Below are 112,173 nucleotides of genomic sequence, written 5' to 3' on the forward strand. Positions count from 1 at the left end.
GAATCGCGCGTGGGCACCGGCGGACCTGACGGCACCTGAGCGAGGACAGGCCGATGCGGCGGGCTAGCCACAATATTGCGGGGCAATGTGGAGCGGCCGCGTTGCGGCTCCGTGGACCGCACCGGCCGTTCCTCGCCCTCCACGAGTTCGGTGACCTCATCCGACGCGGGCGCATTGTCGGGCTCGCGCGAGGTGACTTCGTCGGACCCGGTGATCACGTCCGGCTCCGCATTCGGTGCGGTGATCTCACCAGCGGGCGCCACGGATGGTCTGCTCCGCACGCTCTGCTCGTCCTTGGCTTGGGCCGCAAGGAAATCCACGAGTTCACGCGCAGTCGGCCGGACCTCGGGATCCTTGTTCATCGTCGCGACGACCATGCGTCGGTACCGACCGGGCACACCGGTGAGATCCGGATCGTCCCGAATGATTCGCGCTATCACCCCCGCCTGGGTATCGGCGTGGAACGGTGGCCGACCGGTTGCCGCGAAGGCGACCAGCGCACCCCAGGCGAAAATGTCCGCGGGCGGTCCCACCTCGTGGTTGCCGAGCATTTCCGGCGGCATCCACGCCAGAGTCCCGATAATGCGTCCCGGTTCGGTGAGGCGGGTGGCATCGATAACCCGGGCGATACCGAAATCGATGACGCGCGGACCATCCCACGTCAGAATGATGTTGTCCGGCTTCAAATCCCGATGGATGACATCCGCGCCATGTATGCACTCGAGTGCTTCGGCGAGCCCGCTCGCGAAATCGTAGAGCTGGGCCGACGACATCGCGCCGCGTTCCCGAATGGCCTGTGCCATCGATTCTCCGGAGACGAACGAATTGGCCAGCCACGGCCGCTCCGCTTCGATATCGGCGTCCACCACCTCCGCGATGCGCCGTCCGTGCACTCGCCGAGCCGCGCTGACCTCCTGCCGAAATCTGGCTCGGAACTCCGGATCCCGCGCCAATTGCGTATGCGGCATCTTTATCGCGACGACGGTGCCGTCCGGGCCGAATCCCTGGAATACGACACCCATTCCACCCTCGCCCAGACGGCCGTGTAACACGAACCGACCGATAGCCGTCGGATCATCCGGCAACAATGGTCTCAGCATTCTCCCTCACCGATTACGCTGAGCTGTCGTAGTTTTCGGAGCTTAGCACTGTCCGAGGGTATTTTCCGACCCTATTGGTTCCCCGTTGGTGTTTCATTGGTCGCCGCCGCGAACCTCATGGGCATGACCTCATCGACACATCGAATCCGTCGTCCCGCCGCAGCCTTGCTGGCCGCCATGGCGGGCCTGACGATCGCAGCACTCCCCAGCACCGAACTGCCAACGGCCGCAGCGGCTCCCGCCTGCGCACACGCCGATGATCCCGTGATCGCGCCGGACAAGGCGCCAACCGGCAACTCCGGCTCACGCAGCCGCCTGCGGGACCTGTTCCCCGACCTCGCCTACCGCCATGAGATCGAGAAGGCGGTCCTGTGCCTGACCAATGCCGAACGTACGCAACGCGGTCTCCCCGCCCTCGAATGGAACATGGTGCTCGTCGACTCGGCGGAGAAATACGGCACCGAGGCCGACCGCCTCAACTGGTGGGTCGGCAGCACCAAGCAGGAAACGGTGAAATGGCATATCCACCCCGAGACTCCGCGTACCACGGCCGATGACAATCAGGAGGCCACGGTGCAGGTCGGCAAGCGAGTAGCCGCCGCCCAACCTTGCGGCCGCGGAAAGACATTGGCGCACTGGGCGGAAAATACCGCCTGGGGCACCGGCGACCGGTCCACCGCCCGCGCGATCGTCAACGCCTGGATGCAGTCCGAGACCCACCGAGCCAATATCCTCGACAAAGACTCGACTCTGCTCGGCCCCGGCGCTGTCTACGGCCTCGCCCAAACCGGCACAGCCCCCGACCAAGCAGGTCTGTACGTCCAGCACTTCGCGTCCTGCAAGTGATCTCCTACTGCGAGAGACCGCCGACACCAGCGCATCAAGGTCGCTGTCCGGCATTGTCCAACGTGAGGCGCGGATCGTCGAGTAGCGGTTGGAACGCAAGGTCGGCAGCGCCGAGGAGAGATGGGGCCGAGAGGGCGCCTTCTTGAATCAGGACCGGGTCGGCGTGGCTGAGAAATGATCGTGCGGTGAGATTGTCGGCGATTGTCTCGGGGGCGAGCTGGTGGTAGCGGGCCAGACTTCCGCCGAGGACGATGCAATCCGGGTCGGTCAGGTTGGTCAGGCTGGCCAGGCCGTTGCCGAGTCGTGCGGCGACGTGGCGAACGGCCGTGATCGCGGTTTCCTCGCCGCGCGCGGCTGCCTGCAGTAATAGGTCGGCGGAACGGGCGATGTCATGATCCGAACTCGTCGCGCGTCCGCCGGCGCGCAGCAGGCCACGATGGTCGGCTTCGATCTCCAGGCATCCGGTGGAACCACAGGCGCAGGGCATTCCAGCCGGGTCGACGGTGATATGGCCGGGTTCCATCGCGTAGCCGTTGGCGCCGTCGAAGAGTTGTCCCTTGCTGATCAGTCCACCGCCCAGGCCGATATGGGCTGTGGTGAGGTAGAGCATCTGGGTGGTGTCTCGACCGGCGCCGTGATGGTATTCGGCCAGTCCGGCGAGGTTGGCGTCGTTACCGATGACCAAGGGTAATTCGGTGATTCCGGGTATGCCAACCAGCCGTTCGGCCAGCATCGTGCGCAGCGGCAGGGCTCCCCACCCGAGATGCAATGGAGCGAACGCGTATCCGTCACTCCGTCGTACCGGCGAGGGGACGGCCACGCCTATGGCCAGCAGCCGTGGAAGCGACTGCGACTGTTCGGCTACGAGGGCACATACCTGGTCGAGCACGATCTCCACGGCGATCCGCTGCTGTAGCGAGATGGTCGATGTCCGCAGCACACGTCCGCCCAGGGCCACGGTCGCGACGGTGGCCGCATCCACGTCGATGTGCACAGCGATCACTGCTGGCGCCTTCGGCGCGATCGTGACCTGGTGGGAAGGCCTGCCGGTGTCCTGACCAGTGTTGCGGCGCGTCGCTCGGTCGATAGTGATGACACCGCGATCGGTCAATTCGGCGAGCAGGTAGCCCATCACACTGCGTCCGCAGCCGAGCCGATCAGTGAGGGTGGCACGGCTGGCCCCGCCACCGAGGAGGTGCAGCTGGGTAACAAGCGCGGCAAGCGAGTCTCGACCAATCTCTTGCCGGTTCGGTGCCATCCGCCTAGCATACTTTGTGCAGTAACTGCACAAAGTGGGAGGTCTGGTGAATACCGTTCTCGGTCTCGTCAGCGGAGCGTTGAGTACGGCCAGCTTGCTGCCGCAGGTAATCCGCGCGATCCGCACGGGAAGTACGACCGATCTCTCGTGGTGGTGGCTCGCACTCTTCGTTGCCGCGGTCGGCGGCTGGCTCGTGTATGGCTTGCTCAATGCCGATCTGGCCGTCGCCGTGACGAACGCGGCGATGGCGGCCATGATCTCCACGCTGATCGTCGTGAAGGCGCGACACAGTCTCGCCTACCAATCACAGTGAGTTGCCGACGTTCACCCGCGCCCAGGAAACCCGACATCGGAGGAAACCGCTGTGTCCACTGCATCAGCCTGGTGGCAGCAGGCCATCGGGTACGAGGTATATCTGCCGTCGTTCGCCGACGGCAACGGCGACGGCTGGGGCGACCTGCCCGGCTTGATCGACCATCTGGATCATCTGAGTTGGCTGGGAGTGGATCTCCTGTGGGTCAGTCCGTTTTTTGTCTCCCCGATGGCCGACCACGGGTACGACATCGCCGACTATCTGAATGTCGATCCGAGCTTCGGCACGCTGGCTGATGTCGACCGGCTGATCGCCAACGCACGGTCGCGCGGCATTCGGGTCATCGCCGACCTGGTCGTCAACCACACCTCCAGCCAGCATCCGTGGTTCACCGCGTCTCGCACCGATCGGGACAACCCCTATCGCGACTACTACTTGTGGCGTCCGGGTCGAGGAGACGAGCCGCCGAACAACTGGGTAGCCACCTTCGGCGGAAGGGCTTGGACCCACGACTCGGCCAGTGACGAGTGGTATCTACATCTGTTCACCCCCGACCAGCCCGACCTCAACTGGTCCAATCCCAAAGTCGCCGACGAGGTCGACGCCATCATGCGGTTCTGGCTGGACCGGGGGCTCGCTGGGTTCCGCGTGGACACCGCCCACTACCTCGCCAAACATCCGGAACTCCCAGACAATCCGCTGCTACCCACGGACGAGGTGCCCACTATGGGCGGCGCGGTCGCCGACTGGTACCGCTATGACCACCGGCACGATATCGGCCAGCCGCAGTTGCGTGACATCCACCGTCGATGGCGGACGCTGGCCGACGACTACAGCGCATTCTTGGTCGGCGAGACATATGTCCTGGATCCGCACCGGCTCGCCGAACACTTGAACGATCAGAGCGGCCTGCATTCAATATTCTATTTCGGCCTGGTGCAACAGGATCCGGGCCTGGCGGCCGAGCTGATTCGAACTGCCGCGACCGCGAGTGCACAGCTGTCGTGGCCGCAGAGTAGCCACGACTGGACTCGGCCGGTCACCCGCTATGGGGGTGGACCAGCGGCGCAGCGGCGATCGCTGGCACTGACCGCTCTGACACTCGGTCTGCCGGGCACACCGTTTCTGTATCAGGGCGAAGAACTCGGGCTCTCGGACGGTGTCGTCCCGCCCGAAGCAGCTCGCGACCCGATGGTGCGGATAGGTGGCGCCGTGCACGCCTCCCGCGATCCCGTGCGTACCCCAATGCCGTGGCGCCCCGGCCCGGGGCTCGGATTTACCACGGCTGCGGCGGGCTGGCTACCGGATGGGGAGCGCCTACCTACCGATACCGTCTCCGAGCAACGAACCGACCCGAACTCACCACTGCACGCCTACCGTCGGATGCTGCACCTGGCTCGGGACCTGCGCCGGACCGTGCGAGGCGAACCGGAATGGCTCGATACCGGTACCGAGGTCGTGGCCTACCGGCGCGACAACATGCTGGTTGCCGCCAACCTTGGTGCAACTGAGGCGCAACTTCCCGCGAGCGAGATGACACCGCGCGTGTCCACCGTGCGTCCTTCGGTGCAGCGTCACGCGGCCACCCTGCTATCAGGCGAGGCCATAATTTGCGTCCCATGATTCACCTGACCCGAATGTGGAGCCCGCCGATACGGAGGCCATGAATGCCCGAGACCATCAGCTCATTTCGGATCGACATCCCCGAGGATCAACTCGACGACCTGCGCCTGCGCTTGTCACGAACTCGGTGGCCGGAGCAGCAAACGGTTCCGGACTGGTCCCAGGGCATTCCGCTGGACGCTATGACCGACTTGTGTCGACATTGGCAGGAAGAATACGACTGGCGTACCACCGAGCGGCGACTCAACAATATCCCCCAATTCCGTACCACCATCGACGGCCTGCCGATCCACTTCTTACACGTTCGCTCTTCCAGTTCCGAAGCCACGCCGGTGGTGCTCACCCACGGCTGGCCCGGCTCCTTCCTGGAATTTGAGAACGTCATTCCGCTGCTCACCGAACCACCCAACGGCGGTTCGGCGTTCCATGTCGTCATCCCGTCGTTGCCCGGATACGCTTTCAGCGGTAAGCCCATAGCCTCTGGCTGGGGCATCGAGCGCATTGCCCGAGCCTGGTGCGAATTGATGGCCCGTTTGGGCTATCCGCGCTTCCTCGCCGCAGGCAGCGATTGGGGCACCAGCATTTCCACTGCCATCGCACTTCAGCAACCAAATCGGTTGATCGGCCTGCACCTCGTACCGCCGCTCGCTCCACCCGATCACAACGCGACCCCCACCGACGCCGAACGGGTGTCACTCGCAGATCTGGAAGAACGCACCAGTACCGGGTCTGGCTACTCGGCCCTGCACAGCACCCGACCCCAAACAGTGGGGTACGGGCTGACCGACTCACCGGCCGGCCTCGCCGCATGGATCGCCGAAAAGCTGTGCACATGGACCGACGATCCCGGCCTGACCCACGAGCAGATACTCGACAATGTCACTCTCTACTGGCTTACCGGCACCAGTACATCCTCGATTCGGTTGTACTGGGAGAGTATTGCCGAAGTCAGCCGGGGGTTCACCGCAGATGTCGACGACACGATCGACGTGCCGACCGGCTGCAGCATCTACCCCAAAGAGGTGCCTCGCCCTTCACGTCGCTGGGCAGCCCGTCGATTCACCAACATTGTGTATTGGAGCGAACCCGCCCACGGCGGCCACTTCGCCGCATGGGAACGACCCGAACTCTTCGCCAGTGACCTACGGGCAACCTGCGATGCGGTCCGCACCGCCGAGGACGTCACGCTGTGAACACCCGCCGCAAAGGGAGCCGTTTCGTCGTTCTAATACTGCAACGACACTGAGGTGAGTGGGTGTCCCCGGCGTCGGTAGTGGGATGGTCGAGCTCGGCATTGGCTGCGGCGTCGCCATCTCGACCAGGCCCAGGTGTCGTTGGGTCATGGTGCGGGTGAGCACGAAAACGACGAGTAGCCTGCGGATCTCCGGTAGTGTCAGCGCGATCATGTCTGCATCACTGTCGGCGAATCCCCCTTTGCGGCAACGGCTTTGGAAGCAGCCAGCCAGGCCGGGGCGAGCATTGACAGGGTGATGTGGGCATACCAGGCTCGCCAGGAACGGACCTGGTTTCGATCTGGCGGCGTGCCCAGTCGAATTCGCGTGGCCCGTGGGCGCTCGGCAACGGTCCACCCGTTCTTACGCTCCAAGCCCGCAACCAGCCCCCGACCCATAATCACGCGCCCGAGCCCTCGGCTCGGACCGCGCGAACCTGGAACCAACCCTGCCGATCAACGAATCCAACTCGGCCACAACACGATCCAAACCACACACCAGATCTACCAGCACAGACACCACAAGTGTCGTTGCAGTATCAAGCCTTTGTGGGTTCGGATGTCTTGTCGATGTAGCGGCTCATCGCCCAGTTCAGTCCGTGCATCGCGAGGGTGTAGGAGGGTGGGAAGTAGCGCTGGGCGAGATAGCCGATCCGGATGTCGGGTGAGGTGAAGACCATGTACCTGTTGCGCTCGACTCCGCGCACGATCGATCGGGCCGCCTGCTCGGGCGTGACCGCATGTCGCATGAACAGCGAAACCGCCTGCTGCACCGCCGCACCCTGCCGATCGACGCCCGCGATATCGACGCTGTCCACCATCGGCGTCGCCATCGCACCGGGGCAGACCAGGCTGACACCGATCCGGTGCTGCCGCAGATCGAACCGCAGGACCTCCGAAACGCCGCGCAACCCGAATTTGCCCGCACTGTATGGCGCATGCCAGGGCAGCCCGAAAAGTCCCGCGGCCGAGGCCACATTGACCAGATGTCCGCCCCGCCCGGCCTCGATCATCCGGGGCACGAACTCCTCGATCACATGGATCGGGCCCATCAGATCTATATCGATGGTGCGCCGCCACTGCTTGTGCGTGAGCCGGTCGACTGTCCCCCAGGTGGCAATGCCCGCCACATTCATCACGATATCCACGCTGTCCATCTCGGCGTGCACCTTCGCGGCCAGCGCCACCACGGCGTCGTAATCGCTGACATCGGCGGGCGCGGCCAAGTGCACGACACCGCCTCGGGCGCGCACCTCATCGGCGGTGCGCTGCAGTCCGACATCATCGATATCGGTCAGTATGACCGATGCGCCCTTGGCGACAACCGCGAGCGCCGTACTGCGGCCCAATCCACTCGCCGCTCCGGTGATCAGGCAGCTCTTGCCGTGGAACTTCGTCATGAACCAAACGATAGACAATTACGAACACTGTTGTCTATAGATCTGACTTCCGTCTCAGACGCAATATTCGGCTACCGGTGACAGGGGTCGAGATGCGATTCATACACGGATCGCTGAACGATAGCTGTCGACCATGGAGCGCGGCACGCCGACTCATCAGAGCCTCGCTGTCGTTGACATAAACCGGCTCTGCCGCGATATACGAGCGATGAGGCTGATGGATACGAGGGCCGATGGTCGGGAATACGGCCACGGAAAGGCCCTTGTCCGTTAGCTCGGTGGTGGCATACTCGATTGAAGCGGCCAGCGGCTCGCTCGCCCCGGTCCGATCGAGGCCGACACACCAGCTTCAGCATGGCACGGTTGCCGGGCGAACACTCGCGGACTCCAACGATCTTGGTGCGCCAGGAATGTTCGAGCACTCATCCCATGTTTCGAATATTGTTGCGTGTACAGGATCATCGGGAGGACCACATGGGGAACCTGTTCGGACCCGGCCGAATTGAGGGCAGACGTGGCTGAGGGACGGGAAACGGCGGCGCGCATTTCCACACTCGCTGGATACCGCGATGCCTCGATCACCACCACACCGGCCGTTCGCCCGGTGATCTCCATCGCCCTGTTGCTGATGAGTGTCGCACTGGTCTACGAGGCCGGTCGCGCCGCGCCCGGGCAGGACCACGGCTGGTTCGTCGCCGTGTCGATCGCCGGACTGTTCGTGGTGCGCGGACTGCATCTGCGTCGCCCGATCACCCTGCCGCATTTCACCGTCGCGGTCTTTGTGCTGGCGGCGGCCAATGCCGCCTATCGCGCCTCACATCCTGGCTTCGGCTTCGTCTTCCTGGCCGCGACCGGATTCATCCTGATGCTGCCGCAGTCGAGTCGGCCCCAGCCCGAGCAGCTGTATCGCGTCGCCGAACTCGTCGGCCGCACCCGACGCGATCCCCTCGCCGCATTCGCGCTGCATTCATCGAAGTCCTATTACTTCAATGCGAATTCGACTGCGGCGATCGGCTACCGGGCCCGCTTCGGGATCGCGGTGGTCGCTGGTGATCCGATCGGCGATCGTGCCGACTACCCCGCCCTGCTCACCGAGTTCTCCGAATTCGCGGCGAATCACGGCTGGCGGGTAGCGGTGCTCGGCGCCAGTCCGGAGCTGGCCGGAATGTGGCGGCATCGGGCGATCGAACATCGGGGATTGCGCGCGATTCCGGTCGGCCGCGATGTGGTCATCGATGTCGGGACCTTCGCCATGGTCGGGCGTTCCTTCCGCAATCTGCGCCAGGCCGTGAGCCGCACCCGGAATTTCGGGGTGACCACCGAGGTCATCAGCGAGACCGATCTGACCGAACCATTGCGGGCCGAACTGCTTGCGATCGTCGACGAATGGCGTACCGGTCGACAGAATCGCGGCTTCTCGATGATCCTGGACCATCTGTTGGACGGTCGGAATCCCGGGATGCTGCTGGTACTGGCCCGCGACGAGGACGGGCGCGTGGCGGGCTTCCAGCGCTACGGCGTCTCCGGGCGAGGCCGCGAGCTCAGCCTCGACGTGCCGTGGCGGCGTAAGGATGCCCCGAACGGACTGGACGAGCGGATGATCATCGACCTTGTAGACCACGCCCGCACGCAGGGGATCGAACGGATCTCATTGGCATTCGCACCCTTCCCGGAACTGTTCGCCGAGAAGCAGCGCTCGCGGACGAGGAAGCTGCTCTATGTGCTCGTGCACCTGGGTGATCCGCTGATCCGGCTGGAATCGTTGTACCGATTCCTGCGCAAGTTCCAAGCGATGTCCGAGCAGCGGTTCGTGCTGATCCGCTGGCGTGAGGTGCTGCTGGCCGCCGCGGCACTACTCACCTTGGAATTCGTGCCGCACCGCAAGCAGTACTAGTCGCGGACGGTAATGCCGATCGCCTTGGCGAATTCGGGTGCCAGATCGAGCAGTTGGAGCGGGGTGATGGTCGCCCCGCGCAACGCCTCCAGTCCCTCGGCAACATTGAGGTGGGCCGCCCCACGCAGATCGACCTGCTTCAGTCGGGCACGGTTGAGCAGCAGGCCCTCCACGGTGGTGCCGGGAAAGGTGAGCTTGGTCAGTTCGGCATCACCGAAATCGGCATGGCGCAGCACGCAGTCGACGAATTGCACCTCGCGCAGTTTGGATTTGCGGAAGTTCACCGAGTCGAATTTGCAGCCTTCGAAGCGCACTCGACGCAAGTTGGCACCGCCCGCATCGACGCCGGACCGCGCACCGGCGATCAGCTCGACGTCCTGCCAGGAGGTATCGGACAGGTCGGTGCCGACCCAGCGCACATTGCGCTGCCAGACATCGGTGAAGCGGGAGAACCGCAGGCTGCCGCGGTTGATTGCGAGCGCGGTGAAAACGGTTTCGGAGAAGCGGGAATTGCCTGCGTCGATGTCATCGATATCGGCGCCGGTGATGTGCACACAGTCGTAGTCGCCCTCGGGTTCGAGATCGTCCTCCAGCCGCGTGAGATAACGCGCGTAGGGCAGATCCTCGAGTTCGTTGGGCACGGGTTGACCTCCGGGTTCGGCGACGGTTCCCCTTGTCTACCAGTCGGATCCGACAGATCAGGGGTCGATGCGGTCCAGCAGCCAGCGCGGGCCGACCGATTCCGCGCCGAGCGCTTCGATTCGCTGGCGGAGTCCGCGATCGGCCGTTACGACGGTGATCGTGTCCTCGTCGGTGGCCGCCGCCACGACGTCGACGATCGCGTCGTCTCCCGAACCGTCAGCCAGAACCACGCGCACGCCGTCGAACTCATCTGATGCGGCGGCCTTCGCCGCACCCTCCAGTACGACGACCACCTCAGCTGGTTCTTCGATGTCCAGTGTGCTCAACCGCATGAGCAATCGCCGAGCCGCGCCCGCACGATCGCGCCACCAGCCATTTGGGCGCGAGCCCACGACATTCGCGGCATCCACGACGATCAACATGGCTGCCTTTCTACTCATCGGTGCTCAGGCGGGTAGCGCGGGTGTGCAGGTAGCGCTGTAGCGGGATGCTCATAGCCTGTTGTGCGGCAAGCAGATATGCCTCGCGGGCACCGGTCCGGTCTCCCATCGATTCCAACAGATGGGCACGGACCGCAGCCAGGCGGTGGTCGCCCGCCAGTTTGCCGCCGTCGGCCAGATCGTCGACGAGTTTCAATCCGGCCACCGGTCCGCGAGCCATCGCGACGGCCACGGCATGGTTGAGCGCGATGATCGGATTGTCGACCAGCGCGAGCAGACGTTCGTAGAGCAGCATGATCTGCGGCCAATCGGTGGCCTGGTAAGTCGGCGCCTCATCGTGCAGTGCCGCGATGGCCGCTTGCAGTTGATACGGACCGGGTACGCCGCGGGGCAGCGCCTCGGTGATCAGCGCGATGCCTTCGGTAACGGCTTCGGTGTGCCAGAGTGCGCGGTTCTGGTCTTGCATCGGAACGAGTTCACCCGCGGGTCCGCTGCGGGCGGGTCGGCGGGCATCGGTGAGCAACATCAGCGCGAGGAGGCCGGTGACTTCGGCATCGTCGGGCAGCAGACGGTGCACCAGCCGGGTCAGGCGAATGGCCTCGGCGCAGAGTTCCACGCGGTGCAGGCTCGGGCCCGAGGTGCTGGCATAGCCCTCGGTGAAGATCAGATACAGCACGTGCAGCACGGCATCCAGGCGCGCGTCGCGGTGCGCGGCGGCGGGTGGGGCGAAGCCGACACCGCTGTCCTTGACCGTCTTTTTGGCGCGGCCGATGCGTTTGGTCATGGTCGCCTCGGACACGAGGAATGCGCGGGCGATTTCGGCGGTGGTCAAGCCGCCGACCGCGCGCAAGGTCAGCGCGACCTGAGCGGTGGGTGCGAGTGACGGGTGGCAGCACAGGAACAGCAGGACGAGCGTGTCATCGGAGTCGGTGGGTTCCCGGTCGGCGGGTGGGGTGAGCCAGTCCTCGGGGAGTGCCCAGCGGGCCACGGTGTCCTCGCGTCTGCGGCGGGCCTGTTCGTTGCGGAGCAGGTCGGTCAGGCGGCGGGAGGCAACGGTGATCAGCCAGGCACGCGGGTTGTCCGGTATGCCCGTGTTCGGCCATTGGGTCGCGGCGGCGAGCAATGCCTCCTGCACCGCGTCCTCGGCGGTGTCGAAATGACCGTAACGCCGTACCACCGCGGCGAGGACCTGCGGCGCACAGCTGCGCAGCAGGTCCTCGACCTCGGTGTCCGACATCAGGCTCAGCTGAATTCGGGTGCGGACTCGATGATGGGCCGGACATCGGCATAGGCCGTCTCGGCGATGTGCGGCGGGGCCGGGCATTTGCTCAGTTCGGCCGCGATTTCGGTGGCGCGGTCGAAGCTCTCGCATTCGACGATCCAGTATCCCGCGAGTACCTCCTGCGTTTCGGCGTAGGGGCCATCGGTCACGAACGGTGCGCCGTTCTTGGTGGTGATGCGGCGGGTGTGCACCGGTTCGGCCAGACCGCGAGTTTCGACCAGTTCACCGGATTCCTCCAACTTCTTGTTGAGGTTGCCCATGAACTCGGTCATCGCCGCGAAATCCGCGGCGGTCCATGCGGGTTTGCCGGTGTCCTTGCCGACCATGCCGTCGTAGTCCTGCTGCGAGCCGTAGCTCAGGATCATGTATTTCATGACAACTCCTCCGCTGTGGCGGCGCCCGGATGGCGCCGCTCGTCAGATACGTCGCAGCCGCTGACCATTCTCGGACATGCCTGCCGAAAAAACTTTCGACCGCGGCAGGTGGGCGATTGACGCAGACAGCGAGCAACCGATCCGGCGACGTCGCACGGGCACAGCGGTCGACGGTATGTGGATGCGTACAGGCTGCTGACCGCATTTTCGGGCCGCCCGCCGCAGGCGTCGTGCACCGCAGTATCGAACCGGACAATGTTCTCGTCGTCGGATTGCGGCTGATGGCCCGTCGACGATGTTCCGCCGCGCTTGTGCGATGGACAGCAGGTCGTGCGGCGGTGGTGGCTGCTCGATGAGGAGACCGGATGCGTGACATGCTGGGGCACATGGTGATCGATGGAGTTGTTGCGTCCGGGTTCGAGGCGGTACGAGAGGTATTCGCGGCGAATTTCGCCGAACAGGGGGATGTCGGTGCGGCGGTGACGGTATACCGGAATGGGCAGCCGGTGGTGGATCTGTGGGGTGGGCTGGCCGATCCGGAGGGTGAGCGGCCGTGGGAGCGAGACACGATGCAGCTGGTCTATTCGGCGACGAAGGGTGTCACCGCGACCGTCGCGCATTTGCTTGCCCAGCGCGGTGAGCTCGACCTGGACGCGCCGGTCGCGCGATACTGGCCGGAGTTCGCGGCGGCAGGTAAGGGCGATATCCCGGTGCGCTGGTTGTTGACCCATCAGGCGGGGCTGGCGGCACTGGACAAGCCGGTGCCGCTGGCGGATGCGCTGGCCTGGGACCCGATGGTGCAAGCGCTCGCCGCGCAGGCGCCGAACTGGCCGCCCGGCACCGCGCACGGATACCACGGACGTACGTTCGCCTGGCTCGTCGGTGAGGTTATCCGGCGGGCGACGGGCCGCACGGTCGGGCGGATTCTGGCCGAGGATATCGCCGGGCCATTCGGTATCGACTTTTTCATCGGCTTGCCCGAGTCCGAACGGCATCGCGTCAGCCGACTCGTATTCGCGCCCAAGGTCGATCTGGCGACGGTCCCGGACGAGTTCATCCCGGCGGAATTCCGGCCGATGGTTGTCGCGATGCGGGATCCGCAGGCACTGGTCAACCGCGCCTTCGAGGTCACCGATCCGGCCGATATCGATTTCAACGATCCCGCTGTGCACGCCGTCGAGATCCCGTCAAGCAATGGCATCGGCACCGCGCGCGGCCTCGCCCGGCTGTATGCGGCGACCATCGGCGAGGTCGACGGCGCCCGCCTGCTGACCCCCGAAACCCGCGCCGCCGCGACACGCGAACAAACCGCGGGCGTCGACCGCGTCATAATGCTGCCCAATCGGTACGCGACCGGATACATGCTTCCCACCGAAGGTTTCCCACTCGGCGGCCCGAACGCATTCGGCCATGCGGGCCGCGGCGGCTCCCTCGCCTTCGCCGATCCGGATACCGGCATCGCCTTCGCCTACGTCACCAACTACATCATCGAAGGCGCACCGGACCTGCGTGCCCGCAATCTCGTCGACGCGGTGACCAAGGCCGTAGCGGTCTAAAGGTTCAGCGCAGGGTGCGGATCCACCGCCGGGTGTCGGCCGGGTCGATGACATCGTCGAGTTCCAGGACGGTAGCGGCGGTCAGTGCCTTGCCGTTGGCGTAGGCGAGTTGGACGAGGTTGTCGAAGGCTTCCTGGCGTTTATGGGGATCTTCGATGGCCGCGAGTTCCTTGGCGAAGCCGAGGCGGACCGCACCCTCCAGACCCATACCGCCGATTTCGCCCGTGGGCCAGGCGATGACGAAACGTGGGGCCCGGAAGGAGCCTGCCGCCATGGCTTGCGCGCCGAGGCCGTAGCCCTTGCGGATGATGACGGTGCCGAGTGGGACGGTGAGCGCGGCGGAGTCGATGAACAGCTTGCTGAATTTGGTGACGGTCGCTTGTTTCTCCGCCTCCGGGCCGACCATGAAACCCGGTGTGTCGCATAGGGATACGATCGGCAGGCCGTGAGCATTGCAGAGTTGCAGGAATGCACTCAGCTTATCGGCGGCGGGTGCATCGATCGCACCGCCGAGGTGGTGACAGTCGTTGGCGATGAGGCCGAAGGGGCGGCCTTCCACCCGAATGAGCGCCGTGACCACACCGACGCCCCAATCGCGGCGCAGTTCCAGAACCGAGTCGACATCGGCGACCGCCGCGATGACCTCGCGGATATCGAAGGCGCGCAGCCGATTCTCCGGCACCACGTGGCGGGCGAGGCGTGGATCCGGTGCGGTCCAATCCTGCAGTGGCCCTTGGAAATAGGAGAGATAGCGGCGGGCGGCGGCGACCGCCTCGGCCTCGTCGGCGCAGACGATGTGTACGACACCGTTGCGGCGCTGGACGTCGATGGGGCCGATGTCCTCGGGTGCGTAGACACCGAGTCCGCCGCCCTCGATCATTGCCGGTCCACCCATGCCGATATTGGCGTCCGGAGTCGCGATGACCACATCGCACATGCCGAGCAGTGCCGCGTTGCCCGCGAAGCATCGTCCGGAGACGATGCCCACCAACGGAACTCGACCCGAGAGTGCGCCCATCGCGCGAAATGTCGTCACATCCAGGCCGGAGATGCCCGAGTAGTCGGTATCCCCTGGTCGCCCGCCGCCGCCCTCGGTGAAGAAGACCACGGGAAGGCGCTGTTCGTGTGCGAGTTCCAGCATGCGATCGGTTTTGGCGTGATTGCGCATGCCCTGGGTACCGGCCAGCACGGTGTAGTCGTAGGACATGACCAGTGCGCGTGCGGCTTCCGCGCCGAATCGGTCGGCGTTGATGGTGGCGATACCGCCGATCAGGCCGTCCGCCGGTGTGTTGGCGATCAGATCCTCGGGGCTGCGCCGCAGGCGCTGTGCGGCGACGGCGAGCGCGCCGTATTCGAGGAAGCTGTCCTCGTCCACGAGGTCGGCGATGTTCTCCCGGGCCGTACGGCGGCCCAGATTGTGTCTTTTCGCGACGGCGGCCGGGCGGCCCGCATCGAGTCCGATCCGATGGCGCTCCCGCACCTCCGCCAGATCGGCACGCGCGGCATCCAGGTCGATCGCCTCGATATCGGCGGCCGGACCGTCGTGGTCGGCTGGAATCCAGGCGATCAGCAACGCATGCGGGTCGACCGTCGCGCCCGGTGCCACCAGATGGCGCGAAACACGCAGCGACTGCTCGGCCCGCAGCACGTGCTGCATCTTCATTGCCTCGAGCACAACGACTTCCGCACCGGTCGGAACAATGCTGCCGGGCTCGGCCAAGCTCACGACGGTGCCGCCCATCGGCGACCGCATGGCCTGCTCATCGGCTTCGAGCGCTACCTCGGGATCGCCACTCGCCGTCGGATCCACTACCGCCGGGTTCCGATGCTCGGCGCGCGAATGCGGCGAATTTCCTGCTGTCGAGCCACCCATTTGGGCCACTGTGGGTGCGTAATCACCTGCCCGACTGTGCAATTCGCCGATGTTCTCCTCGAACCAGGAAGTCGTCCTTACCCCATCGGCGAGTTGATTCAGCACCGCGCGCAACAGACTCGCGTTGGTATCGACACCCGCGATCACCGTTTCGGCCAGCGCGTCCGAACACCGCCGTATCGCAGCCGAATACGTCGGTGCCTGCGCAATAATCTTCGCCAACAACGAATCGAACTGCGCCCCTTGACGCATACCCGTGAACGCCGCGGTATCCACCCGAACTCCCACGCCGGTCGGCGCGGCGAATTCCGTCAACACACCGGTACTCGGCAAAACCTGCCCACCCGCGGTCACCATCTCGGCATTGATTCGCGCCTGCACTGCGAACCCCCGAACGCTCGAAAGCGGATCTCCGACAAAGCCATTCGCCTCAGCGTCATCGGCTCCGGCCGGACCAACGCGATCGGTGCGCATCCTGAGCGACACAAGGTCGCCGAGAGCGAGTTCATGCAGCGTAGCGCCGCTGGCGAGGTCGAGTTGGACTGCCACCAGGTCCACGCCGGTCACCGCCTCGGTGACAGTGTGTTCGACCTGGAGCCGCGGGTTGACCTCGAGGAACCAGGCGTCGCTGGCGGTGACCAGGAATTCGACGGTGATTACACCGCGGCAGGAGACCGATTCAGCTATACCGATGGCATCGCGGTGGAGGCGTTCTCGAAGGGCGGCAGGGAGATTGGGGGCCGGGGCGACTTCGACGAGTTTCTGGTGGCGGCGTTGGATGCTGCAGTCGCGGTCGCCGAGGGTGACGGCGCGGTATCCATCCGCGATTACTTGAACCTCGATGTGGCGGGCATCGGCGGCCAGCGCTTCGGCGTAGATGGTGTCGTCGCCGAAACTGGTGCGGGCTTCGGCTCGACAGCGGTCGAGTGAATCGGCGAGTGCGTCGGCTGTGTGGACCGCACGCATACCTCGTCCGCCGCCGCCTGCCGCCGCCTTGAGCATCACACCGCTCGGGTGGTCGGCGAAGAACGCGGAAATTTCTGCCAGGTCAGCGCCGACGGAAGTTGCGGGCAGCACCGGGACTCCCGCCTGTCGTGCGGCCTCGCGTGCCGACAGTTTGTTGCCGAAGATGCGCAGCACCTCGGGCGACGGCCCAACGAATATCAGACCGGCCGCCGCGCACGCTGCCGCGAAGTCGGCACTCTCACTGAGGAATCCGTAACCGGGATGCACCAGCGCATCGGCTCCTGCGCTCTTTGCCGCGGCGACAACGGCGGCGATGTCGAGGTAAGCGGCGGCACCGATGCCCGGCAGTCGGATCGCGTCATCGGCCAGACGCACCGGCAGTGTCGCCGCCTCTTCGCCGGTATACAGCGCGAGGGTCGAGTAATTCCGCTCGCGGGCTGTCCGGATCACCCGGACCGCCACCTCACCCCTGTTCGCCACCACCACATGCATGGCGCCAGTCTGCTTTGACATTGACGTCAATGTCAACGACGATGGATCAATGACACAGGCAGGCTGGTCGGTCCGTGCGGCGCGGGAACGATCACATACCGACCGTCATCGCGCGCTGCTCGATGCCGCCGCCCGCGTCTTCGCCGAGCACGGCTACGACAAGACGACCGTCGCCGATATCACCGCCGCCGCAGGCGTTTCCCGCGCCACGATGTATGTCTACTTCGCCTCCAAGGACGAAATCTTCCTCGCCCTCGCCGCCCAGGTCCGCGACGATTTTCTGGCCGCCCAGGAACCCGATATCGATACCGACGATCCTCGAGCGATGCTCGCCGCCACCATCGATGCCTTCGCCGCCGCGGTCCGCACCGCCGGACCGATGCTGCGCCTCATCGATGAACGCGGCGCCGTCGACGACCGAGTCGCCGTGCTCGCCGAGGAAATCGCCGAACGTCCCATCCGCCGCTTCACCCGCTACCTCGAACGCCTCCACACCGCGGGCCGCATCTCCCCGATCGTTCCGCCACGAGTCATCGCCGAAACCATCGGCTATGCCTTGACCCGCGGCGCCCTCACCCGCGCGGACGCCACCCCACGCGCCCGCGCCACCTACCTTGCCCACATGCAGACGGTCGCCGAAACCCTCTTGTCCCCAACTTGATTCGCATCCGCCGCTAGTCGGATACAAACCTCTCGAGGCGATGCCACGCGGCACATATGCGCCCTGTTCCCCGCAACCTCATCGCGGCTGACCTCGTTCACAGGCCACCGCGGCGCCGGATACGACTCCGCCGCGATCGATCCATCCACTACCAGCCGAATCCGCGGCCCGCATCAACGTGACCCCACGCGGAAACCGCGTGAGTGGGATGCCGAGCCCTCCCTAGGCAATTCGCTTGCGGGCCTGGCCTCTCGGCTTGCGGCCAGATCGGATGGCACCCGCAGCACCGTCGAAGGTGAGTACCCCGTCCTCCAACGGCGCCTTGCGTAGTAGCGCGCGGTCGCGGAAGTAGTTGTTGATGACCTGCCAGGGGCCGCGGGCGCCCTGGCGAGGCATGACGCCGTCGCCGCGCTGGATGTAGCCGGAGGTCAGCGCACCGCCCATCAATGATTGATCGGAGCGGTCGGCGTCTTCGGCGATCGCGACGACCTTGGTGTAGCCGTGCGCCTTCATGTGATTGAGGACGCGGCAGAAGTATTCGGCGGCCAGATCTGCCTTCAGCGTCCACGAGGCGTTCGTGTAGCCGAGGACAAGCATCGCGTTGGGGATGCCGTCGAGCAGGGTGCCTTTGTAGACCACGTGCTCGCGGGTCGACACCGGCTCGCCATCCACCTCTAGTGTCGCGCCGCCGAGGATCTGCACGGTGAGACCGGTCGCGCTGATGACGATATCGGCGGGCAGTTCCTCCCCGGACACCAGCCGAATGCCGGTTTCGGTGAAGCGGTCGATGTGATCGGTGACGATCGATGCCTTACCGCTGCGCAGCACCTTGAACAGATCGCCGTTCGGGACGACGCACAGTCGCTGGTCCCACGGGTTGTACGACGGCGTGAAGTGCCGCATATCGATCTGCTTGCCGAGTTGCATCCGCACCGCGGCCAGCAGGAGCTTCTTCGACAACTCGGGGTTGGTGCGCGAGAGCTGGAAGCTGGCCCGCTGCAACGCGATATTGCGCGCCCGGCCCGCCCGATAGGCGAGCTTCTCCGGCACTCGCGCGTACTTCATACCGACCGCGACCGGGTCGTCGGCGGGTAGTGCGGCGATGTAGGTGGGCGAGCGCTGCAGCATGGTGATGTGCGCGGTGTCGTCGGCCATCGCCGGGATCAGCGTGATCGCGGTCGCGCCGCTGCCGATCACTACGACGCGCTTGCCGCGGTAATCGAGTCCCTCGGGCCAGTGCTGCGGGTGCACGATCTGCCCACCGAAGTCGGCCTCGCCCGGAAACTGCGGACGGTATCCGTTGTCGTAGTCGTAGTAGCCGGTGCAGCCGACGAGGAAGTTGCTGGTGTAGATCTCGGTCTCGCCGGTCTGCTCGTCGAGCGCCTCGACGGTCCACCGTTCGGTCTCGCTCGACCAGCTGGCCTTGGTCATCTTGCGTCCGAACCGAATGTGCTCGGTGACGCCATATTCCGCCGCGGTGTCCTCGATGTATTGGCGAATGTGCGGCCCGTCGGCGAGCACCTTGGTGCCGATCCAGGGACGGAAGCCGAAGCCGAAGGTCAACATGTCGGAGTCGGAACGGATGCCCGGGTACCGGAACAGATCCCAGGTTCCGCCGATGGCGGTACGGCGTTCCAGGATCGTATAGCTGCGTCCGGTTTGCTCGCGGGTGAGATGGCACGCCATCCCGATGCCGGACAGGCCCGCGCCGATGATCAGTACGTCGACATGCCGCGTCATTGAGGTAATCCGTTTCGTCTGCTCTCACCCAGGCATCCTCGCCCGACCGTTCCTCAACATTACCTGTTATCTCAAGTAACGTCTAGTCGTACGCTTTCGAGAAGGCGTTGACGGCGGGGCTCTCTCGACGTTTGTCGCCTCCGTTACATGGTGATCAACTGCCCGAGCTTGGCTTGCTTGGTGGTTGCGGTGGGTGGCGGATTGCGTGGGGTGCGGGGGCGCGCATGGTGCGTGACTGCATCGTGTGCATTCGCGCAGATGAATTGCTTGGTGGTCGCCCCGGCGTGAACCGCGTCAGCTCGGCCGACCACAATGGGTAGCCGACTCCGGCGGTCGGCCGGAGTCGGAGCACGCAGTGAGGGAGTTCATGACCAGCCCAACCCGGTGGCGACGCCGCCTGCCCGACTCCGCGACGAGCCAGGCCGGGTCGCCGACGCTGAAGCGCAGTCTGGGTCGCATCGATCTCACGGCCATGGGTGTCGGCACGATCGTGGGCGCGGGCATCTTCGTCATCACTGGTGTCGCCGCCGCCGAGAAGGCGGGGCCGTCGATCGTGCTGTCGTTCCTGCTGGCCGGAACCGTCTGCGTCCTGGTCGCGCTCTGCTACAGCGAACTCGCGGCCATGGTGCCGGTCTCCGGCAGCGCCTACACCTACACCTACGCCACCCTCGGCGAGGGTCCGGCTTTCCTGGTCGGTTGGAATCTGCTGCTCGAATTCGTCATCGCGGGCGCGGCCGTGGCGATCGGCTGGTCGGGCAGCGTCGTATCGGCGCTGGACTCCATGTTCGGCATCACCCTGCCCACCGCGATCACTGCGGGGCCGTCCGAGGGGGGCATCGTCAACCTGCCTGCCGTGCTCATCATCGGTGTCATCGTCGCGGTGTTGGTCGGCGAGGTCACGCTGACGGCCTGGATCACCAAGGCCCTGGTCGCCGTGACGATCAGCGTGCTGGTCTTGGTCGTCGCGATCGGTGCACCGCATGTCGATATCGGCAATTGGACCCCGTTCGCGCCGTTCGGATTCGGCGGCATCATCGGCGGGGCCGCGATCGCCTTCTTCGCGTTCCTCGGATTCGACGTGGTCGCGGCATCCGCCGAGGAGGCACGAAACCCGCGCCGCGATATCCCGTTCGCGATCATCGGCACGGTCCTGATCGCCACCCTGCTCTACGCACTGGTCAGCGCCGTACTCACCGGCATCGCACCGTTCGCCACCCTGAACAACGCATCACCGATCGCGACCGCCTTCGGGAATATGCACATCGGCTGGATCGGCAATGTCATCGTGATCGCCTCGATCATCGCGCTCACCAAGGGCCTATTGCTGATCGTCTACGCACAGGTGCGGCTGATGTTCGCGATGTGCCGCGACCGCCTGCTGCCGCGCGGCCTGGCCGAAACCGGTAAGAGGGCCACTCCGGTCCGGCTGACACTGCTGCTCGGCGTCGTGTGCGCGACGATCGCCGGTCTGCTGCCCATCGATATCGTCGTGGAATTGGTGAATATCGGCGCGCTGTCGGCATTCGCGGTTGTTTGTGTCGGAGTGTTCGTGCTGCGCAAGCTGGAACCGAATCGGGAACGGCCGTTCCGCACCCCGTTGGTGCCGCTGGTGCCGATGCTCGCGCTGATCGGCTGCGTACTGCTGGCAACCACGTTGGACGCGCTCACCTGGGTGCGCTTCGCGGTCTGGGTACTCGTCGGCATTGCGGTCTACCTGGGCTACGGCCGTAAACGTTCGACCCTCGCCGGCCCGACCATAACTGACTCAACGGTTTCTGCCGACCAGTAACCGGCGCGAAATTCGCCATTGGGATTTTGCACGAATGCATTCCGAGTCATTGCGTCGTCGAGGCGAATTCGGCACGCTCTCTGGGTAAGAGCCACGGCGCACACCCTCGCGGCCGGGCCGGAGAGGACGACGACCCGATATGTCCGATGACGAGAAGCAGATCCGGATTCTGATCGAGCGGTGGGCGGCGGCGGTGCATACCGGCGATCTGGCCGGTGTGCTCACCGATCACGCCGACGATATCGTGATGTTCGATGTGCCGCCGCCGAATGAAGGTGTGCGCGGCATCGACGCCTACCGGGACACCTGGCCCGGCTTCTTCGAATGGCAGGCATCGGGTGCCACATTCGACATCGTCTCGCTGGAGGTGGAGGCGGGCGCAGACGTGGCATTCGCGCACGCACTGCTGCTGTGCGGCACCGCGGAGGATTTCGCCCGTGACCCGGCCAAGCGCCTGCGCATCACCTTCGGCCTGCGCAAACAGGACGGACGGTGGGTTGTGGCGCACGAACACCACTCCTTCCCCGACGACAGCCCGACACCCGAGGTCTGAGCTCATCCCGGTTCGCTACGGTGGCATCGAGCGCAACGATGCATCGACCACCGGTGGCGTGGTGGCACCGTTGCCGCGAATACGGCATCGAGTGCACCGGGAGTTCCACGTGAATCAGCCTGATAGCGAACACTTTTCGAACCATGCGGGAACCCGCCCCGCGGCCTGGTACGAGGACTGGACGGAGGTGCCCGATTCGCCGTGGCGGGATCGGCCCGAGCCCGGCGGCGAACGCGACTACCGCACGCTCACCTACGAGCGCGATGGGCGCATCGCGCGCATCACCTTCAACCGCCCGGAGAAGGGCAACACGATCACCCCGGACACACCGATCGATCTCGCGCACGCCGTCGAGCGGGCCGATCTGGATCCGCGGGTGCACGTCATTCTGGTATCCGGACGTGGCAAGGGGTTCTGCGGCGGCTACGACCTGGATATGTTCGCCGAACAGGGCAGCCACGGCGTCGACGGCTCGATCGATACCACCGGCACCGTGGCCGATCCGGTGGTGCAGGCGGTCAACCACAATCCATGGGGCACTTGGGATCCGATGATCGACTACGCCATGATGAGCCGGTTCAACCGCGGTTTCGCCAGTCTGATGAACGCCGATAAGCCGACCGTCGCGAAACTGCACGGCTTCGCGATCGCGGGCGGCACCGATATCGCGCTCTACTCCGACCAGATCATCTGCGCCGACGACACCAAAATCGGCTACCCGCCCACCCGGGTATGGGGCATTCCGGCGGCGGGCATGTGGGCGCATCGCCTCGGTGATCAGCGCGCCAAGCGGCTGCTGTTCACCGGTGACTGCATCAGCGGAAAACAGGCCGAGGAATGGGGCCTCGCGGTCGAATCGTGTCCGGCCGACGAACTCGACGAGCGCACCGAGGCATTGGTGGCGCGCATCGCGCGCATGCCGATCAACCAGCTGATGATGGCCAAACTGGCGCTCAATTCGGCGCTGCATTCGCAGGGCGTGACGAATTCGGCGATGATCAGCACGGTATTCGACGGTATTTCCCGGCACACGCGTGAGGGCTATGCCTTCCAACTGCGTTCGGCCACTGTCGGTTTCCGTGAGGCCGTGCGCGAACGTGACGAACCATACGGCGACTACAAGCGCACCCAATTCCGCGCCGAGGAATAGCGCGCTCAGCGGGTGTAGCGGTGCTTCACGCCGATCGGGAAGTAGTCCGGATCGCCGGTGGGCCGTAGTTCGACATGCGGAAGGTGACGTTCGGGCGGAACGTAATGCGCGTATTCGCTATTGCGGCGCAGCAATTCTTCGCGAATCGATTCGGCGACGCGCCGGGTGCGTTCGGGGGTATTCGGTTCGTCGGGGGCCAGTTCCACTGTGACGCGCAATGTCCGGTCGTGATCGGCATTCTCCCATACCTCCAGCACGAACTTCCCGGTCACCCACTCGCTGACACCCGGCTGTTCCAGCCCGATCGTCACCGTCTCCGGAAAGACATTCGCCCCGAAAATCGATACCGCGTGCAGTGACCGCCCGAAGACATAGACAAACGGCAGTTCGGGCCGGATTTCGGTACCGAGATCGAGGCCGCGGGCGGCACAGAACGCGAGCATTTCCGCATGCGAGACCACACCACCGTCATCGGCGATGTGATAACGGATCAGCGGAACCCCCGAGTCGGCGGTGAATGCCAGTGTGCCGTCGATGGATTCGAAATACCGATCCGCTGGATCGTATTGCAGCAGCGTGGGCAGCCGCCGACTCCCGAACAGTTCTTCCCCGGCGGGATGTTCGCCGAGAAACCGGCGGATCCGCACACTCAACGGCGTCTCGTTCCCGAGCACTCCCCCATCCGCGGTCCCGTACAGCGCGGCCACATCCCGCACCGGATCCAGCCCGGCCCGCTGTGCCATCAGATCGCGCCACTGCTCACTGATCACCTCACCGGCCAGTACGAGTTTCACCGCGTAGCGCGACCACTCGACGCCCGCGCGCAGGCCGGTGTCGATGACGTCCTTGAGAAACGGCGGATATCCCAGCAGCACAACCTGTTCGACGTGCGAACCCAGTTCCGGGATCACCCGCAAGATCTCCGATTTGTTATTGCCCGGCGCGACGATCGTCAGCGGCAGCCGCGCCGCCAATGTCCGCAGGCAGGACAGCGTGTACAGCCCGCCGACCCAGGTTCCCAGCGGAAAGCACACCACCGCGAGGGTGCGCGTGGTCGAGGCGGAGAAGCCGTCGACGAGCACCTGCGCGAACCGGCGCGTCGAGGCCGCCTCGTCCGCGGCGGTGCGCGGCCAAAAGGTCGGCGTCCCAGTCGATCCCGATGACACCGCGATCAGATCGCAGCTGGCGAGATCCCCGCCGCGGCAGCGTTCGGGCAGCGGATAGCGGTGGTGGTAATTGGCCTTGGTCGTCAACGGCAACTGCTGGAAGGCCGTGGCATCGGTGATCTTCTCCGGATCGATGCCGTGTGCGTCCAGGAATGCCCGATACGCGGGCACGGTGGCCACGGTCCGTGCCACCGCGTCGAGTATGTGCTGATTCGGATCGACTGACATCTGGCGACCTTTCTCCCCGTTGGCCGCTTCAACGGTACTGGTGTCGGATGCACGACAGGCGCGATCGTCTGATACTTCTTCTTCACGGCGTGGTCCCCGAAACGCGGCACCCGCTGCCACGATTGATACCGGAAACGGTGGGATCGTGGCGCTCGATAGTCATTTCGAGAACGGGAGGACTGGGGGATGTCGGATATGCGGGCGAAATTCGGGGTGCTCGGACCGGTAGAGATGACGATCGATGGGGTGGCGCAACCGCTCGGTGGCGTCAAACAGCGTGCGGTATTGGCGTATCTCGTTGTGAACGCGAACCGACCGGTTTCGACGGAGGCGCTGGCGCAGGCGGTATGGGAGGAGAATCCGCCGCCGGATATCCGGATCAGCCTGCACACCATCGTCTCGAATCTGCGAAAGCCATTGCGCGATGCCGGACTCGACGCGCGCACGATCCTTTCGCGCGCGGGCACGGGTTACCGGATCACGGTGCCCGCGGACAGCTGTGATGTCCAGCGGTTCCGTGCGCGCAAGGAATCCGGTTTGCGGGCCATGGCCGCGGGCCGATTCTCGGTGGCCGGCGAAGTGCTCGCCAGCGCGCTGGCGCAGTTTCGCGGGACCGCACTGGCGGATTTGCAGGGCCTCGGCTTCGCCGATGCCTTCGCCACCGCCCTGGACGACGAGCGGATCGGCGTCATCGAGGCCCGCGCGCAAGCCGAGATCGCGCAGGGTCGGGCCGACGGCGTCATCGCCGAGCTGGTCGAACTGGCCGATCGGTATCCGTTGCGCGAACCGCTGTGGGAGCAGCTGATCACCGCCCTGTATGTGAGCGGTCGACAGAGCGACGCACTCGAGGCGCTGCGCCGCTTGCGGACAACGCTCGTCGACGAACTCGGTATCGATCCGGTGGCATCGATTCGCGAACTCGGAGCCAAGATGCTGCGCCAGGAACCGCTCACCCCGCCCGCCGATGCCGTCGCATCCGCGCTGCGCGCCACCACCGTCGTCGACCTGATAGCGCCCGGATCCCAAGCGTACCTGCGGGATTCGAGCGGGCAGACCTTTGCGATCACCGGCCCGTTCACCCGCATCGGCCGACTGCCCGATAACGACATCGTGCTCGACGACGGCAAGGTCAGCCGCCATCACGCCGTGATCGTCAGCAATGGGGTGACGTGCGTGCTGAAGGATCTGATGTCCTCCAACGGTGTCTTCGTCGGCGGGGTTCGGGTCATCGACGGAGCCGCGCTCACCGATGGTGTGACGATCCGTATCGGCGATACCGAATTCACCTTCGGCGTTCAGCCGCACAACTAGCGGGCATGCTTATCGAACCAGTTCAACAGTTCGGCTTCGGTTTTCGGCCCGGGAAGCGGGTTTTCCGGTACCAACGTGCAGAACTGGGAGATCAGGTGGGCGGTATCGTGCACGGCGATCAGGCAGGTCCTGGTGCCGATATCCGGATCGTTGTCGAGGAAGCAGAAGAATCGGCCGACCTGCTCGTTTCCCTTCTGCCAGACTTCGTCGGAGCCCCCGCCACCGCAGCGGTGTCCGCCGAGCACCCCGACATCGGCGCGGTACAGGGCGGTGGCCGACTGACTGTCCGGAAATCCGAAGAACAGGGCGGCGGGGTAGTCGGGCGGCGTACTGCAGGCGATGGCGGCGTTCACCGTGCCGCCGGGCGGCGGCACGTGCCGACAGTTTCCCGAACCGAAGTCATTGCCGAGCCGCCCGAGGAGGGCGCGGTCCTCGGGCGTGAAATAGTCGGGGTCACGGGCGGCATCGTTGGTCAGGAACTGGCTGCCGCTGAACTTTGCCAGATAGTCGCGCTTCGCCTCATCGCTCGGTGACGACCAGATGAAGAAGGCCAGTGCCAGCTGGGCCTCATCGGTGACGACCAAGGACGGTTTCGGCGCGTCCGGTGACTCGGCGCGGTTGGCGACACACGCCTTGCGGCCGATCTCCTTGCCTTCGTAAATCACCGGCCCATCCACCCCGGCGGGGTCGCCAGGACAGTTCGTGGCCTGGAAGGTGCGGATCAGGAGGCTGTAGTAGTCGCGCAATGCGTCGAGATTGCGGAACCGCATGTATCGGACCGCGGACTCACTGGCGGCGGGGTGGTCCGGGCAGAAGATGACCGCGACGGTCGTCGATGTATCGGGCTGCTCGTGCTGGCAGGTGGATCGTTTGCGGCCGGTCTGGGCGACGATCTTCAGCAAATCGATATCCGCGTCGCGCAACGCGGTGCCATCGGCGACCGCGGTGCCTTTGCGATCGGCGAGCAAGGTCCAGGCTCCGAATCCGGCCCCAGCAGCGATTACGGCGGCGAGCGCCAGGACGAGCGCCGTCAGCATCCGGCCTCGGCGGCGCGGTTGCCGCGCATCGGGCTGCTCGTCATCGGATCGCTCGGTATCGGGTTTCGAAGCAAGGGACGACAGGTCGTCACGAGTCGCGGTATCGAGTGAACCGATTTGTCCTGCTTCATCTTTCGAGGTTCGCTCGTCGGTCGCGGACACCGCCGTGTGTCCCTCGGTGACCGCACCCGCGCTCGTCAGCGCCGCCTCCGCCGCATGCGCGAGATCCCCTGCCGCTCTATAACGTTCGCGCACGTCCTTGGCCATACCGCGCTCGATGACGGTATCGAGCGCGGACGTCACATTCGGCCGGGTCGTACTCGGTCGCGGCACCGGCTCGAACAGATGCGCGCTGATGATCTCCGCGTCGGTGCTGCCCCGATACGGCCGTGCGCCGGTGAGGCATTCGTAGAGCACGCATGCCAGCGAGTAGACATCGACGGCGGGCGTGGTGTGCTCGGCCCGGAACCGCTCCGGGGCCATATAGCTGAACGATCCGATCACCGCACCGTGGGTGGTCAGGGCGTGATCGGCCTCCGAATGCGCGATACCGAAGTCGACCAGGTAGGCGAAACCGTCCGGCGTGAGCAGAATATTGTCCGGCTTGACGTCACGATGGACCAGACCTTCGGCATGTGCGGCATCCAACGCCGACGCGATCTGCCGGATCACCGCCACCGCCTGCGGCGCTGGCATCGGTCCCTTGCTCCGCAATACCGACGGCAGGCTGGCACCGTCCACCAGTCGCATATCGATGTAGAGGCGGCCATCGACCTCGCCGTAATCGTGAATCGGGATGACATGCGGTTCGCGCAGTCGCGCGGCCGCATCGGCCTCGCGCTGGAACCGCTCGCGGTACCCCTCGTCCTGCGCGAGCCCTTCCAGGAGCACCTTGATCGCCACACTGCGGCGCTTGCGCAGGTCGTAGGCCTCGTAGACCTCGCCCATGCCGCCGCGCCCGATCAGCCGATCCAACCGGTAGTGCCCGAATATCGAGCCCACGGTCAGTGGCTGGCGCTGGCTCGTCATCTCGTCCTCCGCGATGCAGACCGTAGCCGTTCGCTCGTCGGTCAACTGTAAGGTCGGCGGCCGGTCTTTCGCGGGCGCCTGCGGAAATGTTCCCCCTGATTGATCTTCGCCGGGCCCCGTTTGGTTAACCGCCGGTGCTCTCGCGCGGTCGATCGGGCGTCGACGATAGAGTCATGGGATGACCTGGACCGTGGGATTCGACCTCGATATGACGCTGATCGACTCCCGGCCGGGTGTGCGCAAGGCGATCGAGCAGTTGGTCACGGAATTCGACCTGCCATTGCGCGGAGCCGAATTGGCCGACCGACTGGGCCCGCCGCTGGCGATGCTGCTAGCCGAGGCCGGTGCGCCCGAGGAACTCATCCCGGCACTCGTGACGCGCTACCGCGAGATCTATCCGTCGATCGTGCCCTACATTCCAGCCATGCCCGGGGCCGATGCCGCATTGGCAGCCGTCCGGGCACACGGCGGACGGGTGCTCATCGTGACCGGGAAGCACGAACCGCTGGCCCGGCTGCACGTCGCCGAACTCGGGTGGCGCATCGATGAGGTGGTCGGTGATCTGTGGTCCGACGGCAAGGCGGCGGCGTTGCGCGAGCACGGCGCGGACCTGTTCGTCGGCGATCACGAGGGCGATATGCGCGGGGCGCGAGCGGCGGATGTGTACGCGCTCGGGGTCACCACCGGCCCCTGCGATGCCGACCAATTGCGCACGGCGGGAGCGGATTTCGTCCTCGATGAGCTGACCGAATTCCCGGACTGGCTGGCCGCGCGCTAGCCCGCCGCACTCTCCAGCGCCTCGAACCGCAACGACAAGCCGTCCAGCAACGCACTCAACCCGGTTTCGAAGGCGGCGTCATCGATATCGCGCTGCCGTCCCGACAACAGATGCGCCTCGTCCAGATGCGGATAATTTCCGCGATAGACCGCCGCGTCCTCCGGGAATCCACCCGCGAACGAGCCTAGCGTCGACCCGGTGACGAAGAACCGCATCAGCGCACCCACCTGGGTGGCCTCCCGTCGCGGCCAACCCGCCGCGACCAGACCCCCGAAAACCGCATCGGCCTGCCGCAAGGCATTCGGTCGTCGCCCCATGCCCTGATTCAGGGCGGGCACCACCTTCGGATGCGCCGCCAGAGCGGCCCGATACGACCTGGCCCAATCACGCAGGGCCACCCGCCAATCCGAGATATCGGTGAACATGGACAGATCGATCTGGCCGAGCACGGCATCGACCATCGCGTCCAGCAGATCGTCCTTGGTTGCCACGTGATTGTAGAGCGATGGGCCCTGCACACCGAGTTCGGTGGCGAGGCGGCGGATCGAAACCGCCTCCAGCCCTTCGGCATCCACCAGATCCAGCGCGGCCGACACGATGCGGTCGCGACTGAGCAAGGGGCGGCGGGGTCTTCCCACGAAAACCTCCTGGTCGATCAATCCAGTGTCGCACGGGCGATACCCACAACATCAAACTTGCGTCGTTAGTTTATCGATGGTTAGCATACAAGAAACTTCCGCTGTTAGTTTTTGCCTCGGAGTCGTGATGAACCTGGAACTCTCCGACGAACAGGCCGCCGCCAAGCGCCTGGCCGCCGAATTCGTCGACCGCGAGATCGCGCCGCATGCGACGGAGTGGGACCGGACCGAATCCGTCGATACCGCGATCGTGCGCAAATTGGGCGAAGTCGGCTTCCTCGGCCTGACCATTCCCGAGGAGTACGGCGGCAGCGGCGGCGACCACCTCACCTACTGTCTGGTGCTGGAGGAACTCGGGCGCGCCGACTCCGCGGTGCGCGGAATCGTCTCGGTCTCTTTGGGTTTGGTCACCAAGTCGATCAACCACTACGGCACCGATGAGCAGAAGCGCACCTGGCTGCCGCGCCTGACCGCAGGAGCCGCACTCGGCTGCTTCGGCCTCACCGAGCCCGAAACCGGTTCGGATGCGGCGCAATTGCGCACCCGCGCGATCCGCGACGGTGACGACTGGGTGCTGTCCGGGACCAAGATGTTCATCACCAACGGCACCTGGGCCGATGTCGCCCTCGTTTTCGCACGCACCGGTGGCGAAGGGCACCGCGGCATCACCGCCTTCCTGGTCCCGACCGACTCCCCCGGCTTCACCGCCCGCACCATCCACGGCAAGCTCGGACTGCGCGGGCAAGCCACCGCCGAACTCGTACTCGACGGAGTTCGGATCCCCGACAGTGCCCGGTTGCACGATGAAGGCAAGGGTTTCACCGTCGCGATGGCGGCGTTGGCCAAGGGCCGGATGTCGGTGGCCGCCGGTTGTGTCGGTATCGCGCAGGCCTGCCTGGACGCCGCCGTCGGATATGCCACCGAGCGCGAACAATTCGGCAAGCCGATCGCCGGGCATCAGCTGGTGCAGGAGTTGCTCGCCGATATCGCTCTCGACGTGGATGCGGCCCGGCTCCTGGTGTGGCGCGTCGCTGATCTGATCGACCGCGGTGCCGAATTCGCCGTCGAATCGTCGAAGGCCAAATTGTTCGCGAGCGAGGCCGCGGTGCGCTCGGCCGACCGGGCGCTGCAGGTCTTCGGCGGTTATGGCTATATCGACGAATTCCCGGTCGGCAAATATCTGCGCGACGCCAAGGTGATGACCCTGTACGAGGGCACAAGCCAGATCCAGAAGCTGCTGATCGGGCGTGCGCTGACCGGAGTCAGCGCATTCTGATGACCGCCGTAGCAAACTCCGAGGAGGACGTTCGATGACCAGATTCACCGACCGGGTCGCCGTTGTCACCGGCGCGGCACAGGGTATCGGCGCGGCCACCGCGCAACTGCTCGCCGCCCAGGGCGCACAGGTCGCGGTGCTCGACCGCAATGCGCCCGAGCACACCGCCGAACAGATCGTCGCGGCGGGCGGCGCGGCCCGCGGCTATCTCTGCGATGTCACCGACCGTGCCGCGGTGGAATCCGTATTCGCTGAAATCGCAACCGATCTCGGCGGTCCGCACATTCTGGTCAACAATGCGGGCATCACTCGCGATGATCTGTTCTTCCGGCTTTCCGAGGACGACTGGAATGCGGTACTCGCGGTCAATCTGACCGGTGTCTTCCACTGCACACAGGCGGTGCAGGAGTACATGGTCGCCCAGCGTTACGGCAAGATCGTCTCGCTGTCCAGCCGCTCGGCGCTCGGCAATCGGGGCCAAGCCAACTACGCCGCCGCGAAGGCGGGCATCCAGGGCCTGACCGCGACGCTCGCGCTCGAGCTCGGGCCGTACAACATCAATGTCAATGCCGTCGCGCCCGGCTATATCGCCACCGCACTGACAGCCGCGACCGCCGACCGGGTCGGGCTCACGGCCGAGGACCACCAGAAGGCCGCGGCCGAACGGACTCCGCTCGGCCGAGTGGGGCAGCCCGAGGAGGTCGCCGCGGTGATCGCGTTCCTGGCCAGTGATGAGGCGTCCTATGTCAGCGGCCAGACGTTGTACGTCAACGGCGGAGCACGCTGAATCCAGCGGTGGCGACCGATCGGTATGCGACGTGGGGTATGTTCGCCGTTCGCGGCGGCCGCCGCTGACGACTAGGGAGCAACCCATGCGTACCAGGGTGAATCACTTGTTCGCAGCCACGCTCGTCGCGGTATTCGGGAGCCTCATCGTGGTGGTCGGTCCCGCCGCCGTGGCCCAGCCGCCGCCGTCCGGGCCTACGCAGGACTGTCAGGTCGGAGACACTCAGATCCAGGGACCCTACATCTGCGTCTGCGGCGAAGACGGGCAATGGGCGTGTCACGAACGGAAATAGGTCGGACGGTCACCAGGGCACCGGGCCCAGCCGATTGAAGAAGCCGCCGGTAGGGCCGTCGGAACCGATGGTAGCGAGATGCACGATGGCATCGGTGCCCTCGGTGACCGTTTGATGGCCTGAGTTGCCGTTCAAATCCGTTGCGGTGTAACCGGGATCGGCGGCATTGACCCGCATCTGCGGCACTTCGCGGGAGTACTGCGTGGTGATCATGTTCAGCGCGGTCTTCGAGGACGGGTAGACCAGCCCGAGGATCTGCGATTCGATCCGGCTCGGATCAGCGGTGATTCCGATCGAACCGATGCCGCTGGACACCATCACGATGCGCGGGTTGGTGGCCGCGCGCAGCAGCGGGAGAAAGGCGTGGGTCACCTGCACGGGTCCGAAAACGTTGGTCTCGAAGACATTTCGGAAATCGGCGGCCACGGTATCGGCTGGAGTGGCGCGCGTACCGCCGATACCGGCGTTGTTGATCAGCACGTCCAGGTGCGGCGTCCGGCCCGCGATGGTCTCGGTGGCGGCCGCGATCGATTCGACCGAAGTCACATCCAACTGGACGAATTCGACGTTCAATCCCTGTTCGGCGAGTTCGAAAGCGGCCGCCTTGCCTCGCTCGACATCGCGGGCACCGAGGAATACCTGCCAGCCGAGTTCGGCCAGCCGCCGGACCGTCTCGCGGCCGATTCCCTTGTTCGCCCCGGTCACCAGGGCTGTTGTCGTATTGGTCATGACTCGACCCTGGCCTGCCACCCGAATCCGGCTCCAGGGCCGATAACTCCTGGGACCGGCGGTACCACCCCGGCGCCCGCGCGCTGCGGCATCATCGAGGCTATGGATCGCGCCGAACTCGCCAAGCTGCTGCGCCAGGCGCGGGCCCGGGTGCGGCCGCGCGATGTCGGGCTGCCCAGTGGTTTGCGTCGCCAGGTGCCGGGGCTGCGGCGCGAAGAGGTCGCGCAGCTGGCCGGTGTCAGCGTCGACTATGTGGTCCGGCTCGAACAGGGGCGCGGACCGCGACCGTCGGTTGCGGTGCTCGGCGCACTCGCCCGCGCCCTACGGCTCGCCGATCCCGAACGCGATCTGCTGTTCCGGCTGGCCGGTTCGGCGCCACCACAGGAAGGCCGCATCAATATGGTGGTGCGCCCCAGCGTGCTGCGGCTGTTGGATCGGATGGCCGATCTGCCCGCGCTGGTGATCTCCGCGAAAGCCGATGTGCTGGCTTGGAATTCGATGGCCGCGGCACTGCTCGGGGACTTCTCGGCATGGTCGCCCGCCCGGCGCAACATCATCTGGCAGTCCTTCCTCGGCACCGAACCCTCCCGCGTGGTCTTCACACCCGCCGAGGCCGAGGCGGCCGCCGAATCCTGGGTCAGTTCGCTGCGCAGCGCGAAGGCGGCCTATCCCGACGATCCGGATCTGGCTCGCCTCATCGCCGAACTACGTTCGCGCAGTCCGCGATTCGACCGTTTGTGGCGCGAAGGCAGCACCGGGAACTGGCGCAGCGCCACCAAGACCATCGATCACCCCGAGATCGGGCGGTTGATCCTGGATTGCGATGCGCTGTTCGTCCCCGACAGCGACCAGGCGGTAGTCGTGTACTCCGCCGCACCCGACACCCCCGCCGCCTCGGCACTCGAGTTGCTCCGCATCACCGGCACCCAGCAACTGACCGAGCAGCGCTGGCGCCCGGCCTCCAGCAACTAGCCGAGCAGCACTAGCACCCAGCACGCAGCAACTGGCCGAGCAGCGCAAGCGCCAGGCGGTCCATCGCGACAGCCGACTGGGCGGCCGAAAAGCTCCTGCCGCATAGCTTTTCAGGACCTCGCAAAGGGTATACGTTCTGCGAGGTGGCCACCGGGTATGCGACGGGCCCGAAGCTGTGCGAGGAGGTGGACGCTACCCGCGTGGCGCGGGGCGCCAGCCGTCGTCACCGCCGAGGGTGCAGCAGCAGTTCGGCGATAGCTTGCACGCGGGCGCGGGTGATGCCCATTCTCTGTTCCACGGCCAACGGGTGGTCGGTCGGTTCGAGTTCCACGGTCGGACGAACACCGACGGGCTGACTGTGCACCTTGGCCTTCAAGTTCAGAGTCGTCGGTTCGTATGCGGGCAACTCGGTGGACAGCCAGCCGAAATAGGGTGGCTCCTGTATCCGCTCGGGGCTGGTCCACAACTCCGTCGCGCGGGCGAAGCTGGACTCGCTCAGTGAAACCCATACGCCCCATTCGAATTCGTTCCCTGAGTCCGCGATGGGCAGGATCAGGCGCGCCCGGATGAAGAAGTGTTCGCCGCCGATCACACACTGCTCGTCGCCGAGGACGTTTCCCGAGCCGCCCGCCAGGCCCTCGTTCCAGTACGCGGGCGCCACCGTGCCATAGCTGAATGGCAGTCCATCGTGTTCCTGGCCGCAGCATGAGCACAGAAATCCTGGATCCGTTGACATGCCGACAGCATAGAAATGCGACTTCCCGCTATCGATGGCGGCTGTCAGGCGATCGATAAGCCCCGATCGTCCGGTTTCCGCTTCTAGCGGCAATCGGGTCGAACTGTGGCAATCCGGTCGTGGTGCTATCCGGCGAACTCGTCGGCGAGGGTGTTCCAGAACATGAGTTCGTAGTTCTGGAAGAGTCTGGCGTACAGATGGGCGTCGCTCGGATTCAATTGTCCGGTGTCGATTCCGGACTGGATGGCGGCGAGGGCTCGCTGTTCGTATTCGGGGGTGTCGGCGGCGAAGAAGTCGAAGAATGCGCAGGCCGGGTCGTCGAACTCGTAGTTGGTGCGCATGCTGTCGGCGACCGCTCGGCAGTAGCGGCCGAAGGTGGCGACATTCGCGTAGATACCGGCAGCCGCCGCGGAGGGCTCGGCGTTGAGTGCCAACCACGCGACATAGGCGGGATAGGCCTGACAACCCGCTCTGGGGAGTTCCATGCCCTGATCTGGTCCGACCGCCGCCACGAGTGCGTCCAACAGGGCCAGTGCCTGCTGCTCGCCGGGCGGGAGGCCGTCGAGGAACGCTCTGACATGCGGGTCGTCCGCCCGCGCCGCCATGGCGTGGAAGCTGCGCCAGTCGCTGCTGGTGATGCGCTGTTCCTCGGCGGCGATCGCCGCGAAGACCGCGCGCGGCGCCTTGCCCGCCGAGATGAGCGGAACCATGCGATTGTCGTCGTCGTGCGGGGCCAGCTCGGCCTGGATCCCGTAGAGCAGGTCACGAGCGGTAAGGGTCATCGGGAACCTCCCTGTGGGAATGCTTCCATTCAAGCGCTGTTCGCCCGCCCGCGACAGGTGTTCAGTCGCCGTGCTCCGCATCCCAGTGTCGGCGGGCGTCGGCGATGCGGTCCTTGTGCTCGCGCGACCAGTCGGCAAGCGCGCCGATGGCCGCAGCCAGGCTCTGGCCGGTCTCGGTGAGCCGGTATTCGACCTGTGGTGGGATCGTCGGGTAAGCGATCCGCTCCACCATGCCGTCGCGGCACAAGCGCTTGGTGGTCAGTGTCAGCATCCGCTGTGAGATACCCGGAATCGCCCGCTCCAACTCGCGGAAACGCCGCACTCCTTTGCTCAGTTCGACGATCACCAATACCGTCCACCGATCCCCCAACCGGTCGAGCACATCGCGGATGCCGCAGTCGTCATCGCCACAGGGCCCGTCGGGAATAGTGCCCGCGACCTGCGCGGTGACCGCCGTGTTCGTGACCGACATGAAAGTGCCTCCTTATGCCGCGCGCCGCGGCCGCCGATGCTGGGTCGAATCCAGCAACTACAACAATCGGGAGTGTTGCGATGATCCTGGTAACCGGCATCTCCGGAGCCCTCGGCGGCCTCGTCCACCGCGGCCTGTCCACCCTCGACGACCTGACAGTAGCGGCGGGCAGCCGCTCCGGTGACGACATCACCACGCGCCGTATCGATTTCGACGACCCGGCGACGCTGTCCACCGGCCTGCGGGATGTCGATGTCCTGGTCCTGATTTCGGCCGGATACGCCGAAGACGATGTGGTGTTGGCCCGCCACGGTGCGGTGATCGACGCCGCCGTGGCGGCCGGTGTCCGGCACGTGATCTACACCAGTCTCGCGGGATCCGGCGATCTGATGACGATCGCCCTGCCACACCGCTGGACCGAAAAGCGCCTGGCCGCAGCGCCTTTCGACGTGACCGTCCTGCGCAATGGCCTCTACGCGGAGGTGCCGGTCGGACTCGCCGTCGCCGGTGCCGCCTCCTCGGCCGAATCGGATGTATTCGCGGCGGCATTCGGCACCGGCCGGATCTCGGTGGTGGCGCGCGAGGATCTGGCCGAGGTGGCCGTTCGGGTAGCCGCGGAAACCGAGCGTGATCTGGCCGCAGGGCAGCCCAGCAGACATGCGGGCAAGGTATACGAGCTCGAGGGTGTGACCGCGATCGGCGGTCCGGATATCGCCGAGATCCTGAGCGAATCCCTCGCTCGCCCAGTCCGATACGCGCCGATATCGCTCGGCGAAATGCGGGATATGTTGCAGGGCAGCGGATTGGAGCCATACCAGATCACGCATACCCTCTCGCTGTTCGCGAATCTCGGTGCCGGACTACTCGAGGCATCGAGCACCGACCTCCTCGAGCTGCTGCCGAGCGCACCGCGCGACGTTCGGACACTCATCACCGACGCCGTGCAGGCGGGCGGGTTTCAGTCGGCATCGGTAAACGCGTCGCGCTGAACGGCAGGCCGGGTGAGGCCACGAATGTCCAGTCGCCACCGCGCTCGAGGAGTACGGTGCCCTGCGCCGCACCGTCTACGCCGCCCGCTACCTGTCCGATCCAGACTATCGGCGCAAGATCTCCCGCCAGCTCAACAAGGGCGAATCCCTGCACGCGCTGCGCCGAGACCTGCTGTACGCGCACGAGGGCACGATCCGCGCCCGCCAACTCGACGACCAGACCGAGCAAGCCTGGTGCCTGCCCCTGGCCACCATGGGCGGGTTCAGAACAGGTGTCGCGCACTCGCAGAGGCCGATAACCGGTCGGCCCCAACTGGGTCGAGTTCGGCGTCGATGTCGACCTCGATGGCGCCGAAGAAGTTGATGTTCTCGCTGTGCGCCGGGCTGATGTGCGCGAGCACTTCGTCATCGATCCGGCGTCCGGCTCGGCGCATCTGTTCCACGGCGAGCCCGTAATACTCTGTGGTCCAGGCGATTACGGCGTTGCAGTGCCGGGCCCGGCACCCGGGAACCGGTGTCGCCGAACACACGGACCCGCGCACCGTCACCGAGATCGGTGACCACGGCGGCGGGATGCGGGCGGGTGCGTGCGGCAAGGCGGCGCATCAGCGGCAACGTGCGTGGGCTGACGGTTTCGCGGGGTAGTGCCAGCGCGTACGGGCGCAGGTCGCGGTGGTAGCGCCGGTACTGGCGGAACCGGACAACCGGGTTCGTGCGGGTGGCCGGTGGGGTCGCTGCGCTGGTCATGCGGGGGTGAGCGACAGGTTCAGGTGCGCCAGGCGGCGCACGATCAGGCTGGGGACGTAGGCGGGTTCGGGGCCGCTCAACGAGAAGGTGGTGGTGGCGGCGAGCAGTGCACGCACGGCCTGGGTGGTTTCTTTGCGGGCGAGGTGGGCGCCGAGGCAGAAGTGGATGCCGCGGCCGAAGCTGTGGTGCATTTTCGGCTGGGCACGGTCGAGGTCGACGTGGTCGGGGTGGTCGAAGACGCGGGGGTCGCGGTTGGAGGCGCCCCACATCAGCATCAGTCGTGCGCCTGGATCGAGGCGTACACCGGCCAGCCGGGTGGGTGCGGTGGTGATGCGGAAATGGCCGCGGGACGGGCTCTCGATGCGCACCGCTTCCTCCACCAGCGCACCGATCCGGTCGGGTTCGGTGCGCAGGGTGGCTTGCAGTTGCTGATCGTCGGCCAGCAGCCGTACAGCGGTGCCGAGCAGGCTCGCGGTCGATTCCGCGCCCGCGGTGACCAGCTGCACCAGCAGCATCGCCCCCTGATCACGGGTCAGGGTTCCCGACGCGACCGCCGCGGCGACACTGCCCAGCACCCCCGTGTCCTGCCCCGGGCGGGCCTGGTCGAGGCGCTCGCCCAGATACCGGGCGAACTCGAGCACCGCGAGCGCGGCGCGGCCGGCGCGTTCGGGGCTTGCGATCCCGGAGACCAGATCGATCGCCGCGTCCGACCAGTCGGCGAGGCGCTGATGGTCTTCGCGCGGCAGCCCGATCAGCTCGCCGATCACCTGCACCGGGACCCGGTGGGCGACCGCGGCCATCCAGTCGCCGCCGCCGGAGGCGACCAGCCCGGCTATCGCCGGGGCGACCGCGGCGTCGATCAGCTCGGTCGTCTCGGCCACCGCACGCGGGCTGAACCGCGACATCACCAGTGCCCGCTGCGGGGTGTGTGCGGGCGGATCCGCGGTCGCCAGCACATCCACCCCAGCCCCGGCGTGGGCCACCGACACCGTCGCCGACCCCGACGCCGCCGACAGCACCGCGACCAGATTGCTCGAATAGGTTTGCGGATCGGCCAGCACGGTGCGGATCGCATCGAACCCGAGCACCACATACACCTGCTGATCAGGCAGATAATGCACGTCCCCGGTACCACGCAGTTGCTCGAGCAGCGGATACGGGTCCTGCAGTGCCTCGGCGCAGAACAGATCGGGAACAGCCATCACAACCAGCCTTTCACACGTTGTATAACACGTTATACAACGTGTTCTCGTTCTGCGGTACCCTCGAACGGTGGTCGACGACACTGCTGCTCTGCTGCGCGAGTCCCGCGATTCGTTGCGGATGGTCCGCGAATTCGGTCCCGCCGAACGCGCGCGCCGCGCCGAGATCGCCGCGGTCGCACGCGCGATGGCCTCCCGGCACGGCTACAAGGGCGTCACGATCCGCGCGGTCGCCGCCGAGGCTGGCACCACCCCGGTCACCGTGTACCGCTACTTCGGGTCCAAAGACGGTCTGATCCAGCACCTCATGGCCGACTGGGCCCTCGACACCCTCGACCGCCTCACCCGGCTACCGGCCGATCCCGGCGCCGAGCCCGCCGACCGGATCGCCGCCGCGTTCTCCCAGGTCATCGACTGGGCCGCCGAGGACCACAACCTGCTGCAAGCCGGAATGAACTCCGTGCACTCCGGCGACGGCCCCGGAATAAGGGTCTGGCGGCCGCTGTTCACCGAACTCGTCCGCGCCGCCCTCGCCGACCCCGGCTGGACCGACGACCACGACCGAGCCCTGGTCCTCGGGCACGTCCTGACCACATGCCTGCTCGACCTGACGACCAATCCCGCCAGTATCACCGACATCCGCCATACCATCGCCCGTGCGGCACACCTGCTCTTCGCCACATCCACCCCGAACTGCCGCCCGTAGCTCAGTACCAGCTGACGCACCGCTATGCAGCGCCTCCGGCCCATCGGCCACTACCCCGGATAACGGTCTGGACCACAGAATATTGCGGGCTCGCTGTCGAGCAGATGCGCCGAGCGGGCCGTCGGATCGATGACGATGTGCTTGCACATATCAGTCCGGCACACAGCGAGAACATCAATTTCTTCGGCGCGATCGAGGTCGACATCGACGCCGACCTCGCCCTGCTCGGGCCGACCGGCTACCGGCCGCTGCGAGTGCGTGACACGTTGTTCTCAGCCTGCTCACCGCAGCCGGGCACCGGCGGGCATATCCGCAGTAGGGGCCGCGGCTGGTGAGTGCGGTCGAGACCCGGTTCAGTTTTCGAGGTAGGCGACGATGCCGCCGATGAGCGCTTCGATAGCGTCGTCGAGGTCGCCGTATGTGCCGAGAGTTCGCTCGGAGGTGATGCCGCGCATGGCGGCCGGGATCAGCGCCGCGACCCGGCGCACCTTGACCGGATCGAGTTCCAGATCAGCGAAGGCCCGCTGGCATGCGTCGTCCCAGTGCGGTTTCCAGGACGCCAGCTCGGCGGCGGTGAGCGGGTAGTCGCGTTCGAGTTCGGCGTGGTCGCGGGGCAGCGCCGCGCGCAGCGTCTCGATGGCCAAAGACTCGGGGCGGCGCAATCCGATGGCCATCGCGTGGATGAGCGCGGCGACGCGTTCGCGCAGGGTGCCGTCCGGTTTGGCTGCTGCGGGCAGGTCCCCGCGCTTGTCGGCGGTGTAGCGCAGGACCGCGGCCCACAGGCCGTCGATGTCGCCGAACTGATATTTGACGACTCCCCAGGTCGCGCCGATGTCGCGGGCGATCCGGTTGCCGGAAACCGCGGCGGGGTCCCCGGTCGACAGCGAGGCGATCGCCGCGTCGAGCATGGCTTCCCGCGATTGGATCCCGCGCTTGTTCGCGCGCCTCATGCCCGCCGCTGTCTCCGTCACGAGGGCCGATGCTACCTCGATCGACCTGGGGAATCCAGTTTCAACTAACCCTCTTGTATTCTTTCAAAGAGGGTTCTATTGTCGTGTTCGCCGGGCATGGAACCGACGTTCCGCGCCGACACGGACAGCCCGCGAAGACGTGGAGGATCGAGATGGCCAAACCACCGCTGTCGATGGAGCCGACGGGATGGTTCCAAGTCGCGTGGTGCACCGAGATCGAGGTCGGTGCGGTGCACAGGATGAAGTACTTCGGGCGTGAGATGGTGGCGTGGCGATCGGCTGCCGGCGACCTCGCGGTCTTCGACGCCTACTGCGAGCACCTCGGCGCGCACCTGGGCTATGGCGGGCAGGTTCAGGGCGAGAACCTGGTGTGCCCGTTCCATGGCTGGGAATGGAACCGTGAGGGCCGCAATGTGTGCATCCCCTACGAGTCCCGCCCGAACAAGGGCCGCCGCATCCGCAGCTACCCCGTCGTCGAACGTAACGAGGCGGTGTGGATCTGGTACGACACCGCGGGCCGCGCACCGTATTTCGAGGTGCCGGACATGTTCGAAGCGTTCGGTGACGGCAAGACCGCCGCGGACTACTACCCGCCGGTGCCTGCCGCGACATTGTTCCGGCCGGGCCTGGAACTGCATCCGCAATATGTGATGGAGAACGGCGTCGACTTCGCGCACTTCAAGGTGGTGCACAAGACGCCGTTCGTGCCGGAGTTCACCCGTCACGATTTCTCCGGCCCGGTGTCCTACGTCGATTTCACCATCGCCTTCGACGAGGACATCGCCGAGGACCAGGTCAACAGTGGTGTGGAATCGATCAACGCCGGATTGGGCTGTTCGATCACCAAGAGCTGGGGCATGGTCGACAACCGCACCATGCCCGCGGTGACACCGGTCGACGAATACACATCCGATGTGCGCTTCACCGTGTGGATCGGCCGCAAGCCCGGCGACGAACGCCCCGAGATCGGCCGCTACGGCACGACCATGGCCGGATTCGTCATCGAGCAGTTCGAAGCCGACATCCACATCTGGGCGCATCAGCGCTACTCCGACCCGCCCGCCCTGTCGCAGAAGGAGTTCAAGGGCTTCACGGCGTTGCGCGAATGGGCCGTGCAGTTCTACCCCGACGGCGGACCCGCGGGCACCGACCCACGTCACCCCGACAGCGGCGCCGTGCGCCCGGCGGCCACCGCCTGAACCTCCCCCCGACCCAGTACCGACGCGAACGTAACAGCCAGAAAGGCACTGCTCATGAGCACCTCCGACAAGATACGGGTATTCCAGGTCGCCACCGGCAACCTCGGCACCGAGATGATCGGCCGCATCCGCAACCACCGCGATCTGGAACTGGTTGGGCTGCACTGCTACTCGCCCGAGAAGATCGGCCGGGACGCGGGAGAGATCGTCGGTATCGACCCGGTCGGTGTGAAAGCCACCGGCACGATCGAGCAGATCATCGCCGCACGCCCCGACGTGCTGACCTTCCACGGTGTGTTCCCGGACGAGGACCTCTACGAAAAAGTCCTCGAAGCAGGGATCAACGTGGTGACCACTGCGGACTGGATCACCGGCTTCCACCGCGACCGCAACCACTCACATCCCTCGGGCCGCAAGGTCAGCGAGGTCATCCAAGCGGCCTGCGAGCGCGGTAATTCCACGTTCTACGGCACCGGCATGAATCCGGGCCTGTGCCAGATCCTGGGGATCGTGCACACCGCCGACGTCGCCGATATCGAGAACGTCACCGTCACCGAATCCGTGGACGTGTCCTGCCATCACTCCGTGGACACCTGGAAGGCCGTCGGCTACGGCCGCCCGATCGACGATCCGACCATCCCCGATTCGCTCTACAAATACACCGCCGTATTCGCCGATTCGGTCTACCTCATGGCCGATGCCTTCGGCCTGGAACTCGACGAGGTGAAATTCAGCTACGAACTCGGCGCCTGCACCAAGGACGTCGACCTCGGCTGGTACTTCATGCCCAAGGGCTCACTCGGCGCCAATTACATCAAATACCAAGGCATGGTCGACGGCGTCGCACGAGTGGAGACCCACCTCGAATGGCAGATGACCTCACACACCGACCCCGCATGGAACATCAAGGGCTGCTACATCACCCAGGTCACCGGCGACCCCAACATCTACAGCAAGCACATGATCTTCCCGCGTAAGGGCTTCGACCTGTCGAACCCGGAGAACTTCGCCTCCATCGGTATGACCGTCACCGGCCTGCCCGCCCTCAACGCCATCAAATCCGTCGTCGCCGCCCGACCCGGCATCATCACCAGCGCCGAGCTTCCCCTCCGCGGCTTCGCCGGCCGCTTCAACATCTGACCTCTCCCCGGCCACCGACTCTGCCACTGCCCCGGATAAGGGGCTGTTATCCGGGGAAACATCGGATCCGGCCCGCGGCGATCCCGCCGCGGCGGCGACGTGAAATGACCCCGTTATCCGGGGCAACAGCGGAAGGCGGGGGTACCGATGGCCGCGAGCGTTACACTGACACTCCTCAGCGCTCGCCCCAGCAGCCGAGAAGCGCTCCTGGACAAGCGATCACGTGGAACTTTCGGCTGGGGTCCTCTGCCGCCACCAGTTCCACGTGATCGGCCGACCAACTCAGGTGACGCGCTCGAGGGCGCGTAGGTCGGCGTCGAGTTTGCGGAAGAGCCAGTAGATGGCTACGAATGCTAGGCCGGAGCCTGCGCACAGGGCCAGCACCGAGTCGCGGACCAGGGGGAGTTCTGCTGGTTCGAGGAAGCTGAATCCGGCTAGCACGCCGACTAGTGGCACCGACGCTGTCACCGCTAGATAGGCCGTGATTCTGCGGCGCAGTGCACGGAGATGGGCGGCGTCGTGTGCCGATGTGCGGCCGTGGCGCAGGTAGATGGGATAGATACAGCGGACGACGTAGAAGGTGGAAAGAAAGAAGGTGTAGGCGACGGAGATGGTGCCCGCCACCAGAACGGTGGTCGCCGCATGGACCAGCAGCCGCGCCGGTAGGTCGGTGAACCAGACAAGCAGCATCACCCCTGTCACGGTCGCGCATACCGCGAAAAACAGGGTGTTCATCGCACAGAGATCGCCCCAGAACAGTGTTCGCGACCGCACCCGCGCGAGGATCGCCTCGTCGTAGCGCTTTCCATCCCGCAAGCCGCGCGGAACCGCGAGCAAATCACGCGACATGTACGCGTAGATGAGGATGGCCAGCGGCGAGGCGCAGATGACGAAGATGATGACGCCCACGTTGAGCTGCCAGTTGGTGGCATCGGACAGCCGCTCCCTGATCAGGTCCTGGACGTGCACGGCCATGTACATGGTGGCCAGGGTGACGCCGAACAGCGAAGACGACCACAGAATGGCGGTGGGCCATCGGGAAAGGCGTGCCCGCCAACTTTTCGGCGGCGGATAAACGAGGTCGCGTGCCCGTTCCTCGAGGCACAGGTCGAGTTGCTGGGCGAATTCCGAACCGCAGGAGTAGCGGTCTTCCGGATCGGGTGACAGACACTTCAGCAGCACTCGGCGCAACGCCATGGGGCAGTCCGGCGGAAGTTCCGACAGGAACGTCGGCTCGATGGGTCTGCGCCGCAGTTCGAGCATGCGGGCCAGTGACGTTTCCGACTCCCCCGCGGAGGCTTCGTCCGCGAAGGGTCGGTGTCCGGTGAGCAGTTCCCACAGCATGACGGCGAGGGCGTAGATGTCGCTGCGAGTGTCGAGGTCGGCGGCGCTCGCCGGGGAGTCCGGATGGCAGGCTTCGAGTTGTTCGGGCGACATGTACGCCAGTGATCCGCCGAAGTACGCCAACGGGTTTGTGCCCTTGACGCGGGTGCTGAAGCTGACGTTGAAGTCGGCCAGTTTAGGGATTCCCTCGGCGCTGAGCAGCACGTTCGCGGGTTTGATGTCGCGATGCAGCACCCCTCGTTCGGATGCGTGCTGCAGGGCGTCGGCGAGTCGGCGGCCCAGCCAGGCTACGGTCTCCGGCCAGGTCAGTGCGGAGGTCCGGGTCCGAACAGCCGATTCGGTGGGCCGAACCTCGCCCTTGTCGGCGAGTACCTTGTCGATGGCATCGAGCAGCAGTTGCCCACTGCGGTGTTCCGCGGGCGTCGAGCGCTGTAGGCGCAGCACGTCGAGCAGCGTTCCCCCGGGTAGGTATTGCATGTAGAGCAGCTTCAGGTCGCCGTCGGCGATGAGTCGTTGGTCGTAGATGCGCACGATGTATTCGTGGTCCAGTTGGGCCAGGGTCTGCGGCTCGTTGCCGTGGTTATGCGAAATCTTGACCGCGACCAGTCGCTGCATCGATTGCTGTCGTGCGAGAAACACCTGGGCGAAGGCGCCTGCCCCGATCCGCATCAGCAGGTCGAAATCGTCGATACGGTCGCCGACTTCGATGGCGTCGAGAGCGATTTGGGCACTTGGTCGAGCAATCATCGTGCTGTGATAGTCGCTGGTGACCTGTGCAAACCCTGCTGTGGCCGCATCGATTGGGTGCGAACCGCGCCGCAGGGCGTGCAATTCCTCGTAGACCAGCTCGGCGGGTAGCGGGCCGTCTCGCAGCTCGGCGAATTCCGCGCGGTAATCGGTCAGTCGTTTGGGAAAGTGATAACGAAGCCAGCGGTATTCGAGGTCGATCTTGATCAGTTCGATCAGTATCGTGCGTCGCTCGGTCGGGTTCCGGGGCAGGTACGCCGACAGATCGGGCGGGGACCCGGACGCCCAAGCCTCAGAAAACGATGCCACGACAGTGGCCAGCGTTGTGCGGGTCCGTTCAGCTGAATCGACCAGATCGATCGGCTCGTACATCGGTAGCTCGAGATCAGCCCCAGGCGATCACGGCGGCTACCCGCGATATCGGCCTGCATCGGAGTCGCCCCACAGTGTCTCCCTTCCACCGAGCCCCTCGCTCAAGGGTATCGCTCGCAACGATGGGGCAAATAGTCCGGAATTCTCTCCCTCCGGACAACCGATGAACGAGTCGCTGACGCCGTTGTAATTCGGTGGCCGCGCCCTTCGGCTCCGAATAGGCTCGGGCAGATGCGCTTGCTGGTGCCGTACCACCTCGATGAATACCGCCCGGAGATGGATGTTCCGATCACCCCGGACGCGGTGGTCACGGCCGAGTTACCGGATGTCGACGATCCATGGGCACGGATGGCCGTGCTCTATGACGCGGTGGCGGATCGGGTCGCGGAGTCCGCGATTCGCGGGGAACGCGCTATCGTCGCCTCCGGCGATTGCACTACCGCGCTCGGCACGGTGGCCGGATTGCAAAGGGCCGGACTGGATCCCGCGCTCGTCTGGTTCGACGCGCACGGTGATGTGCAAACCCTCGAGACCTCCGCGTCCGGCTACCACGGCGGCTTCCCGCTGCGCATGCTCGTCGGCTACGGCCGTCACCTCATGGCCGACCGCATCGGCTTGCGCGATATCCCCGAAGAGCGCGCGGTCCTGGTCGGCGGCCGCGACCTCGACCCACCGGAAGTCGAATATCTGCGCACCGCGCGGATCCGGCACCGCCCGGTCGACGACCTCGGCGACCTCCCGGACGGCCCGCTCTGCCTCCATGTCGACTTCGACGTGGTCACCCCGGACGACCTCCCGGGCCTACTGTTCCCCGCGCCCGATGGCCCCACGCTGGACGAGGTCTCAGCCGCTGTACGAGCGGTTCTCGCCACCGGCCGGGTAGCCGCCTTCGGTCTGGCATGCACGTGGCGCGACGACGCCTCCGCCGCCGCGCACGTCCGCCCTCTGGTCGACTCCGCCTGATCTCTACCCGGCGGCCTTGTACTTGCGCAGGTACTCGCCGGTGAGCGAGGTCGGGTGGGTCAGCAATTCGGCGGGAGTACCGGTGAACACGACTTCGCCGCCGTCCTTGCCGCCGTCGGGCCCCAGATCGATCACCCAGTCGGAGTGGGCCACTACATCGAGGTTGTGTTCGATCACCACCACCGTATTGCCGCGGTCGACCAAACCGTCCATCAGTGCGAGCAGGGTGTCCACGTCCGACATGTGCAGGCCGGTGGTCGGTTCGTCGAGGACGTAGACGGTGCCGGTGTTCTGGAGTTGGGTCGCCAGTTTGATGCGTTGGCGTTCGCCGCCGGACAGGGTGCTCATGGCCTGACCGAGGCTGAGGTAATCGAGGCCCACCTCGTTCATCGTGCGCAGCTTTGCCGACAGTGCCTTTTCGGTGAAGAAACCGAGGGCTTCTTCGGCCGACATGGCCAGCACATCGGCAATCGACTTGCCGCGCAAGGTCAGTGCCAGCACTTCATCGGAGAAGCGTCGTCCGTCGCAGGCATCGCAGTGGGTGGTGACCGGGTCCATGTAGGCGACCTCGGTGATGATCACACCGCGACCCTCGCACTGCTTACAGGCTCCGGTCGAGTTGAAACTGAACAGGCCGGGCGACTCCCCCGTCGCCTTGGCGAACAGCTTCCTGATCGGATCCATCAGGCCCAGATACGTTGCGGGCGTGGACCGCGACGATGCCCCGATCGCCGACTGGTCGACGAAGATCGCATCCGGATGCTCCCGGACGAACACATCGCGGATGAGGCTGCTCTTACCGGAACCGGCCACACCGGTGATCGAGGTGAGAATGCCGGTCGGCACCGCGACAGTCACATCTTTCAGGTTGTGCACATTCGCGTGCTCGATCAGTAGCGCGCCGTTCGACTTACGGAAGGTCTGCTTCACCGTGAACGGCCTGCGCAATCCCGCACCCGTCGGCGTATCCGCGGCCCGCAATTCCGCGAAGGTGCCCTCGAATACCACCTGCCCGCCGTGCAGACCAGCGCGCGGCCCCACATCGACGATATGGTCGGCGATCTGGATGACATCCGGATCGTGCTCGACCACCAGCACCGTATTGCCCTTGTCCCGCAGCGCCTTCAGCAGGTTGTTCAACCGGCCGACATCACGCGGATGCAATCCGACGCTCGGTTCGTCGAATACATAGGTCATCCCGATCAGCGTGCTCGACAGATGTTTGATCATCTTGAGCCGCTGGCCCTCGCCACCGGACAGCGTCGAGGTCGGCCGATCCAGGCTCAGGTAGCCGAGGCCGATATCTGTCACCCGCTGCAGCGCGGTCCGGATCGCGGCGGCCAGTCCCAGCGCGGCCGGATCGGTGATCTCATCGAGCACCGCCATCAGGTCGGTGATCTGCAGGCCGGACCAGTCGGCGATATTGCGGCCATCGATCTTCGTCGCCAATGCCGCTTCGTTGAGCCGAGCACCACGACAGCTCGTGCAGACACCCTCGGTGAGGAACTTCTGCATCTGCTCGCGGGTCTTCTCGCTGAGCGTGGAGGTGTCGCGTTGCAACCGGGTGCGGGTGAATTTGGCCGCCAGCCCTTCGTAATTGGCCTTCCAGGTGCCCTTGGCGAAGGTCAGCTCCACTTTGCCGCCGGTGCCGTAGAGCAGGTCGGTGAATTCTTCCTCGCTGTAATCGGCCAGTTTCTTATCCGGATCGAAGCGCCCGGATTTGGCGTACATCTGCCAATCGCCGCTGTCCACCGCATAACCGGGCAGCAGAATCGCACCCTCGTTCAGCGATTTGCTCCGGTCCACCAACCGATCCGGATCGGCGCGCACCGTGACCCCGAGCCCATCGCAGTCCGGGCACATCCCCTGCGGCACATTGAAGGAGTAGTTGTAGACGAATCCGGCTGAGGGCGAACCGAATCGGGCGAACATCGCCCGCACCATCGAGTAGATATCGGTCATCGTCCCCACCGTGGAGCGCGGTCCACCGCCGACCGGCTGCTGATCGATGATGACCGGAGCCGTCAGATTCTCGATCGCCTCGGCATGCGGCCGCTCATAGCGCGGCAGGAAGTTGAGAATGAACGCGGGAAATGTCGCGTAGAGCTGGCGCTGGGACTCCATGGCGATCGTGTCGAAGACGATCGAGGATTTGCCCGACCCGGAGACGCCGGTAAAGACGGTGATCTTGTTCTTGGGGATTTCCAACGAGACATTGCGCAAGTTGTGCTCACGGGCACCGAGCACACGGATGACATCCGGGGCGACGACGGAATCGGCAAAAGGCATGTCGCACACCATGCCATGCATGACCGACAAAATGCCCGCGGTGATGTGATGCAGATCACATTAATATCGATCGCGCATGACTCTGTGATTGCGCCCTGAACAGCGCTTATGGGTCAAGGAACAGTCGTTCGCATGGAAGGCGCGGATAGCGACTGGTGTCCCCGAGGCCGATGCTGACCGCGTCGGGATAATGCCGCTTCCGGTGCTCGCTCGTGAATATGAGCGCGGCGGTAAGGCAGGCGGCGTAGTCGAGGCGCACGCCGTGCAGGAACACGCTCAGATGTACATCCGGTTCGTTGGGACGCGGCGAAAGATAGTTGAGCTCTTTGTGTTTCGGGCTCACGATTCCTCGATGTCGCGAACATCGCTGGGCTGGATGGTCATTGCGTCGGCCTTGTCGAGATCGGCGTCCGAGTCGGAGATCCATCCGTCCTCGTCGACCGGTACCAGCAGGCCGTCCGCACCCTCGAAGATCGGACGGCTGTCGATGGGAGCGCGATGGAGTTTCTGCTGGGTGTCTTGGTGGTAGTCGTCGAGCAGACGACGCACGGACGGAGCTATTGGCGGGCCCGCCCACGCACGGACCGCGAGGGCGACCTGCTCGACCAGTTCGGGCGGTGCGCCCGTGTACGCGACGGGCGGTCCGGTGAACGGATCTCGTTGCGGAAGCTCTCGTTTCGGCGTGGACATGACGCAAGGGTGTGTCGAATGCCGACGCTCGGCGGGCCCGATAGGCGGGCTGCGTATATCTCCGCGAATCACCTGAGACCGGGCCATTTCTGGCCGTATGATCCTTCCGGTTCGGAACAAACCCATGCGGTGGAACGGAACAGGGGGAAGCAATGCTGATCGTGACAAACGACGATGACGATCCCGAAGACACTGGCAGTACCCTGCCGCGACGCCAGCTCGGCCGGTTGCTGCGCGATGCGCGCACTGCGGCGGGCCTGAGCTTGGAATCGTCGGCACGCCTAATGGACTGGGGCAAAGCGACATTGAGCCGCCTCGAGAACGGCAAGACAGGAAAGGTCAGACCCCGCGATCTGCAAGCTCTGGCGGAGCTGTACATGGTCAGCGCCGATGATCTAGCGGCATGGCAGGAACTTGCCGCGCAGGCCCCGGTCCGCTCCTGGTTGCGAACCTACAGTGATGTGCTCGCGACGAAGTTCAACACGTACGTCGAACTGGAATCAGCCGCAAGCGAATTGGCGAACTTTCAGCCACTGATCTTCCCTGGCTTGCTCCAAACCCACGCGTACGCAGACGCGATGAACCGCTCGGCCGAGCCTCGAATCTCGAACGAAGATCTGGACCGGCTGGCGGCGGTGCGGACCCGGCGACAGCACCTGATCACGCGGGCACGGAACCCGACCAGGTTGGTGTCGGTGATACACGAGAACGTTACGCGGACTGTGGTCGGCGGACCTGAGCTGATGGCTGCTCAGTTGCGGCATGTCGCCGACTTGAGTACGCGCGAAAATATCGAAGTCCGCCTATTGCCGTATCACGCAGGCTTCCCGACCGGCCGAGTCCACGCCCCATTCATCGTGGTGACTTTTCCGAAGGACTCGCAGGGTAAGCCGGTGGAGCCTTCGGTGGTCTATGCGGAGAACTTTGCCGGGGATACGGTTCTCGAGAAGCGTGACGACGTGCAGCGGTTCCGAAAAGCGTTCCATACCCTGCTCGGGGCAACCCTGGACGCTGGCCTGACCCGGAGCCGTTTAAGAGAGATAGCAAGGAGTTATGACAGTGAACGTTGATGTCGACCTAACCGGTGCGCAGTGGTTCAAGTCTCGGCGCAGCGATGCGGGAAAGGAGTGCGTCGAGGTGGCCTTCCTCAAGGGCGGTTTCGTCGGAATGCGGGACTCCAAGAACCCCACCGGTCCAGCGCTCGTGTTCACTCCGTCCGAGTGGGACGCCTTCACCGCGGGCGTCGGCAACGGCGAGTTCGACCGGGCATAGGTTGCACCAGAGCGGCCCCCAGAATCCTGGGGGCCGTTTCGCTACTTGTTGAGGAAAATCCCTGCGATATCGGCCTTTTTGATCGGGGTGTCCTGATTGACCTGCGCACCGCAGAGCAGATCCACCTGGATCATCGTGGCATCGACCGCCGTGCCCGCGGGCTCGTGATCATCTTTGGTCTGCTGCTTGATGAACTTGGTGATCGTGGTGCGCTTGGTGTCCTGATCCTGTTTGACGTAATCGCGGCAGGTGGTGTCGCCACCCTGGTTCAGCGCCCGCTCGATATCGGAGCAACCGGTCAGCAGTGCCGCGATCGCCGCGACCCCGAGTCCGGTCCGTAAGAGCGTGGCGTTCATAGAGATCCTCCTGGCGCTTCGGCGGGCGACCATGCCCACGACGACGCGTACAGCCTAGGCCAACCGACGGTTACGGTCGGAACGTGCGCAGCGGCACATTCATCTCCGCGGGCGTGAGCGAACCGTGGTGGCCGATCAGCATGGATTCCAGCGGTTCGGCACCAGTTCGTACGACACCGCGCAGACCACGGGCCGCGACCACGAGATCACCGATGCGCTCGGCGATATGTGGTGCCACGGTGGGGCCGAACCAGCCGCGATCGATCGCCTCGGCGCGGGCAATGACTTCGAAGTCGATGCCTAGAAATTCCTGCCAGGTCGCCGCCACATCCTCGGTGGCGCCGTCAACGGTGAAGACGTGGCGGGCGCGCGGTTCGCCGCCGAGTAGGCGTACGCCCTCGCGCAGTGCCTCGGTCTTGTCGTAGTCGATCCGGTCGGCGAGTTCCACCATGCCGTGATCGGCGGTCACGACGAGCGCGGCATCAGGTGGCAGATGTTCGGCGATGGTGGCGGCCAGCCGATCGACATGGGCGAGCTCCAAAAGCCAAGCGTCGGAGGATGGTCCGCGCACATGACCGGTCGTGTCGAGGTTGCCGTGGTAGGCGTAGACCAACGAGCGCGGGCCCGCGCGCAGTGCGGTGGCGACGCCGTCGACGAAATCGCCGACCGATACATGGGGACGGAATTCGCAGCCGCGCAGCACCGCCCTGGTCAGCCCGGAACCCGCCTGCAGGCGCGGCGCAACCTGGGTCACCGCGATACCGTCGGCCGCGGCGCGTTCGAAAACCGTGGCGGCGGGCTGGAATTGCTCCGGCACCAGCTCGTGCAGCAGGTCGATCTTCGGTCCCGCGCCGTGCAGCCGCCAGGTCAACGCATTCAGCAGGCGGTCGTAGCCGGGCACGTGTATCAGGTATCCGGTGAACCCGTGCTCGCCGGGCGGCACACCGACACCGAGGGAGCTCAGGCTGACCGTGGTCGTGCTCGGGAAGCCCGCCGTCAGCGTGCGCTGCGCCAGCGCCGAAAGGAACGGCGCCGCATCGGAATTCGCGGCGAGTGCGTCCGCGCCGAGACCGTCGATCAGCAGCACACAGATCCGGTCGGCGGCGAGTTCGAGGCCGAGCCGATCGACCTCGCCGGGCACACCGAGCCCGGCGAGGAGGGAAGGGAATAGATCTGCCAAGGAGCCCGTGCCGTAGTGGGGCGTGATGAACACGAGCTCAGGTTACTCAGGCTTGGCCGGTCTCGAATCGACTGATTTTGCCGTCGCGCACGATGAAGCGCCAGGCGGTGCGCATCGAACCCCACCGGGAATTCGTGTAGTCGGCAACCAATTCGGTGCCGTTGTCGCCGACCGATTCGACATTCATGCGTCCATTGCTGCCGAAGATCTCGGAATCGGTCCACTGGACCAGATTGCGCTCCACACCGTCATCGGACATGGTCGCGTCGTCGGTCAGGATGGCGTAGAAGCGGTCCTGATCGGCTCCATTCACTGCGGCGACGAATTCCTGGACCGTGGGATCGAGCTGCTGTGTCATCAGAACATCCCTCTCGAAGAGTGCGGTTGCATCGGAGGAGCAAACGTTCGGCTTCACTCTAGTGTCGGGTGCGCTCGCGCGGGTATCACCCGCCGGGGCCGACCAGTGCGGTGAAGGTGCGCATGATGTCCTCGACCAGCGTGGGCGCGGTGGTCCCGAGCTGGATGCTGCGCTTTTCGAGCTGACCGTCCAGCCACAGCGAGGCCATGCCGTGCGCCAGACTCCACCACATGACGGCCAGCGTGTCGGCTTTGTCGGCGGGCAGCAATCCGGCGGCGACGGCATCGGCAATGGTGTCGGCGAGAACATCGAAGGCCGCATCGCCCGCCGCCCGCGCGTCCGGATGCTTATCGGGTTGGGAGAGTTCCGGACGGAACATCAGCCGGAAGTAGCCGGGATTTTCCTGGGAGAACCGCACATAGGTTTCGGCCAGCGCGGTCAGTGCTCGCAGCGGGCCGTCGGCGGCGGCGCGCGCGTCGGCCAAATCGCGGCCGAGCTGTCGGAAACCCTGGACCGACAGTGCGGCGAGCAGGGCCGAACGATCAGCGAAATGGTGGTACGGCGCGCCGGTGCTCACGCCCGCCTCGCGGGCCACCCGCCGCAGGCTCACCGCGCCGAGGCCCTCGGTTTCGATCAGCCGCAGGCAGGCGGCGAGGAGCGTGTCGCGCAGCGCGCCGTGGTGGTAACTGGTCCGCGTCACCAATCGAGCGTATTCGACGCCTGCTGGACAGCCTAACTATGCAGTGCTTAGATTATCTGAGCGGCGCTCAGATGGGCGGGCCGCATTCCCTCCTTCGAAGCGGGTAAGCATATGAGCTCACGGGTACTCGTCACCGGCGCAACAGGATTCGTCGCAGGACACGTCATCGCCGAACTGCTCGAGCACGGATACGTCGTGCGTGGCACGGTTCGCGATCTCGGAAACACGGATAAACGCGCACAGCTGGTGGCACTGGCGGACAGGCTCGGCGGCGAGTTGGAATTCATCGCTGCGGACCTGAACGACGATGCGGGCTGGGCGTCGGCCGTTTCCGGCTGCGCGTTCGTGCTGCACGTGGCGTCACCGCTGCCAGCGACGCCGCCAGACGACGAACGAGAACTGATCGATACCGCGGTCAACGGGACAATGCGGGTCTTGCGGGCATGTGCCAACAGCGGCGTCCGCCGGGTGGTGCTCACCTCCTCGATCGCCGCGGTGATCTACGGCCACGAGACCGATACGATGCGCACCGAATCCGACTGGTCGGTGGTCGAACGCAGTGCGGCCTACCAGAAGAGCAAGACACTGGCCGAGCGGGCGGCATGGGATTTCGCGGCGGATTCGGAACTGGAACTGGTGGTGGTGAACCCCGGAATGGTGTTGGGCCCGTTGCAATCCGCGGCGACGAGCACCTCGCACGAACCGGTGCGCCGACTGCTCGCCCGGGATGCGCCGGGTTCACCTCGGGTGGGGTGGGCAGTGGTGGATGTGCGGGATCTGGCGGTGGCGCACCGGTTGGCACTGGAGGCTCCCGAAGCGGTCGGGAATCGGTATATCTGCGCGGGCGAACATGTCTGGATGGCGGATATGGGACGGATGTTGGCCGAGGAGTTCGGGCCGCGTGGATACCGGGTGCCGACTAGGGTGATCCCCGATCTGCTCGTGCGTGCGATCGCCTTGTTCGACAAGGGGATTCGATTGACCTTGCCGATGTTGGGCCGTACCGAACAGCTCAGCTCGGAGAAGGCGCGGCGGGAACTCGGCTGGTCGATGCGGCCGGTGCGGGAAACCGTGCTGGATACCGCGGAAAGCCTGATCGAGTACGGCGTGGTGCCACGCCCAGCGGGTGCGTCGGCGCGTCGGACAGCCGTGCATGCGTAGGGGCGGGCCGTGCTGATCGCGACACTCGTTATAGGCACGATCGGATTGGTGCGACGCTGGTTGGGCAGGCGGACCCCGGAGACGAAACCCAAGGTGCCGCAATGGCGAAATGCGCTTCGGCGAACCGTCAGGTCGGCCAAGCGGCCGGGCCCGGCATTGGCGGCAGTGGTGACCTTGGCCGGGATCGTCTGGGTGGGACTGGCGCTCGCCCCCTGCTGATCGGTTCGCCTGGTAGACAGGAAGGGTGACGGCTACGCGACGCAAGTTCCGGTTCGGTGTCACCCTGCTCGCTCCCGCTTCGCGGGCGGAGTGGATACGAAAATGTCGCAGGGCCGAGGAACTCGGCTACGACGTGGTCGGTGTTGCCGACCATCTGGGGTTGCCCGCGCCGTTTCCGGCAATGATTCTCGCGGCCGAGGCGACCGAGCGGGTTCGGCTGACCACCTTGGTACTGAACACCCCCTTCTACAACGCGACGCTCTTGGCGCGCGAGGCCGCGACGGTCGATCAACTCACCGATGGACGGGTGGAGTTGGGGTTCGGAGCCGGATATGTCCGGGAGGAATTCGAAACGGCCGGAATCACTTTCGAGAGCGCGGGCAAGCGAGTCGAGCAGTTGGCGACGACCGTCGCGACATTGCGGCGGGTGTTCGCCGATCCGGAGTATCAGCCGCGTCCCGCACAACCCTCAGGCCCGCCGCTGGTCATTGCCGGTTGGGGCGATCGGCTGCTGCGGGTCGCGGCCGAATATGCCGATATCGTCGCATTGCCGGGTGCCGCACCGGCGTACAACGGCGGTCCGCTGCAATTCGTCGGGCCCGACGGCACCGAGGCGCGCATGGCACACCTGCGGGAGTTGCTCGGGTCGCGGGCCGAGGATGTCGAGTTGAATATCCTGCTGCAACGGGTGGTTCCGCCGGATGAACGGTCGGCCGCCTTGGAACTGTATGGCCCGCATCTGCCCGCCGAGGTCGCCGACCGCCCCGAGGAGCTGCCCGCGTTGCTGATCGGCACGCCGAAGGAGATGGCGCGGCAATTGGAAGAGCGCCGTGAGCGCTTCGGATTCAGCTACATCTCGGTGCTCGAGAGCAGTATGGAGCCGATGGGCGCGGTCATCGAACTGCTGCGCTGAATGCGGGACCGCCGCGGCAGGTCAGTGCTCGACATTGTGTGCGGCAAGCCAGTCCGACGCCCGTTTGCGGGAGGCCCGGCTGAGCCAAGCGTCCTGGATGACCTCGGCCAACTCCTGCTTACTGAGTTCACCGATGCGGCTGCCGCGGACCAGCACCGACAGATGCCCGTCGAAATGCGGAGTAGTGAAAAACGGGGAATCCGGATCCTGTACCAGCGCAAGCTTGTCCGATTCCGAGGGCACCCATATCACGATCACATCGGTATAGCGCTCGCCGGTGTTCGGGTCGAATGCGTCGGGACGCGGATTGCGGAAAAACACGAAGGATTTCCCGCCGACCTGGTACACCGCATTGCCGTGTGGTCCATCCACCCGATGGACGAACGGCATGCCGCTGGCCAGTTCGTGCACGTCGGCCACCTTGGCTCGTCGCGAAATCCTTGCCATATCAGCAGCGTAGACCGCGTGCAGCAGCGTTGAATCTTCAATGTCGAACGGTCGGTTTGGCGTCGAACACTCGACTGAACCCATATGCGTACGCCATCATGAGATAGCGAATGTGAGCTCACACTAACGATGGGGTCAACGAGGTGGGACAATTCCGCACCCTCACCCAACAACGGGCCGCACTGGAAAAAGAATGGACCCGTTGGGCGACAGCTCCGAGTAGCACTCTCCGCATACCCGCGGGCTCGACCTCGCTACGCGATGAGGTCATCCAATCCTGGCAACGCTCGCTGACGACCGTCGATCCGCATTGCACCGAGGCGCCCGGGCTGGACGATGTCCGCGATCGCTGGACCGAATCCCCACTGCGCCAACCGATTACCGAACTCGCCGGTGAGCTGCGCAGCATCTCCGAGGACTCCGGCTATGTCGCGGTCGTCACCGATGCCGCGGGCACCATCCTCTGGTCCTGCGGTGATCGCGCGCTGCGTCGCCAGGCCGAGGCGGTGAACTTCGCACCCGGCGGCTGCTGGGACGAAAGCCATATGGGCACCAACGGATTATCGCTCGCGCTGCACAGCGACCGCCCGGCCACCGTTTTCTCCGCCGAACATCTGGTCGCCGCATTACACGGCTGGGTCTGCTATTCCGCACCGATCCACGCGCCCGACGGTCGCCAGATCGGTGTGCTGGATTTGTCCAGTTCCTGGGAGCGTTCGCATCCGATGGTGCTGACCTCGGTCCGTGCGCTGGTCACCGCGGTCGAGACGATGTTGCGTGCGGCCGCACCGGCACCGGCACCCGGTGTGCGGCTGGAATGTCTGGGCGGTGCACGGCTGGTCCGCGATGGCAGGCCGGTGCCGTTGCCGCCGCGGCACCTGGAAATCCTGGCGCTGCTCGCCCTGGAGCCCGACGGATTCACCCCTGAACAACTACAGGCCGCGGTATATGGCGACCGTCCGGTGTCATCCAGCACGCTCAAGGCCGATGTCTCACATCTGCGGCGCACCACCGGCGGCGAGATCAGCAACCGACGCTACATGCTCACCGGTCCGGTCTCCTGCGATGCGGTCGATCTGCTCGCCGCCGTGCAGGCTGGCGACACCACCTCTGCGGTCTGGCTCTACCGCGGACCGCTGCTGCCCGGTTCGGACACCCCCGGGGTGTTGCAGTGGCGCAACCATCTCGATGTCGGGGTGCGCACCGCGGTACTGGCCAGCGACCGCGCCGATCACGCCGTGGCCTTCGGCGAACGCTCCCCCGGCGATATCGAGGTGCACGAGCACGCGTTGCGCCTGCTGCCCGCCGACGATGTGCGCCGGGCCGTGGTCGTCGCCCGGTTGTACACCGCACTGCGCTCCTGAGTCTCCCCTGTAACAGCGGCACCAACCTCGCACCAACCTTCTCGGGACATAGTGGCCAGCAGGAGATTTCGCGAGGGAGCGCCCAGACATGATCTACGCCGAACCGGGGTCCGCCACCGGCATCGTCACCTACGCCAGTCGCTACGACAACTTCATCGGTGGTGACTGGGCGGCCCCGATCGAGGGCAGGTACTTCGAGAACCCCTCCCCGGTCGACGGCGAAACCTTCTGCTCGGTGGCGCGCTCCTCCGCGGCCGATATCGATATGGCCCTGGAAGCCGCGCACAGCGCCACCGAGAAATGGGCCGCCACCTCCCCCGCGCAGCGCGCGAATATCCTCAACAAGATCGCCGACCGGATCGAGCACAGCCTCGAACCCCTCGCCATCGCCGAAACCTGGGACAACGGCAAACCCATTCGCGAAACCCTCACTGCCGACCTGCCTTTGGCGGTCGACCACTTCCGCTACTTCGCCGGGGCCATCCGCGCTCAAGAGGGCAGCATCGCCGAAATCGACGTCGACACCATCGCCTACCACTTCCAGGAACCGCTCGGGGTGGTCGGACAGATCATCCCGTGGAACTTCCCGATCCTGATGGCCGCGTGGAAGCTGGCACCGGCCTTGGCGGCGGGCAACTGCGTGGTGCTCAAACCCGCCGAGCAGACCCCGGCATCGATCCTGCTGGTGATCGAGCTCATCGCGGATTTGCTGCCGCCCGGAGTTCTCAACGTGGTCAACGGTTTCGGCGTCGAGGCGGGTAAGCCGCTCGCGGCGAGTCCGCGCGTGGCCAAGGTCGCCTTCACCGGTGAGACCACCACCGGACGGCTGATCATGCAATACGCGAGTGAGAACATCATTCCGGTCAGCCTGGAGTTGGGCGGCAAGAGCCCCAATATCTTCCTGCCCGATGTCATGGCCGCCGATGACGAATTCCTGGACAAGGCCGTCGAAGGCTTCGTCATGTTCGCGCTCAATCAGGGCGAGGTGTGCACCTGTCCGTCGCGCGCGCTGATCCATTCATCGATCTACGACGAATTCCTGGCCCGCTGTATCGAGCGGACCAGAGCCATCAAGGGCGGTAATCCGCTCGACGACACCACCATGATCGGAGCCCAAGCCAGCAACGACCAATTCGAAAAGATCCTGTCCTATATCGATATCGGCAGGCGGGAAGGCGCCCGGGTGCTCACCGGAGGGGAAGCACGCAAGGTGGACGGACTGCCGGGTGGGTATTACATCCAGCCGACGATTTTCGAAGGGACCAATACGATGCGGATCTTCCAGGAGGAGATCTTCGGCCCGGTGGTGGCGGTAACCAGGTTCGACACCGTCGAAGAGGCGACCATGATCGCCAACGACACCCTCTACGGCCTCGGAGCCGGGGTGTGGACCAGGGATATCACCACGGCCTACCGGATGGGCCGAGCAATCAAGGCAGGGCGAGTATGGACCAACTGTTTCCACGCGTACCCCGCACACGCCGCCTTCGGCGGCTACAAGAAGTCCGGCATCGGCCGGGAAAACCACAAAATGATGCTCGCGCACTACCAGCAGACCAAGAATCTGCTGGTCAGTTATTCACCGACAAAACTCGGATTCTTCTGATGCATGGCAGAGTAGCCCGCGTCGCCATCACCGATCCCGCGCGAGAAGTGTTGCGGCGGTTGATAGAGCAGCACGGACCTGTGCTGTTCCACCAATCCGGCGGCTGCTGTGACGGCAGTTCACCGATGTGCTTCGGAGTACGCGAATTCCGGGTCGGCGGCGCGGATGTACTACTGGGTCGGCTGCCCTGGCATACCGAATTCTGGATCAGCGGCGACCAATTCGAACTGTGGAAACACACCCACCTCACCGTGGACGTGGTGACCGGGCGCGGCAGCGGATTCTCGCTGGAGGCGCCCGAGGGCGTGCGGTTCATCATCAGATCGCGACTGCTGACCGATGAGGAGACGGCGGCGTTGGCGGCGGGACCGCCACTGCGCACGGGAGCCGATCGGATGAGTTGACTGCCGAAAAGGCAGTCGCTGGTACCTGATTGAGGCCCGCGGGTGCGTCCGCGGGCAACGATCCGGTGATCGGCCAGGGAGTCCGCAGCCCTCGGCCGACACCGGGAGGCCCCGCCGTCCCGCTGCAGACCGGGACGGCGGGGTCCGGCGTCTACCGGCCGGGCAGGAAACGGAAGCTGCGGGCGAGCGTCATCAGCAAGCGCTGCCACTTGTCCTGCGAAATCACCGGCGGCGCATCGAGATTCATGAATCGCGTGACGACAACGGTCTGCGGTTCGGTGAACTTCAGCAGACCGTCCGGACCGTGCCTGCGCCCGACACCGGAGATGCCCATGCCGCCCATCGGCGCGGCGGTGCTGCCCCAGGCCGGGGCATAACCCTCGTCGACGCAGACGGTGCCCGCGTGCAGCCGCTCGGCGATCCGCTCCCCCTCGGCCTTGCTCTGCCCCCAGACACTGGCGTTCAGGCCGTATTCGGTGTCGTTGGCCAGTTCGATCGCCTCCTCGACGGTCTCGACCGGGTAGATCGAGACCAGCGGGCCGAAGGTTTCGTTGCGGCCGCATTCCATCTCGTCGGTGACGTCGGCGAGCACGGTGGGTTCGAAGAACAGCGGTCCCAGATCGGGGCGCGCCTTGCCGCCCGCGAGCACCCGAGCGCCCTTGGAGGTCGCATCGGCGACATGCTTGGACACCGTCTCCAATTGCGCCTCGGAGATCAGACTGCCGATTTCGGCCGAATAGTCATAGGCTGCACCGAGTTTCGCGGCCTGTACGGCGGCGACGAACTTCTCGGTGAACTCCGCGGCGACCGCCTTCTCCACATACAGCCGTTCGATCGAAATACACAGTTGCCCCGCGTTGGAGAAACACGCGCGCACTGCCGCCTTGGCGGCCCTGTCCAATTTCGCGCCGCGGGTGACGATCATCGGGTTCTTGCCGCCGAGTTCGGCGGAGAAGCCGATGAGCCTGCGCCCGCACTGTTCGGCCAGGGTGCGACCGGTCGCGGAGGAGCCGGTGAACATCAGGTAGTCGCAGTTGTCCACGATGGCGGTACCGACGACGGTGCCCGGTCCGGGGATGACGGCGAGCAGGTCGCGAGGCAGTCCGGCCTGGTAGAGCAGTTCGGCGCTGGCCAGTGCCGAGAACGGGGTCTGGCTATCGGGTTTGACGACTACCGCATTGCCGGCGAGCAGCGCGGGAATCGAATCGCCGATGGACAGCAGCATCGGATAGTTCCACGGCGCGACCACACCGACGACGCCCTTGGGCTGGTGACGCACGGTCGCCCGGTTGAGCACCGGGAAGGCGCCGGGCACGCGATGCGCGTCGAGCAGATCGGGCGCGACCCTGGCGAAATAGCGGGCCGCGAACATCAGGCCCATGATCTCTTCCTGCGCGGCCCAGCGTGCCTTGCCGGTTTCGGCCTGAATCACATCCATCAGGAATTCGCGCTGTTCGACGACCAATTCGCGGTATCGCTCGAGTACCGCGGCACGATCCTTGGCCGAACGCGCGGCCCAGCGCGCCTGCGCCGCCCTGGCCTTGTCGAATGCGGCCGCCACGTCATCGGCGGTGCCGACGGGCACGCTGCCGAGCGCGTTGCCGGTGAAAGTTTCGGCGATCGTTTTGCGCGCACGGGTGTCCGGATCAGTGATCGCGGCGAGCGCACTCAGGCGGTCGAAGACTTCGGCATTCGGCGCGGGCATCGGTGCCTCCTACTTGTGAGTAACCCCGGGATACACACAACATACGCCGCGTGCGTTCTCCGCAGGAGTCTCTTGCCTCAGTTGGCGGATGACGATCCCTGTCCGGTACTCGTCCGAAACCGCGAGTCCTGCAAGAACACCCTGCTGACACAGGTCCAGCACCTCGAGCCCGAGGACAACCGGACTGTCAACTCGAGTCCCGCTCAGCGGGACGTGAGCAACGAAATGGTCACAACTGGTTTAGGTTATGGCGATGTTCAGAGCGAGGCTCGGGGTCCGAACGCGGATTCTGGCGATCGCGCTCGTGCCGAGTCTGACTCTGCTCGTGGTCGGCGTGGGTGCGGCGGGATATCTGGTTGCCGAGGGAAATAAGGCCAAGGACTGGGCCGCACAGAATCAGCAGGCCATACCCGCCACCCGCGAATTGCTCGAGGCGGTCCAGAGCGAACGTCAGCTCACGCTGGCGGCGCTGACCGGCGACGAGAACGCCGCCCCCGCGCTCGGTGTCGCCCGGATGCGACTCGACGGCGCGCTGAAGGGCCTGATCGACGCCGCCGCCGGACTGCGGGCAGTGGACGACTCGAAGATCGGCGACAACGCCGCGAACTTCATGACACTGTCCACGTCGATGAACCAGGTCCGTACGCTTACCGATGCCGGTACGCTGCCCGCCCCGGACGCATACAACTTCTACAACCGACTACTCGACATCATCACCTTCGGCACCGAACTCGCCGAGCAGTCCGCACCGGATGCCGAGATCGGCGTGCATATCGCCGACGGTATGCGAATCTTCCTGGTGGCCGAGGCGATGTCGCGCAGCACCGCGCTCGCCGGGATGATCGTCAATGCGAACGGGCCGACCCCCATTCCGATGGAGGAGTACCTGCGCCAGATCGGCTTCTATCACGCCGAGGCCGCCAATCTAACGGGCGAACTGGACCCCAAGCAGCAGGAGAGCCTGCACACGCTGATGGCGGGCCAGGCCTGGCAGCAGCTGACCGCCATGGAAAACGCGCTGGCCCAACGCAATACCACGGCGACGAGCAGCACCTCCAGCTCGTCGAGTTCATCGGGTTCGTCGAGCAGCACCACCAAACAGCCGACCCAGCCACCTCTGCCATTGAGCACCCAGGAGTGGCACAGCGCGGCCAGCGAGGTGAACCGCGGGCTGATCGACGTGTGGATCGCTCAGAACAAGTACTCGCAGAAGTTGGCCGAGGACAAGGCCGCCGACGCTACCGCGCGTTCGGCGTGGGCCGGTGGCGGTGTCGTCGTGGTCAGCCTGCTGGCCTTCGTGATCGCGATCGTGCTGGCCAATCGAGTTATCAACCGGCTCAAGCGGCTTCGCGGTGAAACCCTCGCGCTGGCCGATGAACGGCTGCCCGAGCTGATGCGCCGCCTCGGCGAGGGGGAGCTCATCGATCCAGAGGCCGAATCCGCGGAACTGGATTACGGTCACGACGAGATCGGTCAGGTGGCCAAGGCCTTCCAGCACGCGCATGCCGCGGCCGTGGCGGGTGCGGTGACCGAGGCGCGCACCCGGGAAGGTGTGAAGGCGGTCTTCCTGAATATCGCGCATCGCAGCCAGATCGTGGTGCACCGGCAGCTGGAAATTCTCGACAAAGCCGAAGAGCGCCAAGAGGATCCGGTCCTGCTCGACACTCTGTTCCGGCTCGATCACCTCGCCACCCGCGAGCGTCGCAATGCCGAGAACCTGATCATTCTCGGCGGCGGTCAGCCGGGGCGGCAGTGGCGCAATCCGGTGCCGCTGATCGATCTGGTGCGCAGCGCGGTCGGCGAAACCCTGGACTACGCCAGGGTCCGCGTGTCACGGCTGCCCGAAATCCATGTGCTCGGCGCGGTGGTGGCCGACCTCATCCATCTGCTCGCCGAACTGGTGGACAATGCGACCTCGTTCTCGCCGCCGCAGTCGCGGGTGGAGGTGAGCGGCAATGTGGTCGGCAAGGGCGTGGTCACCGAGATCAGCGATCAGGGCATGGGCATGACCGAGTCAGAGATCGACCGGGTCAACGAGATGCTACGCAAGCCACCGGATTTCGGTGTCGCGGCATTGTCTTCCGATTCCCGGCTCGGCCTGTTCGTCGTCGCGCAGCTGGCCGCCAGACACGGCATCTCGGTCCGGCTGTCGGAATCCGATTACGGCGGCATCCGCGCCATCGTGCTCATCCCCACGGCCCTGCTCGCCAACGAACAAGCCGCTCTGACAACCGATTCCGAGCCGATGGAATCGGCACGCAGGCGACGGCATCCGGTCCCCTTTGTCGACTCCTCCCCCTACGGCGGCGCCACAACCGAGTCCGCGGTACTCACCGCCCCGCCGCTGGCACCGCCCGCCGTCGAAGCACCGCGCCCCGCGTTCGAGGCGCCGGAGCCCACCGCGCCCGACACCAGGCCCGCACTGCCGCGACGCAACCGGCAGGCCAGCATCGCGCCGCAATTGGCGCAGTCGACCCCGGCCGAGCCCGAAGTCGAGCAGCCGCCGGAGCGGGAACGCTCGGCGGAGCAGGCCCGAGATCTGATGTCCGCCATCGAGAACGGAACCAGGCAGGGCCGCCGCGCGGTCCCCGATGCCGGGCTGCCCGAGGTGGCTGCCGCCGAGCAAGTCGACACATATCAGGGACCGAGCGGTAAACACTCGGATGAACAGGAAGGCAACGGTGACTTCTTCCAGCCCCGGTGATCTCAACTGGCTGCTCGACGATCTCGTCGATCGACTGGCAGGCGTGCGCTATGCGGTGGTGCTGTCCACCGACGGCCTGCTGCTCGGCCGCTCCACCGCGATGACCCGCGAGGACGCCGAACATTTCGCCGCCATGTCCTCCACCCTCTACGGTCTTGCCCGCAGTGCGGGCAGCCGCTTCGACGGCGGCGGGGTCCGCCAAGCCGTGATCGAACTCGATCGAGCGGTACTGTTCGTGACCTCCGCGGGCGACAACGCCTGCTTGGCACTGCAGGCGGCCGAATCGGCCAATCTCGGAATGGTGGCATACGAAATGAATGTCACCGTCCAACGTGTCGGCACCTATCTATCCACCCCAGCGCGTTTGCCATGACACACGGCGGTGGGCAATGGTTCGACGAGGAGGCCGGTCCGCTGGTCCGGCCCTATGCGGTCACCCGCGGGCGGGTGATGGGAGCAGGCCATGACCTGGACATGCTCACCGTGGTCGTCACGGCCGATCCGCCGCGCACGCTGCGGCGGACCGATCCGGAATACGCGGATATCGTGCGACTGTGCCGAGCACCGCAGTCGGTCGCCGAGGTGGCGGCCTATCTGAAACTTCCCTTGGCGGTGACCAAGATTCTCGTCGGCGATCTGATCGGCGAGGGCCACTTGATCTTCCGGGCGCCGGTGCAGCCGGAGGCGGGTCCCGGCGATCTCAACATATTGCGAGCGGTACTGGATGGCATCCGAAAGCTTTGACCCGACCCGACCCGGTGCGACACCGCAGCTGGCGGCCTCTGTCAAGATTCTCATCGCCGGTGGTTTCGGCGTCGGCAAGACGACCATGGTGTCATCGATCAGCGAGGTCGCGCCGCTGCGCACCGAGGAGTTGATCACCGAGGTCAGCACCGGAGTCGACGACCTGTCCGGCGTCGAACAGAAGACCACGACCACGGTCGCGCTCGACTTCGGGCGCATCACCATCGACCGAGACCTGGTGCTGTACCTGTTCGGCACACCCGGCCAGGACCGGTTCTGGTTTCTCTGGGATGAACTGTCCCGCGGCGCGCTGGGCGCGGTTGTCATCGCCGATACCCGTCGGCTCGGCAATTCCTTTGCGGCCGTGGACTTCTTCGAACGCCGGGGGCTGGCATTCCTGGTCGCGGTCAACTGCTTCGAGGGTGCGCCGGTCTACACGGTCGACGAGGTCCGCGACGCACTCGATCTCGACGATCACATCCCGGTCATGCTGTGCGATGCCCGCGACCGCGCTTCATCCAAGGAAGTGCTGCTGAACCTGGTGCAGCACCTCATCGAACGGGCCGGGCGGTCTCCGGTCGCCACCTGATCGCGGCTACCGATATTCGAGCCGGGTGCTGATGACCGGGGCGCCGGGCCCGCTGGCCCGCCGCCTCGGTTCCGGGTTCCTGTGATCACTGGGCCGGGTGCCGCGCAGCCGCTTGAACGCCACGCTCAGCGCGAAGGCGTTGGCGTAGCCCACCTTCCTAGCGATCGTGCCTACCGTATGGTCGGTCTCCCGCAGCAGGTCCGCGGCCAAGGTGATCCGCCAGCTCGCGAGATAGGCCATCGGTGGTTCGCCGACCAGCGCGGTGAATCGCCGGGCGAGGGCCGCCCGCGATACTCCCACCTCGATCGCCAGGTCCGCCACAGTCCACGAGTGGGAGGGTGTGGCGTGCAGCAGCCGCAGCGCGGCACCCACTATCGGGTCGTCCAGTGCGCGGCACCAGGCCGGGGCATTGGCGTCCGGGTTTTCGAACCAGCTGCGCAGCGCGGAGACCAGCATAAGGTCCAACAGCCGATCCAGCACCAGCTGCTGTCCCGGACGTTGTCTGACGACCTCCTCGGCTAACATCTCCACCGCCGGAGCGGGGCTGTCTGCGGCAGGCACCACCAGCACGGCGGGAAGGGCCTGCAGAATCCGGTCGCTGAGCTCGCCCCGGCGCTCGAAAGCCCCGCTGAGTAGCACGGCGGCGCCCTCGTCCGGCGTTCCGCAGGTCCGAGCGAGCGCGGCGGCGTGCTCGACGCCCTCGGCCGACGAGCAGTAGTCGGCGCTGGTCACCACCAGCGAAGGTGTGGTCGCGGGGTCGTCGGCAACCGCGTAGGGCACGTCGCCGCAGATGACGGCGATGTCGCCGGTCTCGATGAGCACCGGTTCGTGCCGGTCGGGAACGATCCAGGCATGGCCGTTCAGCATCGTGGCCAGCGTCAGCGGGGCACCGCTGGCTATCCGCATAGCCCACGGGGGTCGCATGATCGCCTGTCGGAAGACGGCGCCGCGCGCCCGCACATCCGCCAACAGCTCCGCCACGGCATCCATGCCCTTAGCGTAGACGTCTAGACATCAAGTGGAGCTTATCAGCCATGGATCGTCTGACCGCCAGCCGGTTGACTGGGGTCATGTCTGAACTTCCAATTCTTGTCACCGGGGCCACCGGTAAGTCCGGCAGCCGCGTCGTCAGCCAACTGCGGGCCAAGGGGCTTCCGGTCCGCGCGGCGGCCCGGGGCGGTGAGCACGTTTTCGACTGGACCGACACCAGCACATGGGATGCTGCCCTCGAGGGCGCGCGGTCGGTCTACATCGTGCAGCTGGACGGCACGATGCTTGTCCGCCCGTTCATCGAGCGGGCGATTCACCATGGGGTGCAGCGGGTCGTGCTGGCCTCGGGGCGCGGGATCGACAATCCGGACTACACCGAGGACAGCAGCGGTATTCTCGACGGCCTCCTCGATGCCGAGAACGCTGTGCGGGAGAGCGATCTGGAGTGGACGATCAGCAGGCCGGGCTGGTTCGCGCAGAACTTCAGCGAGGGCTTTTTCGCCGATGCCATCCGCGCGGGTGAGCTGCGGCTGCCGGGTGGCGATGGGGCTGCCAGTTTCGTCGATGCCGAGGACATAGCCGCGGTGGTGGTCGCCGCGCTGACCGAGGATCAGCACTCGGGCCAGATCTATGAATTGTCCGGGCCGCGGGCGGTGACGCTGGCCGAGGCGGTCGCCACGATCTCCGAGGTCGCCGGTCGCGAAATCCGCTACGTGCCGCTTTCCGTCGAGGACTACGTCGCCGAACTCGTCGAGCAGGGATTGCCGACTGCGGATGCCGAAGCCTTCGCTGACATGGTTGCGCCGATCAGGGAGGGTACGGACGAGTACCTTTCCGACGGGATGCAGCGTGCCCTTGGTCGCCCGGCGCGGACCTTCGCCGAATTCGCCAAGTCCACCGCTGCCGCTGGCGGTTGGTCGGTCTGACCGCCTAGGGGCTACCAACAGAATGATCTGCCAGGGTGGCGCGAGGACTCTCGCATCACCCCGGTTTACGGGGTTGGAAAGTTTGCTGAAAGTGGCTGTGGCTCCAGTAGCCCTGTAGGACGGGGAGGCCGCGGGCGGCGGCTCTGGCCAGTGCGGCGGCAAAGGCGTTGTCCGGCACCGGAATCGCGGGTTCGGGTCGGGGTGGTCGAGCGCGGTTGCGTCGCATCAGGCTTGATGCCACCAGGCGATGAACAGCACCACCCCACCGGCGGCCAACAGCAGCGAGACCGGAATGGGCCACCACGGGCCGTGCCGACCGAGCAACCGGCGGGTCAGGCGCACCTGCACCGCGCCGAGTCCGGCCAGCGCCAGACCCCATACGGGCAGTAGCCCGACCCCGAGCAGGGCGTGCACCGTCCAGGCCCCGGCCAGCGTCGGACCGCCCCACGAATGTTCGAGATCATCGGCCGCGATGAGCGGATAAAAGATTCCGCGCACCGCAGCGATGGTTGCCAGAAAGACCAGAAACCAGGTCAGCAAGCCGACCGCACCGGCCAGCACCGAATGCACGACCGCACGCACCGCCAAGGCATCCCGCGGCGCGATGAAAATACCGAGTAACCGGCGCGGGACCCGAAACCGGCTCGCTATCGGGCCGATACCGATGACCGGCGCAACCAACGCGTATGCGGCCCAACGCAACAGTGAGCGAACCGTGGTCATGGCATCGACGGTATCCCGCGCGGCGCGTCCGCGGGCACCTCAGGCCAATCGGCCCGCATCGACGAGGTCGTCGAACAGCAGCTGATCGACCGGCGGCACCAGCGCGCGGTCGGCGTAGCAGAACCACGCGACCTCTTCGATCTCGCTGCTCGCCGCGAGGGTGCCACGATAGTCGGCGGTGTAGCAGCTCATCCGTACCACCACATCGCTGGCCGGTCCGTGCAGTGCGGCCTCGTACGTGCCGACGTGGGCGACGGTTTCCGGAAGCAGCGCGACGGTCAACTCCTCTTCGATCTCGCGCAGCAGCGTCTGCAGATCGGATTCCGCGCCCTCGCGTTTGCCGCCGGGAATGTAGAAGATCTCCTTGCCCTTGGGACGCGCGCACAGAATGCGCCCGCCCTCGATGCGCACCCACGCGACCGTGTCGATCAGCTTCCGCACTCGCCCGTCCGCCACCGCCGCAGCCTAATCGACGTATCGATCAATGGGCATGCTGGAGGTCGGCGGGCAGGATCGAGCGCCCGCCCGCCGCGCCCGGACCGTCGACGAGGCGCAGGTCGCGTCCTTGTACGCGTTCACCGCACTCGGCGCAGACCGGTTCGATCACCGTGGTCTTGCCGCAGGATTCGTGCACGGCCTGCACCGGCGGGCCATCGGGGGCGGCCCACTGGTCACCCCATTGCCGCATGGCATTGACGACGGGCCAGAGCGAGCGGCCCTTGGGGGTGAGCCGATAGTCGTAGCGAACCGGATTTTCCTGGTAGGGCACCTTGACCATGATGTCGTGCGCGACAAGGTGTTCCAGGCGTTGGGTGAGCACATTGCGGGCGATGCCGAGGCGTGCGCGGAAGTCGTCGAAGCGGGTCACGCCGAACAGCGCGTCGCGCACGATCAGCAGGGTCCACCATTCGCCGACGACCTCCAGGCACTGGGCGACCGAGCAATTCATCTGGTCGAAGCTGGTCCTGCGCATGGGCCTCAGCATAGTCGGTTGCTTCAAAGAACTCACTATCCTATGGTTAGTTTCATGATGCAACTGACAAGTCGGCTGGGCGATGAGTTCGCACTGGCCGAGACCGACTACCGCATCTGGCGGGCCCAGATCGACAAGTCCTGGCGCGGGTGGACGGGACCGCACGGTGGTGTGATTGCCGGATTGCTCGTCGAGGTCGCCCGACGCGCGGGCGACGCCGATCTCCCGGTGCGCGCGGTGGATCTGCGGTTCCTCGGCCGACCGACCGAGGGTGTCTTCACCTTCCGCGCGATCGTGCACCCGGTGGGGCGCAGCACCGCGGTGGTCGAAGTGACGGCCGATCAGGAAGGCGTATCCGTCGCATCCGCCGCGGTCACCTTCGGCCGGACCACGCCGACCGGCGTGCCCGAGCTCCCGCCGATCACCGCGCCGAACGTGCCCGCGCCGTACGACTGCGTCCAATTCCGGCTGCCACCCGAAATCGTGCCCGCGGGAGCGCATTTCGAGATCCGTCCGGCCGCAGGGCCGCTACCGCTGACCGGTGCGGACCAGGCCTGGATGTGCGCATGGATTTCGCTGGTCCCCGAGTTGCCGATCGATGCCGCGACACTGGCGGTGCTGGCCGACGCACTGCCGCCCGGCTTCTTCCCCACCCTGACCACGCCGGTCGCGGTGCCGACGGTGGCCTTCTCGATGCATCTGCACACCGATCTGGCCCGGCCGACCCAACAGCCGGTCCTGGTCCGCGCGAGCAATGCCAGCACGGGCGGCGGTTGGTCGGTGGACGACATCGATATCTGGGATCGCGGTGGCGCGCTGCTCGCCTCGGCTCGTCAAACCCGCCGAGTCCTCGGCTGAATCGGGAGATATGTCGTGAGTTCTGTCGTCGCGCCGAAAGATCGGATCGATCCCCGAGTGGTGCTCGCCATCGTTTCGGTCGGCGTTCTGCTGTCGAGTCTGGATCTGTTCATCGTCAATGTCGCACTGCCGAATATGGCGCGAGATTTCGGCGACACCCAGCTCTCAGGTCTGTCCTGGGTGCTCAACGCGTATGCGATCGTCTTCGCCGCGCTGCTGGTGCCCGCTGGGCGGCTCGGTGATCGCGGTAGTAATCGGACCACATTTCTGGTCGGCCTCGCGGTCTTCGTGCTGGGTTCGGGATTGTGCTCGGCGGCGTGGAATGTGCAGTCGCTGATCGCTTTTCGGGTATTGCAGGCGGTGGGCGGGGCGATGTTGACGCCATCGTCGCTCGGCCTGGTGCTGGCCGCGACCCCGCCCGAGCGGCGACCGATGGCGGTGCGGTTGTGGGTGGCCTTCGGTGGGCTCGGGGCCGCGCTCGGTCCGGTGATCGGCGGACTGCTCGTCGAAATAGATTGGCGCTGGGTATTTCTGGTGAATGTGCCGATCGGGTTGGTGGCGGTCGCCGTGGGGCTGCGGTCGCTGCCCCGCGTTCGCGGTGACGGTGGTGCGCTGCCGGACGTGTTCGGGGCGGTGATGCTGATCGGCGCCATCGGGTCGCTGATCCTGGCGCTGGTCAAGGGGTCGGATTGGGGGTGGACCTCGGCGGGAGTGCTGATTTCGGTGGCGGTCGCGGTGGTTCTCGGGATCGCGTTCGGGGTTTCCTCGGCCCGTCACCACAGTCCGGTGGTGGATCCGGCGCTGCTGCGCGCACCGAATTTCGCACTCATGGCGGGCAATTCGCTGTTCTTCCAGATCGCATTCGCCGGGATGCTGCTCTCGGTGGTGCTGTGGGCGCAGAACGTGTGGGATTGGTCGGCCTTGCGAACCGGGTTGGCGATCGCACCGGGCCCGCTGGTGGTGCCCGTCGTCGCGGTGCTGGCGGGTCGGCTCATCGGCCGGGTCGGTCCCGGTCCGGTGATCGCCGCGGGCGGTGTGTTATTCGGTGCGGGCATGGTGTGGTGGGCCCAGGCCATCACCCTCGAGCCCGATTATGTCGGTGGGTTGCTCGGCGGCATGGTGGTCGGCGGGCTCGGGGTCGGGCTCACGCTGCCGACCGCATTCGCCGCGGGCAGTGCCGGTTTGCCACCGCAGCGGTTCGCGACCGGGTCCGCGGTACTGAGCATGTCACGTCAACTCGGCCTTGCCGTCGGCGTCGCGGTGGTCGTCGCGACACTGGGCTCCCCCATCGGTGCGCAGGCGACCCTCGACGCCTTCCACCGAAGTTGGTACGTGACAGCCGCTGTCGCAGTGCTCGCAGGCCTGATCGGACTCGGTGCGCGCATGCCGGAACCGACTGTGGCACAAGCCAGCCAGAATTCGAGCTCGGTAGGTGTGCAGGCGGACAGCGGCGAGAGTCTGCTGGGCACCGAACGCCTCGAAGGTGCTGATCCGCTGAAAACCAAGGCGCGCAGCCAGTTTCAGTGACCGCTGGTTGGGGGTCCGAATGATCAAGACCGGCTGGTCAGGGAGTTCGGTGGCAGGTCAACGGGCCGAGATCATCCCAAGCCCTAGATACAGGTCCAACGAGGCGCTGAGTTACGGATGGGGTGACCCTGCCGAGGCTCGGGTCGTCGATTGGAGATTCTTCGAGGGTTGGCGACTTATGCGGGCGTGCGTTGTACCAATTCCTGGATGAAGGCGGTGACGTCCACGGGCTTTTCCTCTGCCATGAAGTGGCTGGCATCGATCGGCTGGTAGGTGGCGGCCGGGGCCCATTGCTGCCACAGGGCGGATGCGTCGAATCCGAGGCGCGTCCCCCAGTCCTGGGAGATCACTCCCACGGGCATGGCCAACTGGGTGCCTGCTTTTCGGTCGGCTCGGTCCATCTCGAGGTCGATGCCGGCTGTGGCGCGGTAGTCGGCAACGATGGACGGTACCGCGCGCGTGGAACTATCGATGTAGTGCTGGCGTATGTGTGGCGGGAATGCGGTCCCGCTAGGGTCCCAGGCGTCGAGGAACGAGCTGAAGAAGTCTTCGGCGACTGCTTCGATCATCCGCTCGGGCAAGCCTTTTGGTTGCGCCATCAGATATAGGTGCCAGGCGACCGCTGCATCGACGCCGTGGAGCACGTCCCAGGTATCCATGGTTGGCAGGACATCCAGGATCCCCAAGTGGGTGATCTTCTCCGGGTGGTCGAGCGCGGCCCGAACCCCGACCAGAGCGCCGCGGTCATGGCCGATCAGGCTGAACTGTTCGTATCCGATTTCACGCGCGATATTGACGATGTCGTGCGCCATGGTCCGCTTCGAGTAGGTGTCTGGGGTCGTTTCTTCGGGTTTGTCGCTCGCGCCGTAGCCGCGCAGGTCGGGCACGATAACCGTGTACCGTTCGGCGAGTTCACGAGCGACGTGCCGCCACATGAGGTGAGTTTGCGGGAAGCCGTGCAACAAGACGATGGGGTGGCCGTCACCGCCGGTGGCGACATTCAGATGGACGCCGCCTTCCCCGGGGAACTGTCGGTAGTCGAAGCCGTCGATCGTCGTGCCCGACATGGGCGTGCACCTTTCGTTGGTTGGATAGAGAAATGTGTCGTCAGGAGAAGATGGCCCGCAGCGGCGGTTCGGGTCTCACGCTTGCTCGCAGAGCGGGAATCAGGATGGTGTCGACCAGATATGCCAGGTATTCAGGTCCCGCAGGAAGCCCGTTCAGCCTGCGCAGAAGCAGTACGGACCCGGTGATTTCCTCGTAGGGGAACGGTTGCGCGCCCCCTGGTAGCTCTCCGCGGCCGATGGCCGCAGACATCACCGATGCTGGCAGTTTGGCCCCGGTCGGTCCGGTCGCTTCTTCGATATGGCGGCACAAGTCGGGTTCTTCCAGGCCCGCTTGGAGCAGCATCAAGCTCATTGTCGCGTCGGCCGAGCGCATGGTGGTGTCGAGCCGTTCACACAAAGCGATCAAGTCTCCCCGGAGGGAGCCGGTATCCACCGCGTCAGCCGAGTTGCCGGACGCGGGGCCGGCCTTGACGGCGGCGACCACCATGTCACGCTTGGTCTCCCAGCGCCTGTACAGCGTCGCCTTCGACGCGCGAGCACGACGCGCGACCGCCTCGAACGTCAACGCGTCATAACCGATCTCGCCAAGCAGTTCCAACACGCACGCGAGAATCTCGACCTCGCGCACTCGATCCCGAGGCCGTCCGGTACGCACCCCAGTGGCCGGATCCGCGGAACGCTCATTACGAAACGACACGTTCCGTACCGTATCAGGGCACCAACTCGACATCAATCGGCCGGCGAGTCATACCGAAAAGGACCTCTTGCGAAATCTCGAAGCGCCACGCGATCTCGGCATGCGCCACTCCGCGGCCAGCACGATGATCCGGGCCCGATTTTCGGCCGGTACTACGGCGACCCCTTGCGCAGCAGCAGACGATCCGTGGCTATTTCACGAGCGGACAATGTAGACAGCGAACTCATCCGGCCACTACGCGACGTGGACGGTGAAGCCGGTGTGGCCCATGGCGGCGGCGACGTGGTCGGCGGCGGTTTTCAGGTCGTGGGTCGGGGGTAGGGAGCCGTCGAAGGTGGTGACGGATAGGTCGTCGGCGGTGGTCTCCCAGGTGCCCACGATGCGGCCGTCGACGACCAGGACGGGAGAGATCCAGCCCGCGGCCCGGCTTACTCGGGACCGATGTTCGGTGCGGAGCAGTTCGGTGTCACCGGTGCCCGGTCCGAGGACGTATTGGTCGAAGGCGCCCAGCAGATGCACCGAGCCGTGAATCGGTTTCGTGGCGGCCAGTTCCTCGGCGTGTTCGGTGAGTATGTAGGCGCGGCGGCCTGCGATATCGACCTCGGTGAGTGCGTCCCCGAGTTCGGAGAACCACCGGCGCACCGTGGTCTTCTTCAGACTGTTGCGACTGAGCCAGGCATCGAATGCCTCCGGGGTCGCCGGGCCGTAGGCGCCGAGGTAACCGGTAATGGCCACGGGTGCGGCGGCATCGGGTTCGGGCAGGCCACGCCAACCGTGGATCAGATGGGCCGGGCTGGTGAAGGTGACCCGATTGCCTTGCGCGGGACCGTGACACAGCGCTCCCTGCCAGGCCAACGGCTTGAGCAGCGCACCCCAGCCGGAGCGCAATTCGGCACCGAGCCGATGGAATGCGGGGTCGGCGACCAGCGCGTCGACCAGTTCGTCTCGGCTGAGCACCACGCCGTCGAGCACCTGCGCCACCGCATCGGCCAGCGCCGCGACCTCCGCCGGAGAAGCCCCGAAGGTGCGCTGCCACGCGGGCTTTTCCCAGGTGCGGGCGGAACCGATCAAGGACAGAGCCGCGGCCGCCATATCGGGGGCGAGCGCGTGCAGAGTTCCGCGCATGGCCCAGGTCTTCATCAAGGTGCCCGCCGCCAATTCCGGTAGTAGCGCACCTGGATCGGGTTTGCTGCGCCGTAGCGCCACCGCGAGATCCGCGGCCGCGGTCACTTGGGCCTGCACACCACACAGGCGCTCGACGATCTCGGTGACCCCGGCATCGTTGGGTGCGGCGACGAATTGCCTGCGCAGCCGCCAAGCGAAAACCTGCTCCCAGGTGACGTGCACCTACGCCTCTCCTCTGTTCCGGCCGACCGGACCCAGCCCCTTACCGGATCCGATGCAGTGCCGGATTCATCCCAGCACTGTGCTGCAGAACAGTACTCCGACCGCGATCTCGAGAAGGCCAACTACCGTTGCCGCCATCACAGCGAGCAACGCGGTCCGGTTCGTCGCGCGATGCACCGCACCGACCGGTGCGACCAAGCGTTCGGCCCGATCCAGTACCGCGGTGGCCGCCGCGCTCATCGCCCCCGACGGCAGCGGTTCGGTCGCACCGACGATCGCGAGCAGACCCCCGAGCAGCGGCTCCCTGCCGTGTGTGCGCGCCGCCGTATCGTCGGCGCACATCTCGAGTAGTCGACCGATTTCGTGCACCCCATCGCTCACCAGACGCATGCCGGGCAGGGTGATCGCGATGCCGCGCAGGAATCGGAGCAGTCCGGGATGCCGCTCGCTCAGATGTGCGTGCTCGTGGGCGAGCACCGCGGCGAGCTGTTTCTCGCTCAGCGCGTCGACCGCCGCGCTGGTGACGACGATGGTGTCGGGCCGTCCGGCCACACAATAGGCTTGGCGCTCGGGCGAATCCAGCACGAGCGCACCGACGCCAGGCACTCGACGACCGACCATGCGAACCGCCCGTCCGTGCGCGATGGTCTTGCGCCGCATGTACAGCATCGCCCGTGCGGCATGCGCCAGCAGGCCGAGGAGCGCGACGGCGACCAGCGCCGCACAGGTCAAAGTCCCCAATTGGACCAGCAGGCCACCATGCAGGCGCATCGGTGTGGCCAACGCGGTATAGCAGTCGTGCAGCGTCTCGCCGGGATGCCAGTAAGTGGCGAATTCGACGATCAGCATGGCGGCCGCGATCACCCACGCACCCAGTGCGCCCGCGATCGCGACCAGCCAGGCGAGCACCCCGAGTCGGGGCGCGACGCCGCGCCGGGTGAGTCTGCGCAGCACGGTCGGGCCGAAGGTGGCCACCAAGCTGCCGTAGATCATCAGGCTGACGGCTATGTTCACGGCACCCCTGGGGTTTTGCGTGAGGTCAGTCGACGCAGCGCGGCACGCAGTCCGGCCGACTCCTCCTCACTGATCCGATCGACGAAATGGCTGAGCACCAGATCCGAGCGGCCGCCGGAGCCGAGTGCCTCGAGCATGAGCCGCGCGCTGTGTTCCTCGCGTGTCATGGTCGGCCAATATCGATATGCCTTGCCCGCGCGTTCGCGCGCCAGCCAGCCCTTGCGGTGCAGGTTGTCCATGGTCGACATGACCGTGGTGTAGGCAATACCGCGTTCGGCGGCCAGTTCGTCGAAGATTTCGCGGACCGTTGTGGTCTCCGCGTCCCGATCCCAGATGCGGTCCATGATCACCGCCTCCAAATCCCCGAATGTACGCATGATGCCGTCTCCCTCATCAAATACTGGACATCTATGACGTATCAGGGTAGCTGGCTCGGCCTGTTACTACGTAGTCATACCGTAGATTCGCCTGTCAGATGGCACAATAGGCGCGAGGTAGAACAGGTTCTCCGAGTCGTACCCGACACGCTCCTGTCGTAGCCACTCGCGGTCTGCACCGTAGTACTCGCGCTCGGGGTCGAAACTCTTGGCGCTCCCACTCAATGCTCGAAAACGCTCATCTCTCCAGGCTCGGTCTCGAGCGCGTCGCGGTCGAATATCAGCAGGCTGAGCAAGAACAGTCCGCTGACAAGGAGCAGGCCGATCACGATCAGATCGGGGACGAACGCCGCCTCGGGTTCGTAGCCGGAGTCTCGAGCGAAACTGTCGGCGGTCTCATCGCGCGTCGAAGTTCCGCCACCTCACCTTCCATTGGAGGGGTTCGCCAACGTCAGGCCGTCGCGGGTGCGCCAGTGGCACCATTTGTGCCGGGTTATACGGCAAACGCGGTAATGCGCGCTGGCTCAGATTCACAGCGCCGACAGCACTTGTCCTCGACTGGACATAGAGTGCTGCGGTGGACGTGGTGGTCGCTGTGGGAATCGTCATCGGTGCGGTAATCGTCGTTGTGGGAGTGGTCGGCGCGCACTGGTATCTGTGGCGGCGGCTGGTGTCGGATACGACGGAGCGCGGATCGACCGCCCGCCGGGTAGGGTCCGGCGTAATCGTCACGGGGACAACGCTTTTGATCGGCGCATTCGTGTCCGAATCGGCCGGAGTCCCGTTCCTGATCACCCGGATCATCGCCTGGCCCGGCTATCTGTGGGCCGCGCTGTTCCTGTATCTGGTGCTATGGCTGTTGATCGGTGAGCTGGTGCGGCCGCTTATCCGGGGTTGGCTTTCGCGCAAGCCCGAGGCCGTTCCGGCAGTCGACGCGACGACGGAAGATCATCCCGCGCCGGTTCCACGGCGACTCTTCGTCGCTCGGGCGGTGGGTGCCGCGGCCACGCTGGCGGCGGTGAGCACGGTCGGCTACGGCGCCAACAGCGTGCTCACCGGCCCACGCGTGAAGCAGTTGACGGTGCCGCTGGCCAATCTGCCGCGTGCCGGGCACGGCTTCCGGATCGCCGTGGTCAGCGATATTCATCTCGGTCCGATTCTGGGTCGCGGATTCGCCGAGCGGGTGGTCGAGACGATCAACGACACCCAGCCGGACCTCATTGCCGTGGTGGGCGATCTGGTCGACGGCAGCGTCGAACACCTGCGCTCGGCGGTCGAACCACTGGCACGGTTGCAGGCACGGCACGGCGCCTACTTTGTCACCGGCAACCACGAATACTTCTCCGGTGCCGAGCAGTGGATCGAGCATGTGCAGGAACTCGGACTGCGGCTGCTGGCGAACAGCCGCACCGAGCTGCCGTATTTCGACCTCGCCGGTGTCAACGACATTCAGGGTCGACGGATCGGGCAGGGACCGGATTTCGCCGCCGCGCTCGGCGACCGTGACCTCGCCCGCACCGCGGTGCTGCTGGCGCATCAGCCGGTACAGATCCACGATGCGGTCGAGTTCGGCGTCGACCTGCAACTGTCCGGCCACACCCACGGCGGCCAGTTATGGCCAGGCAATTATCTTGCGGGCCTTGCCAATCCGACCGTCGCGGGCCTGGAACGCTACGGCGACACCCAGCTCTACGTCACCCGCGGCGCGGGCGCGTGGGGACCCCCGGTCCGGGTCGGCGCACCCTCCGATATCACCGTGATCGAACTCGCGTCGAAGCTGGCGTGACTGCTGCCACCCCACCGCCGACCCAGCCGATCAGGCGAGGTCGAACCGGTCGTTTTCCATCACCTTGACCCACGCGGCGACGAAGTCGCTCACGAACCGCTCCGCGGCGTCCTGCTGCGCATAAACCTCGGCTATCGCGCGCAGCACCGAATGCGAACCGAAGATCAGGTCGTTGGCGGTGGCCGTCCACTTGGGCTGGCCGGAGGACCGGTCGAAACCTTCGTAGACGTTCTCCGCGGACTCCGACGGCTTCCATTCGGTGCGCATGTCGAGCAGGTTGACGAAGAAGTCATTCGTCAGCACGCCCGGACGCTCGGTGAGCACACCGTGCTTACTGCCACTGTGATTGGCGCCCAAGGCGCGCAGGCCACCGACCAGTGCTGTCATCTGCGGAGCCGTCACGTCGAGCATGTACGCGCGGTCGAGCAGCAGACGCTCGAGCGGAGCCTTCTCACCGGACCGCACGTAGTTGCGGAACCCGTCCGCCCGCGGTTCGAGCACCGCGAACGATTCCACATCGGTGTTGTCCTGGGTGGCGTCGGTCCGTCCGGGCGTGAACGGCACCGTGATGTCGTGCCCGGCGTCCTTGGCCGCCTTCTCGACCGCCGCTGACCCGGCGAGGACGATCAAGTCGGCCAGCGAGACCTTCTTGCCGCCGGTGGCCGAACCGTTGAACTCCCGCTGGATCTGCTCGAGTACGGGAAGTACCTTCGCCAACTCAGCGGGTTCGTTTGCCTCCCAACCCTTCTGGGGCTCGAGCCGAATCCGGGCGCCGTTGGCACCGCCGCGCTTGTCGGTGCTGCGGTAGCTCGCCGCCGCCGCCCACGCGGTCTTGACCAGCTGCGCGACCGTGAGGCCGGAGTCGAGGACCTTGCGCCCGAGCGCCGCGATGTCCTGTTCATCGATGAGTTCGTGATCGACGGCCGGAACCGGATCCTGCCACAGCTGCGGCTCGGCAACCCATGGCCCGAGGTAGCGGCTGATCGGTCCCATATCACGGTGCAGCAGCTTGTACCACGCCTTGGCGAACGCCTCGGACAGTTCCTCGGGGTGATCCAGCCAGCGGCGGGTGATCTCCCGATAGATCGGATCTTCCCGCAGCGACAGGTCCGTAGTCAGCATGGTCGGGGTTCGGGCCGGCCCGCCGAACGGATCCGGAATGGCACCATCCCCGCCCTTCGCCTGGTACTGCCACGCCCCGGCCGGGCTTTTGGTCAGCTCCCACTCGTAGCCGTAGAGGTTCTCCAGGAAGCTGTTGTCCCACTTGGTCGGAGTGGCGGTCCAGACGACCTCGAGACCGCTGGTGATGGCGTCCTTACCCTTGCCGGTACCGAAGGAACTCTTCCAGCCCAGGCCCTGCTGCTCGAGCGGGGCCGCTTCGGGTTCGGGACCGACCAGCTCGGCATCGCCCGCCCCGTGGGTCTTGCCGAAACTATGGCCGCCGACGATCAGTGCGGCGGTCTCCTCGTCGTTCATCGCCATCCGGCCGAACGTCTCTCGGATGTCCCGGGCGGCGGCCACCGGATCCGGGCGGCCGTTGGGCCCTTCCGGATTCACATAGATCAGGCCCATCTGGACAGCGCCGAAAGGTTTCGCCAGATCTCGGTCGCCGCTGTAGCGCTCATCGCCGAGCCAGGTGTCCTCCGGGCCCCAGAACACCTCTTCCGGCTCCCAGATATCGGGTCGGCCGAACCCGAAGCCGAAGGTCTGGAAACCCATCGATTCGAGAGCGACATTTCCGGCGAACACCAACAGGTCGGCCCAGGAGATCTTGTTGCCGTACTTCTGCTTGACCGGCCACAGCAGCCGACGCGCCTTGTCCAGACTGGCGTTGTCGGGCCAGCTGTTGAGCGGCGCGAAGCGCTGCGCGCCCTGACCACCGCCGCCGCGCCCGTCGGCGATCCGGTACGTGCCCGCCGCATGCCAGCTCATCCGAATGAACAGGCCACCGTAGTTGCCGTAGTCCGCGGGCCACCAGTCCTGCGAGTCGGTCAGCAGCGCGGCGACATCGGCCTTCAGAGCGTCGACATCGAGCTTCTTGAACTCCTCGGCGTAGTTGAAATCCTCGCCGAGCGGATTGGATTTGGACGAATGTGCGTGCAGCACCGAGACATCGATCTGCTCGGGCCACCAGTCCTTGTTGCTGCGGGGACGATGGTCGGTCTTCGCAGTCGGGGACGGGATGGCCGGGTTCTCGCTCTCGCTCGCGCTTCGAGTTCCGTTCTCAGGAGTGGGCGGGCGGCTGTCGGATGTCATGACATTCCTTCCTGAATAGGTAAGCGGGCAGCGGCCGGGATGTGATCAATCGACCTGGGATGCGGCGCAATCGGGACACGTGCCCCAGTAGATGACCTCGGCCTCGTCGATGGCGAAGCCGCGGTCGTCGGACGCGGTCAAGCACGGGGCCGCACCGACCGCGCAGTCGACATCGGCGATCGATCCGCACCCTCGGCATACGACGTGATGGTGGTTGTCACCGACCCGTGTTTCGTACCGCGCGACCGAACCGGACGGTTGAATGCATCGAAGCAGGCCTGCGGCGGTGAGCACGCGCAGCGAGTCGTAGACCGCCTGGTGCGACACCGCTGACAGGCGAGATCGCACGGCGCGGATGATCGAATCCGTGTCGGCGTGTGGATGGTCGTGCACCGCACTCAACACCGCGATGCGGGGAGCCGTCACGCGAAGCGAAACTCCCCGCAGCATCTGCTGGAATTCCGTGGCCGTGGACACGCCCAGGAGTCTCGTCCGCTTTCTGGAATGAGTCAAGCATCGCCGCGTCGTCGGTGTGGCCAGCAACCACGACGCGCTACCGGGCTGTCTCGAGTCATCTTGGCAGGATCTGGCTGGCCGCGTGGTACGCGCACAGCACCTGCGGCGGCCTTGGCCGAGCCGAGGTCGTGGCCGTTGCTCGATGCGCCCGCTCAGTCGTCGACGGGCTGTACCGCGGCGGCGATCGGCTCGAGCCTCGCGATCAGCTCGTCGAGCTCGTCCGCGCTGAGCACGTCGTACGCTGGCGCCGCCAACTCGTCGGTGCGAGCCTCGATCCGCTGCTTGGTCTCCCGGCCAGCATCGGTGAACCCGCCGGTGGCGTCCACGAGGCCGCGGCCGCGCAGCCCGTCGACGACAGCGGCCAGCTGCGCCTTGGGCAGGTGGTGGATCCGGCCGAACTTCTCCGCCCTCATCCCGAGGGACAGAGCCATGAGGACGTGGGACTCGGTGCCGCCGATGCCGTGGGCGACGAGGGCGGCGTTGTGGCCGTCTCCGCGGTGCTCCCGCAGCAGCGTCGCCGCGTGCCAGAGTCTGGCCACCGGCTCCTCGGGCGCGTCGAGCGCCCGGAGCCCGGCGTACAGCGCTCGGCCCTCGGTCGGCGCGCTCACCGCCGCTCGGGCGGCGAGGTCGGCGACCCGCACCAGACCGAAAGACTCGGTGAGCTCCCCGATCTTCTGCCGCAGCGCGGCGGCGCTGCCTCGCTCGCGCACGGCGATCGCCTCCTGCGGGGTGATCTTGCCCCAGACCCATGGGATGTGGCGTGCCACCTCGCCGTCGGCGAAGTTGTAGAAGACCGCGTGCACCACAGCCGCCGGTGCCAGCCCCAGCGGTGCGGCCCGGCCCGCGAAGTATCCGTCCCAGTAGTTGCGCATGCCGAGGGCCAGGAACGCCTCGGTCGGCATTTTGGAGAAGGTGATGGTGGCGATCGGCTCGACGAGCTCGAACATGCGATGGATCTTGGCCTGTGGGTGCGGCATCGGTCGGTATCTCCTGTGGTCGTGTGCTGGATATGACTGGCCGCGCCGGTCGAAATCATCGGTGACGCGCCAATGCCTGATCCGCGAACACCCGGGTCGCCCGCCCGTGGGCACCACCGCGATCGGCGCAGACGCCATGCCGGGCACCTCTGCGCTGGCCTCGGCCAACCTGCCAGAAAGTTCGACGCGGGAAAGGGCCGTCTCGAGTCCAGATCGTGGCGGGATTCGGCTGGTCTCAGGAGGGAACCACCGTCTCGGGGCGAGCTGTGATGGCCTGGTGCACGGTCAGGAAGAACAGCACGAATCCGATGGTCAGCAGGACGTGACCGATGCCCGCCAGCTCCGATAGTGGTGTGGATTCGCCGTACCCGAGGACGGTGCGGGCACCGATGATGGTCATGCACGACACCGCCCAGAGGACACGGTGTTGTAGACGGTGAGGAACCAGCGATAGGCGCGGGTGTTCGACAGGGTGAGTTGGTGTTCGAGCACCAGGGCGATCAGGAAGAACAGTGTTCCCAACGCCAGCAGGTGAGTGTGGACCACGGCGAGTTCGGTCTTGCCGGTGAACTGGTGGGCTTTGGTGAGTTCGCGGTAGAACAGGCCCGAGGGCAGTCCCAGTGCGGTGTAGCCGACGGCGGCCCAGTAGAGCGGTTTCATCGAGTCCTCGTTCGTGAAATATGTTGCGGGCGTGTAGACGTCAAGCGAGCTGTGCGGTGGGCGCTGGGGCGGCGGCCTGCTGGGCTGGCGCCTTGCCGGTTTCGCGGAGGATCAGCGCGCCCGTTACCGCGATCAGCGCGGAGGTCAGGCCGTGGACGCCGAAGGCGGTGGCCGTGGAGCCGTGGTGGGCCAGGACGTTGATCATGTCGCCGAACGGGGCGACGGCCACCGTCAGCAGGACCCAGCCCATGGCGCGGCGGTGGCCGGTTACCAGCAGGGCGCCCATGCCCAGACCCATCGCGAGTTCGCGGCTGCCCTTCACGATGAGGAAGCCGACGCCGTCGCCCGCGGGCCAGTCCGGCAGGCCGAAGCCATGGGCGGAATCCGCGGGAGTCAGGACGAACGAGATCCCGAGGTAGAAGGTGAACAGAACGACAGCGGCGGCCAGGACGGTGTTGAGGTTCTTGCGCGACATGGTTGTTCTCCTGTGACGTTGAGACGGGGAATTGTTGTCCGACAAGGCATCCGGCCCTGCCGAGGGGTAATACCCGGCCGACTGCGCTCTCGCGCGAGTCGGCCGGGCCGTGGAATTCTGGTTACCGATCGGCGGTCACCGAGACAGCACGTCGCCGGGTCCTAATTCGAGGGCGAGATGGAAGATCATCGGTCGTGCGGTGAGGTCGAGATCGTTTTGGATCCGCAGCGTCAGCTCGCGCCATTCCGGAGTGCCGAGGGCGTTGCGCAGGGCAGTGCCGCTGTCCCAATCCCCGACGTTGACGAACACCGCCTCGGCCGCCTCACCGGCCGCCTGGAACATCCGGGTTCGACGGAAACCGGACGCGGCCGCCATGTACTGGGCGCTGTCGCGCCAGCGCTGCAGGAACAGGTCCCGCTGGGCCGCGGGTACCGACATCGTGTTGATCACTGTGACCGGGGCGTCGCTGTCAGGGACGGCCGGAGTGCTTGGGTTCGTCATATTGTCACATTAAGTGACAATCATTTTTTATGTCAATACGGTTAGATGGCAATCATGTTGAGTTGCTAGTCTGGGAGTCATGACGAACCGGCCGCTGGACTCGCGCGGGGCATTCCTGCTGTCGCAGATCGGTTTCCACGTGTCGCACCGGCTCACCGAGCAGCTCGCGCGATTGGATCTGGACCCGGCCCACTTCGCGGTCCTCACCCAACTGGCCGTCACGGATGGCCGGAGTCAGCAAGAACTCGCGGATCTGTTGCGGGTTCACCGCAACGCGATGGTCGGACTGGTCGACGAGCTGGAGGAACGCGCACTGGTGACCCGGCAGCCGCATCCCGCCGACCGGCGCGCACACGCGGTCCATCTCACCGATCAGGCACGCGAGGTGCTGAAGGCGATCCAATCCGAGGCCGACGCATTGGAATCGGAAATCCTTGCCCCACTCGACGAGACCGAGCGAACCCTGCTCCTTCCGCTACTCCACCGCATCGCCGCACACGCGGGCCTCCCGCCCGGAGTGCACCCCGGCCTGCAACGACGGCGCCGCGCACGCCGACAACCACGGTGAACCCTGCGCCCCGCCCAGCACCGACAACGCCACCCGCACTGTGTCTTCGACCGGAATCTTCGACCGCCGTGACCCGGCCACAGACGGGCTCCCTTCCTGATCTTGTGCTCGGAGTGCGAACCGAGCAAACCCTGCCAGAAAGTTTGACGGTGAAGATGTATGCGCCGGGTAGGCGTCGAGGCTGACCGGAAGTTTGACCGACTGTTGCGGCGGGTCGATACGGCGGTTCTCCCCGCGCTCTCATCTCATTGCTGGGCCAGCGGCTGAACGCACTCGATTCGGAATCTGCGTGCATTGGAAAGCCGTGCCAGCCAACGAATCCAGACGGCCGACCAACGCCCGCGCAGCGGCAATGTAGTGCGTTCGACGAAGAACACAATCACCGGATTCAGCGGTGATGTGCCGGTAGGCTACGCGACGCGCGACCACCGGCTCAGTACGTCAGCCCACGGCTGAAGCGACCGCTGTGTCGCTGATTTCGAGGAGGCGGCGGCGCGCCCTCGAATCTCCGGCTTGCGCGTGCGGACGGCTCTGTCTGGTGCCATTGAAATACTGGCCTGTTGTCTGCGACAGGGCCGGGTCGCAGATCAGTCGGAGGGTCGCGTCCACGCCTTGCGCGATCGTGCTGATCGGCGTGACACCGGATTGCAGCACCATGGTCGTCGGCATGAGAGTGGCCGGGTGCAAGGCGTTCACGGTGACGCCGGTTCCGTCGAGTTCCGCGGCGTACTCGATCGTGGCCATGATCATCGCCAGCTTGGCGCGGCAGTAGGTGGTGTACGCGTCGTAGTCGTGTTCGGGGGTCGGGTCGTCGAGGTCGATCTCCTGCTGCCCGGCGGAGGCTACGTTCACCACTCGCGCTGGAGCAGAGGATCGCAGCAGCGGAAGCAGCCGCCGTGTCAGCAGGTACGGGGCGAGATGGTTAACCGCCCAGAGTAATTCGTTGCCGTCGGCGCTGAGCGCCCGCCGCCCGTCCGTCCGGCCGCCGGTGCCGGCATTGTTCACCAGTACATCCACTCGCGACGTGCGAGCGATGATCTCCTCGGCCAGCCGCTCCACCTCCGAGAGCCGTGACAGGTCGGCCAGCATGATCTGCGGCGTGTATCCGCTTTCGGCCGTAACCTCGGCCGCGACCGCTGCGGCCCGGTCCGGGTTGCGGCCGTGCAGGATCAGCCGGGCACCTGCCGCGCCGAGCCGCAGTGCAAGTGCGCGACCGAGCCCGTCCGTCGCGCCGGTGATCAGCACGGTCCGATCGACCATGCGACCGGTTATGTTGTCGCTCATAGCGTTTCCTTGCAGTCTCTGATCTCCGTCTTGGTCCGGATGCTGACGGACGTGGCGGTCAGGTCCAGCGTGACGTGCGTGCCGAGGGGCGTGTGCACTACACGCGGCTCACTGGTGGCCTGCATCGGTATGCCGTTCACGATGACCTCGATCCAGTCGACGATGGTTTCGCCGTCGCGCCGCGAGTGGCGAACGATCTCGACTGCGCAGGGAATCGAATCGGCCAATGGAAGTCGCGCACGACGACGGATCGGCGTCGGTGGCGAAACGGCCTCTCGAACGGGGTTCACCGCAACGTCTCCGCCGTGGCGACGAGTGTGGCCCGGCCCAAGATATGGCCGGCGATGGTGAAACCGAGCATCGCCGGCGTGGAGTCGGGGGCGATGCCGATGTCGTCCACGTCCAATGCATGCACCGTGACGAAATAGCGGTGTTCGCCGTGCCCCGCAGGCGGGGCCGCGCCGATGTATCGCGGTAGCCGGGCATCGTTCGGTAGTTGGAAGGAGCCGAGGGGCAAACCGGTGCCTGTGTCGTCCCCGGCGCCCTCGGGCAGGCTCGTGGTCGTGGCCGGGATATTGGCGACGGCCCAGTGCCAGAAGCCGGAGCCGGAGGGAGCGTCGGGGTCATACACGGTCACCGCGTAGCTCTTGGTTCCGACTGGGGCGCCGGTCCAACTCAGTTGCGGGGAAACGTCTTTGCCGCCAGGAGCACTGGCGGACCACTGCGCGGGCTGCCAGGCGGCGCCATCGCGCACCGTGGTGCTGGTGACCGTGAACGAGGGCGCCTCGGGGAGGCGGGCGAAGGGATCGTTTGCGCTCATGGTGTCGCGCCTTTCGGGTCGGACATGCAAGATAGACGATACGGACAATAATCGATTATTTGTGAAACTGTCTATGATGTGACCATGAGTCGGACCGTTCAAACCCCGCCTGCACCGGAGAAGCAGATGCTTTCGGAGCAGGTCTACGCACAAGTGCGGAATGCGATCATGCGTGGCGAGTACGCGCCCGGTGACGCGCTCAAGCCACAGGATCTGTCCAGGCACTACGGTGTGAGCTTGGCTGTCGTGCGGGAGGCGTTGGTGCGGCTGGTCGGTGAGGGTTTGGCCGAACGGCTGACCAATCGCGGCTTCACGGTCCCGGCCTTCTCCGATCACCGCTGGCAGCAGATCGGTGAGGCCCGCCGGACCATCGAGCCGATCGTGCTGCGGATGTCGATCGAACGTGGCGATATCGCCTGGGAGGGCGACGTTCGAGCCGCCCACCACCGCCTTGTTCGCACGCCAGTGTTCACGCCGGAGGGCGGCGAGTACTACAGCGAGGAATGGGCGGAGGCCCATCGCGTATTCCATCGCACGCTGCTGCAGGGGTGCGGCAATCCTGTATTGCTGGAAACGTTCGACAGGATGTGGGTCGCAAGCGAATTGGCCCGCCGCTGGTCGGCGCACCGCGATCCCGGTCGGGACGGCATCGACGAACACCGTCGGTTGGAGCAGGCAGCGCTGGCCCGTGACCCCGACACCGCCGCCGCCACGCTGACTCGGCACCTCACCCTGACGACTGCCGCGCTGACTGATGGCACCTCCGACGATCCTGCCAGTCGGTCCGAAGTCAGTCGAACCAAGATTCAGTGAGGGCGCCGACCCGATGTCGGCGATATCGGTGTTGCAGGCTTCGAAGATACGTAGCCCGAGCATTCCAAGCATGACCGCGAGCGCGAAGTCGAATCGGTTGGCCGAGTCCCGTGCCGCGGACAGCAGCACCGACGAACGCGGGATCTCGAGGCAGTCCGGTGTCAGCGTTCGAGAGGACGGAGCCCGATCATCGTCCGGGCACTGGCATAGGTGTAGCGCCCCTTCCCGTGTGCGGCGAGTTGACCGGGTTCGGTGAGGGCATCGAGATCGGCGTTCACGGCGAGAAACGGGATGTCCCACGCAATGGTGCCGGTTCGCGGGTCGACCGCCCAGAGTCCGGTGTGGTCGGAAAGGACAACGGTGTGTCCGTCCCATCCCTGGATCGTGCCGAAGCGGGTGGTCTCGGTCCGCCACAGCCGGTGTCCGGTGCGTAAGTCCAGGCCGGATGTGGTGTGCGCGTAGATGTCTCGCAGTAGTGCGATGTCGCCGAGAATTGCCGCCGCGGTGCCGGTGGTGGCATTGATGTTGTATTCGTTGGTCTCCCGGGGTGCGGAAATCAGGTCGGGGCTGTGCCATATCGGGCTGCCGGTGCGGCGGTCATGGGCGCTGTCGCCGAGCAGGACGGGGATGGTTTCGTCGGTGGGGCGGTCGATCGAAAGGGCTTGGGCGACTTCGCTATCGGTGGCGGCGATAGTGCGGCCGGTGCGGTCGAGGATGGTGGTGCCGGTGATCCTGTGACCGCGGCATTCGGTTCGGGTGTGCACGACCAATGCGCCGCTGGTTGCGCCGGTGTCGGAGCATCCGTCCTTGGTCGCGCTCCAGGTCGGCTTCCCGCTGGCGAGGTCGAACCCGGCGAGATCGATGCCGAGGGTGAATACACCCTGGCCGTGGGAGACGTCCAAGGCGTCTGCGGGCAGGTCTTCCCACGCGGTGCCCATGCTGAATTCCTGGGACCAGTATGCATCCGGATCGGCGAGGGTTCCGGCATGGACGCGCACGTCATCGGATTCGACGTCGCCCTCGGCGACATACACGCGATCGTCGAGTGTCGCGATGGCGAAGGGAAGCCAATCCGTCGGCGTGCGCGTGACCTCGCCGGTGGCAACGTCGTATCCGATCATTGCTTGGTCGGAAGTGAAACATACGACCTGGTCGTCGACGGGGGTTGGCCCGCAACCGCGTAGGTCCGCGGCGGGGGTCCGCCAGCGCTGTAAACCGGTGCCTGCGTCGATGCCGACCAGCACAGGATCCCGCAGGTACATGCCATCGTCCGGCACACCGACCACCGTCACCAGCGTGTCCCCCGCGTCAACGAATCCTGGTCCGCCGGTATCGAATTCGGTGCCGGCCTCAGGGTCGCGGAACTCCGCGCCCGCTCGCCCGTAGGCGGCGGCGCTTGTCGACCACGCGAGGCCCGGAGCGGAGTCCGCGGTGCCGGTGATCTTGCGCGTGCTGTCCTCGGGTTGCGAGAGGACCACCACCGCAGCGGCGCTGGTGATTACGGCCGCCGTGGCGGCAAGCACGAGGTTGCGAAGCCCGGGGATTGTTCTCATCGCGACACCTCGAGGCCCGGATTCAGGGCGATCTCCTCGAGTAGCGCGAACGGCAGAGGCTCGGCGGGGGCGTCGGTGGAGGTGACCTGGATCCGTGTCCCGGACTGGCGGATGACGCTGACAGTGCGGATCGTTCGCGGCGAGGGCGATGGCTCCATCAGCGTGGCACGCCATTCGCGGGTCTCGACCACCGCCCCGTCCGGCAGCCGCCGTGACTCCACATGGGTCGCGCCGTCGTTCGATGAACTATCAGGCTCCTGCGGGAGAGGCTGCCCGGTGCTGATCGCGACGCTCAACTGCGATTGCCGGCCGGGTGTGGTTACTCGAACCGCCTGGCACACCCCGCCCGTGCCCGCCGGTAGCAGCGCCCCCAGCGGCCGGTCGAGGGTCAAGCCGTCGAGCCGAATCTGTGCCAGCACCGCGTCCCATCGGCGGGCCTGGGCCTCACCGATCGCAGCGGAGGATTCCGAGCCGATATGGCAGGACTCGGGCGGGCTCGGCGTTTCGGGCGGAACAGGCGCGCTGACGCGGAGTCCGGGGGCGGTGACGAGCGCGAGGAGATCATCGTTGGTCAAGGGGACGGCTCGGGCACGGCCGGTTCCGTCCGTGGCCTCGTCGGTGGCGTTCGCGTGGGCGACCGATCCGTCGGGCAGATAACCGGTGGCGGTGCGCGAAAGGGTACGAACCCCATTCGTCTCGTACCAGGTGTCATCGGTATCGACGATCGTGCCGTCGGGGAGGTGTCGCCTTTCGTCGAGGTTGCCGGCGACGCATGGCGGGATCGGCGTGGTGGACTTCCGAACGGTCACCGAGAGCGTGCCCGCGCGGTCGCCGCGCAGCATTGTGGCTTGCGCAGTGGTCCAACCGCCGAATCCCTTGTCCTCGGTGGGATCGCCGAGGATCGGCTGGAACACCAGTGAGCGATCCACCGATGCGAAGGCGATCTCGACATCACCGGGGAGCGCATCCCGCAGCGCCTGCGTCATCGCGACGGCCTTGGGGCCGGAGAACCACGGATAGGACGGATTGTCGTATCCGTACGTGTCGAAATAAGCCATCCCGATCGATTGCCCTTGCTGTGGGGGCTCGACGACATCACAACCCGGGATCTGCACCGGAAACGTAACCGGCGCAGTGACATAGGCGTACTCGGCCGGATCCGGCGGCTCTGACGTGGTGGGGGTGACCGGTGCGGTCGTCAACTCCGGCTCCGGCTCATGCAGCAGCCCGGCGATGAGAAAACCGGTCGCCACGATCGCTACGCAGGTCAGACCCACCGTCCATCGGGTGACAGCCGGGGAAGGCGCGGTCGGGTCCTTGTCATCACCGGTTTCCATGTCCTGCATTGTGTCTGCCCTTACCGACATGCCCCACTCGCAGAGGGGCATCGGATGACAACGATCCCAGATGACCACAGCCCGTTGACCTTCGGGCGCGGCGCGTGGCCGGTTCTTTTAGCGCTCAACGCGGCAGTAGCGGACGGTTCCGATCACACGGAGCCTGGCCGACGTGAACACAGCGCTGAGGTGCTGAGAGTTGACGAGCCGACCTACTCGAGGTCGTACGGCGTGAAGTAGTTCTTCCGGTCCCAGCCCTTCCGTCTTTCGACGATCGCATTCTGTTGTGCAGGATCAGATTTGGAGTGTCGGTCCGAAGGCCGACGCACTGTTCGCGCATCGTGGGACAGTCCCCCGACTAGACTTCGCCGTGTGCCACGCTGCCGTTCGCTGCTCCGTGCCTGCATCACATGAGAGCCGTTGTGTATGACCGCTACGGCGGTCCCGAGATGCTGTCGATCGCGGAAATCCCGGTGCCTTCCCCTGGGCCGAAACAGGTGCTCGTTCAGGTGCACGCGACGTCGATCAACCTCTCCGATTGGGAGACGCTGCTGGGGACGCCGCTGTATTCGCGCATCGGCGGGCTCCGGGCACCCAGACGCCCGGTTCTCGGATCCGATATCGCTGGACGGGTCGAGGCCGTCGGCTCCCAGGTCACTCTGTTCGCACCGGGTGACGAGGTCTACGGCGACAATCTCACGCTCAAAGGCGGTTTCGCGGAATATGCCGTAGCTCCCGAATCAGCGCTGGCCCGCAAACCGGCGTCGCTGAGCTTCACCGAGGCATCGACCCTGCCGCAGGCGGGGGCGATCGCACTGCACGGCACAGCCGATATCACCGCCGGTATGTCGGTGTTGATCAACGGTGCGGGCGGGGGCTCGGGAGCGTTCGCGATCCAGTTGGCCAAGAGCGCGGGAGCGCATGTGACCGGGGTGGACAACGCAGCCAAACTGGCGTTCATGCGCACGCTCGGTGCCGACGAGGTCATCGACTATCGCACCGAGGACTTCACCCGGACCGGACCGTACGACCGGGTATTGGACCTCGTCGCCCACCGATCGGTCTTCGCCTATCGCAGGTCGATCGCACGCGGCGGCCGGTACCGCTGCGTCGGCGGCACCACCCGCGCGTTGCTGCGGATGACGACGGTCGGAGTGGTCGCCGGAATGGTGACCGGCCGCAGGCTCGGGGTCCTCGCGGTGAAGGAAGGGCCCGCGCACTTCACACCCCTCGCGGAGTCGTGTGTCGCGGGCCGGATCGATATCCACATCGACCGCAGTTTCCCTCTCGACGAGACGGCGGCCGCGCTGGCCCATGTCGGTGCGGGGCGTGCCCTCGGCAAAGTGGTGGTCGAGATCCGCTAATCGGCATGATGGCGCATTGAAGCGGTACCGCCAGGAGCGCGCAGCTAATGCGAAGCAACTCGAAACGGCCATCCGCAACCTGGGCTTGACGGTATAGGACCATCGCGGTAGAGGGCGATCTATGCGAACATATGTTCGTGTCCGATTCCGTCCGCTCATCGATCGCGCCGCGTCCTCGACGGCCGCGAATCGAGGCGCGGGCCGAGGCGTCGATCCTGCATGCGGATCTCGACTCGTTCTATGCCTCGGTGGAGCAGCGCGATAATCCGCGGTTGCGCGGGCGGCCGGTGATCGTCGGCGGTGGGGTTGTGCTGGCGGCCAGCTATGAGGCGAAGGCATTCGGGGTGCGCACGCCGATGAATGGTGGTGCGGCGCTGCGGCTTTGCCCGCACGCGATTGTGGTGCCGCCGCGCATGTCGGCCTATGCCGAGGCGAGTAGGGCCGTGTTCGAGGTTTTCCACGACACCACACCGGTGGTCGAGGGCATTTCGATCGATGAGGCGTTTCTCGATGTGGGCGGGCTGCGGCGGATCGCCGGCGAACCCGTCCAGATCGGGCGGCGGTTGCGTGATGCGGTGCGCGAGCAGGTCGGGCTGCCGATTTCGGTCGGTATAGCGCGGACGAAATTCCTGGCCAAGGTGGCGAGCGCGGTGGCCAAACCCGATGGTCTGCGCCTGGTGCCGCCCGAACTCGAACTCGATTTCCTGCATCCGCTGCCGGTCGAACGACTGTGGGGCGTCGGCGAGGTCACCTCGCGCACGTTGCACGAACACGGCATCACCCGCATCGGTCAACTCGCCGAACTCGGCGAATCACCGTTGCGCGCCATCCTCGGATCCGCCGCGGCCCGGCACCTGTACGCACTGTCCTGGGCGCGCGACCCGCGCCGCGTCGAAACCGGCGTCCGCCGCCGGTCCATCGGCGCACAACGCGCACTCGGTCGTCGGCACCGACCACCCGACGAGATCGAGGCCTACCTGCACGGCCTCACCGACCGCCTCGGCCGTCGGTTGCGCGCGGCCGAGCGGGTGACCCGAACCGTGGTGCTGCGCATGCGTTTCGACGATTTCACCCGCGCCACCCGCTCGCACACCCTGCCCGAGGCCACCGACCACACCGAGACCATCCTCTACGCCGCGCGCATCTTGCTCGGCACCGCGATGCCGATGATCCAGGAGCGCGGTCTCACCCTGATCGGGCTGGCACTGACCAATCTCGAGAATGCCGACGCCGTCCAGCTCACGCTGCCATTGGAACCCCGCGCCAGCAACACCCTCGACGCCACCCTCGACGACCTGCGCCGCCGCTTCGGCTCCTCCGCCGTCACCCGCGCCGCCCTCCTCGGCCGCGGCGAAGGCCTCTCGGTCCCGCTGCTCCCGGACTGATTGCTCGACCGCAGACACGACCGGCCCAGACGCTACGTCCCGTGGACCCTGGACGATGACAGCCTCCCTGCGTGAACGCGTCGAGTCCAGCGTCGCGGCGCCAACAGGAAGAACGCCGCCGTGAACAGGGCGAACCGTAAACGTCTGCGCCCCAATAGAACCAGGGGGTCAGCCATCCAGGAGTGCGAAGGCGATCGCCGCCGAGAAAGGGCTCTCCAGAGACAGGATCTCCTCATGTGTTTCGGCGAGCCGGTAAGCACGAGTCGCCCAGTCCAGCCGATACTCCTGAATCGTCTTCACGTACAGGTTCGCGTCAAGCTGCACGATCAGGTAGATGGGAATGCCTTCGTAGGCATACTCGGCGAGCTTGTCGACAGTGTCGATATAGCCTGATCCAGGGCAAAGGACCTCGACGACCATCAATGCGTCGGCGGCACGGAGCTTGGCACCGCGCTCAACGCAACGGTGGACGGTGACGTCTGGGCGTCGGAACGAGAACGCCCCGTCGCGTTTTCGTCGCCTGGTGAATCGAAGGTCGAGGCCGGTTGCCACGCCCGCGCGCGGTTCCGACGGTTTCGCGGCCTCGAGATGGTTGGCGAGTCGACGGGCGACATTGCTGTGCTCGGGGGAGCCGCTCTGACAGCGAATTACGTTGCCGTCGATGATCTCGATGAGTTTGCGCAAGTCGTCCGGCAGTTGGTCGTAATCGACCTCGGTCATCTCCAAGGACCCTGGGTCTTCGGCCCAGATAGGCAGAACGGTCACTGGCAGCCTCGCTCGGAGAAGACGACTCACGTCAGGCCGTACTACGTTGCAGCTTATGGCATCTGGTCGCGTTGGGGTCACTCGGCCAGTACCGCGCCCGGCATCGGCGCTCAGAGCCGTTCGATGATGGTCGCGTTGGCGAGGCCGCCTGCTTCGCACATGGTCATCAGGCCGTAGCGGCCTGCGGACTGTTCGAGGTGGTTGAGCAGGGTGGCGAGGATGCGAGTGCCGGAGGCGCCGAGGGGGTGGCCGAGGGCGATGGCGCCGCCGCAGGGGTTGAGTTTGGCCGGGTCGGCGTCGAGGTCGTGCTGCCAGACCAGCGGTACGGGGGCGAAGGCTTCGTTCACTTCGTAGGTGTCGATGTCGTCGATGGTCAGCCCGACGCGCGCGAGTGCCTTGCAGGTGGCGGGGATGACGGCGGTGAGCATCAGCAATGGGTCGTCGCCGGTGACCGCGAAGGAGTGGAAGCGGGCACGCGGGCGCAGTCCGAGCGCGTTCGCCTTTTCCTCGCTCATGATCAGCGCGGCCGAGGCGCCGTCGGTGAGTGGGGACGAGTTGCCCGGTGTGATGGACCATTCGATTTCGGGGAAGCGCGCCCCGAACTCGTCGTCGGCGAACGCGGGTCGCAGTCCGGCCAGGCCTTCCGCGGTGGTACTCGGGCGGATGGTCTCATCGGCGGTGAGGGTGCCCGCGGGGACGAGTTCGTTGTCGAAGCCACCGGACGCGGCGGTTTCGGCGGCCAACCGGTGCGAGCGGGCGGCGAAGGCGTCGAGCGTCTCCCGGTCCAGCTTCCACCGCTGGGTGATGATCTCGGCCGAAATGCCCTGTCCGATAAGGCCTTCCGGGAAGCGGTTGGCCAGCGGAGCGCGGTTGGCATCCTTGCCCTGGGCATTGGAGAACATGGGCGCTCGGCTCATCGACTCCACACCGCAGGCGATCGCGATGTCGTAGGCACCGGCGATCACACCCTGTGCCGCGAAATGCGCGGCCTGCTGGCTCGATCCGCATTGCCGGTCGACGGTGGTGGCGGGCACGGACTCCGGGAACCCAGCGGCCAGCACGGCGGTGCGCGAAATATTGAATGCCTGCTCACCGCTCTGTGTGACGCAACCGCCGATCACATCATCGACGAGTGCCGGATCGAGGTCAGTGCGCTCGATCAGGGTCCTCAGCAGATCGGCCAGCAGGGTCGCGGGATGCACATTCGAGAGTCCACCACCGGGTTTCCCCTTCCCCGATGGCGTTCGGACAACGTCGACGATGACTGCGGATGTCATGACGGCTCCCTACTGTGTCTACGATCGCATCGCGCGAACGATGATTAACTTATGACACTGTACGCCGAACCGGAGCACCCAGCGCCACCCGGTGCACCCGCACCGGCACACCACTACGGCGATCAGCGAGAACGCTTGGGACGCTTATCCATCAGCCGCAGGATGAGGGGCGTGAAGATGAGTTGCATGGCCAGCTCCATTTTCCCGCCGGGGACGACGATGCAGTTGGGGCGGGACATGAAGGAGTCGTGCAGCATCGACAGCAGGTAGGGGAAGTCGATGACCTTGGGGTCGGCGAAGCGGATGACGACGAAACTTTCGTCGGCGGTGGGGATGGTGCGGGCGATGAAGGGGTTGGAGGTGTCCACGGTGGGGACGCGCTGGAAGTTGACGTAGGTGTGGGAGAACTGGGGGCAGATGTATTTCACGTAGTCGGGCATGCGACGCAGGATCGTATCGATCACGGCCTCACTCGAATAGCCGCGTTCGGTCTTGTCCCGGATCACCTTCTGGGTCCATTCGAGGTTGACAATCGGCACCACTCCGACCAGCAGATCCGCGTACTGCGCGACATTCACCGAATCGGTGACGGCCGCGCCGTGCAACCCCTCGTAGAACAGCAGGTCGCTGCCCGGTGTCAGATCCTCCCACGGCGTGAAGGTGCCTGCCGGTTGCCCATAGGGTTTGGCTTCCAACTCGTCGTGCAGGTATTTCCGCACCGAACCGACGCCGGTCTCACCGTAATCCCGGAACAGCGTCTCGAGCTCTTTCAGCAGATTCGCCTCCTCGCCGAAATGCGAGAAGGTGCGATTATGGTTCTGTTCCGCCTCGGCCATCGCCAGCTTCATCTCATTGCGGTCGTAGCGATGGAACGAATCCCCCTCCACGATCACCGCATTGATGCCTTCGCGGCGGAATATCTCCTGAAAGGTCCGCGTGACACTGGTCGTGCCCGCACCGGAGGATCCGGTAATGGCGACGACGGGATGTTTGACCGACATGACACCTCCTCGATTCAGCGTCCGGCCGGACGGAACAATGACCGCGATCCGAACAGTGAACTGTCGAAACTCGGCCCTTCCTCGGGCTCACTGTGATAGCGCTCGATCCGCGCGACCTCATTGCGCGAACCGAAGATCAGCGGCACCTGCTGATGCACCTGCTCCGGCGCCACCTCCAGCACTCGATCACCGCCGGTGGTCGCCCAGCCCCCGGCCTGTTCGACGATGTAGGCGATCGGATTCGCGCCGTACAGCAACGACACCCGCCCCGGTCGCCGAGTGTCGTACGGATACAGATAGACCCCGCCGCGGGTCAGGATGTGGAAGGTATCCGCGACCAATGACGCGACCCAGCGCATATTGAAATCCCGCCCACGCGGCCCGTCCACACCGTCGAGGCATTCGTGGACATACCGTCGCACCGGCCGTTCCCAGAACCGCTCGTTGGCGGCATTGATCGCGAATCCCGAAGTGTCCTCCGGGATTCGCATCCGCGGATGGGTCAATACGAATGCCCCGATCTCCCGGTCCAGGGTGAATCCGTCGACGCCGCTGCCGGTGGTCAGCACCAGCATTGTCGCCGGTCCATACAGCGTGAAACCCGCGCAGACCTGCCGCACGCCCGGCTGCAGGAAGTCCGTGGTACTCGGCGCGGCGTTATCCGGTGCCCGCAGCACACTGAAAATCGTGCCGACAGGCAGGTTCACGTCGATATTCGACGATCCGTCCAATGGATCGAAGGCGAGCAGATACTTGCCGCGCCGATGCACGTCGGGCACGGGATGGATATCGGTCATCTGCTCCGACAACAGCGCCGACAGATGCCCCGTCCATTGGGTCTCGGCCACCATGATGTCATTGGCGATGGCGTCGAGCTTGCGGTGCACCGTCGGCGGCAGGTTATCGGGTTCGGAGGCGCCCAGTGAGCCGACAATGGCCCCCCTGGTCACCTGATTGGCGATGATTTTCGTCGCGGTCGCGACGACATTCACCAGGGCGGAGAATTCACCGGAGGATCCGGGATGCCGGTGCTCCTCCTCGATCGTGTATCGGGTGAGGGTCTTCAGTCCTTCTGGCATGAGTTCTCGATCTCGTCACGCGGGGGCCCTTGCGGTCGGCCCATCCGGCTGCGGTCCTGCTGTGTCCGATTGGCGGCGTTCCCGGGGCCCTGTGTGGTCACGCAAGCTACCGCCTCCGGGCCCGTCGGTCACGCCGCGGAACACGCTGCTGCCGTAGACATCTCGGTCGGTCAGCGTGATCAGGTCGGTCTTGGTGAGCGGTCGCCGCAGCTCGACCAGCCGTTTGGCCTGCCGTAACCGGCAGCGGTCCAGGGCATTGCGCACGCTGCGCGCATTGGAGAATCGGGGGCGGGTCATCCGCAGTGTGAGATATTCGCCGAAGGCGGCGTATCCGGGATCGTCGAAGCGGAAATTGTCCCGTGCCACCATGATTTCGGCGATGCGCGCCAACTCGCCGTGGGTGTAGTCGCTGAATTCCAGATGATGGGCCACCCGCGAGGACAGTCCCGGATTCGCGGAGAAGAATTTGTCCATCCGATCCGGATAGCCCGCGAAGATCACCACCAGGCTGGTGCGTTCGCTCTCCATCTCCTGCAGCAAGATTTCGATGACTTCCTGTCCGTAATCGCGTTCGTTCTCCGGCCGGAACAGGTAGTAGGCCTCATCGATGAACAGCACTCCCCCGGCCGCCTTGGCCAGCGCCTCCTTGGTTTTGGGTGCGGTGTGTCCGATGAACTGGCCGACCAGATCGTCCCGAGTTACCGTGTGCACCTTGGGTTTACGGATATAGCCGAGCGCGTGCAGCATCTCGGCCATGCGCAGGGCGACGGTGGTCTTGCCGGTGCCGGGTCCGCCGGTGAAGCTCATATGCATGGTCGGCCGGGATGCCTGCAGGCCGAAGCGCTGCCTGGCCCGATCGATCAGCAGCAGCGCCGCTATCTCGCGCACCCGCCGCTTCACATTCGCCAGACCGACGAGTTCGGCATCGAGCCTGGTCAATACGTCCGCCACGTCATTGCCCGCGATATCGGTGGACAGATCCAGCACCGCGTCCTCGGCCAGCAGTTGCTCCGGCGCGGCCTCCGCGGGCACCGCGCGCACCGGCCTGCCGTCGTCCACACCCGGCCGGTGCAACCGGAAACCGCTTGCCGTGCTCGACCTTTCAGCCGCCATACCGGGTACCCGGCCGTTCGTCGGTGGCATAGGAGTGCAGACCGTAGCTCTGGCGCCGGTCCGGTCCCTCGGTGCGGGTCAGCACGAAGCCGGGCTCGTCGACGGGACGCTGCACAAGAAAGCTGAGCGCGGTGGTCTGCCTGCCGTAGCGGGCATCGTAGGCCAGCACCCGAATGTAGTGTCGCGGAAAGGTATTGCGGCACGCGTCGATCTCGGCGAGCACGCCGTCGGGTTCGTCGAGATCGAACAGCGGCAGCCCCCACATTTCCCAGTAGGCGTTGCGGGGGTGCGGATCATCGGTGTATTCGATGGACACCGGCCAGTTGTTGAGCAAGGCGTAGCGCACCTGGGCCGCGATTTCGGCGTCGGTGAGTTCGGGCAGATACGAGAAGGTTCCATGGCGCAGATACATGTGCGTGGTCCTGTCGTTCAGCGGCTGGCCGTCGGCACGGCATCCGGCGCGTCGGTGGAGGTGTAGTCGAAGGTGACATCGCCCCAGGTCGATAGCGCGACATCGAGCGGGCGGCAGCTCTCGGCGGCCTTGCGCAGCACATCCGGACCTTCCTTCAGCAGATCGCGGCCCTCGTTGCGGGCCTTGACGACCGCCTCCAGCGCCACCCGGTTCGCCTCGGCCCCCGCGGCGATGCCGAGCGGATGTCCGATGGTGCCGCCGCCGAATTGCAGGACCACGTCATCGCCGAAAAGATCGAGCAGCTGGTGCATCTGGCCCGCATGAATGCCGCCGGAGGCGACCGGCATGACACCGCCGAGGCTGGCCCAATGCTGGTCGAAGAAGATGCCGTTGCCTGGATTGGTGGGAATGTGGTTCTCCCGCAAGGTGTCGTAAAAGCCCCGGGTGGTCGCCGGATCGCCCTCGAGCTTGCCGACCACGGTGCCCGCGTGCAGGTGGTCGACGCCGATCAACCGACACCATTTGGCCAGTACCCGGAAGCTCACGCCGTGCGTCTTCTGCCGCGTGTAGGTGGAGTGCCCGGCCCGATGCAGGTGCAGCAGCACGCCATTGCGCCGCGCCCAGTGCGACATCGACTGCATGGCGGTGAAGCCCACCGTCAGATCCATCATGATCACGACGCTGCCCAGCTGTTTGGCGAACTCGGCGCGTTCGTACATATCCTCCATGGTCGCCGCGGTGACATTGAGGTAGTGGCCCTTGATCTCACCGGTTTCGGCCATGGCGCGATTGACACCCTCCATGGCGAACAGATAGCGGTCGCGCCAACGCATGAACGGTTGGGAGTTGATGTTCTCGTCGTCCTTGGTGAAATCCAGGCCGCCCTTACACGCCTCATAGATCACCCGTCCGTAATTCCGCGCGGACAGACCGAGTTTCGGCTTCACCGTCGCGCCGAGCAGCGGCCTGCCGTATTTGTTCAGGTACTCACGTTCCATGACGGTGCCGTGCGGCGGGCCCTGGAAGGTTTTGACGTAGGCCACCGGAATCCGCATATCCTCCAGGCGCAATGCCAACAGCGGCTTGAAGCCGAAGACATTGCCGATGATCGAGGAGGTGAGATTGGTGATCGAACCCTCTTCGAAGAGGTCGAGATCGTAGGCGATATAGGCGAAGTACTCCCCGGGGCGGCCGGGAACCTCATCGATGCGATAGCACTTGGCCTGGTAGCGGTCGTGCGCGGTGAGACGGTCGGTCCATACGACAGTCCATGTGGCGGTGGATGATTCGCCCGCGACCGCGGCCGCCGCCTCGATCGGATCCACACCCTTCTGCGGGGTCACCCGGAAGACGGCGAGGACGTCGGTATCTTTCGGGACATAATCCGGGGCGTAGTAGCCCATCGAGGCGTAGGAGTGGACACCCGGATCCCAGCGGTTGGGTTCGGTTTCGTCGGTCATCATTGCTCCGCTCGTTGTGCGGGTGATCCGCGCTCGGGAGATGTTGCGCGAGGCACCCGCGCTCGGATATCGAGCAGGACACCTCGGCTCGGGTGTTGTGCGGGATGCTGCGCCTGAGACGTGGGGTGGACGCCTACTGAGTTCAAGGATGACGGCGTTGTCGATGACAGACAATTTGATTGTTCCACGGAATACTCAACGGATTCATTGAGTTTGATACCGTCGAATTGTGGGCATGGTGAGTGCGGCGAGGATGGAAACATTCCTGGCCGTGGCCAGGCAGGGCAGCATTCGCCGCGCCGCCGCCCAGCTGCACATCACCGAGGCCGCCGTCTCCGCGGCTGTCGCGCACGTCGAAAAGCAGCTCGGGGCAAAGCTGATCGCGAAGGCCGGGCGTGGTATCGCGCTCACCGAGGCCGGGCGCATCTACTCCGAATACTGCCGCACCATCCTTGGCCTGATGAAAGAGGCCAACGCCGCGGTGCGCCGGGCCGAAACCGGCAAGCTGCGAATCGGTGTGGTCGCTACGGCGGGTGAGTACGTGCTGCTCGGGCCGCTCGCGTCATTCCGGAATCGCTATCCGGATATCGAACTGAGCCTGTCGGTGCACCCGCGCGACGTGCTGTTCCTCGAATTACACCACCACGAAACGGATCTGGTCATCGCGGGTCGCCCACCACGCGACACCGGGCTGGTCATCCGCGCTCGCCGCCCCAGCCAGCTCGTGGTCGTCGGCGCGCCCGACTGCCCCGATCCGCTGCGCAGCACCTGGCTGCTACGCGGTCGCGGCTCCGGCACCCGCGACGCCACCCTCAGCCTCATCGATCGCCTGGAAATCTCGCCGCCGACGCTCACGCTGGGCAGCCACGGTGCCGTCCTGGCCGCCGCCCGTGAAGGCTTGGGCGTGACCCTCATTCACACCGACGCCCTGGCCCAAGATCTGGAATCCGGTCTACTGCAAGTACTTCCGGTCGACGGCACGCCCATGGACCGGCCATGGCACGCCGTCACCACGCGCACCCCGACCCCCACTACTCGGCTGTTCCTCGCCCACATCCTCGATCCCGGCGAAGTAGGCCCGCACGCCTTCCACCCCGGCTAGCACCGTACCCAGCTACCTTCTGCCGTAACGCTGCTCGGGCCCGGTTTCCGTCGAACGTAGTCGAATGGTGGTCGCCCACGGCGAAATCGACCGCCGTATCACTACGCTCGGCGAGCTGGCGGCGGTAGGTAGTGCAGCAAGCAATCTGGACGCTGGGCGGTGGAGTCCGGGGGGCACGACACCCGGACTCCACCCAACTGGCGATCGAAATGATCGCGCAGGTCGGCGGTGAATTTCGCCATGGGACGATTGTGGACCGAATTCCGACTCGGCGGCATGTTTCGCTGTTACGGGCCGGTGAATATCCTGTTCCGGGCGGCCGGGGCAACGCTGTGCCAGACTGGCGCGCATGACTGGTGGGGAAGCGTTGATTTCGAATGTGTCCGATACCGCGCGTTGGGTCGCGGCCTACCGCGCGATGGAGACCGCGCGCGCGGATGCGCTGTTCCGTGATCCGCTGGCCGAACGGCTGGCCGGTGAACGCGGATACGCCATGGTGGCGGCCGCATCGCGGATGATGCGCAACGGCTGGCCGGTGGTGACCCGAACCACGATCATCGATGACCTGATCGCGACCGCCATCGCCGAGGGTTGTGACCGCGTGCTCAATCTCGCCGCCGGGCTCGATACCCGCCCGTACCGCTTGGACCTGCCCGCCGATTTCGTCTGGATCGAGGCCGATCTGCCCGCGCTCACCACGGAGAAGGAGACCGCGCTCGCGGAGGAGAAGCCGCACTGTGCGCTGATCCGCCGTGGTGTTGACCTGGCCGATCCGGCCGCGCTCGGGCAGTTCCTGGACTGGGCGCTCGGCCCGCTCGGTCCGGAAAATACCTCCGCCGCAAAGGCTTTGGTGCTCACCGAAGGTCTGCTGATGTATCTGAAGGAGGAGACGGTTCGCACCATCGCCGCCGCCCTCGCCCGGGCGGAGATCCGCTGGTGGGTCATGGATATCACGGTGAAAATGCACCGCATGCGGTCGAGTTCGATGTTCACGAACGCACCCATCGAATTCGAACCCGGCAACGGCGTCGCCTACTTCGAGGATCTCGGCTGGCGGCCCCGCGAAATCGAACACGTCCTCGTGCACGCGCGCAAACTCCACCGCGCACCGTGGTACCTGCGCCCGTTCACCTATCTCCGCCAGCCCGACCCTCGCAAGCCCGGGCGCAGCCCCTGGTCCGGGATCGTCCGCTTCGAGCGCGATTAGATTCAGAACTGGCTGTGTTGGGAGTCGAAGGTGAGGATGCGGCCGCCGAGCAGGATCTGGGCACCGGCGGCCAGGGTGGTGGGCTGGTTCGGCATGGCGCGCAGCCACTCGTGGTGGCCGGGCATCCGAACATAGGTGCCGTTGGCCGAGCCCTGGTCGACCACGGCGACCTCCCATTCGATCAGCCGAATCTCCACATGCGCCCGCGACATCGCGCCGGAGTTGTCCGGTAACCGGATCGGCCGCGCACCGCGCCGCACCGCCTCGGCCTGTTCGGGTTCGCGCCCGAGGACTATGTCGTTGTCGAGCACGAACGATGTCCCGTCGTCGAGCATCAGCAACCCGAGCGGCGGCCGCACCCCCTCGGTCAGAACACAGGTCAACTGGTCCATCCGAATCCCACAGACCGCGCAGAACGACACCCGCGGATCATTCAGATGCTGCCGCGAACACATGAACCCGCGAACGACAGCTCTACCATTCCCGGGCACCGACGCCACCCCATTGTTCGTCGGCACAACGGCTCCCTGCACCCCGATCTCGGATCGCGACGCATTCTTCTGCAGCCCGATTCGGCGCCGCTCCCCGACGCCCGATACCGCACCCCGCGGCGGCAGATTCCCCACGCCCATCGCGGACGCGCGCTCCCACGGTGCCGCCGTCCCCGCCGAGCCACCCCCGATCGGCGGCCGCACCGCAATCTCCGGCTGCGGTTCGGCCTCCTCCGACCGATTCGCCACCGGATCGACGAGTTCGATCGGCCGACTCGCAGGCTCGGCGCGGTCGACATCCTCGACCCTCGGCACCGCTGCCACACTTTCGGTCGCCAACGCGTCCCGGGGCCGGAATCCGTCGAGGTCCGCACGCACCGACCGAGCACTGGAATGCAGCCGCGCCAGTGCGGGAGTCGACGCGGCCGACCCGAACCACAGCACGGCCCCGGCGCCGGGCACCATTCCCGCACCGATTGCGGCGATACCTCGGCCGGGCAGCCTCGACTCGGTAATACCGTCCTCGTCCACGAACAGCCCGATCCCGATAGCGGGCGCCGGGATCACCACACGGTCGACGGTGAACCCGGCATCCCTGCCGCGCAGTATTTCCGCGCGCCCCGAGGTCTCCAGCACCGCGGTCACACCGCCGTGCAGGAATAACGCCACTCCGGACGTGCTCGGGGTGATCACCCCGAATTCCACGTGCTCCTCGTCGTCCAGGCTCATCAACCAGTTGGTGGCAAGTCGTGCGAACCTGCGCCCGGTGCGTGGTTGCTCGGCGGCACCGGCCTCGTGCACCAGCTCGAGCAATGCCGCCATTGTCCGCGCTGCGGGCGATTCGGCGTCGGCGGCAAGGTCCGAACGGTGCGCGACGACGAGCGCGACACCACCGCTGTTCGCGATCAGATGCCTACCACCGGCCAGTACCTCGAGCTGCGGACTCACAGCAATCGCCCACCCTGGAACCGCCACCGATGGAATACCACCCGCATCGGCCCGTTCACGATGAGCCAGAACACGATCCACGTCACGATGAACTGGATGAGGAATGCCGTCAGCGACGGATGCAACGCGCGTGGCAGCACAATGGTCGTGTGGTGCACGAGGACCCACATCAGCGCCGCCTCGTTGAGCACCGTCCAGAAGCCGAACAGCGTGGGCCAGTCCTTCTCCCACCGGAATTGCTGCAGAAAATGGTAGAGCAGTTCCCACAGTACGCCGACGAGCACGGTCGCCAGCAGCACCGACAACGTCACCCGATAGGCATTGCCCAGCGACAGTGATCCGGTCGGCAGAACCGGTGTGATGATCACCGCGACCAGCAATCCGATAATGCCGAGCGCGAGTATGCGGGTCTGAATCCGCCCGTTCAAGGTAAGCAGCATCGATCAGATCTTCTTGTTCGTCGCCCACAACCACCATTGCCGGGTCGACCGCAGCGGCCCCATCCGCTGACAGAAACCCAGTGCCGCAAGGTCGTCCGCGATCTCCTGGGCCGCGATCTGCAACCCGAGGAAGGTGTCCACGCCCGGAAAAGGTCCACCCAGCGTCGCACTACCGGATGCATACATGCGTCCGCTGCCACTTCGGGTGCCGATCAACTCGAAGGTGGTCGCCACATCCATCCGGCCCACCGGATTGCGCCCGGCCCCGGCATGATCCAGCAGATCCGCCAGCAACCGGTGTTCGCGCACATCGGCCTCCAACCCGGTGCAGTCGATGATGTAATCGGCCGAAATGTCGAACGGCTGGGTCGGCGGCGGAAACGGCAGTGCCGCCGTGGGATCCGGCACGATCGTGGTGATCACCCCACCCTGCCCCCGCACGGGCCGCAGATCACGCGCACTACCCGCCATCACCTGATACCACCCCTGCTTACGTCCGCGACGCAGTTGCGCCTGCCAATTCGAGCGCACCGGAGTGTTGGTCCCGCCCATCTCCCGGTAGGCCTGTGCGCGCTGCTCCCCTTGCAGCGTGCGCATTTTCGCCTTGAGCTGCCCGCCCCATACCGACTTCGGATAGTTGAAGCCCTGATAGGACCACCCGTCGCCGCCCTTGCGTCGACTGAAAATATTCGGTCCGTGCGCGCCCGCCACATAGTGCCGAAACAAATGCAGGATCTGGGTATTCAGCCGCAGCTTGTCGCGGTCATCGATGAGCCGCTGCAACACTCGACTGGCCACGATCCCGCTGCCGCGGATCATCACCGTCCCAGGCCTGCGCTGCAATGCCTGATACACGTGCTCATGCGGTTCATACGCATTCACCACCCGGGTGGGATCCCGGTACTTCTCCCGATACTCCTGCAGATCCGGCAACAACTTCAGCCCCGGATAACCCACGCCGACATGCACATACGTACTGCGAAACGCGATCCGCTTCGTCGGGGCCGCACCCGCGGGCGGGGTGAGCACGCTGAAGTACCCACCGCCATAGCGCTTGCGCACCATGCGCACATGCCCCTTGTGCAACGAACCCGCGTATCCGATCCGATGGAACTCCCGTTCCATCGCGACGAACGCCTGCCCCGCCCGCGGCGTGTAATAGTTGCTGAAGATCGGCTCGGTGAACACATTCCACAGCGGCCGGATCGATTTCTCCGCCAATGCCTCGCGCACCGCATAGGACGGAAAGCCCCAGATATTGTCCGGCGTGGAGGCCGAGTCGCTGCGCAATCGCTCCCCACGCGGAATCTGCGATACCCGCGTCAGATACTCATATGACGACCACGGCACCTCCTGCGGCCCGAGCACCGCCATCGCCGCCGCCGCGACGCCGTAGATCCGCAGGGTGTCATAGGTGACGAAGGAGCCGATCCCGCTGCCGATGGTCACGAACGGCACGTCCACCACCGGAATGCCCGCTCGGCCCACCGTCTCGTCGGTCCACACGTCGGTTTCGACGAGTTGGCGCGTGATATCTCCCCGCATTTTCCGGATGCTACCGGCCCGAACTTGGCAACCGCTTTCGATTACCTTGCCCGCGCACGCATTCCACGCCACCGCCCGCCGACAGCGCGACGCGTGCGGAGCAATCTGCGCCAACCTGCCACGCCACACCCCCGCCCCGACGTACCATCCCTGCGTGGCCGACGCGATTCGTTCCACCCCACTGCGGGTCCTGGTCTACAGCAACGACGCCGATACCCGGCGGCAAGTCATGCTGGCACTGGGCAGAAACCCGCACCCCGAGCTGCCCACCTTCGAATACCTCGAGGTGGCGACCGCGCCCGTGGTCATCGAACAGATGGACGCGGGCGGTATCGACCTGGCCATCCTGGACGGGGAATCCGCCCCGGCGGGCGGGCTCGGCATCGCCAAACAGCTCAAGGACGAGATCGCCCAGTGCCCACCGGTTCTGGTGCTCACCGGACGCCCCGACGATGCCTGGCTCGCGAACTGGTCGCGCGCCGAGGCCGCGGTGGCCCATCCGATCGATCCGATCCGGCTCACCGAGGCCGTCGTCGCGATATTGCACAACCGCTCGGCAGCCTGACCCGATCACCGCACCGTGCCCGCGTCCCGCAGGACGCGGGCACTTCGATGTCATGCGACCGCGCTATCACTTAGCGATCCGACGGGTCGGATTACCCCCGATTCAGTCATAAATAGCAGTCCCGTTTTCGATCAAAGACCCCAATCGAATAAACGGTCGACCCCCCGCGTCGGTTGTAGGCTGTGCCGTAGCTCACATGAGCGCGGGCCTCCATATGAAAGACCCGCGCGGTGTGAGCAGGCCATGAGGCGAGTCTGACCGAGGCGGACAACGACGTCAGCCCGCCTCGGAAGCTGCCGTCATGATTCCGACGCCGACCATCACATCCCCGGGCCGCCGTCGGGGGATATGACGCCCAACCGCCAGCTACAGCTCGCAAGGAGGGGAAGTGCAGTCGTGAATATCGAGATGCCCACTCTGGTCCTCGGCGCGGTCGCCGCCGCGTTCGCGGTGTTCTCCGTCATTCTCTCGGCCCTCGTCGGCCCCAAGCGCTACAACCGGGCCAAACAGGAGGCCTACGAGTGCGGCATCGAACCGACACCGCACGCCGTCGCGGGTGGGCCGGGAAACGTTACCGGACAACGCTTTCCGGTGAAGTACTACCTCACGGCCATGCTGTTCATCATCTTCGATATCGAGATCGTGTTCCTCTACCCGTGGGCTGTCCACTTCGATGCGCTCGGTCTCTTCGGTCTCGCCGCCATGGCGCTGTTCATCTTCAACGTCTCGGTGGCCTATGCCTACGAATGGCGCCGCGGCGGTCTCAGCTGGGACTGATCGCCCATACGCACTGGCCCACAAGGCATTACGCCACGTCGGGCCGTACGCACAGTGGAAGTGAGAGTTAGTCGAACATGGGTCTCGAGGAAAAACTGCCCAGCGGCTTTCTGCTGAGCACGGTCGAAGATTTCGCCGGATATCTGCGCAAGGGCTCACTGTGGCCCGCCACCTTCGGGCTGGCCTGCTGCGCCATCGAGATGATGGCCACCGGCGCAGGACGTTTCGATATCGCCCGCTTCGGTATGGAGGCGTTCCGCGCCTCACCGCGGCAGGCCGATCTGATGATCGTCGCGGGCCGGGTCAGTCAGAAGATGGCGCCGGTGCTGCGTCAGGTCTACGACCAGATGACCGAACCGAAATGGGTGCTGGCCATGGGCGTCTGCGCGTCCTCGGGCGGCATGTTCAACAACTACGCCATCGTGCAGGGCGTGGACCATGTGGTGCCGGTCGATATCTATCTGCCCGGCTGCCCGCCGCGGCCGGAGATGCTGTTGAACGCGATCCTGACGCTGCACGCGAAGATTCAGCAGATGCCACTCGGCGTCAACCGTGAGGAGGCCATCCGTGCCGCCGAAGCGGCGGCGCTGGCGTCCACGCCGACCATCCGGATGGAGGGTCTGCTGCGATGACCTTCGACTCCCCCGAAAATACCGAAACCAGGACGTCGCAGGAATTCGTCGATGCCGCGGCCACCGCGGGCCCGGAAGGCACACCGCCGGAAGCGGATTCGGCACTGGCCGAGGTGATCGGCGTACGCCGCGGCATGTTCGGTGTCACCGGCTCCGGCGACACCTCCGGTTACGGCCGCCTGGTCCGTCCGGTGACGCTGCCCGGCAGCACCCCGGCGCCCTACGGCAGCTACTTCGACGAGGTCGTCACCGAATTGCATGCCGCGCTCGGCGCGGTCGGCGCCCGCTGGGAAACCGTCATCGAGAAGGTGATCGTCTTCCGCGGCGAACTCACCCTGCACGTGCGGCGCGAACATCTGGTGACGGTCGCCAAGGCGTTACGCGACTACGCCGCATTGCGTTTCGAGCTCTGCCTCGGCGTAAACGGCGTGCACTACCCGGACGACGCGGGCCGCGAACTGCACGCGGTCTATCACCTCATGTCCATCACCCACAATCGACGCCTGCGCGTCGAGGTATCCGCACCGGACGCCGACCCACATATTCCGTCGCTGTTCAGCGTGTATCCGACCACCGACTGGCATGAGCGGGAAACCTACGACTTCTTCGGCATCCTCTTCGACGGCCACCCCTCGCTGACGCGCATCACCATGCCCGACGACTGGCGTGGCCACCCCCAGCGCAAGGACTACCCGCTCGGCGGGATCCCGGTCGAGTACAAGGGCGCGCGTATTCCGCCGCCCGACGAGCGGAGGGCGTACAAGTAATGAGCGACATCGACACCCGGCCCGGCGTCCACAACGACACCGGGCCCGACCCCACTGTCGTCACGGTGGCGGGCCAGGACTGGGACGCGGTCACCGAAACCCTCGACGGCGCGGGTGAGGAACGCATCGTCGTCAATATGGGTCCGCAGCATCCGTCCACGCACGGCGTGCTGCGGCTCATTCTGGAGATCGAGGGCGAGACCGTCACCGAAGCCCGCTGCGGCATCGGCTATCTGCACACCGGCATCGAGAAGAATCTGGAATTCCGCAACTGGGCGCAGGGCACCACCTTCGTGACCCGGATGGACTATCTGTCCCCGTTCTTCAACGAGACGGCGTACTGCCTCGGCGTCGAGCGGCTGCTCGATATCGAGGATCAGATTCCCGAGCGCGCCACCATCGTTCGCGTCATGCTCATGGAGCTCAATCGGATCTCCTCGCATCTGGTCGCGCTGGCGACCGGTGGTATGGAGTTGGGTGCGCTCACTCCGATGCTGTTCGGTTTCCGGGAACGCGAACTGATCCTGGATGTCTTCGAGACCATCACCGGCCTGCGCATGAACCACGCGTACATCCGGCCCGGCGGTCTCGCCCAGGATCTGCCCGACGACGGCGTCACCAAAGTCCGTGAGCTGCTGAAGCTCCTGCCCAAGCGGCTGCGCGATATGGATCACCTGCTCACCCAGAATCCGATCTGGAAGGCGCGCACCCAGAACATCGGCTACCTCGATCTCACCGGTTGCATGGCCCTCGGCATCACCGGTCCGGTATTGCGCTCGACCGGTCTCCCGCACGATCTGCGCAAGGCCGCGCCGTACTGCGGCTACGAGAACTACGAATTCGAGGTGCCAACCACCACCGGCTGCGACTGCTACGGCCGCTATTGGATTCGGGTCGCGGAGATGAAGGAATCGCTCAAGATCGTCGAGCAGTGCCTGGACAAATTGCGCCCGGGTCCGGTGATGGTGGACGACAAGAAGCTCGCCTGGCCCGCCGATCTACAGCTGGGTCCGGACGGACTCGGCAACTCCCCCAAGCACATCGGCCGCATCATGGGCACGTCCATGGAGGGGCTCATCCACCATTTCAAACTCGTCACCGAGGGTATTCGGGTCCCCGCGGGACAGGTGTATGTGGCGGTGGAGTCGCCGCGCGGCGAACTCGGTGTGCATATGGTCAGCGACGGCGGCACCCGCCCGTATCGGGTGCACTATCGCGACCCCTCGTTCACGAATCTGCAAGCGGTGGCGGCGATGTGCGAGGGCGGCATGGTCGCCGACGTCATCGCCTCCGTCGCCAGTATCGACCCGGTGATGGGCGGAGTTGACCGATGACCGAGATCCTGTTGAAGCTGTCCACCCGGCCGCAGCCGTTCGCGCCGTATGTGCGCGAGCGACTGGAGATCGATGCCAAGGAGGTCATCGCCCGCTATCCGGAGCCGCGCTCGGCGCTGCTGCCGCTGCTGCATCTGGTGCAGGCCGAGGAGGGCTGCGTCACCGGCACCGGCATCGAATTCTGTGCCGAACAGCTGGGCTTGACCGGAGCCGAGGTCACCGCGGTGGCGACCTTCTATTCGATGTATCGGCGCACGCCGACCGGCGACTATCACGTCGGTGTCTGCACCAATACGCTCTGCGCGGTGATGGGTGGCGATGCCATCCTCCAGACCCTGCAGCGCCGACTCGGCATCGGGCACGGCGAGACCACGGCGGACGGGTCGATCACCCTCGAGCACATCGAATGCAATGCGGCCTGCGATTTCGCACCGGTGGTGATGGTCAATTGGGAGTTCTTCGATAACCAGACCCCGGAATCGGCTGCAACACTGGTGGATTCGCTGCGTCGGGGCGAACAGGTGACACCGACACGCGGTGCGCCGCTGTGCACGTTCAAGCAGACCGCGCGCCTTCTCGCGGGCTTCCCGGACGAGCGCCCCGGCGTGCTCGACGGGGCGGCGGGCGAGGCGACGCTGGCCGGGCTGCGGGTCGCGCAGGAACAGAATATGCAAGCGCCGGAACCGAATGCGGAGGGCGTCTGATGACACTGACTCCCGTACTCACCCGGTATTGGGACGATCCGCAGTCCTGGACCATCGAGCACTACCGCGGCCACGACGGCTATCAGGCAGTGCGCAAGGCCTTGCGGATGGAACCCGATCAGGTCATCCAGACGATCAAGGACGCGGGTCTGCGCGGCCGCGGCGGCGCGGGCTTCCCGACCGGGATGAAATGGAGCTTCATTCCGCAGGGGCCCGGACCCGATGGCGTCACCAAACCGCACTATCTCGTGGTCAATGCCGACGAGTCGGAACCCGGTACCTGCAAGGACATTCCGCTCATGCTGGCCACCCCGCACACCCTCATCGAGGGCGTCATCATCGCGGCGTATGCGATTCGGGCGGCGCACGCGTTCATCTATGTGCGCGGCGAGGTGGTGCCGGTGCTGCGGCGGCTGCAGGCCGCGGTCGCGCAGGCGTATGCGGCCGGATTCCTCGGCAAGAACATTCTGGGCTCGGGCTACGACCTGGAACTCATCGTGCACGCCGGTGCCGGTGCCTACATTTGCGGTGAGGAAACCGCGCTGCTGGATTCGCTGGAGGGGCGGCGCGGTCAGCCGCGACTGCGGCCGCCGTTCCCGGCCGTCGCGGGTCTGTATGCCTGCCCGACAGTAGTCAACAATGTGGAATCCATTGCGAGCGTGCCGCCGATCATCCTGAACGGCACGGCCTGGTTCCGGTCCATGGGCAGTGAGAAGTCCCCCGGTTTCACGCTGTACTCGCTGTCGGGACACGTCGCCCGGCCGGGGCAATACGAAGCGCCGCTCGGTATTACGCTGCGCGAACTGCTCGGCTATGCCGGTGGTGTGCGTGCCGGACATCAGGTGAAGTTCTGGACGCCCGGCGGTTCGTCGACGCCACTGTTCACCGACGAGCACCTCGACGTGCCATTGGACTACGAGGGTGTCGCCGCAGCCGGATCCATGTTGGGCACCAAGGCATTGCAGATCTTCGACGACACCACCTGCGTGGTGCGCGCGGTGCTGCGCTGGACCGAGTTCTACGCCCACGAATCCTGCGGTAAATGCACGCCGTGCCGCGAGGGCACCTACTGGCTCGTGCAACTGCTGAAGCGGATCGAGTCCGGGCACGGCACCGAATCGGATCTGGAGAAGCTCCTCGATATCAGCGACACCATCAACGGCAAATCGTTCTGCGCACTCGGCGACGGCGCGGCCAGCCCGATCATCTCCTCGCTGAAGTACTTCCGCGAGGAATACCTCGACCATCTGCGGCTCGACGGCTGCCCGTTCGATCCCGCGCGATCCACCGCCTGGGCCGAAGGAGTCCGATGACAGCCACCGTGAACACCAATGCCAGCGGACTCGTACCAGCCGACCTGGTCACCGTCACCATCGATGACACCCAGGTCAGTGTCCCGCCGGGCACCCTGCTGATCCGGGCCGCCGAACTCATCGGCATCCAGATCCCGCGCTTCTGCGACCACCCACTGCTGGACCCGGTCGGCGCGTGCCGCCAGTGCCTGGTCGAGGTGGAAGGGCAGCGCAAGCCGGTCGCGTCCTGCACCATGACCGTCACCGACGGCATGATCGTGCGCACCCAGCTCACCTCACCTGCGACCGCCAAGGCCCAGGAAGGGGTGATGGAGCTGCTGCTCATCAACCACCCCCTGGACTGTCCGGTTTGCGATAAGGGCGGTGAATGCCCGCTGCAGAACCAGGCGATGTCCAGTGGTCGGCCCGAAACCCGGTTCGACGGTGTGAAACGCACCTACCCCAAGCCGATTCCGCTGTCCACGGCGGTACTGCTGGACCGGGAACGCTGCGTGCTGTGCGCCCGCTGCACCCGCTTCTCCCAGCAAGTCGCCGGGGATCCGTTCATCGAACTCATGGACCGCGGTGCGCTCGAACAGGTCGGCACCGCACAGGCCGAGCCATTCGACTCCTACTTCTCCGGCAATACCGTGCAGATCTGTCCGGTGGGCGCGCTCACCGGCACCAGTTACCGGTTCCGGGCCCGTCCGTTCGATCTGGTCTCCAGCCCGAGCGTCTGCGAGCACTGCGCATCGGGCTGCGCACAGCGCACCGACCATCGACGCGGAAAAGTGTTGCGCCGCTTGGCAGGTGACGATCCACAGGTCAATGAGGAGTGGAACTGCGATAAGGGGCGGTGGGCGTTCACCTACGCCACCGAACGCGACCGGCTCACCACACCTCTGGTGCGCGGGTGGGACGGCAACCTCACCCCGGCGTCCTGGTCCGAGGCCCTGGCTGCCGCCGCGGAGGGGCTGGCATCGGCGTTCGGCAGCGCGGGCGTGCTGGTCGGTGGTCGCGTCACCGAGGAAGACGCCTACGCCTACGCCAAATTCGCGCGAGTCGCGTTGGGCACCAATGACATCGACTTCCGCGCCCGGGTGCATTCGGCCGAAGAGGCGGACTTCCTCGCCGCCCGCATCGCCGGACAGGGCGTCACCGTCGACTACGACGCCCTGGAGAACGCACCCGTCGTATTGCTCGCCGGACTGGAGCCGGAAGAGGAGTCGCCGATCATCTATCTGCGGCTGCGTAAGGCGGCACGCAAGCGCGGTATGCCGATCTTCTCGCTCGCCGCTTACTCTTCGCGCGGACTGGATCGGATGTCGGGCACGCTGTTACAAGCCGTGCCCGGGGCCGAGCCCCATCTGCTCGATGCCCTGCGCACCGGCGAGACCGACGATGCCGCTTCGGCGACGGCCGCACAGCTGTTGCGTCAGCCGGGTGCGGTGCTGCTGGTCGGTGAGCGGATGGCCGGAATTCCGGGCGCACTCTCGGCAGCGGTGCGGCTCGCCGACGAAACCGGTGCCGCCTTGGCCTGGGTGCCGCGGCGCGCCGGTGAACGCGGTGCGGTCGAGGCGGGCGCGCTGCCCGGGCTGCTGCCCGGTGGTCGCCCGGTCGTGGATCCCCGTGCGCGCCAAGAGGTTCGCACGATCTGGAATGTCGACGAGCTGCCGGTGACCGCGGGGCGCGATACGGCTGCGATTCTGGAGGCCGCGCCGACCTTGGGCGCACTGGTCATCGGCGGTGTGGATATCGCCGACCTGCCGGACCCCAGGGCGGCGCTGGAGGCCATCGACGCCGCCCGATTCGTGGTCAGCCTGGAACTGCGGCACAGCGCGGTCACCCAACGCGCCGATGTCGTCTTCCCGGTGGCCTCGGCAATGCAGAAATCCGGCACCTTCCGCACCTGGGAGGGGCGGCCACGGCAATTCGATGCGGCACTGGGCGATTCGATGGTGCGCCGCGAAC

At 65.7% G+C, this 112,173-nt stretch carries 112 protein-coding genes and 4 pseudogenes (2 of these 116 only partly in view); 53 read left to right on the forward strand and 63 right to left on the reverse strand.

What is annotated here, in order from left to right; genetic code table 11:
• Positions 1–1,100: the 5' portion of a serine/threonine-protein kinase gene (locus NA5_RS03905; protein WP_062981965.1), read on the reverse strand. The gene continues 244 nt to the left of window position 1, outside the view; 1,100 of the gene's 1,344 nt are visible here — the first part of the coding sequence; it begins with the start codon at positions 1,098–1,100; its stop codon lies off the left edge, out of view.
• 123 nt (positions 1,101–1,223) lie between these two features.
• On the opposite strand from NA5_RS03905, the gene NA5_RS03910 reads away from it, so the two are divergent.
• Positions 1,224–1,946 (forward strand): CAP domain-containing protein, encoded by a 723-nt coding sequence (locus tag NA5_RS03910; protein WP_169811260.1) that lies wholly within the window; start codon positions 1,224–1,226, stop codon positions 1,944–1,946.
• A 34-nt stretch (positions 1,947–1,980) separates the two neighbouring features.
• Here the strand turns inward: NA5_RS03910 and NA5_RS03915 are convergent, their stop codons facing one another.
• Positions 1,981–3,204 carry an ROK family protein gene (locus NA5_RS03915; protein ID WP_063813174.1) on the reverse strand — a complete coding sequence of 408 codons (1,224 nt, stop codon included), beginning with the start codon at positions 3,202–3,204 and terminating at the stop codon, positions 1,981–1,983.
• Between the two features lie 46 nt (positions 3,205–3,250).
• Between NA5_RS03915 and NA5_RS03920 the strand changes: the two genes are divergently transcribed.
• Genes NA5_RS03920 through NA5_RS03930 form a run of 3 tightly spaced genes read left to right on the forward strand, consistent with a single transcriptional unit; the run spans position 3,251 to position 6,333 of the window.
• A complete protein-coding gene (locus NA5_RS03920; protein ID WP_063813194.1) occupies positions 3,251–3,517 on the forward strand; it encodes a SemiSWEET family sugar transporter in 267 nt (88 codons plus the stop codon).
• A gap of 51 nt (positions 3,518–3,568) precedes the next feature.
• Positions 3,569–5,140, forward strand: a complete 1,572-nt coding sequence (locus NA5_RS03925; RefSeq protein WP_062981972.1) for an alpha-amylase family glycosyl hydrolase — start codon at positions 3,569–3,571, stop codon at positions 5,138–5,140.
• Between the two features lie 56 nt (positions 5,141–5,196).
• Complete coding sequence (locus NA5_RS03930; protein WP_218020049.1) at positions 5,197–6,333, forward strand: epoxide hydrolase family protein; 1,137 nt, start codon at positions 5,197–5,199, stop codon at positions 6,331–6,333.
• Positions 6,334–6,542: 209 nt separating this feature from the next.
• Here the strand turns inward: NA5_RS03930 and NA5_RS43445 are convergent.
• From NA5_RS43445 to NA5_RS03935, 3 genes and pseudogenes are all read right to left on the reverse strand, one after another.
• A pseudogene (locus NA5_RS43445) lies at positions 6,543–6,674 on the reverse strand (IS701 family transposase); the annotation flags it as partial.
• 36 nt (positions 6,675–6,710) lie between these two features.
• A pseudogene (locus tag NA5_RS40125) lies at positions 6,711–6,870 on the reverse strand (IS701 family transposase); the annotation flags it as partial.
• A 40-nt stretch (positions 6,871–6,910) separates the two neighbouring features.
• The gene (locus NA5_RS03935) at positions 6,911–7,771 is read right to left on the reverse strand and encodes an SDR family oxidoreductase (RefSeq protein ID WP_062981976.1); all 861 of its coding nucleotides are present in this window, start codon (positions 7,769–7,771) and stop codon (positions 6,911–6,913) included.
• A 514-nt stretch (positions 7,772–8,285) separates the two neighbouring features.
• Between NA5_RS03935 and NA5_RS03940 the strand changes: the two genes are divergently transcribed.
• Positions 8,286–9,665 (forward strand): bifunctional lysylphosphatidylglycerol flippase/synthetase MprF, encoded by a 1,380-nt coding sequence (locus tag NA5_RS03940; protein WP_062981978.1) that lies wholly within the window; start codon positions 8,286–8,288, stop codon positions 9,663–9,665.
• On the opposite strand, the gene NA5_RS03945 is transcribed toward NA5_RS03940, so the two are convergent.
• Genes NA5_RS03945 through NA5_RS03960 form a run of 4 tightly spaced genes read right to left on the reverse strand, consistent with a single transcriptional unit; the run spans position 9,662 to position 12,403 of the window.
• Positions 9,662–10,306: a pentapeptide repeat-containing protein gene (locus tag NA5_RS03945; RefSeq protein WP_062981980.1), complete on the reverse strand. Its 645-nt coding sequence runs from the start codon at positions 10,304–10,306 to the stop codon at positions 9,662–9,664. The two genes, NA5_RS03940 and NA5_RS03945, sit on opposite strands and share 4 nt — an antisense overlap.
• Positions 10,307–10,363: 57 nt before the next feature.
• Positions 10,364–10,747 (reverse strand): NYN domain-containing protein, encoded by a 384-nt coding sequence (locus tag NA5_RS03950; protein WP_062981982.1) that lies wholly within the window; start codon positions 10,745–10,747, stop codon positions 10,364–10,366.
• Positions 10,740–11,984 carry an RNA polymerase sigma factor gene (locus tag NA5_RS03955; protein WP_062981984.1) on the reverse strand — a complete coding sequence of 415 codons (1,245 nt, stop codon included), beginning with the start codon at positions 11,982–11,984 and terminating at the stop codon, positions 10,740–10,742. Before NA5_RS03955 ends, NA5_RS03950 begins: the two co-directional genes overlap by 8 nt.
• Before the next feature lie 5 nt (positions 11,985–11,989).
• Positions 11,990–12,403 (reverse strand): YciI family protein, encoded by a 414-nt coding sequence (locus NA5_RS03960; protein WP_062981986.1) that lies wholly within the window; start codon positions 12,401–12,403, stop codon positions 11,990–11,992.
• A gap of 365 nt (positions 12,404–12,768) precedes the next feature.
• Between NA5_RS03960 and NA5_RS03965 the strand changes: the two genes are divergently transcribed.
• Positions 12,769–13,959 (forward strand): serine hydrolase domain-containing protein, encoded by a 1,191-nt coding sequence (locus NA5_RS03965; RefSeq protein WP_245672083.1) that lies wholly within the window; start codon positions 12,769–12,771, stop codon positions 13,957–13,959.
• 4 nt (positions 13,960–13,963) lie between these two features.
• On the opposite strand, the gene NA5_RS03970 is transcribed toward NA5_RS03965, so the two are convergent.
• A complete protein-coding gene (locus NA5_RS03970; RefSeq protein ID WP_062981988.1) occupies positions 13,964–17,290 on the reverse strand; it encodes an acetyl-CoA carboxylase family protein in 3,327 nt (1,108 codons plus the stop codon).
• Positions 17,291–17,339: 49 nt separating this feature from the next.
• On the opposite strand from NA5_RS03970, the gene NA5_RS03975 reads away from it, so the two are divergent.
• Positions 17,340–17,951: a TetR/AcrR family transcriptional regulator gene (locus NA5_RS03975; RefSeq protein WP_063813198.1), complete on the forward strand. Its 612-nt coding sequence runs from the start codon at positions 17,340–17,342 to the stop codon at positions 17,949–17,951.
• A 222-nt stretch (positions 17,952–18,173) separates the two neighbouring features.
• Here the strand turns inward: NA5_RS03975 and NA5_RS03980 are convergent, their stop codons facing one another.
• On the reverse strand, positions 18,174–19,691 hold the full coding sequence (locus NA5_RS03980) for a flavin-containing monooxygenase (RefSeq protein WP_062981992.1): 1,518 nt from the start codon (positions 19,689–19,691) through the stop codon (positions 18,174–18,176).
• Between the two features lie 367 nt (positions 19,692–20,058).
• Here NA5_RS03980 and NA5_RS03985 point away from each other — a divergent pair, with 367 nt between their 5' ends.
• The 3 genes from NA5_RS03985 (at position 20,059) to NA5_RS03995 (ending at position 23,183) form a co-directional block, all read left to right on the forward strand.
• Positions 20,059–21,480: an APC family permease gene (locus tag NA5_RS03985; RefSeq protein ID WP_062981994.1), complete on the forward strand. Its 1,422-nt coding sequence runs from the start codon at positions 20,059–20,061 to the stop codon at positions 21,478–21,480.
• Between the two features lie 139 nt (positions 21,481–21,619).
• Complete coding sequence (locus NA5_RS03990; RefSeq protein WP_062981995.1) at positions 21,620–22,033, forward strand: YybH family protein; 414 nt, start codon at positions 21,620–21,622, stop codon at positions 22,031–22,033.
• Between the two features lie 109 nt (positions 22,034–22,142).
• On the forward strand, positions 22,143–23,183 hold the full coding sequence (locus tag NA5_RS03995) for a crotonase/enoyl-CoA hydratase family protein (protein ID WP_062981997.1): 1,041 nt from the start codon (positions 22,143–22,145) through the stop codon (positions 23,181–23,183).
• A 5-nt stretch (positions 23,184–23,188) separates the two neighbouring features.
• Here the strand turns inward: NA5_RS03995 and NA5_RS04000 are convergent, their stop codons facing one another.
• On the reverse strand, positions 23,189–24,577 hold the full coding sequence (locus tag NA5_RS04000; protein WP_062981999.1) for a phenylacetate--CoA ligase family protein: 1,389 nt from the start codon (positions 24,575–24,577) through the stop codon (positions 23,189–23,191).
• Between the two features lie 186 nt (positions 24,578–24,763).
• Here NA5_RS04000 and NA5_RS04005 point away from each other — a divergent pair, with 186 nt between their 5' ends.
• Complete coding sequence (locus NA5_RS04005; protein ID WP_062982001.1) at positions 24,764–25,888, forward strand: BTAD domain-containing putative transcriptional regulator; 1,125 nt, start codon at positions 24,764–24,766, stop codon at positions 25,886–25,888.
• Here the strand turns inward: NA5_RS04005 and NA5_RS04010 are convergent.
• Positions 25,885–27,954, reverse strand: a complete 2,070-nt coding sequence (locus NA5_RS04010; RefSeq protein WP_084483888.1) for a serine/threonine-protein kinase — start codon at positions 27,952–27,954, stop codon at positions 25,885–25,887. The genes NA5_RS04005 and NA5_RS04010 overlap by 4 nt on opposite strands.
• 178 nt (positions 27,955–28,132) lie before the next feature.
• Between NA5_RS04010 and NA5_RS04015 the strand changes: the two genes are divergently transcribed.
• Positions 28,133–28,732 carry an HAD family hydrolase gene (locus tag NA5_RS04015; protein ID WP_062982005.1) on the forward strand — a complete coding sequence of 200 codons (600 nt, stop codon included), beginning with the start codon at positions 28,133–28,135 and terminating at the stop codon, positions 28,730–28,732.
• Here NA5_RS04015 and NA5_RS04020 read toward each other — a convergent pair.
• Positions 28,729–29,370, reverse strand: coding sequence for a TetR/AcrR family transcriptional regulator (locus NA5_RS04020; protein WP_062982384.1), 642 nt, complete (start codon positions 29,368–29,370; stop codon positions 28,729–28,731). The genes NA5_RS04015 and NA5_RS04020 overlap by 4 nt on opposite strands.
• A gap of 127 nt (positions 29,371–29,497) precedes the next feature.
• Here NA5_RS04020 and NA5_RS04025 point away from each other — a divergent pair, with 127 nt between their 5' ends.
• The 3 genes from NA5_RS04025 to NA5_RS04035 all read left to right on the forward strand — a co-directional run bounded on the left by NA5_RS04025 (position 29,498) and on the right by NA5_RS04035 (position 31,725).
• Complete coding sequence (locus NA5_RS04025; RefSeq protein WP_062982007.1) at positions 29,498–30,646, forward strand: acyl-CoA dehydrogenase family protein; 1,149 nt, start codon at positions 29,498–29,500, stop codon at positions 30,644–30,646.
• Between the two features lie 34 nt (positions 30,647–30,680).
• Positions 30,681–31,433 carry a 3-oxoacyl-ACP reductase FabG gene (gene fabG, locus NA5_RS04030; protein ID WP_062982009.1) on the forward strand — a complete coding sequence of 251 codons (753 nt, stop codon included), beginning with the start codon at positions 30,681–30,683 and terminating at the stop codon, positions 31,431–31,433.
• An 85-nt stretch (positions 31,434–31,518) separates the two neighbouring features.
• On the forward strand, positions 31,519–31,725 hold the full coding sequence (locus tag NA5_RS04035) for a hypothetical protein (protein ID WP_062982012.1): 207 nt from the start codon (positions 31,519–31,521) through the stop codon (positions 31,723–31,725).
• 9 nt (positions 31,726–31,734) lie between these two features.
• On the opposite strand, the gene NA5_RS04040 is transcribed toward NA5_RS04035, so the two are convergent.
• Positions 31,735–32,454, reverse strand: coding sequence for an SDR family oxidoreductase (locus NA5_RS04040; protein ID WP_062982014.1), 720 nt, complete (start codon positions 32,452–32,454; stop codon positions 31,735–31,737).
• 102 nt (positions 32,455–32,556) lie between these two features.
• On the opposite strand from NA5_RS04040, the gene NA5_RS04045 reads away from it, so the two are divergent.
• Positions 32,557–33,426: a helix-turn-helix transcriptional regulator gene (locus tag NA5_RS04045; protein WP_062982015.1), complete on the forward strand. Its 870-nt coding sequence runs from the start codon at positions 32,557–32,559 to the stop codon at positions 33,424–33,426.
• 223 nt (positions 33,427–33,649) lie between these two features.
• Here NA5_RS04045 and NA5_RS04050 read toward each other — a convergent pair whose 3' ends face one another.
• From NA5_RS04050 to NA5_RS04060, 3 genes are all read right to left on the reverse strand, one after another.
• Positions 33,650–34,162 carry a DUF2199 domain-containing protein gene (locus tag NA5_RS04050; protein WP_062982386.1) on the reverse strand — a complete coding sequence of 171 codons (513 nt, stop codon included), beginning with the start codon at positions 34,160–34,162 and terminating at the stop codon, positions 33,650–33,652.
• 125 nt (positions 34,163–34,287) lie between these two features.
• Positions 34,288–34,944: a hypothetical protein gene (locus NA5_RS04055; RefSeq protein WP_062982388.1), complete on the reverse strand. Its 657-nt coding sequence runs from the start codon at positions 34,942–34,944 to the stop codon at positions 34,288–34,290.
• Between the two features lie 61 nt (positions 34,945–35,005).
• Complete coding sequence (locus NA5_RS04060; protein WP_062982017.1) at positions 35,006–35,416, reverse strand: winged helix-turn-helix transcriptional regulator; 411 nt, start codon at positions 35,414–35,416, stop codon at positions 35,006–35,008.
• Positions 35,417–35,496: 80 nt separating this feature from the next.
• On the opposite strand from NA5_RS04060, the gene NA5_RS04065 reads away from it, so the two are divergent.
• On the forward strand, positions 35,497–36,405 hold the full coding sequence (locus tag NA5_RS04065) for a Rossmann-fold NAD(P)-binding domain-containing protein (RefSeq protein ID WP_062982019.1): 909 nt from the start codon (positions 35,497–35,499) through the stop codon (positions 36,403–36,405).
• A 34-nt stretch (positions 36,406–36,439) separates the two neighbouring features.
• Positions 36,440–36,658 (forward strand): annotated as a pseudogene (locus NA5_RS42050) (Tn3 family transposase); the annotation flags it as partial.
• A gap of 10 nt (positions 36,659–36,668) precedes the next feature.
• On the opposite strand, the gene NA5_RS04070 reads toward NA5_RS42050, so the two are convergent.
• Genes NA5_RS04070 through NA5_RS04080 form a run of 3 tightly spaced genes read right to left on the reverse strand, consistent with a single transcriptional unit; the run spans position 36,669 to position 38,354 of the window.
• Positions 36,669–36,839 carry a transposase gene (locus NA5_RS04070; protein ID WP_245672084.1) on the reverse strand — a complete coding sequence of 57 codons (171 nt, stop codon included), beginning with the start codon at positions 36,837–36,839 and terminating at the stop codon, positions 36,669–36,671.
• On the reverse strand, positions 36,811–37,152 hold the full coding sequence (locus tag NA5_RS41170; RefSeq protein ID WP_169811254.1) for a hypothetical protein: 342 nt from the start codon (positions 37,150–37,152) through the stop codon (positions 36,811–36,813). Before NA5_RS41170 ends, NA5_RS04070 begins: the two co-directional genes overlap by 29 nt.
• Positions 37,149–38,354, reverse strand: coding sequence for a cytochrome P450 (locus NA5_RS04080; RefSeq protein WP_062982025.1), 1,206 nt, complete (start codon positions 38,352–38,354; stop codon positions 37,149–37,151). The genes NA5_RS41170 and NA5_RS04080 overlap by 4 nt, the downstream gene beginning before the upstream one ends.
• Before the next feature lie 70 nt (positions 38,355–38,424).
• Between NA5_RS04080 and NA5_RS04085 the strand changes: the two genes are divergently transcribed.
• Together NA5_RS04085 and NA5_RS42995 are read left to right on the forward strand one after the other, a co-directional pair.
• Positions 38,425–39,060 (forward strand): TetR/AcrR family transcriptional regulator, encoded by a 636-nt coding sequence (locus tag NA5_RS04085; protein ID WP_062982028.1) that lies wholly within the window; start codon positions 38,425–38,427, stop codon positions 39,058–39,060.
• 59 nt (positions 39,061–39,119) lie between these two features.
• A pseudogene (locus NA5_RS42995) lies at positions 39,120–39,332 on the forward strand (Tn3 family transposase); the annotation flags it as partial.
• Between the two features lie 81 nt (positions 39,333–39,413).
• Here NA5_RS42995 and NA5_RS04095 read toward each other — a convergent pair.
• Positions 39,414–40,010, reverse strand: a complete 597-nt coding sequence (locus NA5_RS04095) for a TetR/AcrR family transcriptional regulator (RefSeq protein WP_062982390.1) — start codon at positions 40,008–40,010, stop codon at positions 39,414–39,416.
• A gap of 173 nt (positions 40,011–40,183) precedes the next feature.
• Between NA5_RS04095 and NA5_RS04100 the strand changes: the two genes are divergently transcribed.
• Both NA5_RS04100 and NA5_RS04105 read left to right on the forward strand, forming a co-directional pair.
• Positions 40,184–41,230: a Rieske 2Fe-2S domain-containing protein gene (locus tag NA5_RS04100; RefSeq protein ID WP_062982392.1), complete on the forward strand. Its 1,047-nt coding sequence runs from the start codon at positions 40,184–40,186 to the stop codon at positions 41,228–41,230.
• 54 nt (positions 41,231–41,284) lie between these two features.
• Positions 41,285–42,370, forward strand: a complete 1,086-nt coding sequence (locus tag NA5_RS04105; RefSeq protein ID WP_062982032.1) for an NAD(P)H-dependent amine dehydrogenase family protein — start codon at positions 41,285–41,287, stop codon at positions 42,368–42,370.
• Positions 42,371–42,652: 282 nt separating this feature from the next.
• Here the strand turns inward: NA5_RS04105 and NA5_RS04110 are convergent, their stop codons facing one another.
• On the reverse strand, positions 42,653–44,833 hold the full coding sequence (locus NA5_RS04110; protein WP_062982034.1) for a serine/threonine-protein kinase: 2,181 nt from the start codon (positions 44,831–44,833) through the stop codon (positions 42,653–42,655).
• A 231-nt stretch (positions 44,834–45,064) separates the two neighbouring features.
• Here NA5_RS04110 and NA5_RS04115 point away from each other — a divergent pair, with 231 nt between their 5' ends.
• Positions 45,065–45,796 (forward strand): arginase family protein, encoded by a 732-nt coding sequence (locus NA5_RS04115; RefSeq protein WP_062982036.1) that lies wholly within the window; start codon positions 45,065–45,067, stop codon positions 45,794–45,796.
• A 3-nt stretch (positions 45,797–45,799) separates the two neighbouring features.
• Here NA5_RS04115 and NA5_RS04120 read toward each other — a convergent pair whose 3' ends face one another.
• From NA5_RS04120 to NA5_RS04130, 3 genes are all read right to left on the reverse strand, one after another.
• Positions 45,800–48,085 carry an ATP-binding cassette domain-containing protein gene (locus NA5_RS04120; protein ID WP_062982394.1) on the reverse strand — a complete coding sequence of 762 codons (2,286 nt, stop codon included), beginning with the start codon at positions 48,083–48,085 and terminating at the stop codon, positions 45,800–45,802.
• A 106-nt stretch (positions 48,086–48,191) separates the two neighbouring features.
• Positions 48,192–48,428 (reverse strand): hypothetical protein, encoded by a 237-nt coding sequence (locus NA5_RS04125; RefSeq protein ID WP_062982038.1) that lies wholly within the window; start codon positions 48,426–48,428, stop codon positions 48,192–48,194.
• Positions 48,425–48,775, reverse strand: coding sequence for a hypothetical protein (locus tag NA5_RS04130; RefSeq protein WP_062982040.1), 351 nt, complete (start codon positions 48,773–48,775; stop codon positions 48,425–48,427). Before NA5_RS04130 ends, NA5_RS04125 begins: the two co-directional genes overlap by 4 nt.
• A gap of 152 nt (positions 48,776–48,927) precedes the next feature.
• Here NA5_RS04130 and NA5_RS04135 point away from each other — a divergent pair, with 152 nt between their 5' ends.
• Together NA5_RS04135 and NA5_RS04140 are read left to right on the forward strand one after the other, a co-directional pair.
• Positions 48,928–49,845, forward strand: coding sequence for a helix-turn-helix domain-containing protein (locus NA5_RS04135; protein ID WP_062982042.1), 918 nt, complete (start codon positions 48,928–48,930; stop codon positions 49,843–49,845).
• Entirely contained in the window at positions 49,829–50,047 is a 219-nt protein-coding gene (locus tag NA5_RS04140) for a DUF397 domain-containing protein (RefSeq protein ID WP_062982044.1), read from the forward strand. Before NA5_RS04135 ends, NA5_RS04140 begins: the two co-directional genes overlap by 17 nt.
• Positions 50,048–50,088: 41 nt before the next feature.
• On the opposite strand, the gene NA5_RS04145 is transcribed toward NA5_RS04140, so the two are convergent.
• From NA5_RS04145 to NA5_RS04160, 4 genes are all read right to left on the reverse strand, one after another.
• A complete protein-coding gene (locus tag NA5_RS04145; protein ID WP_062982046.1) occupies positions 50,089–50,403 on the reverse strand; it encodes a hypothetical protein in 315 nt (104 codons plus the stop codon).
• 70 nt (positions 50,404–50,473) lie between these two features.
• Positions 50,474–51,616, reverse strand: coding sequence for an alkaline phosphatase family protein (locus NA5_RS04150; protein WP_062982048.1), 1,143 nt, complete (start codon positions 51,614–51,616; stop codon positions 50,474–50,476).
• A gap of 13 nt (positions 51,617–51,629) precedes the next feature.
• Positions 51,630–51,941 carry a nuclear transport factor 2-like protein gene (locus NA5_RS04155; protein WP_062982050.1) on the reverse strand — a complete coding sequence of 104 codons (312 nt, stop codon included), beginning with the start codon at positions 51,939–51,941 and terminating at the stop codon, positions 51,630–51,632.
• An 85-nt stretch (positions 51,942–52,026) separates the two neighbouring features.
• Positions 52,027–52,641: a TetR/AcrR family transcriptional regulator gene (locus NA5_RS04160; protein ID WP_062982051.1), complete on the reverse strand. Its 615-nt coding sequence runs from the start codon at positions 52,639–52,641 to the stop codon at positions 52,027–52,029.
• Between the two features lie 111 nt (positions 52,642–52,752).
• Here NA5_RS04160 and NA5_RS04165 point away from each other — a divergent pair, with 111 nt between their 5' ends.
• From NA5_RS04165 to NA5_RS04175, 3 genes are read left to right on the forward strand one after another with little or no spacing between them, the layout of a single operon-like run.
• Positions 52,753–53,802 carry an SDR family oxidoreductase gene (locus tag NA5_RS04165; RefSeq protein ID WP_062982053.1) on the forward strand — a complete coding sequence of 350 codons (1,050 nt, stop codon included), beginning with the start codon at positions 52,753–52,755 and terminating at the stop codon, positions 53,800–53,802.
• Positions 53,803–53,811: 9 nt separating this feature from the next.
• On the forward strand, positions 53,812–54,021 hold the full coding sequence (locus tag NA5_RS04170; RefSeq protein ID WP_062982055.1) for a hypothetical protein: 210 nt from the start codon (positions 53,812–53,814) through the stop codon (positions 54,019–54,021).
• Positions 54,022–54,046: 25 nt separating this feature from the next.
• Positions 54,047–54,934: a TIGR03621 family F420-dependent LLM class oxidoreductase gene (locus NA5_RS04175; RefSeq protein WP_062982057.1), complete on the forward strand. Its 888-nt coding sequence runs from the start codon at positions 54,047–54,049 to the stop codon at positions 54,932–54,934.
• 21 nt (positions 54,935–54,955) lie between these two features.
• On the opposite strand, the gene NA5_RS04180 is transcribed toward NA5_RS04175, so the two are convergent.
• The gene (locus NA5_RS04180) at positions 54,956–55,381 is read right to left on the reverse strand and encodes an MmcQ/YjbR family DNA-binding protein (protein WP_062982396.1); all 426 of its coding nucleotides are present in this window, start codon (positions 55,379–55,381) and stop codon (positions 54,956–54,958) included.
• A gap of 143 nt (positions 55,382–55,524) precedes the next feature.
• Here NA5_RS04180 and NA5_RS04185 point away from each other — a divergent pair, with 143 nt between their 5' ends.
• The 3 genes from NA5_RS04185 to NA5_RS04195 all read left to right on the forward strand — a co-directional run bounded on the left by NA5_RS04185 (position 55,525) and on the right by NA5_RS04195 (position 58,755).
• Entirely contained in the window at positions 55,525–56,745 is a 1,221-nt protein-coding gene (locus tag NA5_RS04185) for a sigma-54-dependent transcriptional regulator family protein (protein ID WP_062982058.1), read from the forward strand.
• Between the two features lie 88 nt (positions 56,746–56,833).
• Positions 56,834–58,351, forward strand: a complete 1,518-nt coding sequence (exaC, locus tag NA5_RS04190; protein WP_062982060.1) for an acetaldehyde dehydrogenase ExaC — start codon at positions 56,834–56,836, stop codon at positions 58,349–58,351.
• Positions 58,351–58,755, forward strand: coding sequence for a DUF779 domain-containing protein (locus NA5_RS04195; protein WP_062982061.1), 405 nt, complete (start codon positions 58,351–58,353; stop codon positions 58,753–58,755). Before exaC ends, NA5_RS04195 begins: the two co-directional genes overlap by 1 nt.
• Before the next feature lie 151 nt (positions 58,756–58,906).
• Here NA5_RS04195 and NA5_RS04200 read toward each other — a convergent pair whose 3' ends face one another.
• On the reverse strand, positions 58,907–60,460 hold the full coding sequence (locus tag NA5_RS04200) for a succinic semialdehyde dehydrogenase (RefSeq protein WP_062982062.1): 1,554 nt from the start codon (positions 60,458–60,460) through the stop codon (positions 58,907–58,909).
• A gap of 253 nt (positions 60,461–60,713) precedes the next feature.
• On the opposite strand from NA5_RS04200, the gene NA5_RS04205 reads away from it, so the two are divergent.
• From NA5_RS04205 to NA5_RS04220, 4 genes are read left to right on the forward strand one after another with little or no spacing between them, the layout of a single operon-like run.
• Positions 60,714–63,164, forward strand: a complete 2,451-nt coding sequence (locus tag NA5_RS04205; protein WP_062982398.1) for a sensor histidine kinase — start codon at positions 60,714–60,716, stop codon at positions 63,162–63,164.
• Complete coding sequence (locus tag NA5_RS04210; protein ID WP_062982063.1) at positions 63,142–63,537, forward strand: roadblock/LC7 domain-containing protein; 396 nt, start codon at positions 63,142–63,144, stop codon at positions 63,535–63,537. The genes NA5_RS04205 and NA5_RS04210 overlap by 23 nt, the downstream gene beginning before the upstream one ends.
• Positions 63,534–63,908, forward strand: coding sequence for a DUF742 domain-containing protein (locus NA5_RS04215; protein WP_062982064.1), 375 nt, complete (start codon positions 63,534–63,536; stop codon positions 63,906–63,908). Before NA5_RS04210 ends, NA5_RS04215 begins: the two co-directional genes overlap by 4 nt.
• Positions 63,889–64,497: a GTP-binding protein gene (locus NA5_RS04220; protein WP_062982065.1), complete on the forward strand. Its 609-nt coding sequence runs from the start codon at positions 63,889–63,891 to the stop codon at positions 64,495–64,497. The genes NA5_RS04215 and NA5_RS04220 overlap by 20 nt, the downstream gene beginning before the upstream one ends.
• Positions 64,498–64,503: 6 nt before the next feature.
• Here NA5_RS04220 and NA5_RS04225 read toward each other — a convergent pair whose 3' ends face one another.
• The gene (locus tag NA5_RS04225) at positions 64,504–65,487 is read right to left on the reverse strand and encodes an AraC family transcriptional regulator (protein ID WP_062982066.1); all 984 of its coding nucleotides are present in this window, start codon (positions 65,485–65,487) and stop codon (positions 64,504–64,506) included.
• An 80-nt stretch (positions 65,488–65,567) separates the two neighbouring features.
• Here NA5_RS04225 and NA5_RS04230 point away from each other — a divergent pair, with 80 nt between their 5' ends.
• The gene (locus NA5_RS04230) at positions 65,568–66,413 is read left to right on the forward strand and encodes an NAD(P)H-binding protein (RefSeq protein ID WP_062982400.1); all 846 of its coding nucleotides are present in this window, start codon (positions 65,568–65,570) and stop codon (positions 66,411–66,413) included.
• Positions 66,414–66,638: 225 nt separating this feature from the next.
• On the opposite strand, the gene NA5_RS04235 is transcribed toward NA5_RS04230, so the two are convergent.
• From NA5_RS04235 to NA5_RS04245, 3 genes are read right to left on the reverse strand one after another with little or no spacing between them, the layout of a single operon-like run.
• Positions 66,639–67,136 carry a hypothetical protein gene (locus NA5_RS04235; protein WP_062982067.1) on the reverse strand — a complete coding sequence of 166 codons (498 nt, stop codon included), beginning with the start codon at positions 67,134–67,136 and terminating at the stop codon, positions 66,639–66,641.
• Positions 67,137–67,175: 39 nt separating this feature from the next.
• Positions 67,176–67,592, reverse strand: coding sequence for an NUDIX hydrolase (locus tag NA5_RS04240; protein WP_084483861.1), 417 nt, complete (start codon positions 67,590–67,592; stop codon positions 67,176–67,178).
• Positions 67,593–67,617: 25 nt separating this feature from the next.
• Entirely contained in the window at positions 67,618–68,109 is a 492-nt protein-coding gene (locus NA5_RS04245) for a winged helix-turn-helix transcriptional regulator (protein WP_062982068.1), read from the reverse strand.
• A 54-nt stretch (positions 68,110–68,163) separates the two neighbouring features.
• Here NA5_RS04245 and NA5_RS04250 point away from each other — a divergent pair, with 54 nt between their 5' ends.
• Positions 68,164–68,967, forward strand: a complete 804-nt coding sequence (locus NA5_RS04250) for an acyl-CoA thioesterase (protein ID WP_062982069.1) — start codon at positions 68,164–68,166, stop codon at positions 68,965–68,967.
• Between the two features lie 15 nt (positions 68,968–68,982).
• Positions 68,983–70,494: an MFS transporter gene (locus NA5_RS04255; protein ID WP_063813176.1), complete on the forward strand. Its 1,512-nt coding sequence runs from the start codon at positions 68,983–68,985 to the stop codon at positions 70,492–70,494.
• Between the two features lie 176 nt (positions 70,495–70,670).
• On the opposite strand, the gene NA5_RS04260 is transcribed toward NA5_RS04255, so the two are convergent.
• From NA5_RS04260 to NA5_RS04280, 5 genes are all read right to left on the reverse strand, one after another.
• Positions 70,671–71,561 (reverse strand): alpha/beta fold hydrolase, encoded by an 891-nt coding sequence (locus NA5_RS04260; protein WP_062982070.1) that lies wholly within the window; start codon positions 71,559–71,561, stop codon positions 70,671–70,673.
• Positions 71,562–71,601: 40 nt separating this feature from the next.
• Positions 71,602–72,189 (reverse strand): TetR/AcrR family transcriptional regulator, encoded by a 588-nt coding sequence (locus NA5_RS04265; protein ID WP_245672085.1) that lies wholly within the window; start codon positions 72,187–72,189, stop codon positions 71,602–71,604.
• 303 nt (positions 72,190–72,492) lie between these two features.
• A complete protein-coding gene (locus NA5_RS04270) occupies positions 72,493–73,605 on the reverse strand; it encodes a DNA glycosylase AlkZ-like family protein (protein WP_062982072.1) in 1,113 nt (370 codons plus the stop codon).
• A 66-nt stretch (positions 73,606–73,671) separates the two neighbouring features.
• A complete protein-coding gene (locus NA5_RS04275; protein WP_062982073.1) occupies positions 73,672–74,619 on the reverse strand; it encodes a M56 family metallopeptidase in 948 nt (315 codons plus the stop codon).
• Positions 74,616–74,996, reverse strand: coding sequence for a BlaI/MecI/CopY family transcriptional regulator (locus NA5_RS04280; RefSeq protein WP_062982075.1), 381 nt, complete (start codon positions 74,994–74,996; stop codon positions 74,616–74,618). The genes NA5_RS04275 and NA5_RS04280 overlap by 4 nt, the downstream gene beginning before the upstream one ends.
• Positions 74,997–75,573: 577 nt before the next feature.
• On the opposite strand from NA5_RS04280, the gene NA5_RS04285 reads away from it, so the two are divergent.
• Complete coding sequence (locus NA5_RS04285) at positions 75,574–76,782, forward strand: metallophosphoesterase (protein ID WP_245672086.1); 1,209 nt, start codon at positions 75,574–75,576, stop codon at positions 76,780–76,782.
• A gap of 30 nt (positions 76,783–76,812) precedes the next feature.
• Here NA5_RS04285 and katG read toward each other — a convergent pair whose 3' ends face one another.
• From katG to NA5_RS04315, 7 genes are all read right to left on the reverse strand, one after another.
• Complete coding sequence (gene katG / locus NA5_RS04290) at positions 76,813–79,038, reverse strand: catalase/peroxidase HPI (protein ID WP_062982077.1); 2,226 nt, start codon at positions 79,036–79,038, stop codon at positions 76,813–76,815.
• A 45-nt stretch (positions 79,039–79,083) separates the two neighbouring features.
• Positions 79,084–79,488, reverse strand: coding sequence for a Fur family transcriptional regulator (locus tag NA5_RS04295; RefSeq protein ID WP_371856370.1), 405 nt, complete (start codon positions 79,486–79,488; stop codon positions 79,084–79,086).
• A 218-nt stretch (positions 79,489–79,706) separates the two neighbouring features.
• Positions 79,707–80,531, reverse strand: coding sequence for an SCO6745 family protein (locus tag NA5_RS04300; RefSeq protein ID WP_062982081.1), 825 nt, complete (start codon positions 80,529–80,531; stop codon positions 79,707–79,709).
• A 235-nt stretch (positions 80,532–80,766) separates the two neighbouring features.
• Positions 80,767–80,931, reverse strand: a complete 165-nt coding sequence (locus NA5_RS42795; RefSeq protein WP_218020045.1) for a hypothetical protein — start codon at positions 80,929–80,931, stop codon at positions 80,767–80,769.
• Positions 80,928–81,191 carry a DUF2871 family protein gene (locus NA5_RS42800; protein WP_062982083.1) on the reverse strand — a complete coding sequence of 88 codons (264 nt, stop codon included), beginning with the start codon at positions 81,189–81,191 and terminating at the stop codon, positions 80,928–80,930. The genes NA5_RS42795 and NA5_RS42800 overlap by 4 nt, the downstream gene beginning before the upstream one ends.
• Positions 81,192–81,231: 40 nt before the next feature.
• A complete protein-coding gene (locus NA5_RS04310) occupies positions 81,232–81,666 on the reverse strand; it encodes a DUF4267 domain-containing protein (RefSeq protein ID WP_062982084.1) in 435 nt (144 codons plus the stop codon).
• A gap of 135 nt (positions 81,667–81,801) precedes the next feature.
• On the reverse strand, positions 81,802–82,167 hold the full coding sequence (locus tag NA5_RS04315; protein WP_084483864.1) for an antibiotic biosynthesis monooxygenase family protein: 366 nt from the start codon (positions 82,165–82,167) through the stop codon (positions 81,802–81,804).
• A gap of 79 nt (positions 82,168–82,246) precedes the next feature.
• Here NA5_RS04315 and NA5_RS04320 point away from each other — a divergent pair, with 79 nt between their 5' ends.
• Positions 82,247–82,735 carry a MarR family winged helix-turn-helix transcriptional regulator gene (locus tag NA5_RS04320; protein ID WP_062982089.1) on the forward strand — a complete coding sequence of 163 codons (489 nt, stop codon included), beginning with the start codon at positions 82,247–82,249 and terminating at the stop codon, positions 82,733–82,735.
• Between the two features lie 441 nt (positions 82,736–83,176).
• Here NA5_RS04320 and NA5_RS04325 read toward each other — a convergent pair whose 3' ends face one another.
• Genes NA5_RS04325 through NA5_RS04335 form a run of 3 tightly spaced genes read right to left on the reverse strand, consistent with a single transcriptional unit; the run spans position 83,177 to position 84,839 of the window.
• On the reverse strand, positions 83,177–84,019 hold the full coding sequence (locus NA5_RS04325; RefSeq protein WP_084483865.1) for an SDR family NAD(P)-dependent oxidoreductase: 843 nt from the start codon (positions 84,017–84,019) through the stop codon (positions 83,177–83,179).
• The gene (locus tag NA5_RS04330; protein ID WP_062982091.1) at positions 84,016–84,246 is read right to left on the reverse strand and encodes a hypothetical protein; all 231 of its coding nucleotides are present in this window, start codon (positions 84,244–84,246) and stop codon (positions 84,016–84,018) included. Before NA5_RS04330 ends, NA5_RS04325 begins: the two co-directional genes overlap by 4 nt.
• A gap of 59 nt (positions 84,247–84,305) precedes the next feature.
• A complete protein-coding gene (locus NA5_RS04335) occupies positions 84,306–84,839 on the reverse strand; it encodes a YbhB/YbcL family Raf kinase inhibitor-like protein (protein WP_062982093.1) in 534 nt (177 codons plus the stop codon).
• 84 nt (positions 84,840–84,923) lie between these two features.
• Between NA5_RS04335 and NA5_RS04340 the strand changes: the two genes are divergently transcribed.
• Complete coding sequence (locus NA5_RS04340) at positions 84,924–85,652, forward strand: GntR family transcriptional regulator (protein WP_062982408.1); 729 nt, start codon at positions 84,924–84,926, stop codon at positions 85,650–85,652.
• A gap of 161 nt (positions 85,653–85,813) precedes the next feature.
• On the opposite strand, the gene NA5_RS04345 is transcribed toward NA5_RS04340, so the two are convergent.
• Positions 85,814–87,205, reverse strand: a complete 1,392-nt coding sequence (locus NA5_RS04345; RefSeq protein WP_062982095.1) for an outer membrane protein assembly factor BamB family protein — start codon at positions 87,203–87,205, stop codon at positions 85,814–85,816.
• Complete coding sequence (locus NA5_RS04350) at positions 87,202–88,542, reverse strand: hypothetical protein (protein WP_062982410.1); 1,341 nt, start codon at positions 88,540–88,542, stop codon at positions 87,202–87,204. The genes NA5_RS04345 and NA5_RS04350 overlap by 4 nt, the downstream gene beginning before the upstream one ends.
• A gap of 410 nt (positions 88,543–88,952) precedes the next feature.
• Here NA5_RS04350 and NA5_RS04355 point away from each other — a divergent pair, with 410 nt between their 5' ends.
• A complete protein-coding gene (locus NA5_RS04355) occupies positions 88,953–89,906 on the forward strand; it encodes an NAD(P)-dependent alcohol dehydrogenase (protein ID WP_062982097.1) in 954 nt (317 codons plus the stop codon).
• A gap of 131 nt (positions 89,907–90,037) precedes the next feature.
• On the forward strand, positions 90,038–91,291 hold the full coding sequence (dinB, locus tag NA5_RS04360) for a DNA polymerase IV (RefSeq protein WP_062982099.1): 1,254 nt from the start codon (positions 90,038–90,040) through the stop codon (positions 91,289–91,291).
• 168 nt (positions 91,292–91,459) lie between these two features.
• Here the strand turns inward: dinB and NA5_RS04365 are convergent, their stop codons facing one another.
• The 7 genes from NA5_RS04365 to NA5_RS04395 all read right to left on the reverse strand — a co-directional run bounded on the left by NA5_RS04365 (position 91,460) and on the right by NA5_RS04395 (position 98,398).
• Positions 91,460–92,011 (reverse strand): Uma2 family endonuclease, encoded by a 552-nt coding sequence (locus tag NA5_RS04365; protein WP_062982100.1) that lies wholly within the window; start codon positions 92,009–92,011, stop codon positions 91,460–91,462.
• A 155-nt stretch (positions 92,012–92,166) separates the two neighbouring features.
• Positions 92,167–93,333, reverse strand: coding sequence for a thiolase family protein (locus tag NA5_RS04370; protein ID WP_062982103.1), 1,167 nt, complete (start codon positions 93,331–93,333; stop codon positions 92,167–92,169).
• A 122-nt stretch (positions 93,334–93,455) separates the two neighbouring features.
• Positions 93,456–94,334, reverse strand: a complete 879-nt coding sequence (locus NA5_RS04375; RefSeq protein ID WP_062982105.1) for a phosphoribulokinase — start codon at positions 94,332–94,334, stop codon at positions 93,456–93,458.
• Between the two features lie 14 nt (positions 94,335–94,348).
• Positions 94,349–95,413 carry a class 1 fructose-bisphosphatase gene (locus NA5_RS04380; RefSeq protein ID WP_062982108.1) on the reverse strand — a complete coding sequence of 355 codons (1,065 nt, stop codon included), beginning with the start codon at positions 95,411–95,413 and terminating at the stop codon, positions 94,349–94,351.
• A 15-nt stretch (positions 95,414–95,428) separates the two neighbouring features.
• A complete protein-coding gene (locus tag NA5_RS04385) occupies positions 95,429–96,526 on the reverse strand; it encodes an AAA family ATPase (RefSeq protein WP_084483866.1) in 1,098 nt (365 codons plus the stop codon).
• Positions 96,516–96,938 carry a ribulose bisphosphate carboxylase small subunit gene (locus NA5_RS04390; protein ID WP_062982110.1) on the reverse strand — a complete coding sequence of 141 codons (423 nt, stop codon included), beginning with the start codon at positions 96,936–96,938 and terminating at the stop codon, positions 96,516–96,518. Before NA5_RS04390 ends, NA5_RS04385 begins: the two co-directional genes overlap by 11 nt.
• A 17-nt stretch (positions 96,939–96,955) precedes the next feature.
• Positions 96,956–98,398 carry a form I ribulose bisphosphate carboxylase large subunit gene (locus NA5_RS04395; protein ID WP_062982412.1) on the reverse strand — a complete coding sequence of 481 codons (1,443 nt, stop codon included), beginning with the start codon at positions 98,396–98,398 and terminating at the stop codon, positions 96,956–96,958.
• Positions 98,399–98,633: 235 nt separating this feature from the next.
• On the opposite strand from NA5_RS04395, the gene NA5_RS04400 reads away from it, so the two are divergent.
• Positions 98,634–99,500, forward strand: coding sequence for a LysR family transcriptional regulator (locus tag NA5_RS04400; RefSeq protein WP_245672098.1), 867 nt, complete (start codon positions 98,634–98,636; stop codon positions 99,498–99,500).
• A 349-nt stretch (positions 99,501–99,849) separates the two neighbouring features.
• A complete protein-coding gene (locus NA5_RS04405) occupies positions 99,850–100,707 on the forward strand; it encodes a class I SAM-dependent methyltransferase (protein WP_062982113.1) in 858 nt (285 codons plus the stop codon).
• Positions 100,708–100,709: 2 nt separating this feature from the next.
• On the opposite strand, the gene NA5_RS04410 is transcribed toward NA5_RS04405, so the two are convergent.
• The 3 genes from NA5_RS04410 to NA5_RS04420 are packed head-to-tail and all read right to left on the reverse strand — an operon-like array spanning position 100,710 to position 104,131.
• On the reverse strand, positions 100,710–102,146 hold the full coding sequence (locus NA5_RS04410; RefSeq protein WP_062982115.1) for an FHA domain-containing protein: 1,437 nt from the start codon (positions 102,144–102,146) through the stop codon (positions 100,710–100,712).
• Positions 102,143–102,586: a hypothetical protein gene (locus NA5_RS04415; protein ID WP_062982117.1), complete on the reverse strand. Its 444-nt coding sequence runs from the start codon at positions 102,584–102,586 to the stop codon at positions 102,143–102,145. Before NA5_RS04415 ends, NA5_RS04410 begins: the two co-directional genes overlap by 4 nt.
• A gap of 3 nt (positions 102,587–102,589) precedes the next feature.
• A complete protein-coding gene (locus tag NA5_RS04420) occupies positions 102,590–104,131 on the reverse strand; it encodes a hypothetical protein (protein WP_062982118.1) in 1,542 nt (513 codons plus the stop codon).
• A 154-nt stretch (positions 104,132–104,285) separates the two neighbouring features.
• On the opposite strand from NA5_RS04420, the gene NA5_RS04425 reads away from it, so the two are divergent.
• The 8 genes from NA5_RS04425 to NA5_RS04460 all read left to right on the forward strand — a co-directional run.
• On the forward strand, positions 104,286–104,696 hold the full coding sequence (locus NA5_RS04425) for an Rv3143 family two-component system response regulator (protein ID WP_062982414.1): 411 nt from the start codon (positions 104,286–104,288) through the stop codon (positions 104,694–104,696).
• A gap of 408 nt (positions 104,697–105,104) precedes the next feature.
• The gene (locus tag NA5_RS04430) at positions 105,105–105,473 is read left to right on the forward strand and encodes an NADH-quinone oxidoreductase subunit A (RefSeq protein ID WP_371856371.1); all 369 of its coding nucleotides are present in this window, start codon (positions 105,105–105,107) and stop codon (positions 105,471–105,473) included.
• A gap of 77 nt (positions 105,474–105,550) precedes the next feature.
• Entirely contained in the window at positions 105,551–106,105 is a 555-nt protein-coding gene (locus NA5_RS04435) for a NuoB/complex I 20 kDa subunit family protein (RefSeq protein ID WP_040690435.1), read from the forward strand.
• On the forward strand, positions 106,102–106,872 hold the full coding sequence (locus tag NA5_RS04440) for an NADH-quinone oxidoreductase subunit C (protein WP_062982123.1): 771 nt from the start codon (positions 106,102–106,104) through the stop codon (positions 106,870–106,872). The genes NA5_RS04435 and NA5_RS04440 overlap by 4 nt, the downstream gene beginning before the upstream one ends.
• Positions 106,872–108,206: an NADH-quinone oxidoreductase subunit D gene (locus NA5_RS04445; RefSeq protein WP_062982125.1), complete on the forward strand. Its 1,335-nt coding sequence runs from the start codon at positions 106,872–106,874 to the stop codon at positions 108,204–108,206. Before NA5_RS04440 ends, NA5_RS04445 begins: the two co-directional genes overlap by 1 nt.
• Positions 108,203–108,910 (forward strand): NADH-quinone oxidoreductase subunit NuoE, encoded by a 708-nt coding sequence (gene nuoE / locus NA5_RS04450; protein ID WP_062982127.1) that lies wholly within the window; start codon positions 108,203–108,205, stop codon positions 108,908–108,910. Before NA5_RS04445 ends, nuoE begins: the two co-directional genes overlap by 4 nt.
• Positions 108,910–110,223, forward strand: a complete 1,314-nt coding sequence (gene nuoF / locus NA5_RS04455) for an NADH-quinone oxidoreductase subunit NuoF (RefSeq protein WP_062982129.1) — start codon at positions 108,910–108,912, stop codon at positions 110,221–110,223. The genes nuoE and nuoF overlap by 1 nt, the downstream gene beginning before the upstream one ends.
• Positions 110,220–112,173: the 5' portion of an NADH-quinone oxidoreductase subunit G gene (locus NA5_RS04460; RefSeq protein ID WP_062982131.1), read on the forward strand. Its footprint extends 515 nt past the window's final position; the window shows 1,954 of its 2,469 coding nt (coding positions 1–1,954); it begins with the start codon at positions 110,220–110,222; its stop codon lies off the right edge, out of view. Before nuoF ends, NA5_RS04460 begins: the two co-directional genes overlap by 4 nt.

This window comes from Nocardia anaemiae NBRC 100462 (genome assembly GCF_001612725.1).
GTDB lineage: Bacteria > Actinomycetota > Actinomycetes > Mycobacteriales > Mycobacteriaceae > Nocardia > Nocardia anaemiae.

Excerpts from the sequence above, each read along its gene's own strand:
- NA5_RS03910 (WP_169811260.1), top strand. The coding sequence starts at position 1,224 with ATGACCTCATCGACACATCGAATCCGTCGTCCCGCCGCAGCCTTGCTG.
- NA5_RS03915 (WP_063813174.1), bottom strand. The coding sequence starts at position 3,204 with ATGGCACCGAACCGGCAAGAGATTGGTCGAGACTCGCTTGCCGCGCTT.
- NA5_RS03935 (WP_062981976.1), bottom strand. The coding sequence starts at position 7,771 with ATGACGAAGTTCCACGGCAAGAGCTGCCTGATCACCGGAGCGGCGAGT.
- NA5_RS03950 (WP_062981982.1), bottom strand. The coding sequence starts at position 10,747 with ATGAGTAGAAAGGCAGCCATGTTGATCGTCGTGGATGCCGCGAATGTC.
- NA5_RS03955 (WP_062981984.1), bottom strand. The coding sequence starts at position 11,984 with ATGTCGGACACCGAGGTCGAGGACCTGCTGCGCAGCTGTGCGCCGCAG.
- NA5_RS03960 (WP_062981986.1), bottom strand. The coding sequence starts at position 12,403 with ATGAAATACATGATCCTGAGCTACGGCTCGCAGCAGGACTACGACGGC.
- NA5_RS03965 (WP_245672083.1), top strand. The coding sequence starts at position 12,769 with ATGCGTGACATGCTGGGGCACATGGTGATCGATGGAGTTGTTGCGTCC.
- NA5_RS03970 (WP_062981988.1), bottom strand. The coding sequence starts at position 17,290 with ATGCATGTGGTGGTGGCGAACAGGGGTGAGGTGGCGGTCCGGGTGATC.
- NA5_RS03975 (WP_063813198.1), top strand. The coding sequence starts at position 17,340 with ATGACACAGGCAGGCTGGTCGGTCCGTGCGGCGCGGGAACGATCACAT.
- NA5_RS03980 (WP_062981992.1), bottom strand. The coding sequence starts at position 19,691 with ATGACGCGGCATGTCGACGTACTGATCATCGGCGCGGGCCTGTCCGGC.
- NA5_RS03985 (WP_062981994.1), top strand. The coding sequence starts at position 20,059 with ATGACCAGCCCAACCCGGTGGCGACGCCGCCTGCCCGACTCCGCGACG.
- NA5_RS03990 (WP_062981995.1), top strand. The coding sequence starts at position 21,620 with ATGTCCGATGACGAGAAGCAGATCCGGATTCTGATCGAGCGGTGGGCG.
- NA5_RS04000 (WP_062981999.1), bottom strand. The coding sequence starts at position 24,577 with ATGTCAGTCGATCCGAATCAGCACATACTCGACGCGGTGGCACGGACC.
- NA5_RS04005 (WP_062982001.1), top strand. The coding sequence starts at position 24,764 with ATGTCGGATATGCGGGCGAAATTCGGGGTGCTCGGACCGGTAGAGATG.
- NA5_RS04010 (WP_084483888.1), bottom strand. The coding sequence starts at position 27,954 with ATGACGAGCCAGCGCCAGCCACTGACCGTGGGCTCGATATTCGGGCAC.
- NA5_RS04015 (WP_062982005.1), top strand. The coding sequence starts at position 28,133 with ATGACCTGGACCGTGGGATTCGACCTCGATATGACGCTGATCGACTCC.
- NA5_RS04025 (WP_062982007.1), top strand. The coding sequence starts at position 29,498 with ATGAACCTGGAACTCTCCGACGAACAGGCCGCCGCCAAGCGCCTGGCC.
- fabG (WP_062982009.1), top strand. The coding sequence starts at position 30,681 with ATGACCAGATTCACCGACCGGGTCGCCGTTGTCACCGGCGCGGCACAG.
- NA5_RS04035 (WP_062982012.1), top strand. The coding sequence starts at position 31,519 with ATGCGTACCAGGGTGAATCACTTGTTCGCAGCCACGCTCGTCGCGGTA.
- NA5_RS04040 (WP_062982014.1), bottom strand. The coding sequence starts at position 32,454 with ATGACCAATACGACAACAGCCCTGGTGACCGGGGCGAACAAGGGAATC.
- NA5_RS04045 (WP_062982015.1), top strand. The coding sequence starts at position 32,557 with ATGGATCGCGCCGAACTCGCCAAGCTGCTGCGCCAGGCGCGGGCCCGG.
- NA5_RS04050 (WP_062982386.1), bottom strand. The coding sequence starts at position 34,162 with ATGTCAACGGATCCAGGATTTCTGTGCTCATGCTGCGGCCAGGAACAC.
- NA5_RS04055 (WP_062982388.1), bottom strand. The coding sequence starts at position 34,944 with ATGACCCTTACCGCTCGTGACCTGCTCTACGGGATCCAGGCCGAGCTG.
- NA5_RS04060 (WP_062982017.1), bottom strand. The coding sequence starts at position 35,416 with ATGTCGGTCACGAACACGGCGGTCACCGCGCAGGTCGCGGGCACTATT.
- NA5_RS04065 (WP_062982019.1), top strand. The coding sequence starts at position 35,497 with ATGATCCTGGTAACCGGCATCTCCGGAGCCCTCGGCGGCCTCGTCCAC.
- NA5_RS04070 (WP_245672084.1), bottom strand. The coding sequence starts at position 36,839 with ATGCGCCGAGCCGGACGCCGGATCGATGACGAAGTGCTCGCGCACATC.
- NA5_RS41170 (WP_169811254.1), bottom strand. The coding sequence starts at position 37,152 with ATGACCAGCGCAGCGACCCCACCGGCCACCCGCACGAACCCGGTTGTC.
- NA5_RS04080 (WP_062982025.1), bottom strand. The coding sequence starts at position 38,354 with ATGGCTGTTCCCGATCTGTTCTGCGCCGAGGCACTGCAGGACCCGTAT.
- NA5_RS04095 (WP_062982390.1), bottom strand. The coding sequence starts at position 40,010 with ATGAGGCGCGCGAACAAGCGCGGGATCCAATCGCGGGAAGCCATGCTC.
- NA5_RS04100 (WP_062982392.1), top strand. The coding sequence starts at position 40,184 with ATGGCCAAACCACCGCTGTCGATGGAGCCGACGGGATGGTTCCAAGTC.
- NA5_RS04105 (WP_062982032.1), top strand. The coding sequence starts at position 41,285 with ATGAGCACCTCCGACAAGATACGGGTATTCCAGGTCGCCACCGGCAAC.
- NA5_RS04110 (WP_062982034.1), bottom strand. The coding sequence starts at position 44,833 with ATGTACGAGCCGATCGATCTGGTCGATTCAGCTGAACGGACCCGCACA.
- NA5_RS04115 (WP_062982036.1), top strand. The coding sequence starts at position 45,065 with ATGCGCTTGCTGGTGCCGTACCACCTCGATGAATACCGCCCGGAGATG.
- NA5_RS04120 (WP_062982394.1), bottom strand. The coding sequence starts at position 48,085 with ATGCCTTTTGCCGATTCCGTCGTCGCCCCGGATGTCATCCGTGTGCTC.
- NA5_RS04130 (WP_062982040.1), bottom strand. The coding sequence starts at position 48,775 with ATGTCCACGCCGAAACGAGAGCTTCCGCAACGAGATCCGTTCACCGGA.
- NA5_RS04135 (WP_062982042.1), top strand. The coding sequence starts at position 48,928 with ATGCTGATCGTGACAAACGACGATGACGATCCCGAAGACACTGGCAGT.
- NA5_RS04140 (WP_062982044.1), top strand. The coding sequence starts at position 49,829 with ATGACAGTGAACGTTGATGTCGACCTAACCGGTGCGCAGTGGTTCAAG.
- NA5_RS04145 (WP_062982046.1), bottom strand. The coding sequence starts at position 50,403 with ATGAACGCCACGCTCTTACGGACCGGACTCGGGGTCGCGGCGATCGCG.
- NA5_RS04155 (WP_062982050.1), bottom strand. The coding sequence starts at position 51,941 with ATGACACAGCAGCTCGATCCCACGGTCCAGGAATTCGTCGCCGCAGTG.
- NA5_RS04165 (WP_062982053.1), top strand. The coding sequence starts at position 52,753 with ATGAGCTCACGGGTACTCGTCACCGGCGCAACAGGATTCGTCGCAGGA.
- NA5_RS04180 (WP_062982396.1), bottom strand. The coding sequence starts at position 55,381 with ATGGCAAGGATTTCGCGACGAGCCAAGGTGGCCGACGTGCACGAACTG.
- exaC (WP_062982060.1), top strand. The coding sequence starts at position 56,834 with ATGATCTACGCCGAACCGGGGTCCGCCACCGGCATCGTCACCTACGCC.
- NA5_RS04195 (WP_062982061.1), top strand. The coding sequence starts at position 58,351 with ATGCATGGCAGAGTAGCCCGCGTCGCCATCACCGATCCCGCGCGAGAA.
- NA5_RS04200 (WP_062982062.1), bottom strand. The coding sequence starts at position 60,460 with ATGCCCGCGCCGAATGCCGAAGTCTTCGACCGCCTGAGTGCGCTCGCC.
- NA5_RS04205 (WP_062982398.1), top strand. The coding sequence starts at position 60,714 with ATGTTCAGAGCGAGGCTCGGGGTCCGAACGCGGATTCTGGCGATCGCG.
- NA5_RS04215 (WP_062982064.1), top strand. The coding sequence starts at position 63,534 with ATGACACACGGCGGTGGGCAATGGTTCGACGAGGAGGCCGGTCCGCTG.
- NA5_RS04220 (WP_062982065.1), top strand. The coding sequence starts at position 63,889 with ATGGCATCCGAAAGCTTTGACCCGACCCGACCCGGTGCGACACCGCAG.
- NA5_RS04225 (WP_062982066.1), bottom strand. The coding sequence starts at position 65,487 with ATGGATGCCGTGGCGGAGCTGTTGGCGGATGTGCGGGCGCGCGGCGCC.
- NA5_RS04230 (WP_062982400.1), top strand. The coding sequence starts at position 65,568 with ATGTCTGAACTTCCAATTCTTGTCACCGGGGCCACCGGTAAGTCCGGC.
- NA5_RS04235 (WP_062982067.1), bottom strand. The coding sequence starts at position 67,136 with ATGACCACGGTTCGCTCACTGTTGCGTTGGGCCGCATACGCGTTGGTT.
- NA5_RS04245 (WP_062982068.1), bottom strand. The coding sequence starts at position 68,109 with ATGCGCAGGACCAGCTTCGACCAGATGAATTGCTCGGTCGCCCAGTGC.
- NA5_RS04250 (WP_062982069.1), top strand. The coding sequence starts at position 68,164 with ATGATGCAACTGACAAGTCGGCTGGGCGATGAGTTCGCACTGGCCGAG.
- NA5_RS04260 (WP_062982070.1), bottom strand. The coding sequence starts at position 71,561 with ATGTCGGGCACGACGATCGACGGCTTCGACTACCGACAGTTCCCCGGG.
- NA5_RS04280 (WP_062982075.1), bottom strand. The coding sequence starts at position 74,996 with ATGCGTACATTCGGGGATTTGGAGGCGGTGATCATGGACCGCATCTGG.
- katG (WP_062982077.1), bottom strand. The coding sequence starts at position 79,038 with ATGACATCCGACAGCCGCCCGCCCACTCCTGAGAACGGAACTCGAAGC.
- NA5_RS04295 (WP_371856370.1), bottom strand. The coding sequence starts at position 79,488 with ATGCTGCGGGGAGTTTCGCTTCGCGTGACGGCTCCCCGCATCGCGGTG.
- NA5_RS04300 (WP_062982081.1), bottom strand. The coding sequence starts at position 80,531 with ATGCCGCACCCACAGGCCAAGATCCATCGCATGTTCGAGCTCGTCGAG.
- NA5_RS42795 (WP_218020045.1), bottom strand. The coding sequence starts at position 80,931 with ATGACCATCATCGGTGCCCGCACCGTCCTCGGGTACGGCGAATCCACA.
- NA5_RS42800 (WP_062982083.1), bottom strand. The coding sequence starts at position 81,191 with ATGAAACCGCTCTACTGGGCCGCCGTCGGCTACACCGCACTGGGACTG.
- NA5_RS04310 (WP_062982084.1), bottom strand. The coding sequence starts at position 81,666 with ATGTCGCGCAAGAACCTCAACACCGTCCTGGCCGCCGCTGTCGTTCTG.
- NA5_RS04315 (WP_084483864.1), bottom strand. The coding sequence starts at position 82,167 with ATGACGAACCCAAGCACTCCGGCCGTCCCTGACAGCGACGCCCCGGTC.
- NA5_RS04320 (WP_062982089.1), top strand. The coding sequence starts at position 82,247 with ATGACGAACCGGCCGCTGGACTCGCGCGGGGCATTCCTGCTGTCGCAG.
- NA5_RS04325 (WP_084483865.1), bottom strand. The coding sequence starts at position 84,019 with ATGAGCGACAACATAACCGGTCGCATGGTCGATCGGACCGTGCTGATC.
- NA5_RS04335 (WP_062982093.1), bottom strand. The coding sequence starts at position 84,839 with ATGAGCGCAAACGATCCCTTCGCCCGCCTCCCCGAGGCGCCCTCGTTC.
- NA5_RS04340 (WP_062982408.1), top strand. The coding sequence starts at position 84,924 with ATGAGTCGGACCGTTCAAACCCCGCCTGCACCGGAGAAGCAGATGCTT.
- NA5_RS04345 (WP_062982095.1), bottom strand. The coding sequence starts at position 87,205 with ATGAGAACAATCCCCGGGCTTCGCAACCTCGTGCTTGCCGCCACGGCG.
- NA5_RS04350 (WP_062982410.1), bottom strand. The coding sequence starts at position 88,542 with ATGGAAACCGGTGATGACAAGGACCCGACCGCGCCTTCCCCGGCTGTC.
- NA5_RS04355 (WP_062982097.1), top strand. The coding sequence starts at position 88,953 with ATGAGAGCCGTTGTGTATGACCGCTACGGCGGTCCCGAGATGCTGTCG.
- dinB (WP_062982099.1), top strand. The coding sequence starts at position 90,038 with ATGTTCGTGTCCGATTCCGTCCGCTCATCGATCGCGCCGCGTCCTCGA.
- NA5_RS04365 (WP_062982100.1), bottom strand. The coding sequence starts at position 92,011 with ATGACCGAGGTCGATTACGACCAACTGCCGGACGACTTGCGCAAACTC.
- NA5_RS04370 (WP_062982103.1), bottom strand. The coding sequence starts at position 93,333 with ATGACATCCGCAGTCATCGTCGACGTTGTCCGAACGCCATCGGGGAAG.
- NA5_RS04375 (WP_062982105.1), bottom strand. The coding sequence starts at position 94,334 with ATGTCGGTCAAACATCCCGTCGTCGCCATTACCGGATCCTCCGGTGCG.
- NA5_RS04380 (WP_062982108.1), bottom strand. The coding sequence starts at position 95,413 with ATGCCAGAAGGACTGAAGACCCTCACCCGATACACGATCGAGGAGGAG.
- NA5_RS04385 (WP_084483866.1), bottom strand. The coding sequence starts at position 96,526 with ATGGCGGCTGAAAGGTCGAGCACGGCAAGCGGTTTCCGGTTGCACCGG.
- NA5_RS04390 (WP_062982110.1), bottom strand. The coding sequence starts at position 96,938 with ATGTATCTGCGCCATGGAACCTTCTCGTATCTGCCCGAACTCACCGAC.
- NA5_RS04395 (WP_062982412.1), bottom strand. The coding sequence starts at position 98,398 with ATGACCGACGAAACCGAACCCAACCGCTGGGATCCGGGTGTCCACTCC.
- NA5_RS04400 (WP_245672098.1), top strand. The coding sequence starts at position 98,634 with ATGGTGAGTGCGGCGAGGATGGAAACATTCCTGGCCGTGGCCAGGCAG.
- NA5_RS04405 (WP_062982113.1), top strand. The coding sequence starts at position 99,850 with ATGACTGGTGGGGAAGCGTTGATTTCGAATGTGTCCGATACCGCGCGT.
- NA5_RS04415 (WP_062982117.1), bottom strand. The coding sequence starts at position 102,586 with ATGCTGCTTACCTTGAACGGGCGGATTCAGACCCGCATACTCGCGCTC.
- NA5_RS04420 (WP_062982118.1), bottom strand. The coding sequence starts at position 104,131 with ATGCGGGGAGATATCACGCGCCAACTCGTCGAAACCGACGTGTGGACC.
- NA5_RS04430 (WP_371856371.1), top strand. The coding sequence starts at position 105,105 with ATGCCCACTCTGGTCCTCGGCGCGGTCGCCGCCGCGTTCGCGGTGTTC.
- NA5_RS04435 (WP_040690435.1), top strand. The coding sequence starts at position 105,551 with ATGGGTCTCGAGGAAAAACTGCCCAGCGGCTTTCTGCTGAGCACGGTC.
- NA5_RS04440 (WP_062982123.1), top strand. The coding sequence starts at position 106,102 with ATGACCTTCGACTCCCCCGAAAATACCGAAACCAGGACGTCGCAGGAA.
- NA5_RS04445 (WP_062982125.1), top strand. The coding sequence starts at position 106,872 with ATGAGCGACATCGACACCCGGCCCGGCGTCCACAACGACACCGGGCCC.
- nuoE (WP_062982127.1), top strand. The coding sequence starts at position 108,203 with ATGACCGAGATCCTGTTGAAGCTGTCCACCCGGCCGCAGCCGTTCGCG.
- nuoF (WP_062982129.1), top strand. The coding sequence starts at position 108,910 with ATGACACTGACTCCCGTACTCACCCGGTATTGGGACGATCCGCAGTCC.